Source organism: Streptomyces sp. NPDC014727, assembly GCF_043083485.1.
Lineage (GTDB): Bacteria > Actinomycetota > Actinomycetes > Streptomycetales > Streptomycetaceae > Streptomyces.
In genome coordinates this window covers 1-111,631 of the sequence record NZ_JBIBYR010000019.1, presented here as the reverse complement: position 1 = coordinate 111,631, position 111,631 = coordinate 1, and the positions used below count along the sequence as shown (strand labels likewise).

106 protein-coding genes and 7 tRNA genes (1 of these 113 cut by a window edge) are annotated in these 111,631 nt (G+C 70.5%); 26 read left to right on the top strand and 87 right to left on the bottom strand.

Annotated features, from left to right (window positions below):
- From coaBC to pyrR, 12 genes are all read right to left on the bottom strand, one after another.
- A protein-coding gene (coaBC, locus tag ACF1B9_RS26795; RefSeq protein ID WP_391740139.1) for a bifunctional phosphopantothenoylcysteine decarboxylase/phosphopantothenate--cysteine ligase CoaBC crosses the window boundary here: on the bottom strand, window positions 1-343 show its beginning. Its footprint begins 860 nt before the window's first position; only the first 343 of its 1,203 coding nucleotides appear in the window; its start codon is at window positions 341-343; the stop codon falls past the left edge of the window.
- A gap of 132 nt (window positions 344-475) precedes the next feature.
- Complete coding sequence (rpoZ, locus tag ACF1B9_RS26790) at window positions 476-748, bottom strand: DNA-directed RNA polymerase subunit omega (protein WP_003970369.1); 273 nt, start codon at window positions 746-748, stop codon at window positions 476-478.
- 80 nt (window positions 749-828) lie between these two features.
- On the bottom strand, window positions 829-1,446 hold the full coding sequence (gmk, locus tag ACF1B9_RS26785) for a guanylate kinase (protein ID WP_391740140.1): 618 nt from the start codon (window positions 1,444-1,446) through the stop codon (window positions 829-831).
- Window positions 1,447-1,484: 38 nt separating this feature from the next.
- A complete protein-coding gene (locus ACF1B9_RS26780) occupies window positions 1,485-1,808 on the bottom strand; it encodes an integration host factor (protein ID WP_099197641.1) in 324 nt (107 codons plus the stop codon).
- Between the two features lie 245 nt (window positions 1,809-2,053).
- Entirely contained in the window at window positions 2,054-2,893 is an 840-nt protein-coding gene (gene pyrF, locus ACF1B9_RS26775) for an orotidine-5'-phosphate decarboxylase (protein ID WP_391740141.1), read from the bottom strand.
- Complete coding sequence (locus tag ACF1B9_RS26770; RefSeq protein ID WP_391740142.1) at window positions 2,890-3,999, bottom strand: quinone-dependent dihydroorotate dehydrogenase; 1,110 nt, start codon at window positions 3,997-3,999, stop codon at window positions 2,890-2,892. The genes pyrF and ACF1B9_RS26770 overlap by 4 nt, the downstream gene beginning before the upstream one ends.
- Before the next feature lie 63 nt (window positions 4,000-4,062).
- Window positions 4,063-7,371: a carbamoyl-phosphate synthase large subunit gene (carB, locus tag ACF1B9_RS26765; RefSeq protein WP_391740143.1), complete on the bottom strand. Its 3,309-nt coding sequence runs from the start codon at window positions 7,369-7,371 to the stop codon at window positions 4,063-4,065.
- A complete protein-coding gene (carA, locus tag ACF1B9_RS26760) occupies window positions 7,364-8,506 on the bottom strand; it encodes a glutamine-hydrolyzing carbamoyl-phosphate synthase small subunit (protein ID WP_391740144.1) in 1,143 nt (380 codons plus the stop codon). Before carA ends, carB begins: the two co-directional genes overlap by 8 nt.
- Complete coding sequence (locus ACF1B9_RS26755; protein WP_376283961.1) at window positions 8,503-9,084, bottom strand: hypothetical protein; 582 nt, start codon at window positions 9,082-9,084, stop codon at window positions 8,503-8,505. Before ACF1B9_RS26755 ends, carA begins: the two co-directional genes overlap by 4 nt.
- Complete coding sequence (locus ACF1B9_RS26750; protein WP_391740145.1) at window positions 9,081-10,367, bottom strand: dihydroorotase; 1,287 nt, start codon at window positions 10,365-10,367, stop codon at window positions 9,081-9,083. Before ACF1B9_RS26750 ends, ACF1B9_RS26755 begins: the two co-directional genes overlap by 4 nt.
- 2 nt (window positions 10,368-10,369) lie before the next feature.
- Entirely contained in the window at window positions 10,370-11,365 is a 996-nt protein-coding gene (locus ACF1B9_RS26745) for an aspartate carbamoyltransferase catalytic subunit (protein ID WP_351083580.1), read from the bottom strand.
- Between the two features lie 98 nt (window positions 11,366-11,463).
- Entirely contained in the window at window positions 11,464-12,048 is a 585-nt protein-coding gene (gene pyrR / locus ACF1B9_RS26740) for a bifunctional pyr operon transcriptional regulator/uracil phosphoribosyltransferase PyrR (RefSeq protein WP_391740147.1), read from the bottom strand.
- 219 nt (window positions 12,049-12,267) lie between these two features.
- On the opposite strand from pyrR, the gene bldD reads away from it, so the two are divergent.
- Window positions 12,268-12,768, top strand: a complete 501-nt coding sequence (bldD, locus tag ACF1B9_RS26735) for a transcriptional regulator BldD (RefSeq protein ID WP_014044812.1) — start codon at window positions 12,268-12,270, stop codon at window positions 12,766-12,768.
- Between the two features lie 161 nt (window positions 12,769-12,929).
- Here bldD and nusB read toward each other — a convergent pair whose 3' ends face one another.
- The 14 genes from nusB to ACF1B9_RS26665 all read right to left on the bottom strand — a co-directional run bounded on the left by nusB (window position 12,930) and on the right by ACF1B9_RS26665 (window position 26,199).
- Window positions 12,930-13,361 (bottom strand): transcription antitermination factor NusB, encoded by a 432-nt coding sequence (gene nusB / locus ACF1B9_RS26730; RefSeq protein WP_391740149.1) that lies wholly within the window; start codon window positions 13,359-13,361, stop codon window positions 12,930-12,932.
- Window positions 13,362-13,363: 2 nt separating this feature from the next.
- Complete coding sequence (gene efp, locus ACF1B9_RS26725) at window positions 13,364-13,930, bottom strand: elongation factor P (protein ID WP_361443928.1); 567 nt, start codon at window positions 13,928-13,930, stop codon at window positions 13,364-13,366.
- A gap of 50 nt (window positions 13,931-13,980) precedes the next feature.
- Window positions 13,981-15,087: an aminopeptidase P family protein gene (locus ACF1B9_RS26720; RefSeq protein ID WP_391740150.1), complete on the bottom strand. Its 1,107-nt coding sequence runs from the start codon at window positions 15,085-15,087 to the stop codon at window positions 13,981-13,983.
- Between the two features lie 104 nt (window positions 15,088-15,191).
- Window positions 15,192-16,013: a Pro-rich N-terminal domain-containing protein gene (locus ACF1B9_RS26715; protein WP_391740152.1), complete on the bottom strand. Its 822-nt coding sequence runs from the start codon at window positions 16,011-16,013 to the stop codon at window positions 15,192-15,194.
- A gap of 138 nt (window positions 16,014-16,151) precedes the next feature.
- A complete protein-coding gene (gene aroQ, locus ACF1B9_RS26710) occupies window positions 16,152-16,592 on the bottom strand; it encodes a type II 3-dehydroquinate dehydratase (protein WP_391740153.1) in 441 nt (146 codons plus the stop codon).
- Window positions 16,589-17,683, bottom strand: a complete 1,095-nt coding sequence (aroB, locus tag ACF1B9_RS26705) for a 3-dehydroquinate synthase (protein WP_391740155.1) — start codon at window positions 17,681-17,683, stop codon at window positions 16,589-16,591. The genes aroQ and aroB overlap by 4 nt, the downstream gene beginning before the upstream one ends.
- Complete coding sequence (locus tag ACF1B9_RS26700) at window positions 17,680-18,231, bottom strand: shikimate kinase (protein ID WP_376217412.1); 552 nt, start codon at window positions 18,229-18,231, stop codon at window positions 17,680-17,682. Before ACF1B9_RS26700 ends, aroB begins: the two co-directional genes overlap by 4 nt.
- On the bottom strand, window positions 18,228-19,412 hold the full coding sequence (aroC, locus tag ACF1B9_RS26695) for a chorismate synthase (RefSeq protein ID WP_391740157.1): 1,185 nt from the start codon (window positions 19,410-19,412) through the stop codon (window positions 18,228-18,230). The genes ACF1B9_RS26700 and aroC overlap by 4 nt, the downstream gene beginning before the upstream one ends.
- 146 nt (window positions 19,413-19,558) lie before the next feature.
- Complete coding sequence (locus ACF1B9_RS26690; protein WP_391740159.1) at window positions 19,559-20,395, bottom strand: shikimate dehydrogenase; 837 nt, start codon at window positions 20,393-20,395, stop codon at window positions 19,559-19,561.
- Complete coding sequence (gene mltG, locus ACF1B9_RS26685; RefSeq protein ID WP_391740160.1) at window positions 20,382-22,133, bottom strand: endolytic transglycosylase MltG; 1,752 nt, start codon at window positions 22,131-22,133, stop codon at window positions 20,382-20,384. The genes ACF1B9_RS26690 and mltG overlap by 14 nt, the downstream gene beginning before the upstream one ends.
- Window positions 22,134-22,228: 95 nt before the next feature.
- Window positions 22,229-22,702: a Holliday junction resolvase RuvX gene (gene ruvX / locus ACF1B9_RS26680; protein WP_391740162.1), complete on the bottom strand. Its 474-nt coding sequence runs from the start codon at window positions 22,700-22,702 to the stop codon at window positions 22,229-22,231.
- A gap of 8 nt (window positions 22,703-22,710) precedes the next feature.
- A complete protein-coding gene (gene alaS / locus ACF1B9_RS26675) occupies window positions 22,711-25,380 on the bottom strand; it encodes an alanine--tRNA ligase (RefSeq protein WP_391740164.1) in 2,670 nt (889 codons plus the stop codon).
- Window positions 25,380-25,742, bottom strand: a complete 363-nt coding sequence (locus tag ACF1B9_RS26670) for a DUF6167 family protein (protein WP_376217424.1) — start codon at window positions 25,740-25,742, stop codon at window positions 25,380-25,382. Before ACF1B9_RS26670 ends, alaS begins: the two co-directional genes overlap by 1 nt.
- Window positions 25,743-25,749: 7 nt before the next feature.
- Window positions 25,750-26,199, bottom strand: a complete 450-nt coding sequence (locus ACF1B9_RS26665; protein WP_391740438.1) for a DUF948 domain-containing protein — start codon at window positions 26,197-26,199, stop codon at window positions 25,750-25,752.
- Window positions 26,200-26,416: 217 nt separating this feature from the next.
- Between ACF1B9_RS26665 and ACF1B9_RS26660 the strand changes: the two genes are divergently transcribed.
- On the top strand, window positions 26,417-28,621 hold the full coding sequence (locus ACF1B9_RS26660) for an ATP-binding protein (protein ID WP_391740166.1): 2,205 nt from the start codon (window positions 26,417-26,419) through the stop codon (window positions 28,619-28,621).
- A 17-nt stretch (window positions 28,622-28,638) separates the two neighbouring features.
- On the opposite strand, the gene rpsD is transcribed toward ACF1B9_RS26660, so the two are convergent.
- Window positions 28,639-29,253, bottom strand: coding sequence for a 30S ribosomal protein S4 (gene rpsD / locus ACF1B9_RS26655; protein ID WP_391740168.1), 615 nt, complete (start codon window positions 29,251-29,253; stop codon window positions 28,639-28,641).
- A gap of 188 nt (window positions 29,254-29,441) precedes the next feature.
- On the opposite strand from rpsD, the gene ACF1B9_RS26650 reads away from it, so the two are divergent.
- Window positions 29,442-30,143, top strand: a complete 702-nt coding sequence (locus tag ACF1B9_RS26650) for a DUF2470 domain-containing protein (protein ID WP_391740171.1) — start codon at window positions 29,442-29,444, stop codon at window positions 30,141-30,143.
- 82 nt (window positions 30,144-30,225) lie between these two features.
- On the opposite strand, the gene ACF1B9_RS26645 is transcribed toward ACF1B9_RS26650, so the two are convergent.
- From ACF1B9_RS26645 to ACF1B9_RS26630, 4 genes are all read right to left on the bottom strand, one after another.
- Window positions 30,226-31,608, bottom strand: a complete 1,383-nt coding sequence (locus ACF1B9_RS26645; RefSeq protein ID WP_391740173.1) for a replication-associated recombination protein A — start codon at window positions 31,606-31,608, stop codon at window positions 30,226-30,228.
- Between the two features lie 76 nt (window positions 31,609-31,684).
- Complete coding sequence (locus ACF1B9_RS26640; RefSeq protein WP_391740175.1) at window positions 31,685-32,320, bottom strand: vitamin K epoxide reductase family protein; 636 nt, start codon at window positions 32,318-32,320, stop codon at window positions 31,685-31,687.
- Window positions 32,321-32,897: 577 nt separating this feature from the next.
- Window positions 32,898-34,160, bottom strand: coding sequence for a histidine--tRNA ligase (hisS, locus tag ACF1B9_RS26635; RefSeq protein WP_391740177.1), 1,263 nt, complete (start codon window positions 34,158-34,160; stop codon window positions 32,898-32,900).
- A gap of 14 nt (window positions 34,161-34,174) precedes the next feature.
- On the bottom strand, window positions 34,175-34,861 hold the full coding sequence (locus ACF1B9_RS26630) for an MBL fold metallo-hydrolase (RefSeq protein ID WP_351074311.1): 687 nt from the start codon (window positions 34,859-34,861) through the stop codon (window positions 34,175-34,177).
- Window positions 34,862-35,010: 149 nt separating this feature from the next.
- Here ACF1B9_RS26630 and ACF1B9_RS26625 point away from each other — a divergent pair, with 149 nt between their 5' ends.
- Entirely contained in the window at window positions 35,011-35,793 is a 783-nt protein-coding gene (locus tag ACF1B9_RS26625; RefSeq protein ID WP_391740179.1) for a peptidylprolyl isomerase, read from the top strand.
- Window positions 35,794-35,977: 184 nt separating this feature from the next.
- Entirely contained in the window at window positions 35,978-37,207 is a 1,230-nt protein-coding gene (locus ACF1B9_RS26620) for a DUF349 domain-containing protein (protein WP_391740181.1), read from the top strand.
- A gap of 336 nt (window positions 37,208-37,543) precedes the next feature.
- Here the strand turns inward: ACF1B9_RS26620 and ACF1B9_RS26615 are convergent, their stop codons facing one another.
- The 16 genes from ACF1B9_RS26615 to pgsA all read right to left on the bottom strand — a co-directional run bounded on the left by ACF1B9_RS26615 (window position 37,544) and on the right by pgsA (window position 53,543).
- A complete protein-coding gene (locus ACF1B9_RS26615) occupies window positions 37,544-40,105 on the bottom strand; it encodes a RelA/SpoT family protein (protein ID WP_391740183.1) in 2,562 nt (853 codons plus the stop codon).
- A gap of 286 nt (window positions 40,106-40,391) precedes the next feature.
- Window positions 40,392-40,634 (bottom strand): hypothetical protein, encoded by a 243-nt coding sequence (locus ACF1B9_RS26610; RefSeq protein WP_391740185.1) that lies wholly within the window; start codon window positions 40,632-40,634, stop codon window positions 40,392-40,394.
- A gap of 105 nt (window positions 40,635-40,739) precedes the next feature.
- On the bottom strand, window positions 40,740-41,291 hold the full coding sequence (locus ACF1B9_RS26605; protein ID WP_391740187.1) for an adenine phosphoribosyltransferase: 552 nt from the start codon (window positions 41,289-41,291) through the stop codon (window positions 40,740-40,742).
- Complete coding sequence (secF, locus tag ACF1B9_RS26600) at window positions 41,291-42,391, bottom strand: protein translocase subunit SecF (RefSeq protein ID WP_391740189.1); 1,101 nt, start codon at window positions 42,389-42,391, stop codon at window positions 41,291-41,293. The genes ACF1B9_RS26605 and secF overlap by 1 nt, the downstream gene beginning before the upstream one ends.
- 1 nt (window position 42,392) lies before the next feature.
- Complete coding sequence (gene secD / locus ACF1B9_RS26595; RefSeq protein WP_391740191.1) at window positions 42,393-44,129, bottom strand: protein translocase subunit SecD; 1,737 nt, start codon at window positions 44,127-44,129, stop codon at window positions 42,393-42,395.
- Window positions 44,130-44,276: 147 nt separating this feature from the next.
- A complete protein-coding gene (gene yajC / locus ACF1B9_RS26590; RefSeq protein WP_391740193.1) occupies window positions 44,277-44,801 on the bottom strand; it encodes a preprotein translocase subunit YajC in 525 nt (174 codons plus the stop codon).
- A 164-nt stretch (window positions 44,802-44,965) separates the two neighbouring features.
- A complete protein-coding gene (ruvB, locus tag ACF1B9_RS26585; protein WP_351074300.1) occupies window positions 44,966-46,039 on the bottom strand; it encodes a Holliday junction branch migration DNA helicase RuvB in 1,074 nt (357 codons plus the stop codon).
- Between the two features lie 84 nt (window positions 46,040-46,123).
- On the bottom strand, window positions 46,124-46,750 hold the full coding sequence (gene ruvA / locus ACF1B9_RS26580) for a Holliday junction branch migration protein RuvA (RefSeq protein ID WP_376285779.1): 627 nt from the start codon (window positions 46,748-46,750) through the stop codon (window positions 46,124-46,126).
- Complete coding sequence (ruvC, locus tag ACF1B9_RS26575; protein WP_391740196.1) at window positions 46,747-47,322, bottom strand: crossover junction endodeoxyribonuclease RuvC; 576 nt, start codon at window positions 47,320-47,322, stop codon at window positions 46,747-46,749. The genes ruvA and ruvC overlap by 4 nt, the downstream gene beginning before the upstream one ends.
- Window positions 47,323-47,454: 132 nt before the next feature.
- The gene (locus ACF1B9_RS26570) at window positions 47,455-48,207 is read right to left on the bottom strand and encodes a YebC/PmpR family DNA-binding transcriptional regulator (RefSeq protein WP_391740198.1); all 753 of its coding nucleotides are present in this window, start codon (window positions 48,205-48,207) and stop codon (window positions 47,455-47,457) included.
- A 61-nt stretch (window positions 48,208-48,268) separates the two neighbouring features.
- The gene (gene pdxT / locus ACF1B9_RS26565; RefSeq protein WP_391740200.1) at window positions 48,269-48,862 is read right to left on the bottom strand and encodes a pyridoxal 5'-phosphate synthase glutaminase subunit PdxT; all 594 of its coding nucleotides are present in this window, start codon (window positions 48,860-48,862) and stop codon (window positions 48,269-48,271) included.
- A 6-nt stretch (window positions 48,863-48,868) separates the two neighbouring features.
- Window positions 48,869-49,789, bottom strand: coding sequence for a pyridoxal 5'-phosphate synthase lyase subunit PdxS (gene pdxS / locus ACF1B9_RS26560; RefSeq protein WP_093898403.1), 921 nt, complete (start codon window positions 49,787-49,789; stop codon window positions 48,869-48,871).
- Window positions 49,790-49,961: 172 nt separating this feature from the next.
- Entirely contained in the window at window positions 49,962-50,459 is a 498-nt protein-coding gene (locus ACF1B9_RS26555; protein ID WP_391740439.1) for a hypothetical protein, read from the bottom strand.
- A gap of 263 nt (window positions 50,460-50,722) precedes the next feature.
- Entirely contained in the window at window positions 50,723-51,931 is a 1,209-nt protein-coding gene (locus ACF1B9_RS26550; protein ID WP_391740203.1) for a glycosyltransferase family 4 protein, read from the bottom strand.
- Window positions 51,928-52,863, bottom strand: a complete 936-nt coding sequence (locus ACF1B9_RS26545) for a phosphatidylinositol mannoside acyltransferase (RefSeq protein WP_391740205.1) — start codon at window positions 52,861-52,863, stop codon at window positions 51,928-51,930. Before ACF1B9_RS26545 ends, ACF1B9_RS26550 begins: the two co-directional genes overlap by 4 nt.
- Window positions 52,860-53,543, bottom strand: a complete 684-nt coding sequence (gene pgsA, locus ACF1B9_RS26540) for a phosphatidylinositol phosphate synthase (RefSeq protein ID WP_361444379.1) — start codon at window positions 53,541-53,543, stop codon at window positions 52,860-52,862. The genes ACF1B9_RS26545 and pgsA overlap by 4 nt, the downstream gene beginning before the upstream one ends.
- A 265-nt stretch (window positions 53,544-53,808) precedes the next feature.
- Between pgsA and ACF1B9_RS26535 the strand changes: the two genes are divergently transcribed.
- Together ACF1B9_RS26535 and ACF1B9_RS26530 are read left to right on the top strand one after the other, a co-directional pair.
- Window positions 53,809-56,034: an elongation factor G-like protein EF-G2 gene (locus ACF1B9_RS26535; protein ID WP_391740207.1), complete on the top strand. Its 2,226-nt coding sequence runs from the start codon at window positions 53,809-53,811 to the stop codon at window positions 56,032-56,034.
- A 147-nt stretch (window positions 56,035-56,181) separates the two neighbouring features.
- A complete protein-coding gene (locus ACF1B9_RS26530; protein ID WP_391740209.1) occupies window positions 56,182-57,852 on the top strand; it encodes a hypothetical protein in 1,671 nt (556 codons plus the stop codon).
- 56 nt (window positions 57,853-57,908) lie between these two features.
- Here ACF1B9_RS26530 and ACF1B9_RS26525 read toward each other — a convergent pair whose 3' ends face one another.
- Window positions 57,909-58,469, bottom strand: coding sequence for an HIT family protein (locus ACF1B9_RS26525; protein WP_391740210.1), 561 nt, complete (start codon window positions 58,467-58,469; stop codon window positions 57,909-57,911).
- A 66-nt stretch (window positions 58,470-58,535) separates the two neighbouring features.
- Here ACF1B9_RS26525 and ACF1B9_RS26520 point away from each other — a divergent pair, with 66 nt between their 5' ends.
- On the top strand, window positions 58,536-59,213 hold the full coding sequence (locus ACF1B9_RS26520; RefSeq protein ID WP_391740211.1) for a potassium channel family protein: 678 nt from the start codon (window positions 58,536-58,538) through the stop codon (window positions 59,211-59,213).
- A 73-nt stretch (window positions 59,214-59,286) separates the two neighbouring features.
- On the opposite strand, the gene thrS is transcribed toward ACF1B9_RS26520, so the two are convergent.
- The 3 genes from thrS to ACF1B9_RS26505 all read right to left on the bottom strand — a co-directional run bounded on the left by thrS (window position 59,287) and on the right by ACF1B9_RS26505 (window position 63,251).
- Window positions 59,287-61,272, bottom strand: a complete 1,986-nt coding sequence (gene thrS / locus ACF1B9_RS26515) for a threonine--tRNA ligase (RefSeq protein WP_391740212.1) — start codon at window positions 61,270-61,272, stop codon at window positions 59,287-59,289.
- A gap of 135 nt (window positions 61,273-61,407) precedes the next feature.
- Complete coding sequence (locus ACF1B9_RS26510; protein ID WP_391740213.1) at window positions 61,408-62,685, bottom strand: hypothetical protein; 1,278 nt, start codon at window positions 62,683-62,685, stop codon at window positions 61,408-61,410.
- Window positions 62,685-63,251, bottom strand: a complete 567-nt coding sequence (locus ACF1B9_RS26505) for a DUF4365 domain-containing protein (RefSeq protein ID WP_376280500.1) — start codon at window positions 63,249-63,251, stop codon at window positions 62,685-62,687. Before ACF1B9_RS26505 ends, ACF1B9_RS26510 begins: the two co-directional genes overlap by 1 nt.
- Before the next feature lie 192 nt (window positions 63,252-63,443).
- Here ACF1B9_RS26505 and ACF1B9_RS26500 point away from each other — a divergent pair, with 192 nt between their 5' ends.
- Window positions 63,444-64,169 (top strand): 3'-5' exonuclease, encoded by a 726-nt coding sequence (locus ACF1B9_RS26500; protein WP_391740214.1) that lies wholly within the window; start codon window positions 63,444-63,446, stop codon window positions 64,167-64,169.
- A 96-nt stretch (window positions 64,170-64,265) separates the two neighbouring features.
- Here ACF1B9_RS26500 and ACF1B9_RS26495 read toward each other — a convergent pair.
- Window positions 64,266-64,337 (bottom strand) — tRNA-Val (locus ACF1B9_RS26495).
- Between the two features lie 39 nt (window positions 64,338-64,376).
- Window positions 64,377-64,823: an SRPBCC family protein gene (locus ACF1B9_RS26490; protein ID WP_391740215.1), complete on the bottom strand. Its 447-nt coding sequence runs from the start codon at window positions 64,821-64,823 to the stop codon at window positions 64,377-64,379.
- Window positions 64,824-64,906: 83 nt separating this feature from the next.
- Here ACF1B9_RS26490 and ACF1B9_RS26485 point away from each other — a divergent pair, with 83 nt between their 5' ends.
- On the top strand, window positions 64,907-67,429 hold the full coding sequence (locus tag ACF1B9_RS26485) for an SCO7613 C-terminal domain-containing membrane protein (RefSeq protein WP_391740216.1): 2,523 nt from the start codon (window positions 64,907-64,909) through the stop codon (window positions 67,427-67,429).
- 386 nt (window positions 67,430-67,815) lie between these two features.
- On the opposite strand, the gene ACF1B9_RS26480 is transcribed toward ACF1B9_RS26485, so the two are convergent.
- Both ACF1B9_RS26480 and ACF1B9_RS26475 read right to left on the bottom strand, forming a co-directional pair.
- Window positions 67,816-67,887, bottom strand: a tRNA-Val gene (locus tag ACF1B9_RS26480).
- Window positions 67,888-67,941: 54 nt separating this feature from the next.
- The gene (locus ACF1B9_RS26475) at window positions 67,942-68,421 is read right to left on the bottom strand and encodes a TIGR02611 family protein (RefSeq protein WP_391740217.1); all 480 of its coding nucleotides are present in this window, start codon (window positions 68,419-68,421) and stop codon (window positions 67,942-67,944) included.
- A gap of 190 nt (window positions 68,422-68,611) precedes the next feature.
- Between ACF1B9_RS26475 and ACF1B9_RS26470 the strand changes: the two genes are divergently transcribed.
- The gene (locus ACF1B9_RS26470) at window positions 68,612-69,025 is read left to right on the top strand and encodes an SsgA family sporulation/cell division regulator (protein ID WP_003959770.1); all 414 of its coding nucleotides are present in this window, start codon (window positions 68,612-68,614) and stop codon (window positions 69,023-69,025) included.
- A gap of 353 nt (window positions 69,026-69,378) precedes the next feature.
- Window positions 69,379-69,966: a CGNR zinc finger domain-containing protein gene (locus ACF1B9_RS26465; protein WP_376218154.1), complete on the top strand. Its 588-nt coding sequence runs from the start codon at window positions 69,379-69,381 to the stop codon at window positions 69,964-69,966.
- A gap of 4 nt (window positions 69,967-69,970) precedes the next feature.
- Here the strand turns inward: ACF1B9_RS26465 and ACF1B9_RS26460 are convergent, their stop codons facing one another.
- From ACF1B9_RS26460 to ACF1B9_RS26450, 3 genes are all read right to left on the bottom strand, one after another.
- Complete coding sequence (locus ACF1B9_RS26460; protein WP_351074278.1) at window positions 69,971-70,126, bottom strand: hypothetical protein; 156 nt, start codon at window positions 70,124-70,126, stop codon at window positions 69,971-69,973.
- A 337-nt stretch (window positions 70,127-70,463) separates the two neighbouring features.
- Window positions 70,464-71,483 (bottom strand): LacI family DNA-binding transcriptional regulator, encoded by a 1,020-nt coding sequence (locus tag ACF1B9_RS26455; protein ID WP_391740218.1) that lies wholly within the window; start codon window positions 71,481-71,483, stop codon window positions 70,464-70,466.
- A gap of 241 nt (window positions 71,484-71,724) precedes the next feature.
- Window positions 71,725-72,183, bottom strand: a complete 459-nt coding sequence (locus ACF1B9_RS26450; protein WP_391740219.1) for a hypothetical protein — start codon at window positions 72,181-72,183, stop codon at window positions 71,725-71,727.
- 205 nt (window positions 72,184-72,388) lie between these two features.
- Between ACF1B9_RS26450 and ACF1B9_RS26445 the strand changes: the two genes are divergently transcribed.
- Window positions 72,389-72,904, top strand: a complete 516-nt coding sequence (locus ACF1B9_RS26445; RefSeq protein ID WP_391740220.1) for a DsbA family protein — start codon at window positions 72,389-72,391, stop codon at window positions 72,902-72,904.
- Window positions 72,905-72,945: 41 nt separating this feature from the next.
- Here ACF1B9_RS26445 and ACF1B9_RS26440 read toward each other — a convergent pair whose 3' ends face one another.
- The 3 genes from ACF1B9_RS26440 to ACF1B9_RS26430 all read right to left on the bottom strand — a co-directional run bounded on the left by ACF1B9_RS26440 (window position 72,946) and on the right by ACF1B9_RS26430 (window position 75,702).
- Window positions 72,946-73,782 carry a GNAT family N-acetyltransferase gene (locus tag ACF1B9_RS26440; protein WP_391740221.1) on the bottom strand — a complete coding sequence of 279 codons (837 nt, stop codon included), beginning with the start codon at window positions 73,780-73,782 and terminating at the stop codon, window positions 72,946-72,948.
- Window positions 73,783-73,846: 64 nt separating this feature from the next.
- Window positions 73,847-74,668: an aminotransferase class IV gene (locus ACF1B9_RS26435; RefSeq protein ID WP_391740222.1), complete on the bottom strand. Its 822-nt coding sequence runs from the start codon at window positions 74,666-74,668 to the stop codon at window positions 73,847-73,849.
- Complete coding sequence (locus ACF1B9_RS26430; RefSeq protein ID WP_391740440.1) at window positions 74,668-75,702, bottom strand: chorismate-binding protein; 1,035 nt, start codon at window positions 75,700-75,702, stop codon at window positions 74,668-74,670. The genes ACF1B9_RS26435 and ACF1B9_RS26430 overlap by 1 nt, the downstream gene beginning before the upstream one ends.
- A gap of 163 nt (window positions 75,703-75,865) precedes the next feature.
- Between ACF1B9_RS26430 and ACF1B9_RS26425 the strand changes: the two genes are divergently transcribed.
- The 5 genes from ACF1B9_RS26425 (at window position 75,866) to ACF1B9_RS26405 (ending at window position 76,311) form a co-directional block, all read left to right on the top strand.
- Window positions 75,866-75,938, top strand: a tRNA-Gly gene (locus tag ACF1B9_RS26425).
- 37 nt (window positions 75,939-75,975) lie between these two features.
- Window positions 75,976-76,049 (top strand) — tRNA-Cys (locus tag ACF1B9_RS26420).
- A 1-nt stretch (window position 76,050) separates the two neighbouring features.
- A tRNA-Val gene (locus ACF1B9_RS26415) sits at window positions 76,051-76,122 on the top strand.
- 19 nt (window positions 76,123-76,141) lie between these two features.
- A tRNA-Val gene (locus tag ACF1B9_RS26410) sits at window positions 76,142-76,213 on the top strand.
- A 23-nt stretch (window positions 76,214-76,236) separates the two neighbouring features.
- Window positions 76,237-76,311: transfer RNA gene (locus ACF1B9_RS26405), tRNA-Val, on the top strand.
- Window positions 76,312-76,453: 142 nt separating this feature from the next.
- Here the strand turns inward: ACF1B9_RS26405 and ACF1B9_RS26400 are convergent.
- From ACF1B9_RS26400 to ACF1B9_RS26390, 3 genes are all read right to left on the bottom strand, one after another.
- A complete protein-coding gene (locus tag ACF1B9_RS26400; protein WP_391740223.1) occupies window positions 76,454-76,738 on the bottom strand; it encodes a zf-TFIIB domain-containing protein in 285 nt (94 codons plus the stop codon).
- Window positions 76,739-76,806: 68 nt separating this feature from the next.
- Entirely contained in the window at window positions 76,807-77,823 is a 1,017-nt protein-coding gene (locus tag ACF1B9_RS26395) for a phosphotransferase family protein (RefSeq protein ID WP_391740224.1), read from the bottom strand.
- Between the two features lie 367 nt (window positions 77,824-78,190).
- Window positions 78,191-78,400 carry a hypothetical protein gene (locus ACF1B9_RS26390; RefSeq protein WP_351074270.1) on the bottom strand — a complete coding sequence of 70 codons (210 nt, stop codon included), beginning with the start codon at window positions 78,398-78,400 and terminating at the stop codon, window positions 78,191-78,193.
- A gap of 685 nt (window positions 78,401-79,085) precedes the next feature.
- Between ACF1B9_RS26390 and ACF1B9_RS26385 the strand changes: the two genes are divergently transcribed.
- A complete protein-coding gene (locus tag ACF1B9_RS26385; protein ID WP_391740225.1) occupies window positions 79,086-80,444 on the top strand; it encodes a serine/threonine-protein kinase in 1,359 nt (452 codons plus the stop codon).
- A 16-nt stretch (window positions 80,445-80,460) separates the two neighbouring features.
- Here the strand turns inward: ACF1B9_RS26385 and ACF1B9_RS26380 are convergent, their stop codons facing one another.
- From ACF1B9_RS26380 to ACF1B9_RS26340, 9 genes are all read right to left on the bottom strand, one after another.
- Complete coding sequence (locus ACF1B9_RS26380; protein WP_376218141.1) at window positions 80,461-81,279, bottom strand: TrmH family RNA methyltransferase; 819 nt, start codon at window positions 81,277-81,279, stop codon at window positions 80,461-80,463.
- Between the two features lie 98 nt (window positions 81,280-81,377).
- Entirely contained in the window at window positions 81,378-82,640 is a 1,263-nt protein-coding gene (cobA, locus tag ACF1B9_RS26375) for a uroporphyrinogen-III C-methyltransferase (RefSeq protein ID WP_391740226.1), read from the bottom strand.
- Between the two features lie 238 nt (window positions 82,641-82,878).
- Window positions 82,879-86,313, bottom strand: coding sequence for a nicotinate-nucleotide--dimethylbenzimidazole phosphoribosyltransferase (gene cobT / locus ACF1B9_RS26370; RefSeq protein ID WP_391740227.1), 3,435 nt, complete (start codon window positions 86,311-86,313; stop codon window positions 82,879-82,881).
- Window positions 86,314-86,646: 333 nt separating this feature from the next.
- Window positions 86,647-87,885, bottom strand: a complete 1,239-nt coding sequence (gene cbiE / locus ACF1B9_RS26365) for a precorrin-6y C5,15-methyltransferase (decarboxylating) subunit CbiE (RefSeq protein ID WP_391740228.1) — start codon at window positions 87,883-87,885, stop codon at window positions 86,647-86,649.
- 106 nt (window positions 87,886-87,991) lie between these two features.
- Window positions 87,992-88,669, bottom strand: coding sequence for a GNAT family N-acetyltransferase (locus tag ACF1B9_RS26360; protein ID WP_391740229.1), 678 nt, complete (start codon window positions 88,667-88,669; stop codon window positions 87,992-87,994).
- Window positions 88,670-88,770: 101 nt separating this feature from the next.
- On the bottom strand, window positions 88,771-89,634 hold the full coding sequence (locus tag ACF1B9_RS26355; RefSeq protein WP_391740230.1) for a MetQ/NlpA family ABC transporter substrate-binding protein: 864 nt from the start codon (window positions 89,632-89,634) through the stop codon (window positions 88,771-88,773).
- A gap of 66 nt (window positions 89,635-89,700) precedes the next feature.
- Window positions 89,701-90,372, bottom strand: coding sequence for a methionine ABC transporter permease (locus ACF1B9_RS26350; protein WP_376280451.1), 672 nt, complete (start codon window positions 90,370-90,372; stop codon window positions 89,701-89,703).
- Window positions 90,369-91,430 carry a methionine ABC transporter ATP-binding protein gene (locus tag ACF1B9_RS26345; protein WP_391740231.1) on the bottom strand — a complete coding sequence of 354 codons (1,062 nt, stop codon included), beginning with the start codon at window positions 91,428-91,430 and terminating at the stop codon, window positions 90,369-90,371. The genes ACF1B9_RS26350 and ACF1B9_RS26345 overlap by 4 nt, the downstream gene beginning before the upstream one ends.
- A 394-nt stretch (window positions 91,431-91,824) precedes the next feature.
- Window positions 91,825-92,472, bottom strand: coding sequence for an HAD family hydrolase (locus ACF1B9_RS26340; RefSeq protein WP_391740232.1), 648 nt, complete (start codon window positions 92,470-92,472; stop codon window positions 91,825-91,827).
- 146 nt (window positions 92,473-92,618) lie between these two features.
- Between ACF1B9_RS26340 and ACF1B9_RS26335 the strand changes: the two genes are divergently transcribed.
- Window positions 92,619-92,978, top strand: coding sequence for a hypothetical protein (locus tag ACF1B9_RS26335; protein WP_391740233.1), 360 nt, complete (start codon window positions 92,619-92,621; stop codon window positions 92,976-92,978).
- A 2-nt stretch (window positions 92,979-92,980) separates the two neighbouring features.
- Window positions 92,981-93,418: a hypothetical protein gene (locus ACF1B9_RS26330; protein WP_391740234.1), complete on the top strand. Its 438-nt coding sequence runs from the start codon at window positions 92,981-92,983 to the stop codon at window positions 93,416-93,418.
- Window positions 93,419-93,503: 85 nt separating this feature from the next.
- On the opposite strand, the gene ACF1B9_RS26325 is transcribed toward ACF1B9_RS26330, so the two are convergent.
- The 3 genes from ACF1B9_RS26325 to ACF1B9_RS26315 all read right to left on the bottom strand — a co-directional run bounded on the left by ACF1B9_RS26325 (window position 93,504) and on the right by ACF1B9_RS26315 (window position 95,880).
- A complete protein-coding gene (locus ACF1B9_RS26325; RefSeq protein WP_391740235.1) occupies window positions 93,504-94,007 on the bottom strand; it encodes a GNAT family N-acetyltransferase in 504 nt (167 codons plus the stop codon).
- A 36-nt stretch (window positions 94,008-94,043) separates the two neighbouring features.
- Window positions 94,044-94,607, bottom strand: a complete 564-nt coding sequence (locus ACF1B9_RS26320; protein ID WP_391740236.1) for a sigma-70 family RNA polymerase sigma factor — start codon at window positions 94,605-94,607, stop codon at window positions 94,044-94,046.
- Between the two features lie 94 nt (window positions 94,608-94,701).
- The gene (locus tag ACF1B9_RS26315; protein ID WP_391740237.1) at window positions 94,702-95,880 is read right to left on the bottom strand and encodes a glycerophosphodiester phosphodiesterase; all 1,179 of its coding nucleotides are present in this window, start codon (window positions 95,878-95,880) and stop codon (window positions 94,702-94,704) included.
- Window positions 95,881-96,113: 233 nt separating this feature from the next.
- On the opposite strand from ACF1B9_RS26315, the gene ACF1B9_RS26310 reads away from it, so the two are divergent.
- The gene (locus ACF1B9_RS26310) at window positions 96,114-96,785 is read left to right on the top strand and encodes a 1-acyl-sn-glycerol-3-phosphate acyltransferase (RefSeq protein ID WP_266917157.1); all 672 of its coding nucleotides are present in this window, start codon (window positions 96,114-96,116) and stop codon (window positions 96,783-96,785) included.
- A gap of 93 nt (window positions 96,786-96,878) precedes the next feature.
- On the opposite strand, the gene ACF1B9_RS26305 is transcribed toward ACF1B9_RS26310, so the two are convergent.
- On the bottom strand, window positions 96,879-98,423 hold the full coding sequence (locus ACF1B9_RS26305) for an MFS transporter (protein ID WP_391740238.1): 1,545 nt from the start codon (window positions 98,421-98,423) through the stop codon (window positions 96,879-96,881).
- Window positions 98,420-98,971, bottom strand: coding sequence for a TetR/AcrR family transcriptional regulator (locus tag ACF1B9_RS26300; RefSeq protein WP_391740239.1), 552 nt, complete (start codon window positions 98,969-98,971; stop codon window positions 98,420-98,422). The genes ACF1B9_RS26305 and ACF1B9_RS26300 overlap by 4 nt, the downstream gene beginning before the upstream one ends.
- Window positions 98,972-99,055: 84 nt before the next feature.
- Here ACF1B9_RS26300 and ACF1B9_RS26295 point away from each other — a divergent pair, with 84 nt between their 5' ends.
- Window positions 99,056-99,583 carry a hypothetical protein gene (locus ACF1B9_RS26295; protein WP_391740240.1) on the top strand — a complete coding sequence of 176 codons (528 nt, stop codon included), beginning with the start codon at window positions 99,056-99,058 and terminating at the stop codon, window positions 99,581-99,583.
- A gap of 17 nt (window positions 99,584-99,600) precedes the next feature.
- Here ACF1B9_RS26295 and ACF1B9_RS26290 read toward each other — a convergent pair whose 3' ends face one another.
- The 4 genes from ACF1B9_RS26290 to ACF1B9_RS26275 all read right to left on the bottom strand — a co-directional run bounded on the left by ACF1B9_RS26290 (window position 99,601) and on the right by ACF1B9_RS26275 (window position 104,427).
- Window positions 99,601-100,500, bottom strand: a complete 900-nt coding sequence (locus ACF1B9_RS26290; protein WP_391740241.1) for a sigma-70 family RNA polymerase sigma factor — start codon at window positions 100,498-100,500, stop codon at window positions 99,601-99,603.
- A 126-nt stretch (window positions 100,501-100,626) separates the two neighbouring features.
- Window positions 100,627-101,598, bottom strand: coding sequence for an aldo/keto reductase (locus tag ACF1B9_RS26285; RefSeq protein ID WP_391740242.1), 972 nt, complete (start codon window positions 101,596-101,598; stop codon window positions 100,627-100,629).
- Between the two features lie 113 nt (window positions 101,599-101,711).
- A complete protein-coding gene (gene argH, locus ACF1B9_RS26280) occupies window positions 101,712-103,145 on the bottom strand; it encodes an argininosuccinate lyase (RefSeq protein WP_376285260.1) in 1,434 nt (477 codons plus the stop codon).
- Between the two features lie 88 nt (window positions 103,146-103,233).
- A complete protein-coding gene (locus ACF1B9_RS26275) occupies window positions 103,234-104,427 on the bottom strand; it encodes an argininosuccinate synthase (protein WP_391740243.1) in 1,194 nt (397 codons plus the stop codon).
- Window positions 104,428-104,657: 230 nt separating this feature from the next.
- Between ACF1B9_RS26275 and ACF1B9_RS26270 the strand changes: the two genes are divergently transcribed.
- The gene (locus tag ACF1B9_RS26270) at window positions 104,658-105,257 is read left to right on the top strand and encodes a pyridoxamine 5'-phosphate oxidase family protein (RefSeq protein ID WP_391740244.1); all 600 of its coding nucleotides are present in this window, start codon (window positions 104,658-104,660) and stop codon (window positions 105,255-105,257) included.
- A 56-nt stretch (window positions 105,258-105,313) separates the two neighbouring features.
- Window positions 105,314-106,015, top strand: a complete 702-nt coding sequence (locus tag ACF1B9_RS26265; protein WP_391740245.1) for a L,D-transpeptidase — start codon at window positions 105,314-105,316, stop codon at window positions 106,013-106,015.
- Between the two features lie 23 nt (window positions 106,016-106,038).
- On the opposite strand, the gene ACF1B9_RS26260 is transcribed toward ACF1B9_RS26265, so the two are convergent.
- From ACF1B9_RS26260 to argC, 5 genes are read right to left on the bottom strand one after another with little or no spacing between them, the layout of a single operon-like run.
- Window positions 106,039-106,575 carry an arginine repressor gene (locus ACF1B9_RS26260; protein WP_093541137.1) on the bottom strand — a complete coding sequence of 179 codons (537 nt, stop codon included), beginning with the start codon at window positions 106,573-106,575 and terminating at the stop codon, window positions 106,039-106,041.
- 10 nt (window positions 106,576-106,585) lie between these two features.
- On the bottom strand, window positions 106,586-107,782 hold the full coding sequence (locus tag ACF1B9_RS26255; protein WP_391740246.1) for an acetylornithine transaminase: 1,197 nt from the start codon (window positions 107,780-107,782) through the stop codon (window positions 106,586-106,588).
- The gene (gene argB / locus ACF1B9_RS26250; RefSeq protein ID WP_391740247.1) at window positions 107,779-108,681 is read right to left on the bottom strand and encodes an acetylglutamate kinase; all 903 of its coding nucleotides are present in this window, start codon (window positions 108,679-108,681) and stop codon (window positions 107,779-107,781) included. Before argB ends, ACF1B9_RS26255 begins: the two co-directional genes overlap by 4 nt.
- The gene (gene argJ, locus ACF1B9_RS26245) at window positions 108,678-109,832 is read right to left on the bottom strand and encodes a bifunctional glutamate N-acetyltransferase/amino-acid acetyltransferase ArgJ (protein WP_391740248.1); all 1,155 of its coding nucleotides are present in this window, start codon (window positions 109,830-109,832) and stop codon (window positions 108,678-108,680) included. The genes argB and argJ overlap by 4 nt, the downstream gene beginning before the upstream one ends.
- Window positions 109,829-110,857: an N-acetyl-gamma-glutamyl-phosphate reductase gene (gene argC, locus ACF1B9_RS26240; RefSeq protein WP_391740249.1), complete on the bottom strand. Its 1,029-nt coding sequence runs from the start codon at window positions 110,855-110,857 to the stop codon at window positions 109,829-109,831. The genes argJ and argC overlap by 4 nt, the downstream gene beginning before the upstream one ends.
- 125 nt (window positions 110,858-110,982) lie before the next feature.
- Between argC and ACF1B9_RS26235 the strand changes: the two genes are divergently transcribed.
- Window positions 110,983-111,480 carry a peptidylprolyl isomerase gene (locus ACF1B9_RS26235; RefSeq protein ID WP_391740250.1) on the top strand — a complete coding sequence of 166 codons (498 nt, stop codon included), beginning with the start codon at window positions 110,983-110,985 and terminating at the stop codon, window positions 111,478-111,480.
- The last annotated feature ends 151 nt before the right edge of the window (window positions 111,481-111,631 follow it).

The following is a 111,631-nucleotide window of genomic DNA, read 5'->3' as shown; positions in this document are numbered from 1 at the left end:
CGACCGGACAGCGAGCAGTGAGGAGCGTGTTGGTGAGCAGGTCGTCGGCGAGACCGTGGGCGGCCTTGGCGAGCATGTCGGCGGTGGCCGGGGCGACGACGACCAGGTCGGCGCTCTGACCGGTCCTGACGTGCGGCACCTCGTGGACGTCGTTCCAGACCTCCGTGGCGACCGGGTGGCCGGAGAGCGCCGACCAGGTGGCCGCCCCCACGAAGTGCAGCGCCGACTCGGTCGGGACGACCCTCACGTCGTGGCCGGACTCGGTCAGCCGGCGCAGCAGTTCGCACGCCTTGTACGCGGCGATGCCCCCGCTGACCCCAAGAACGACCTTCGGCTTGTCCACTGCGTCTCCCCGCACTCGGATACGAACACCCCCATGCTGCCTCACCGCCCCCGGTCCGTTGCTGTCGCCCCGGACACACCACGGGCCCGGCGGTCGCGGCCGCCGGGCCCGTGGTGAAGGTGGAACTCCTGCTTACTGCGCGGGGCCCTCGATGGCCTCGGAGGTGAGCAGGCCCGCGTTGATCTCGCGGAGCGCGATCGAGAGCGGCTTCTCGTGCACGTGGGTGTCGACGAGCGGACCGACGTACTCCAGGAGACCTTCGCCGAGCTGCGAGTAGTACGCGTTGATCTGGCGCGCGCGCTTGGCGGCGTAGATCACGAGGCTGTACTTCGAGTCGGTGGCCTCAAGGAGCTCATCAATCGGCGGGTTGATGATGCCCTCGGGCGTGGTGATGGAAGAGGACACTCTCTGCCTTCCGAAGGGGGTAAAGATCAAAGAAACCTTTGACAGTGCGGAACTCCGTGATACCGCCCGTGCCGGCTGCGTCAGTCGCTGCCCGCGCGGTGGCCGGATGAATCCAGCATCAAGGCTAGCAGCTCACGCGCCACGTCCTCGACGGAGGTGTTGACCAGTGTCGTATCGAACTCGGACTCGGCGGCCAGTTCGATCCGGGCGGCGGCGAGCCGGCGCTCGATCACCTCGGCGGACTCGGTGCCCCGGCCGGTGAGCCGGCGCACCAGTTCCTCCCAGCTCGGCGGGGCCAGGAAGACGAGCCGGGCGTCCGACATCGACTGCCGGACCAGACGCGCGCCCTGGAGATCGATCTCCAGCAGCACCGGCTCGCCCGCCTCCAGGCGGTCGAGTACGGCGCGGCGCGGCGTGCCGTACCGATTGCCTGCGAACTCGGCCCACTCCAGCAGCTCGCCGTTGGCGATCAGCTTGTCGAACTCGTCGTTGTCCACGAAGAAGTAGTGGACACCGTTGCGCTCGCCGGGGCGCGGCTTGCGGGTCGTCGCCGACACCGAGAGCCATACCTCGGGGTGGGCCTTGCGCATATGGGCGACGACCGTGCTCTTGCCGACCCCCGAGGGGCCGGAGAGCACGGTCAGCCGCGGACGTACGTCCGGGGGTACGGGGGACGTCCCCCGGGATGTTGCAGCCATGCAGCGATTATCCAGGTTCTCGGGCGTGCCCGAGAACGTCAGGCCGCCTTGCTGCCGAACTCACGCTCCAGGGATGCGATCTGGTTGGAGCCCAGACCCCGGACCCGGCGGCTCTCGGAGATGCCGAGCCGCTCCATGATCTGCTTGGCGCGGACCTTGCCCACGCCCGGCAGGGACTCCAGGAGGGCGGAGACCTTCATCTTCCCGATGACGTCGTTCTCCTGGCCCTGCTTGATGACCTCGTGGAGGGAGGCGCCGGAGTGCTTGAGTCGATTCTTGACCTCGGCCCGCTCCCGGCGAGCCGCGGCGGCCTTTTCGAGCGCGGCTGCGCGCTGTTCAGGGGTAAGGGGCGGAAGAGCCACGCCTACGTCACCTCGGATGTCGATCTGTCGGATACGGACCGGTGAGGAAGCTGGACGCTCCACACCAGGTGAGCGACGGACAACTTGTGTACGTCGGCTCTCGACGGAGACTAGCGGCCAAGGCCGCCCGAGTCAGCGAGAACCAACGAAAAGTCCTGGTCAGCCTTGGCCGACCAGGACATTTCAGGCATAACAACCGAGTTTTTTGGTCAGGATTCAGTCAACACGCTGTGGACGTGGCCCGGTCATCCACCCGCGACGGCCGTCCGGACCTCGTCCGTGAGCCGATCGGCGGCCGCGCGCAACCCCGCCGCGTCCGGCCCCCGGCTCAGTACGCCGCGGCTCACACTGGGCAGTACGTTGCCCACCGCGTCGCCGAAGACCCCCGGCAGATCCGCGGGCGTCGCGCCCTGCGCGCCGATCCCGGGGGCGAGCAGCGGGCCGTTGATGACGAGATTCACACCCGCGTCCCCGAGCGTGGCTCCGACCACCGCGCCGACGGAGCCGAGCGGCGTCGCCCCCTCGTTCTCGGCGGCCATGTGGTCGAGCATCAGCTGGGCCAGCGACCGGCCGTCGGCGGCGGTGGCGCGCTGCACCTCCGCGCCCTCCGGATTGGAGGTGAGGGCGAGCACGAAGACTCCCGCACCGGACAGCACGGCCGCGTCGAGCGCCGGGCGCAGGGAGCCGAAGCCCAGGTACGGCGAGACGGTGACCGCGTCCGAGAACAGCGGCGAGTCCTGGTCCAGATAGGTCGCCGCGTAGGCACCCATGGTGGAGCCGATGTCACCGCGCTTGGCGTCCATCAGGACGAGTGCGCCGGCCGCCCGCGCCTCCTCGACGGCCTTCTCCAGGACCGCGATGCCGCGCGAGCCGAACCGCTCGAAGAACGCGGACTGCGGCTTGAGCACGGCGACCCGGTCCGCCAGTGCCTCGACGACCGTGCGCGTGAAGCGCTCCAGCCCCGTCACGTCGTCGTTCAGGCCCCAGGCGGTGAGCAGCGAGGCGTGCGGGTCGATGCCGACACAGAGCGGCCCGCGGGTGTCCATGGCGCGGCGCAGGCGTGCGCCGAACGGTTCCGGGATCATGCGGTGGCCTTCCTGGTTTCTGCGCCGACGGCTTCGGCGAGGGTCGCGTACGGGGAGGCGGCCAGGCGCGCGGCCAGGCCCTTGTGGATCGCCCTGGCGTAGAAGGGTCCCTCGTAGATGAAGGCGCTGTAGCCCTGGACGAGGGTGGCCCCGGCGAGGATGCGCTGCCAGGCGTCCTCGGCGTTCTCGATGCCTCCGACACCCACCAGTGTGATCCGGTCGCCCACTCGCGTGTACAGACGGCTCAGGACCTCCAGGGACCGTGCCTTGAGCGGCGCACCGGACAACCCGCCGGCCTCCGCGAGCAGGGACGGCGAGGACTGCAGACCGAGTCCGTCCCTGGCGATGGTGGTGTTGGTGGCGATGATGCCGTCCAGACCCAGTTCGACCGCGAGATCGGCGACCGCGTCGACGTCCTCGTCCGCGAGGTCCGGGGCGATCTTGACGAGCAGGGGGACCCGTCGGCCGGTGACGGTCCGGTCGGCTGCCTCGCGCACCGCGCCGAGCAGTGGCCGGAGCGCCTCGGTGGCCTGGAGATTGCGCAGGCCGGGGGTGTTGGGCGAGGAGACGTTCACGACGAGGTAGTCGGCGTGGGCGGCGAGGCGCTCGGTGGACTTCACGTAGTCGTCGGCCGCTTCGGCCTCCGGCACGACCTTCGTCTTGCCGATGTTGACGCCGACCGTGGTCCTGAAGACCGGCCTGCGGGCGCCCAGGCGCTCGGCCACTGCGGCCGAGCCCTCATTGTTGAAGCCCATGCGGTTGATCAGCGCGCGGTCCGCGAGGAGGCGGAAGAGGCGCTTCTTGGGGTTGCCGGGCTGCGGTTCGCCGGTGACCGTGCCGATCTCGACGTGGTCGAAGCCGAGCATCGCCATGCCGTCGATCGCCACGGCGTTCTTGTCGAAGCCGGCGGCGAGACCGAAGGGACCGTGCATCCGCAGGCCGAGGGCCTCGGTGCGCAGTTCCTTGTGCCGGGGGGCGAGCGCCGCGGCGACGAAGGTGCGCAGTACGGGGATGCGGGCGGCGAGACGGATCCAGCGGAAGGCCAGGTGGTGCGCCCGCTCCGGGTCCATCCGCTTGAAGACCAGTCGGAAGAAGAATTTGTACATCGGGGTGTCCTCGGTGTCCTCACGAAGAGGGGGACACCGTTTCCGGTGTCCCCCTGCCTGCTGCTAGTCGCGGGCCGCGGTCAGATGTTCCGCGTGTTCCTGGAGCGATCGGACGTCGACGCCTCCGTGGGTGAGCGCGTCGATGCCCTGCACGGCGGCGGCGAGCGCCTGGACCGTCGTCAGGCACGGCACGGACCGGGCCACGGCGGCGGTACGGATCTCGTAGCCGTCGAGACGGCCACCGGTTCCGTACGGCGTGTTGACGATCAGGTCGACCTCGCCGTCGTGGATCAGCTGGACGATGGTCTTCTCGCCCTGCGGGCCCACGCCCTCCGACTGCTTGCGCACGACCGTGGCGTTGATGCCGTTGCGCTTGAGGACCTCGGCGGTGCCGGAGGTGGCGAGCAGCTCGAAGCCGTGGGCGACGAGTTCACGCGCCGGGAAGATCATCGAGCGCTTGTCGCGGTTGGCGACCGAGATGAAGGCGCGGCCCTTGGTGGGCAGCGGGCCGTAGGCACCGGCCTGCGACTTGGCGTACGCCGTGCCGAAGACCGAGTCGATGCCCATGACCTCGCCGGTGGAACGCATCTCCGGGCCGAGGACGGTGTCGACGCCGCGGCCGTGGATGTCGCGGAAGCGCGACCACGGCATGACGGCCTCCTTGACCGAGATCGGCGCGTCGAGCGGCAGGGTGCCGCCGTCGCCGTTCGCCGGGAGCAGGCCCTCCGCGCGCAGCTCGGCGATGGTCGCGCCCAGCGAGATCCGGGCGGCGGCCTTGGCGAGCGGTACCGCGGTCGCCTTCGAGGTGAAGGGGACGGTCCGGGAGGCGCGCGGGTTGGCCTCCAGGACGTACAGGATGTCGCCGGAGAGCGCGAACTGGATGTTGATCAGTCCGCGTACACCGACACCCTTGGCGATGCCCTCGGTGGAGGCGCGCAGCCGCTTGATGTCGTAGCCGCCGAGCGTGATCGGGGGCAGTGCGCAGGCGGAGTCGCCGGAGTGGATACCGGCCTCCTCGATGTGTTCCATGACGCCGCCGAGGTAGAGCTCGGTGCCGTCGTAGAGCGCGTCGACGTCGATCTCGATCGCGTCGTCGAGGAAGCGGTCGACCAGGACCGGCCGGGTGGGGCTGATCTCGGTGGACTCGGCGATGTACGAGGAGAGCCGCGCCTCGTCGTACACGATCTCCATGCCGCGGCCGCCGAGCACATAGCTGGGGCGTACGAGGACGGGGTAGCCGATCTCGTCGGCGATGGCCTTGGCCTCGTCGAAGGTGGTGGCGGTGCCGTGCTTCGGCGCGGGCAGTCCGGCCTCGGCCAGGACGCGGCCGAAGGCGCCGCGGTCCTCGGCGGCGTGGATCGCCTCCGGGGACGTGCCGACCACCGGCACACCGTTGTCCTTGAGCGCCTGCGACAGACCCAGCGGGGTCTGACCGCCGAGCTGGACGACGACCCCGGCCACCGGGCCCGCGAGGGACTCGGCGTGCACGATCTCCAGCACGTCCTCGAGCGTCAGCGGCTCGAAGTACAGGCGGTCGGAGGTGTCGTAGTCGGTGGAGACGGTCTCCGGGTTGCAGTTGACCATCACGGTCTCGTAGCCCGCGTCGCTCAGCGCGAAGGAGGCGTGGACGCAGGAGTAGTCGAACTCGATGCCCTGGCCGATGCGGTTGGGGCCGGAGCCGAGGATGATCACCGCAGGCTTGGTGCGGGCCGCGACCTCGGTCTCCTCGTCGTAACTGGAGTAGAAGTACGGCGTCTTCGCGGCGAACTCGGCGGCGCAGGTGTCGACGGTCTTGTAGACCGGGCGGATGCCGAGCGCGTGCCGCACCTCGCGTACGACGTCCTCCCGCAGGCTGCGGATGTCGGCGATCTGGGCGTCGGAGAAGCCGTGTCGCTTGGCCTCGGCGAGCAGTTCGGCGCCGAGCTCGTCGGCGGCGGCCAGTTCGTCGGCGATCTCCTTGATCAGGAAGAGCTGGTCGACGAACCAGGGGTCGATCTTCGTGGCGTCGAAGACCTCCTCCTGGGTGGCACCGGCCCGGATCGCACGCATGACGGTGTTGATCCGGCCGTCGGTCGGCCGGACCGCCTCGGCCAGCAGCTCGGCCTTGTCGCCGGGCTCACCGGTGAAGGAGAACTGCGAGCCCTTCTTCTCCAGGGAGCGCAGCGCCTTCTGGAGGGCCTCGGTGAAGTTCCGGCCGATCGCCATGGCCTCGCCCACCGACTTCATGGTGGTGGTGAGGGTGGAGTCGGCGGAGGGGAACTTCTCGAAGGCGAACCGCGGGGCCTTGACCACGACGTAGTCGAGGGTCGGCTCGAAGGAGGCGGGGGTCTTCTCGGTGATGTCGTTCGGGATCTCGTCGAGCGTGTAGCCGACGGCCAGCTTGGCGGCGATCTTGGCGATCGGGAAGCCGGTGGCCTTCGAGGCGAGCGCCGAGGAGCGGGAGACGCGCGGGTTCATCTCGATCACGATGACCCGGCCGTCGGTCGGGTCGATGGCGAACTGGATGTTGCAGCCGCCGGTGTCGACGCCGACCTCGCGGATGATCGCGATGCCGATGTCGCGCAGCCGCTGGTACTCGCGGTCGGTGAGCGTCATCGCCGGGGCGACGGTGATCGAATCACCTGTGTGAACGCCCATCGGGTCGAAGTTCTCGATGGAGCAGACGACCACGACGTTGTCGTGCTTGTCGCGCATCAGCTCCAGCTCGTACTCCTTCCAGCCGAGGATGGACTCCTCAAGGAGCACCTCGGTGGTCGGGGAGAGCGTGAGGCCCTGACCGGCGATGCGGCGCAGCTCCTCCTCGTCGTGGGCGAAGCCGGAGCCGGCGCCGCCCATGGTGAAGGAGGGGCGGACGACCACGGGATAGCCGCCGAGCGTCTCGACGCCCGCCAGGACGTCGTCCATGGAGTGGCAGATGACCGAGCGGGCGGACTCGCCGTGGCCGATCTTGGCGTTGACGGCCTCGACGACACCCTTGAAGAGGTCGCGGTCCTCACCCTTGTTGATGGCCTCGACGTTGGCGCCGATGAGCTCGACGCCGTACTTGTCCAGGACGCCGTTCTCGTGCATCGAGATCGCGGTGTTGAGGGCGGTCTGGCCGCCGAGGGTGGGGAGCAGCGCGTCGGGGCGCTCCTTGGCGATGATCTTCTCGACGAACTCGGGGGTGATCGGCTCGACGTACGTGGCGTCGGCGATCTCCGGGTCGGTCATGATCGTCGCCGGGTTGGAGTTGACCAGGATGACGCGCAGGCCCTCGGCCTTGAGGACGCGGCAGGCCTGGGTGCCGGAGTAGTCGAACTCGGCGGCCTGCCCGATGACGATCGGGCCGGAGCCGATGACCAGGACGGACTGGATATCGGAGCGCTTAGGCACGTTGGCCCTCCATCAGGGATACGAAGCGGTCGAAGAGGTACGCGGCGTCGTGCGGGCCCGCGGCTGCTTCGGGGTGGTACTGGACGCTGAAGGCAGGCTGGTCGAGGAGTTGCAGCCCCTCGACGACCTGGTCGTTCAGGCAGACGTGGGAGACCTCGGCGCGGCCGAACTTCGTGTCCGACACCTTGTCCAGCGGGGCGTCGACGGCGAAGCCGTGGTTGTGCGCGGTGACCTCGACCTTGCCGGTCGTACGGTCCTGCACCGGCTGGTTGATGCCGCGGTGGCCGTACTTCAGCTTGTACGTGCCGAAGCCGAGGGCGCGGCCCAGGATCTGGTTGCCGAAGCAGATGCCGAAGAGCGGCGTCTTCCGCTCCAGGACGCCCTGCATGACGGAGACCGGGTGGTCGGCGGTGGCAGGGTCGCCGGGGCCGTTGGAGAAGAAGACTCCGTCGGGCTGGACCGCGTACACGTCCTCCAGGGTGGCGGTGGCGGGCAGCACGTGCACCTCGATGCCGCGTTCGGCCATCCGGTGCGGGGTCATGCCCTTGATGCCGAGGTCGATCGCGGCGACGGTGAACTTCTTCGTGCCGATCGCGGGGACGACGTACGCCTCCTTGGTGGCGACCTCGGCGGAGAGGTCGGCGCCCACCATCTCGGGGGCCTGCTGGACGCGGGCCAGCAGCGTGGCCTCGTCGGCCAGGGCGTCACCGGAGAAGATGCCGACGCGCATGGCGCCGCGCTCGCGCAGGTGGCGGGTGAGGGCGCGGGTGTCGATGCCGCTGATGCCGACGACTCCCTGGCGCTCCAGCTCCTCGTCGAGCGAGCGCCGCGAGCGCCAGTTGGACGGCACCCGGGCGGGGTCGCGGACGACGTAGCCGGAGACCCAGATCCGTCCGGACTCGGGGTCCTCGTCGTTCACACCGGTGTTGCCGACGTGCGGGGCGGTCATCACGACGACCTGGCGGTGGTACGAGGGGTCGGTCAGCGTCTCCTGGTAGCCGGTCATGCCGGTGGAGAACACCGCTTCACCGAAGGTCTCCCCCACGGCCCCGTAGGCCCGGCCGCGGAAGGCGCGGCCGTCCTCCAGGACGAGTACGGCGGGAGCTTTGGCGGCTCCCCGGGTGGAGATCGTCATCGTGCGGTGCCTTCCGTAGTGCTGGTGAGATGGTTGATGGCCTCGACCCAGGCCGGGTGCTCGGCCGAGCGGTCGGAGCGGAAGCCGGAGTCGATCAGCTTGTCGCCGTGCGCCCAGGTGATGATCAGCAGGCCGCCCTCGGGGAGGACCTTGCCGGCGATGCCCTTGTCGAGCCGGGCCTCGCGCAGGGCGGCGGCCGGTACGAAGAAGTCGGCCGCCCCGGGTCGTACGACGTCGAGGCCCTGGTCGGTCAGGGTGAGCTCGACGCGGCTGCGGGTGCCGAGGCCGTGGGCGACGATGCGGTCGAGCCACTGCCCGGCGGTCGTCGAGGCGTGGTACCGGCCGGTCAGCGTCAGCAGCGGCTCGCCGTCCGCGAACCCCTCGGGGGTGGAGTCGAGTTCCGGCAGATCGGACTGGAGACTCCCCCGCCACTTCCATCCCTGGCGCATCAGCCAGTAGACGAAGGCGATGAGGACGAGCAGTCCGACGACCCAGCTGATGCGAGCGGACCAGTCGGTCACTTCGGCCGACTTCTGCTCGGCGGCGAGCTGGAGGTACAGGGGGGTGAGTGATGTCACGCGAGCTTCCCGTCGACGACCGTGGCACGGCCCCGCAGGAAGGTGTGGGTGACTCGGCCCGGCAGCTCGCGACCCTCGTACGGAGTGTTGCGGCTGCGGGAGGCGAAGCCTGCGGGGTCCACCACACCACGGTATGCCGGATCGACCAGGGTGAGGTTGGCCGGCTCACCCGCCGAGACGGGCCGGCCGTGTCCGTCGAGACGACCGATCGCGGCCGGGCGGAACGACATCCGGTCGGCGACGCCCGCCCAGTCGATGAGGCCGGTGTCGACCATCGTCTGCTGGACGACGGAGAGCGCGGTCTCCAGCCCCACCATGCCCATGGCGGCGGCGGCCCACTCGCAGTCCTTGTCCTCGTGCGGGTGCGGGGCGTGGTCGGTGGCGACGCAGTCGATGGTGCCGTCCGCGAGCGCCTCGCGCAGGGCCATGACGTCGGCCTCGGTGCGCAGCGGCGGGTTCACCTTGTAGACCGGGTTGTAGGACCGTACGAGCTCGTCGGTGAGGAGCAGGTGGTGCGGGGTGACCTCGGCGGTGACGTTCCAGCCCTTGGACTTGGCCCAGCGGACGATCTCGACGGAGCCGGCGGTCGACAGGTGGCAGATGTGCACCCGGGAACCGACGTGGGCGGCCAGCAGGACGTCGCGGGCGATGATCGACTCCTCGGCGACGGCGGGCCAGCCGCCGAGACCGAGTTCCGCGGAGACGACGCCCTCGTTCATCTGGGCGCCCTCGGTGAGGCGGGGCTCCTGGGCGTGCTGGGCGACCACGCCGTCGAACGCTTTCACGTACTCCAGCGCCCGGCGCATGATCACCGCGTCGTCGACGCACTTGCCGTCGTCGGAGAAGACCTTCACTCCGGCGGCCGAATCGTGCATGGCGCCGAGCTCGGCGAGCTTCTTGCCCTCCAGGCCGACGGTGACGGCGCCGATCGGCTGCACGTCGCAGTAGCCGGACTCCTTGCCGAGCCGCCAGACCTGCTCGACGACACCGGCGGTGTCGGCGACCGGGAAGGTGTTGGCCATGGCGTGCACGGCGGTGAAGCCGCCGACGGCCGCGGCCTTGGTCCCGGTGAGGACGGTCTCGGAGTCCTCGCGGCCGGGCTCGCGCAGGTGGGTGTGGAGATCGACGAGGCCGGGCAGCAGGATCTGGCCCGTGGCCTCGACGACGGTCGCGTCGCCGGTGTCCAGCCCGGTGCCGACCGCCGCGATGGTCTCGCCGTCGATCAGGACGTCCTGGGCCTCGCCGCCGAGGACCTTCGCGCCGCGGATAAGGATCTTGCTCATGATTACTTGTTCTCCTCGGTACGGGAGGCGGGCGACGGGTGGGCCGGGGCGGCGGACTCGTAGCCACCCAGCAGCAGGTACAGGACGGCCATGCGGATCGAGACGCCGTTGGCCACCTGCTCGACGGCCGTGCACCGGTCGGAGTCCGCGACCTCGGCGGTGATCTCCATGCCGCGGACCATCGGCCCGGGGTGCATGACGATCGCGTTCCCGGGCATCTTCGCCATGCGGTCGCCGTCCAGGCCGTAGCGGCGGGAGTACTCGCGCTCGGTCGGGAAGTACGCGGCGTTCATCCGTTCGCGCTGCACACGGAGCATCATCACCGCGTCGGACTTCGGCAGCACCTCGTCGAGGCCGTAGCTGACCTCGCACGGCCACTGCTCGACTCCGACCGGGACGAGGGTCGGCGGGGCCACCAGAGTGACGTGGGCGCCGAGCGTGGTCAGCAGGTGGACGTTGGAGCGGGCCACCCGGCTGTGCAGGATGTCGCCGACGATGGTGATCCGGCGGCCTTCGAGGTCCCGGCCGAGACCGGCGTCGGCCCCGACCAGGCGGCGGCGCATGGTGAAGGCGTCCAGGAGGGCCTGGGTGGGGTGCTCGTGGGTGCCGTCACCGGCGTTGACGACGGCGCCGTCGATCCAGCCGGAGGTGGCCAGGCGGTACGGGGCACCGGATGCGCCGTGCCGGATGACGACGGCGTCGGCGCCCATCGCCTCCAGGGTCAGCGCGGTGTCCTTGAGCGACTCGCCCTTGGAGACGGAAGAGCCCTTCGCGGAGAAGTTGATGACATCGGCGGAGAGGCGCTTGGCGGCGGCCTCGAAGGAGATGCGGGTACGCGTCGAGTCCTCGAAGAAGAGGTTGACGACGGTACGGCCGCGCAGGGTCGGGAGCTTCTTGATCGGCCGGTCCGCGACCCGTGCCATCTCCTCGGCGGTGTCGAGGATCAGGACGGCGTCGTCGCGGGTGAGGTCGGCGGCCGAGATGAGGTGACGCTTCATCTGGGTGTTCTCCGGGGGCTGGAGGATTCAGGCATGCGGGCGTGCGGAAGCCGAAGCCGCCCTAAGGGCTCGGCGTCGCCCGTACGGGTGTGCTGCGGCTACTGCTCGTCCGCCGGGACGGTCCGTTGGACACCGAGCAGCACGGCGTCGCGGCCGTCCTCCTCGGCGAGCTGGACCTTGACCGTCTCCCGCAGCGACGTGGGGAGGTTCTTGCCGACGTAGTCGGCACGGATCGGAAGTTCGCGGTGACCGCGGTCGACGAGGACCGCGAGCTGTACCGCGCGGGGGCGGCCGATGTCGCCCAGCGCGTCGAGCGCGGCACGGATCGTGCGGCCCGAGAAGAGGACGTCGTCGACGAGGACGACCAGACGGCCCTCGATGCCCTCGCCGGGGATCTCGGTGCGGGCCAGGGCGCGCGCCGGGCGCAGCCGCAGGTCGTCGCGGTACATGGTGATGTCGAGGGAGCCGACCGGCATCTTCCGGCCGGTGATCTCCCGGAGTTTTTCGGCCAGCCGGCGGGCGATGAAGACACCTCGCGTCGGAATGCCGAGAAGCACCACGTCGTCGGCGCCCTTGGCGCGTTCGACGATCTCGTGGGCGATCCGGGTCAGTACCCGGGCCATGTCGGGAGCCTCCAGAACGGGGCGTGCCGCGTTGCCGGTGGCTTCATGCTGTGCGTCCATAAGAAACGGACCTCCTTCTCCGCCTCACTGGACGGACCTTAAAGGACGTCGAAATTGCGTCATCAACGTTACCAGGGCTTGCACCAGGCCCAGGTCACACCCCGGGAGGTGCCGGTCCGGACCATTCGGCTTGACGCACCAAGTAACGCTGCGTAACCTCACAGTGAGTTACCAGCCACGCGGCGGAGCCGCGCAATGTTCCAGCGTCCGGGGAGCCTTATGTCCAGCGAATACGCAAAGCAGCTCGGGGCCAAACTCCGTGCCATCCGCACCCAGCAGGGCCTCTCCCTCCACGGCGTGGAGGAGAAGTCCCAGGGCCGCTGGAAGGCCGTCGTGGTCGGTTCGTACGAGCGCGGCGACCGTGCCGTGACCGTGCAGCGCCTCGCCGAGCTCGCGGATTTCTACGGGGTCCCGGTGCAGGAGCTCCTGCCCGGTACGACGCCCGGCGGCGCCGCCGAGCCGCCGCCGAAGCTCGTCCTGGACCTGGAGCGCCTCGCCCACGTCCCGCCGGAGAAGGCCGGACCGCTGCAGCGCTATGCCGCGACGATCCAGAGCCAGCGCGGTGACTACAACGGCAAGGTGCTCTCGATCCGCCAGGACGACCTGCGCACGCTGGCCGTGATCTACGACCAGTCGCCGTCCGTGCTCACGGAACAGCTGATCAGCTGGGGCGTGCTGGACGCGGACGCGCGTCGCGCCGTCGCCCACGAAGAGGGCTGACGGCCCTCTGGAGAAACGTACCGCCGTGCCGGTGCGGGTCGCCCGTCCGGGCGCCCGCACCAGCACGGCTTTTCTGTACGCGGCGGTCGGACGCCCCATGCCGAAGGGCCCACGGTCAAGGGGTGACCGTGGGCCCTTCGTCGGCTGAACGCCACCGGCGGCTACTGCTCCCGGCGGAGATTCGGCTTGAGGTCCTTGAACCGGGCCAGCAGCCCGTTCACGAAGGACGGGGAGTCGTCGGTGGAGAACTCCTTGGCGAGCTGGACCGCCTCGTCGATCACCACCGCGTCCGGGGTCCCGTCCACCCAGATCAGCTCGTACGCACCGAGCCGCAGGATGTTCCGGTCGACGACCGGCATGCGGTCGATCTCCCAGTCCACGGCGTAGGTCACGATGAGGTCGTCGATCCGGTCAGCGTACTGCGCGTACCCCTCGACGAGCTCCATCGTGTACTCGGTGACCGGCGGCTGACGGCTGTCGGTCCGCGAGTGCCGCACCCAGTCCGCGAGGACCGTCCGCACGGACTCACCACGCTGGTCGGCCTCGAAGAGGATCTGGAAGGCACGCTTGCGGGCCGTGTTCCGAGCAGCCACGGTTAGCTGTTCACCCGGCCGAGGTAGTCGCCCGTGCGGGTGTCGACCTTGATCTTCTCGCCTGTGGTGATGAAGAGCGGGACGCCGATCTCGTAGCCGGTCTCCAGCGTGGCGGGCTTGGTGCCGCCGGTGGAGCGGTCGCCCTGGACGCCCGGGTCCGTGTGCTGGACCGTCAGCTCGACGGCGGCGGGCAGCTCGACGTAGAGCACCTCGCCCTCGTACTGGGCGACGGAGGCGGTGAAGCCCTCGATCAGGAAGTTGGCGGCGTCGCCGACAGCCTTCCGGTCGACCATGAGCTGGTCGTAGGTGTCCATGTCCATGAAGACGAAGTACTCGCCGTCCATGTATGAGAACTGCATGTCGCGACGGTCGATGGTGGCCGTTTCGACCTTCACGCCGGCGTTGAACGTCTTGTCGACGACCTTGCCGGAGAGCACGTTCTTGAGCTTGGTGCGCACGAAAGCCGGGCCCTTACCGGGCTTGACGTGCTGGAACTCGACGACGGACCAGAGCTGGCCTCCGTCGAGCTTGAGCACCAGGCCGTTCTTGAGGTCGTTCGTGGAAGCCACGGTTGCGGAATCTCCTGGACTGAAGCTGGTGGAACGACCGAGGATGCGCGCTAGAGCGCGAGCAGCTCCTTGGTCGTAATGGTGAGTAGCTCGGGTCCGCCGTCCGCCTCGGGGCGCACGACGAGCGTGTCATCGATCCGGACCCCGCCCCGGCCCGGGAGGTGGACCCCCGGTTCGACGGTGACCGGCACACAAGCGTCCAGTTTACCCATGGCCGCAGGTGCCAGCTGCGGGTCCTCGTCGATTTCGAGCCCCACCCCGTGCCCGGTCCAGGGCGCGAGGCCCCCTCCGTGACCCGCCGAGTCCAGGAGGTGGCGGGCGGCGCGGTCCACATCGCGGTACGCGGCACCGGGCACGAGGGCCTCGCGTCCGGCCCGCTGAGCGGCGAAAACCAGGTCGTAGAGCTCGATCTGCCAGTCGGCGGGCGTCGTCCCGATGACGAACGTGCGGCCGATCTCGCAGCGGTATCCACGATAGTTCGCACCGAGGCAGACGGAGAGGAAATCCCCCTCCTCCACCCGCCGGTCCGAGGGCCGGTGGCGGCCCTGGCCGGAGTTCGGCCCGGTGGCCACCGAGGTGGCGAAGGCGGGGCCGTCGGCACCGTGGTCCACCAGACGCCTCTCCAGCTCCAGGGCGAGATGCCGTTCCGTACGGCCCACCAGGATGGATTCGAGGAGTTCGCCCAGGGCCTGGTCGGTGATCTCCGCGGCGATCCGCAGGCAGGCGATCTCCTCCTCGTCCTTGACGACCCTCAGCTGTTCGACCGTGGCTCCGAGATCGGCCAGCCGGAGCCGGGGGGCGACCGAGCCCATGGCCCGGTGGCGGGCGACCGTCAGATGGTGTTCCTCGACCGCCAGGGTCTGAGCCCCCGAGGCGCCGGCCAGATCGGCGGCCGCGACCGCCGGATCGCCGTCGGTGGCGGGCAGCGACGAAACCCGCAGCTGATCGTCGGTACGTCCTTCGGCGGGGTCGCCGGTCGGCTCGCCGGGGCAGAGCAGGACGTCCTCGCCGGGGCCGAGCAGCAGCACGGCACCGGGGGGCGCTCCGCCTGCGAGGTAGCGGACGTTGGCGGGGCGGGAGACCAGAGCGGCCGCGGATCCGACGGCGGCGCACCGGTCGCGGAGCAGCCCGCGGCGGACGGCGTACACGTCTGACATGTCACGAGCCTACGAGCGCTTGCGCGGGCCTGCTCGGTCAGCGCATCCGACCGGGGGCCCCGGACGGACCCGTCACCGGGGCGGGTCCACCGTCCGTCCGGGGCTCACCAGGCCGGTGGGCTCGCTATGGAACGGGCGAGTATGTCGTCCAGGACGCGGGCGGTGGTCTCCACGTCGTAGGTGGAGTTGTCGATGATCGGCAGTCCGGAGCCGTACCAGCCGGCCATCCGGCCGTGGATCCTGGCGACCTCCTCGTCCGAGAGGCGGCGGTTGCCGCTGCGGGCCGCATTGCGCTCCAGCACGATCTCCAGGCCGGGCAGCAACACGACGGGCAGCAGTCCGGGGCCGACATGGCGCTTCCACCCGCCGAGGCCGACGACCGGCCGGTCCGGGAAGACGGCGTCGTCCAGGATGCAGGAGATGCCGTTGGCCAGGAAGTTGCGGGCGGCGAAGCCGCAGGTACGACGGGCGAGGCGGTACTGGGCCTCGGAGTGCTCGTTCCAACCGGCCTGGGGGTCGGCGAAGCCGGAGCAGACCCACTCACGGACGTCGTCGAGGCTGACGTGGGCCGTGGGGACCCGACGACGGCCGGCCCAGAGCTTGGCCACGGTGGTCTTGCCGGCGCCCGCGGGGCCGATCAGGAGGACGGCGAGGGTCGCGCTGCCGGTGCCGGGCTCGGCGGGCGGCGCGGGCAGCGGAACTGGACCGCCGGGCGGCAGCTGGACGTGCCCGGTGGTCTCCCTGGAGGGCGGGGCCGGGGCGTGCTGCGGGGCGGGACCGCTCCAGCCCCGGGGCGCCGGGGGCGCGGGAGGGGTGGTGGGCGGCGGCCCCGGTTGTCCGGGGTGCCGGGCCTGGTGCGTCCAGCCGACAGGTCCGCTTCCGGGGCCTTGGGGCGGCGGCAGCGGGGCCCCCACTGCGTGCTGCATCCGGTGCCACTCCGTCTCGTACAGGCAACTGGCGCTGGTGGAACGGCAACCGTACCGTCCCCGGCCGCCACACAGGCAACGGTCGGGGACGGCGCACAGTGCCCGGTCGGCCGGCCGGCCTTCCGGTGCGCCGGTCCGTCAGTCGGTCATCTCGTCGGCGAGAGCGCGCAGCGCGAGACGGTAGGAACCGACACCGAATCCGGCCACGGTCCCCGTGGCGACCGGCGCCACCACGGAGTTGTGGCGGAATTCCTCACGAGCGTACGGGTTCGAGATGTGCACCTCGATCAGCGGGGCGGTGCGCTGGGCCGCCGCGTCCCGCATTCCGTACGAATAGTGAGTGAAAGCCCCCGGGTTGAGAACGACCGGAACTGAACCGTCCGCTGCCTCGTGGAGCCAGCGGATCAGCTCTCCCTCGTCGTTGGTCTCCCGGACGTCGACATCGAAGCCGAGCTCCTTGCCGAGGGCCTGACAGGTTTCGACGAGTCCGGCGTACGACGTGGCGCCGTACACATCGGGCTCGCGGGAGCCGAGCCGGCCGAGGTTCGGCCCGTTGAGGACGAGAACCCGACGGGTCACGCCGACACCTCCCCGTAGGCGGCGAGCAGCACGGCCGGGTCGGGGCCCTCCAGCACGGTGGGCTTGCCGAGCCCGTCGAGGACGATGAAGCGCAGCAGGTCGCCGCGGGACTTCTTGTCGACCTTCATGTTCTCCAGCAGCTTGGGCCACTGGTCGCCGCGGTAGGTGAGCGGCAGTCCGACGGACTCCAGCACCGCGCGGTGCCGGTCGGCGGTGGCGTCGTCGAGGCGTCCGGCCAGCCGGCCCAGCTCCGCGGCGAAGACCATGCCCACCGACACGGCCGCGCCGTGCCGCCACTTGTAGCGCTCGTTCTTCTCGATGGCGTGGGCCAGGGTGTGGCCGTAGTTGAGGATCTCGCGCAGTCCGGATTCCTTGAGGTCGCCGGAGACGACCTCGGCCTTGACCCGGATGGCGCGTTCGATCAGCTCGGCGGTGTGCGGCCCGGTGGGGACACGGGCACCCTCCGGGTCGGCCTCGATCAGGTCGAGGATCACCGGGTCGGCGATGAAGCCGGCCTTGATGATCTCGGCCAGGCCGCTGACGTAGTCGTGGACGGGCAGCGAATCCAGGGCGGCGAGGTCGCAGAGAACCCCGGCGGGCGGGTGGAAGGCGCCGACGAGGTTCTTGCCCTCGGCGGTGTTGATGCCGGTCTTCCCGCCGACGGCCGCGTCGACCATGGCGAGGACGGTGGTGGGTACGGCGATCCAGCGCACCCCGCGCAGCCAGGTCGCCGCGACGAATCCGGCCACATCGGTGGTGGCTCCGCCGCCGACGCCGACGATGACGTCGGTGCGGGTGAAGCCGGTCTGCCCGAGCGCCTTCCAGCAGTACGCCGCGACCTCGACGGTCTTGGCCTCCTCGGCGTTCGGCAGCTGGATCGCGATGGCCTCGTAGCCCTGCGCGGCAAGGTCCTGGCGGACCGCCTCACCGGTCTCGGCGAGCGCCTCGGGGTGCAGAACGGCGACCCTCTTGGCGCGGTCGCCGATGAGCGTCGGCAGCTCGCCCAGCAGCTGCCGGCCGATCAGCACCTCGTACGGGTCGGTGCCCGCGCTGCCGGCGATCCGGATGCGGGTGGGGTCCTGCTCGGTCATGTGTTCTCCCGGCCGGGGGTGACGGGGTCGTCCGTGCGTTCCGGCAGTTCCAGTGCGTCGAGGACCGCCTGGGCGACCTCTTCGGGGGTGCGCTCGTCGGTGGCGACGGTCGCGCGGGCCACCTCGGTGTACAGGTGGCGGCGGGCGTCCATCAGCTCGCGCCACTGGCGGCGCGGGTTGACGGCGAGCAGCGGTCGGGCGGTGTTCAGGCCGACCCGCTTGACGGCCTCCTCCACGTCCATCGAGAGATAGACGACGGGGTGATCGGCGAGCAGTGCTCGGGTCGTGTCGTCCAGCACGGCACCGCCGCCGAGGGAGAGGACACCGGTGTGCTCGGCGACTGCGGCGTGCACGGCCTGTCGCTCCAGCTCCCGGAAGTGTTCCTCGCCCTCGTCGTAGAAGATCTCCGGGATCGGCTTGCCGGCCGTGGCGACGACGTCCGCGTCGGTGTCCCGGTAGGTGGTGCCGAGCCGGTCGGCGAGCAGTTCACCGACGGTGGACTTGCCCACGCCCATCGGGCCGACGAGGACGATCAGAGGGCCGCTCATCGGATCTGGAGGTGGTCGAGGTACGACCGCACATTGCGGCGGGTCTCGGGGACGCTGTCCCCGCCGAACTTCTCGGCGACGGCGTCGGCCAGGACCAGCGCGACCATCGCCTCGGCGACGATGCCCGCAGCCGGCACGGCGCAGACATCGGAGCGCTGGTGGTGAGCCTTGGCGGGTTCGCCGGTGACGACATCGACGGTGGCGAGCGCGCGGGGCACGGTCGCGATGGGCTTCATCGCGGCGCGCACCCGCAGCAGCTCGCCGGTGGTCAGACCGCCCTCGGTGCCGCCGGAGCGGCCGGAGGCGCGCTTGATGCCGTCCTCGGTGACCAGGATCTCGTCGTGCGCCTTGGAGCCGGGAATCCGCGCCAGGCCGAAGCCGTCGCCGACCTCGACCCCCTTGATGGCCTGGATGCCCATCAGGGCCGCGGCGAGCCGGGCGTCGAGACGGCGGTCCCAGTGCACGTGCGAGCCGAGGCCGACGGGCACTCCGTACGCCAGCACCTCGACCACACCGCCGAGGGTGTCGCCGTCCTTGTGGGCCTGGTCGATCTCGGCGACCATCGCCTTGCTCGCGTCGGCGTCCAGGCAGCGCACCGGGTCGGCGTCGAGCCGCTCGACGTCGGCGGGCGTCGGCAGGACGCCGTACGGCGCCTTGGCCGCGGCCAGCTCGACGACATGGCTGACGATCTCGATGCCCGCGGTCTCCTTGAGGTACGACCGCGCGACGGCGCCGAGCGCGACCCGGGCCGCCGTCTCACGGGCGCTGGCGCGCTCCAGGATCGGCCGGGCCTCGTCGAAGCCGTACTTCTGCATGCCCGCGAGGTCGGCGTGACCGGGACGCGGGCGCGTCAGCGGGGCGTTGCGGGCCAGCGCGGCCAGTTCCTCGGGGTCGACCGGGTCGGCCGCCATGACCTGTTCCCACTTGGGCCACTCGGTGTTGCCCACCATCACGGCGACCGGGGAGCCCATCGTGAGACCGTGGCGCACCCCGCCGAGGAAGGTGACCTCGTCCCTCTCGAACTTCATCCGCGCACCGCGGCCATATCCGAGCCGCCGCCGGGCGAGTGCGTCCGCCACCATCTCCGTGGTGATCGGGACACCGGCGGGAAGACCCTCCAGCGTCGCCACGAGTGCGGGGCCGTGCGACTCCCCCGCGGTCAGCCAGCGCAACCTGCTCAACGGTGCTCCTCATGCTCGCGCCTGGAACTGCGACGGCGCGACCGGGTGCGCGACCCTGGCCCGCCGCCTTCGATCCTCCCACGCCCAGGCGCGTGAACCGGTCGCCGGTCCAGCAGACGGACGCGTCCCCCGGGCGGGCGCGGGGGTCAGCGGGCGGCGAGCGCCGCCTCCCCGGCCCGTCGCATGGCCGCGAGCGGAGCGGGCGCACGGCCGGTCATCTGCTCGACCTGGAGAACCGCCTGGTGCACCAGAAGGTCGAGACCTCCGACGACTGCGCCGTCGCAAGCCGTCCAGGCGGCGGCCAGTCCGGTCGGCCAGGGCTCGTACAGCACATCGAAAAGGGTGCCCGGCCGATCCGGTACGGCTTCGATCAGCGCGTCAGTGGCCCCGGCCGGGGTGGTGGCGACGACCAGCGGGGCGTGCAGCGCCTGCCCGGCCTCCGCCCAGTCGGAGATCCGGACGTCGACGCCGAGGCGTTCGCCCCAGCCGCGCATCTCCTGGCCCCGCTCCTTGCTGCGGACGTACGCGGTGACCGGCCCCGTACAGATCTCGGCCAGCGCGGCAAGCGCCGAGGAAGCGGTCGCTCCGGCGCCGAGGACGGCGGCGGAGTCGGTCTTCTCCACACCGCGTTCGCGCAGCGCGGCGATCATGCCGGGGATATCGGTGTTGTCGCCGATCCGGCGGCCGTCCTTCGTGAAGACGACCGTGTTGACGGCCTCCACCGACGACGCCGTCTCGCTGATGGAGTCCAGCAGCGGGATGATCGCACGCTTGAGCGGCATGGTCAGCGAGAGCCCCGCCCAGGTGGAGTCGAGCCCCGCCATGAAGGCGGGAAGGCCCGCCTCGTCGACCTCGAACCGGTCGTACGTCCAGCGGGTCAGGCCGAGTTCGGCGTACGCGGCCCGGTGCAGGACGGGGGAGAGCGAGTGGGCGATGGGCGAGCCGAGGACGGCCGCCCGTCGCACCTCGTCACTGGAGGCCATGCTGTTCCTTGAACTTCTGGTTGAGCTTCTCGTGATCGGCGGCCGTCTTGGTGAACTGGGTCTTCTTGCCATCGAGCGAGATGAAGAACATCCAGCCGTCATGGGTCGGATTCAGCGTCGCACGGAGCGCCTCTTCACCGGGGTTGCTGATCGGCCCCGGCGGCAGACCCGCGTGGTAGTAGGTGTTGTACGGGTGGGGGTTGGTCCGGATCTCCTTCGAACTTATCTTGATCTTGCTCTGTTTGTTCAGGTAGTTGAACGCCGAGTCGAACTCAAGCTTGCGGTTGGTGGCCGTGTTGTCCGGCTTGAGGCGGTTGTAGACCACCTCGGCCATCTTCCGGAAGTCGTCGTGCGTGAGGCCTTCCGCCTGCACCAGGCTGGCCACGGTGAGCACCTGCCAGGGGTTGCTCAGCTGGTACTTCTTGGCCGCCCCCTCGAGGTCGAGCTTGTTGTACTCCTCGTTGGCCCGGGACACCATCTTCTTCAGGACGGCCTCGGGCTTCATCCCCTTGACGACCGGGTAGGCCGCCGGGTACAGGAAGCCCTCCAGCGGGTCCATGACCTTCGGATCGTTGTTCGCCCATTCCGGCAGACCGAGTTTGCCCACGTCCGTCTTGGCGACGGCCCCTGTGGCCCCGGCCTTGAGACCCAGCCTCTTGTCGATCTTTTCGTAGACCGCAACGTTGCGGGAGCCCTCGGGAATGACCAGCAGATTCTGGCTCTTCGGGTCGAGCATCAGCTTCAAGGCCTCGGCCGCGGACATCTTCTCGTGGAGCAGATACACGCCGGCCTGGATGGACTTGCCCTTGGGGTTCTCGTTCTGCGCGGCGACGAACGCGTCGACGCTCTTGACGACACCCTTCTGCTTCAGGATGTTGCCGATGTCGTATCCGAGGGCGCCCTTCGTGATCTCGACCTCGACCTCGCCGGCACCCGTCCCGGTGTAGTCGGGCGCCGGGCCGAACTTGTCCTGCCAGTACGTGTACCCCAGGTAGCCCACTCCCCCGAGGCCGCCGGCCAGGACCAGCGAGACGACCAGGCACGCGCAGCCGCTGCGGCTCTTCTTCTTGCCCTTGCCCCGGCGTTCGTTGCCGCCGCGACTGCCGCGGCGTGACTCACGCGGGTCGTCGTCGTACTCGTCGTCCTTGTCGTCCCCGTCGTCCGCGCCCGTGAAGAAGGGGTGGGTCTCCTCCGGCTTGTTCTCCGGGTCCCAGTCGGGGTTCTGCGTGGGGGCCTGCTGGGGAGCGGCCTCCCGGCGGCCCGGGGGCTGCGGCGGCGGATAGGCCTCCGGCGTGCCGTAGTGGTCGGGCGTCTCGCCGTAGCCGGCCTGGCTGCCGCCGTAGGGGTCGGCCGACGCCTGGGGGTCGTAGGGCATCCCGGCGGACTGCTGCCCGGTGTCCCAGCCGCCGTTGTCGTACTGAGGCTGCTGGGGTTGCTGGGGTTGCTGGGGTTGCTGCTGCGCATAGGGATCCTGCGGGACCCCGTACGCCGGCTGCTGCGGCTGGTAAGGCTGCTGCTGGGCGTACGGGTCCGGGAAATGCTGTTGCTGCTGCGCGTACGGATCCTGCTGCTGCGGGTGCGACTGCTGTGCGTACGGGTCCTGAGGGTGGGGCTGCTGCCCGCCGCCGTACTGGTTCTGGCCGTGGGCGGACTGCTGTCCTCCCCATCCCTGGTCCCCGTACAGGGGATCCTCGGGATGCCACGGTTCGGAGCCGGGGCCCCGGCCATACTCAGTCATCGATCCCCTAGAGCCGCGAGACGACGTTCCGTCTCTTTGCTGTGCAGTGCGTGTTCGAACACCGCCACATCGCGCGGAACGTTACCGTATCGCGATCAGCCAACCGTTTCGACGCCTTCGCCCGGGGCTTCACCTGACGCCCGTTCGGACTCCAGAGCGTTCTGGAGGATCACCACAGCGGCAGCCTGATCGATGACGGAACGGCCTTTTCTGGACTTCACGCCCGAGGCGCGCAGTCCTTGACTCGCCGTTACTGTGGTCATCCTCTCGTCCACCAAGCGCACCGGAATGGGTGCGACCGAGCGGGCCACCTCCTGGGCGAAGACCCGGACCTTGGCTGCGGCGGGCCCCTCACCGCCGCCGAGGGACCGCGGCAGGCCGATGATGATCTCGATCGGCTCGTACTCCTCGACGATCTGCCCGAGCCGCCGGTGGGCCGCCGGGACATCGCGCCCCGGAACGGTCTCCACCGGCGTGGCGAGGATCCCGTCGGGGTCACACGAGGCGACCCCGATCCGGGCGTCCCCGACATCGATCGCGAGACGACGACCGCGGCGCATCCGAGTCATCCCCGCCGTCACGCCGTCTCGGTGACGAGACGTTCGACCGCGGCCACGGCCGCGCCGATGGCCTCGGGGTCCTGGCCGCCGCCCTGGGCGACGTCCGGCTTGCCGCCGCCACCGCCGCCGAGGGTCTTGGCAGCCGTACGGACCAGGTCACCGGCCTTGAGCCCGCGTTCACGGGCGGCCGCGTTGGTGGCGATCACGGTCAGGGGACGGCCGTTGGCGGTCGTGAACAGGGCCACGACGGCCGGGCGGCCGCCCTGGATACGTCCTCGGACGTCCAGGACGAGCTTGCGCAGGTCATCGGCCGAGGTGCCGTCCGGTACCTGGCCCGTGACCAGGGCGACACCGCGTACGTCCCTGGCGGAATCGACCAGTCCGGCGGCGGCCTGGAGGACCTTCTCCGCTCGGAACTTCTCGATCTCCTTCTCGGCGTCCTTCAGCTTGCCGAGCATTCCGGCGATCTTCTCCGGCAGCTCCTCGGGACGGCCCTTGACCAGCTCCTGGAGCTGGGCGACGACCGTGTGCTCCCTGGCGAGGAAGTTGTACGCGTCAACGCCGACGAGGGCCTCGATGCGGCGCACGCCGGAACCGATGGACGATTCGCCGAGCAGCTTCACCAGGCCCAGCTGGGCGGTGTTGTGCACGTGAGTGCCGCCGCAGAGCTCCTTGGAGAAGTCGCCGATGGTGACGACCCGGACCCGCTCGCCGTACTTCTCGCCGAACTCGGCGATGGCGCCCTGCTTCTTGGCCTCGTCGATCGGCATGACCTCGGCCTGGACGTCGAGTTCGCGGGCGAGGACCTCGTTGATCTTCTGCTCGACATCCGTGAGCACCGTGCCGGGTACGGCTGCGGGCGAACCGAAGTCGAAGCGGAAGCGGCCCGGCGAGTTCTCCGAACCGGCCTGGGCGGCCGTCGGGCCCAGGGCGTCGCGCAGCGCCTGGTGCGTGAGGTGCGTGGCGCTGTGGGCGCGGGCGATGGCCCGGCGGCGGGTGTTGTCGATGGCGGCATAGGCACTGGCGCCGACGGTCACCTCGCCGACCTGCACCGAACCCTTGTGGACCGAGACGCCGGGGACGGGCTGCTGGACATCGCGGACCTGGATGACGGCGCCGCTGTCGAGCCGGATACGCCCCTGGTCGGCGAGCTGGCCACCGCCCTCGGCGTAGAACGGGGTGCGGTCCAGGACGACTTCGACCTCGTCGCCCTCGGAGGCGGCGGGCGAGGGCACGCCGTCGACGAGCAGACCGACGATCGTCGACTCGCCCTCGGTGGCGGTGTAGCCGGTGAACTCGGTGATGCCGGAGTTGTCGGCGACCTCGCGGTAGGCGGAGAGGTCGGCATGGCCGGTCTTCTTGGCCTTGGCGTCGGCCTTGGCCCGCTCCCGCTGCTCCCTCATCAGACGGCGGAAGCCGTCCTCGTCCACCGAGAGGCCCTGTTCGGCGGCCATCTCCAGGGTGAGGTCGATCGGGAAGCCCCAGGTGTCGTGGAGCAGGAACGCCTTGTCGCCGGCGAGGACCTTGCCACCGGCGGCCTTGGTCTCCGTGACGGCGGTGTCGAGGATGTTGGTGCCGCCCTTGAGTGCCTTGAGGAACGCGGCTTCCTCGGCGAGGGCGACGGTCTCGATGCGCTTGCGGTCGGTGATCAGCTCCGGGTACTGCTGCCCCATCGTGTCGATCACGACGTCGACCAGATCCTTGACCACCGGTCCGGTGGCACCCAGCAGCCGCATGTTGCGGATGGCGCGGCGCATGATGCGGCGCAGCACGTAGCCGCGGCCCTCGTTGCCGGGAGTGACGCCGTCACCGATGAGCATCACGGAGGTGCGGATGTGGTCGGCGACCACGCGCAGCGAGACGTCCGAACCGTGGTCGGCGCCGTACCGCACACCGGTCAGCGCGGTGCCCTTGTCCATGACGACGCGCAGGGTGTCGGTCTCGTACATGTTCTGTACGCCCTGCAGGATCATGGCGAGGCGTTCCAGACCCAGGCCCGTGTCGATGTTCTTCGACGGCAGGTCGCCGAGGATCGGGAAGTCCTCCTTGCCGTCACCGGCACCCCGCTCGTACTGCATGAAGACCAGGTTCCAGATCTCCACGTACCGCTCGTCGTTGACGGCCGGGCCGCCCTCGACGCCGAACTCGGGGCCGCGGTCGTAGTTGATCTCGGAGCAGGGGCCGCAGGGACCGGGGACACCCATGGACCAGAAGTTGTCCTTCTTGCCCAGGCGCTGGATGCGCTCGGCCGGTACGCCGATCTTGTCCCGCCAGATCTGCTCGGCCTCGTCGTCGTCCAGATAGACCGTGATCCACAGCCTCTCGGGGTCGAGACCGAAGCCGCCGTCCGCCACGGAGGTCGTCAGGGCCTCCCAGGCGTAGCTGATGGCGCCTTCCTTGAAGTAGTCCCCGAAGGAGAAGTTGCCGCACATCTGGAAGAACGTGCCGTGCCGGGTGGTCTTGCCGACCTCCTCGATGTCCGGCGTACGGACACACTTCTGCACGCTGGTGACCCGCGGCGCGGGCGGCTTGACCTCGCCGAGGAAGTACGGCTTGAACGGGACCATGCCCGCGGGGACCAGCAGCAGAGTCGGGTCGTCCGCGATGAGCGACGCCGAAGGGACGACGGTGTGACCGCGCTCCTCGAAGAAGCTCAGCCAGCGGCGACGAATTTCAGCCGACTCCATCAGTGGTCCTCATTCCGGTTGTACGAGTTGTAGGGGAGCTTGCGGTGGTTGCCGACTTCGAGGGGCCTGTCCGGTCCGACGGGTTCGGCCGCCTCGACGGCGAAATGACGCCGTACGGGGAGGTCCGGGTCGACCGGCGCCTCCAGGCCCAGCGCCTCGCCCAGTTCGGCCTCTCGCCGGGCCATCGACTCACGGACGTCCAGAGCGAAGTCCTTGAGCTTGTGGCCGGTCTCGATCGCCTTGTCCGCGGCCTGCGCCGCGAGACTCTCCGGGGTCAGCTGCCTGAGCTTCCGGTTGACCTTGGTGGTGGCCCAGACACCGGCGGCGGCGCCGGCGGTGAACCAGAACGTACGGCGGAGCATCGCTGCGTCAGTCCTTAGATCCGCGGGAGTTTCTGCCGCTGCGCTTCCTGCCGCGCGCGGACGGCACGGTGCGGCCGACGATCACCGTGCGACGGGACGGCCGACGGGCAGGTTCGGGTTCCGGACCGGCCTTGCGGCCGATGGCCTGCCGTACCCCGTAACCGAACGCGGCGACTTTGACGAGCGGTCCGCCGAAGGTCGAGGCGACGGTGGTGGAGAGCGCCGAAGCGTTCGAGGTGACTTCCTGGACGTCCGTCGCGATCGCGTCGACCTTGTCGAGCTGGGTCTGTGCGGAGCGCACCGTGGCTGAGGCGTCGGCAAGCAGCGGGACCGCCTGCTCGGTCACGTCCGCCACGAGCTTGGTGGTCGCCCTGAGCGTCTGGGCCAGCCTCACCAGTACGACGGCGAGGAACGAAACCAGGATCGCCCAGAAGACGGCCACCAGGATCCCGGCCACCTCTCCACCGGACACAGTGCACCGCTCTCTAGCTTGTCGCTGTCTCTGTACTGTCTGTCTCTGCTCGGTCCGGCGACCGCTGTCACAACAGCCAGTCGTCGTCTCCCGAGCCTATCGCGCCGGTGGTCGCGCCCCGTACCGCATTACCGGCGGGAGGGACCGAGCAGCCATAAGGAGATTGTACGGAGAGCTTCCGAACCAGTACTCTGCGTGTTTCATGCGACGCCCCCAGCGCTCCCGCCCGTCCCCCCATGATCCGAGCGCCTCCGTCGGCGCCCTCGGTAATCTCCCGGCGGAACTGAACAGGTTCGTGGGGCGGAAGGACGAACTGGCCGCCCTCGGTCGGCTACTGGACGAGTCGAGGCTCGTCACCGTGGTCGGGGTCGGCGGAGTGGGCAAGACCCGCTGCGCCGCCAAGATCGCCAAACTTTTGGAGAAACGGTACTGCGACGGAGTCTGGATGGCGGAACTGTCCGCCCTCCACGATCCGGAGCTGCTGGACCACGCACTGGTCGACACCCTCGGGCTCACGGATCACACCGGCAGACCACCGCGCACGACGCTCCTCGAACATCTCGCCGGTCGCCAACTGCTCCTGGTGATCGATGGCTTCGAGCACTTCGTGGACGCCTGCGCCGAGCTGGTGCGTGAACTGCTGCGCCGGGCCCCGGGACTGCGGGTGATGGCCGCCGGCCGGCTGCCTCTGGAGCTGGACGGCGAGGTCACCTTCCCGCTCGCGCCGATGACCGACGAGGACGCGATGCTCCTCTTCGAGGAGCGGGCCGCCGCGGTACAGCCGGAGTACCGGCTGACCGACCACAACCGAGCGGCCGCGCGCGAGCTGTGCCACCGGCTGGACGGAATCCCGCTCGCGCTGGAACTGGCGGCCGGACGGCTGCGCGCGCTCTCCACCGAACAGGTGCTGCAGCGCCTGGACGACCGCTTCCGGCTGCTGACCGGCTCCAGCCGCAGCGCGCTGGCGCGCCACCAGACACTCCGCACGGCCATCGGCTGGAGTCATGAACTCTGCGCTCCGGAGCAGCGGCTGCTGTGGGCGCGGCTCTCGGTGTTCGCCGGGCAGTTCGATCTGGAGGCCGTCGAGTACATCTGCAGCGGAGCCGATCTGCCGGCCGAATCGGTGCTCGACGTGCTCTCCGGGCTGCTCACGCAGTCCGTCGTCCTGCGTGAGGACTCGGCGGCCGGCACCCGCTACCGGATGTTGGACACGGTGCGCGAGTACGGCGCCGAGTGGCTGGCGGCCACGGGTGGGACGGACCGGTTGAGGCGCCGCCACCGGGACTGGTTCCTGGGGCTGGCGACCATGTGCGAGCTCGACTGGTTCAGCCCGCGGCAGGACGAGGTGGCTGCCCGGGTGGAGAGCGAACTGCCCAATCTGCGGCGGGCGATGGAGTATTCGCTGGAGAACGCGGGCGAGGCGCATCTCGCGCAGTACCTGGCGGGCACCCTCTGGTTCCTCTGGGTGGGGTGCGGGCGTCTCTCGGAGGGCCGGCACTGGCTGGACCATGTGCTGGAGGAGGAGTCACCGTACGACTCCGCGCGACTCAAGGCGTTGTGGGTGCTCGGACATGTGGCCGTGCTGCAGGGCGACCCGGTCGGTGCGGTCTCCGCGCTGCAGGAGTGCCGGGACGAAGCGGACCGGGCGGGCGACTCCACGGCGCTCGCGTACGCGGTGCACCGGATGGGGTGCCTGGCGCTCCTCACGGACGACATGGTCAGGGCACAGGAGCTGCTGGGCGACGCGCTCGGCCGCTACCGGGAACTCGGTGAGCTGAACAGCAATGTACTGATGGCCCAGATCGAACTGGCGATGGCGGTCGGATTCCACGGGGACCTGGACGGGGCGGCCGCGATCTGCGAGGAGGTCAGGGAGATCTGCGAGGACCACGGGGAACGGTGGGCCCTCTCGTACGCGCTGTACGTGCTGGCCTTCGCCGCACTGCAACGGGGCGGGCCGGACCGGGCCCGGGACCTGCTCGGCGAGTGTCTGTCGATCGGTCACACCTTCCACGATCTGCTGGGCTCGGTACTCGCGCTGGAGCTGCTGGCACTGGTCACGGCGGTCGAGGGGAACGCGGCGGAGGCAGCGGTGCTGCAGGGCGCCGCCGACCGGATCTGGCCGTCGGTGGGGCTGCCGCTGTTCGGTTCGGCCTACTACAGGCAGCCCCGGGTCCGATGCGAGGAGCTGGCCCGCCGGGAGCTGGGCGACGGCCCCTACGAGTCAGGGCTGCGCGCGGGCGGGCAGCTGGATCTGGACGCGGCGGTGGCCAGGGCGCTCGGGAGCGGGCCCGCGAACCGGGCGCAGCCGCCGGGCCGGCTGCCCGGCCCCCTGCCCGGCCCCGGGAAATCGCTCAGGCCCGCCGCCTCCCGTACATCGGGGAGGGGCGGGCCTGAGCGCTGCTGAATGCGGCTGTGCCTGGATCAGCGGGCGTAGTACTCGACGACGAGCTGCTCGTCGCAGATCACGGGGATTTCCTTGCGGTTCGGGTCCCGGTCGAGGCGGAAGGCCAGGGCCTGCAGGTTCACCTGCAGGTAGCGCGGGGTCTCGCCGTCGGGGGCGTAGCCACCGGCGCGGGCAACCTGGAAGGGGTGCTTCTCGCGGCTGCGCTCGCGGACCATCACGATGTTGTCGGGACGGACACGGAAGGACGGCTTGTCGACCTTGCGGCCGTCGACCTCGATGTGACCGTGGACAACCATCTGGCGGGCCTGGTAGATGGTCCTGGCGATGCCCGAACGCAGCACCAGGGCGTCGAGACGACGCTCCAGCTCGACGACGAGCGCCTCGCCCGTCTTGCCCTCGGCCTTCTTGGCGCGGTCGTAGGCACGCGCCATCTGACGCTCGCTGATGTCGTACTGGGCACGCAGGCGCTGCTTCTCCAGCAGACGGACCTTGTAGTCCGAGTTCTGCTTGCGACCACGGCCGTGCTCGCCCGGCGGGTAGGGGCGGGCCTCGAAGTACTTGACGGCCTTCGGCGTCAGCGCGATGCCGAGCGCGCGGCTCTTCTTGACCTTGGGACGCGACTGGTTAGGCACGTTCTCCAGACCTCCGTTGTAGGTTAGGTTAGGCTCACCTTACTTGAGGAGATCGCATGTCTCGCCCGGGGAACACCACACACATCACGGACAGCACTGACAGCGTCGACACCCCTCAGGATGCCGATACGACGGAGGACCGATCAGATCGTGGTCAGCCGCGTCCCGGCGGGCTTGAAAACACTCGGATGCCGTCAGCAGCCGAGCGCACACGAACTCTCGTACAGAGTACCTGTTCGGCGGTACTGCTCGTCCCCGGGCTGAACGCCGCAGGCCCGGATCAGCTGATGCCGCTGACCAGGGGCGTGGGCCCCGACGGGGATCTGTTCCTCGAACTCCCTACGGATTCCCCGGTCGTACGGGCGGCGACGCACGCCGAGGACGACGAGCTGACGGCTGTGCTGGAGATCACGGACGTCGCCCCGGTCTCCGTGCCCCATCGCATCCGCGGTCGCGCGTGGGTCTCCGGGTGGCTCACCACTGTCCCGGGCATGTCCGGGCCGGGCCGGACGACGCTGCGGCTGGAGACGGGCGAGGCGTACATCGACGATCTGTGGGGCGCCGAGGAGGTCGAACCCGACGCGTTCCGGGACGCGGCCCCCGACCCGCTCTTCGGATACGAGGCGGAACTGCTCCAGCATCTGCACGCGGCGCACGGCGAACAGCTGGACGCGCTGTACGGGCTGCTCGGCGAGCGTCCGGCCCCATCCCGCGCGGCCCGCCGGCCCGCCGTCGTGCCGCTCGCGCTGGACCGGTACGGGCTGCGGGTACGCCTGTGCGAGGACCGCGACCGCTGCTTCGACGCGCGCTTCGAATTCCCCGGGCCGGTGCGCGACGTCGGGGAGCTGCGCCACGCCATGCACACGCTCTTCGAGGCCGCGGTGAGCTGAGCCGGCAGACCCCGTCCGCGCTGTTTGCGTTCTCAAGGCTCTGCGCTTCTCCAGCGGCCCCGCGCGTCCTTCTCCGCCGTGCTCAGCCGGCGGACGGGCTCGCGCCGCCGTCGGAGCCCGTGCGGCCGAGCCGCTCGCGGACCCGCTCCACCACATCCGCGTAGCGCGCCTCCGCGCCGTAGCGCGTGGGCTGGTAGTACCGCTGGTCGCGGACGGCGTCCGGGGCGTACTGCTGGGCGGCGATACCTCCGGGGACATCGTGCGGATACACGTAACCCACGGCATGGCCCAGCTTGGCGGCGCCCTTGTAGTGGCCGTCGCGCAGATGCGCCGGGACGGGACCCGCGAGTCCCTTCCGCACATCCTCCTGGGCGGCGAAGATCGCCAGTGTCGCCGCATTGGACTTGGGGGCGAGCGCCAGGGCGATCGTCGCGTGGCTCAGGACGAGCGCCGCCTCCGGGAATCCGATCATGGCAACCGCCTGGGCGGCCGCGACGGCGGTGGGCAGCGCCGTGGGGTCGGCGAGACCGATGTCCTCGCTCGCCGAGATCATCAGCCGCCGGGCGATGAACCTGGGGTCCTCCCCCGCCTCGATCATCCGGGCCAGGTAGTGCAGCGCGGCATCCACGTCGGAGCCGCGGATCGATTTGATGAGCGCACTCGTCACGTCGTAGTGCTGGTCGCCGTCCCGGTCGTACGTGACGGCGGCGCGGTCGACGGTCTCCTCCAGGGTCAGGAGGGTGATCTCCTTCTCCTGCTTGGACAGCGCCGCACCGGCCGCGGCCTCCAGCGCCGTGAGCGCCCGACGGGCGTCGCCACCCGCGATGCGCAGCAGATGCGACTCGGCGTCCTTCGGCAGCGCCACCGTGCCGCCGAGTCCGCGTTCGTCGGCCAGGGCGCGCCGCAGCAGACCGCGCAGATCGTCGTCGGTGAGGGATTCCAGGGTGAGCAGCAGAGAGCGCGACAGCAGCGGCGAGATGATCGAGAAGTACGGATTCTCGGTGGTCGCGGCGATCAGCGTCACCCAGCGGTTCTCCACGGCCGGGAGCAGGGAGTCCTGCTGCGCCTTGGAGAAGCGGTGGATCTCGTCGAGAAAGAGGACCGTCTCCTTGCCGTAGCCCCCGGTGGCACGGCGGGCACCCTCGATGACGGCCCGCACCTCCTTGACGCCGGCGGTGATCGCGGACAGCTCGACGAAGCGCTTGTTGGTGGCCTTGCTGACCACGTACGCGAGAGTCGTCTTCCCGATGCCGGGCGGGCCCCAGAGGATCACGGACGACGGGCCCGCCGGCCCGCCGTTCCCCTCGCCGACGAGACGGCGCAGCGGCGAGCCCGGCTTGAGCAGATGCTGCTGGCCGACGACCTCGTCGAGGGTGCGCGGGCGCATCCGGACAGCCAGGGGGCTGCTGGACGGGTCCTTGTCCTGGCGGTCTTCGGCGGCTGCGGTAAAGAGGTCGGGCTCCACGTTTTGAACCCTATGTCACGGCACTGACATCCCTGCCGGGCCGGCTGCCCGGCAGGAGCCGGGCGGCGGGGGCCGGTCAGCTCGTCCAGAAGTCCCACCAGCGGGTCAGGATCAGCATGCCGATGATGCCGATCCACAGGACCGGTGGCACCCAGTGGAACTCCGTCAGTCCGTTGCGCAGCCAGTTCGGCGCCGGGAGGATCCGCTGCTTGATGTTGTGCGTGGTGACGTAGCAGAACATGAAGATCGTGGCGCCCCAGGCCAGGCAGCACCACAGGCAGAGCGAGTTGATGTTGTAGAGCGACTGGTACTGGAGCCAGGTGCAGAAGCCGACGCCGAACAGCGTGCCGGCGTTCATTCCGAGCCAGTACCAGCTGCGGAAGCGGGCGCCCGCGAGCAGCGCAAGGCCGATGCCGATGATCACGGAGTAGGTGACCAGACCGAGCATCGGGTTCGGGAAACCGAAGGCGGCGGCCTGCTCGCTCTTCATGATGTTGCCGCAGGCGACGACCGGGTTGAGACTGCAGCCCGGCGTGAAGTTGGGGTCCTCCAGCAACTTGAACTTGTCGATCGTGATGGCCCAGGCGGCGAGGAGTCCGGCGGCGCCCGTGATCACCAGCAGCAGTGCGAACGCCCGACTGCCGCCGATGGTCCTCTTCACGCCGTCCTCGTCCTGGTCGGAGGAGGGATGGTCAACCGCTGCAGTCGTCATATCGCCGTTCCATCAGTGAGTGGCCTGCTGGGCACGGTCATTGTGCCGCACCGCGCCGCTGGGCTTCTGTTCGATGGACATAAAGGTGGACGTGAAGCCCGATGTGCGACCGGACCTGAACACTCGGTCCGCTTATGGCCCCGAACCCGGACCTCGCCCGGGGTGGCGGGGCGTTCCGCGCGGGAGCGGCGGCGAACCGCCCGTGGTCGGCGGCTCGGACCTGGGAATCCGCCGAGGCGAGGGGCAGGGAGCGCTCGGGCCGGGCAGGGCCGGGAGGAGCGCCGCGAGGTCGTCGTGTCCCGGTGCGGAGAGGGGCCGGATATCCGGCGGGGACCCGGAATTTAGTGACCGCTGTCGGGGTACCGGTCAGGAACCGTCCGGCAGGGTGAATCCGCTGCCTCCGAGTTGACGCCGTGCCGGGCGATGACGCGCATCACCCGCCGTCTCCCGCAGCGGCCACCGAACGGGGCGACACCGGCCGGCCCTGCGCGGGGCTCGCCGGACGAGCCTTTGTTCCGGTCCGTCCGGCGAGCCCCGCGCCACTCAGGTGAGCCCGGCCCGATCCGAACGAGAGATCCTAGGCCAGTCGCTCGCGGATCGCCCCGGACACGTCCGCCAGCAGCACCGCCGTCTGCTCGCCGGACTCCATGTCCTTGAGCTGGACGAGTCCCTCGGCCAGGTCCCGCTCGCCCGCCACGATCGTCAGCCGCGCTCCCGACCGGTTCGCGCTCTTCATCGCACCCTTGAGGCCACGGTTTCCGTACGCGAAGTCCGCTGCCACGCCCTCGCGGCGCAGTTGCGTGACGATCCCGAAGAGCACCCGCCGGGCCTCCTCGCCCAGTGGCACGGCGAAGACGCTGGTGGTCGCGGGCAGTTCGAGCTCGATGCCCTCCGCCTCCAGCGCGAGCACCGTACGGTCCACGCCGAGCGCCCAGCCGACCGACGGGAGCGCCGGGCCGCCGATCATCTCGGACAGGCCGTCGTAGCGTCCGCCGCCGCCCACCGCGGACTGCGAGCCGAGCCCGTCGTGGACGAACTCGAAGGTGGTGCGGGTGTAGTAGTCGAGACCGCGGACGAGCTTCTCGTCGTCCTCGTACACCACACCGGCCGCGGAGAGCAGGTCGCGGACCTCCTCGTGGTACGCCTTGCAGGCGTCGCACAGGTAGTCGCGCAGCACCGGGGCGCCGACCAGCTGCTTCTGCACCTCGGGCCGCTTGTCGTCGAGGACCCGGAGCGGGTTGATCTCGATGCGGCGGCGCGTCTCCTCGTCCAGGTCGAGCTCGCGCAGGAAGCCCTGGAGCGCGTCCCGGTAGACAGGGCGGCACTCCTTGTCGCCCAGCGAGTTGAGCAGGATGCGGAAGTTCCGCAGGCCCAGCGTGCGGTAGGCCTGGTCGGCGAGAATGATCAGCTCGGCGTCCAGCACCGGGTCCTCTGCGCCGATCGCCTCGGCACCGACCTGCGAGAAGTGCCGGTAGCGGCCCTTCTGCGGGCGCTCGTAGCGGTAGTACGAGCCGGAATACCAGAGCTTCACGGGCAGGTTGCCGAGCTTGTGGAGGTTGGCCTCCAGAGCCGCGCGCAGCACGGACGCGGTGCCCTCGGGGCGCAGCGCCAGCTGGGAGCCGCCCTTGGTGGTGAGGGTGTACATCTCCTTGGTCACGATGTCGGTGGACTCGCCGACACCGCGCGAGAAGAGGGCGACGTCCTCGAACCCGGGCGTCTCGATGTAGCCGTAGCCGGAGTTCTTCAGGGGTGCGGCGATCGCCTCGCGCACCGCGAGGTACTTCGCGGAATCGGGCGGGGTCAGGTCGTACGTGCCCTTGGGGGCCTTGAAGGTGCTCACGGGTTTTTCTCTCGTCACATTCCTCGTCGGGGCGCGTCCATACCGTGCAGATACGGATTCGAGGCGCGCTCGCGGCCGATGGTCGTCTGGGGGCCGTGGCCGGACAGCACCACGGTCGAGTCGTCGAGCGGCAGGCACACACGGGCCAGCGACTCGAGCAGCTCGGCGTGGTCGCCGCCGGGCAGGTCGGTGCGTCCGACGGAGCCGGCGAAGAGCAGGTCGCCCGAGAAGAGGATCTGCGGAACATCCGCGGCCTCGGGCATCCTGAACGTCACCGACCCCTTGGTATGGCCGGGTGCGTGCGCGACACCGAACTCCAGACCGGCCAGCTTCAGCAGGGCCCCGTCGCTCAGTTCCCGGACATCGTCCGGCTCCCCCACTGTCAGCTCACCCATGAGCGGCATCCCGATCGAGCGGCCGAGGGCCTTCTCCGGGTCGCTCATCATGAACCGGTCCTCCGGATGGATCCAGGCGGGGACGTCGTGCGCGCCGCACACCGGGACGACCGAGGCGACGTGGTCGATGTGGCCGTGGGTCAGTACGACGGCGACGGGCTTCAGCCGATGCTTCTTCAGTGCTTCCTCGACTCCTGACGCGGCCTGATGGCCGGGGTCGATGATCACGCACTCCTCGCCTGCGGCCGGGGCGACCAGGTAACAGTTGGTCCCCCAGGCCCCGGCGGGGAACCCGGCAATGAGCACGATCGTCCTTAATGGTCGTCCGACGGCGAATCGCGACTGAGGAGGTCGCAGCACTTCAGAGACTACCGGCGCTCCTCATTCCACAGCTAACCCATATACGGTACGGGCAGCCCAGGCCCCAATCACACGACCCACAAGGAGATCACCCGGTGGTCAGCAGCGATCAGCGGCGGCGGCAGCTCGCCAGGGAGAAGTTCGAGCGGCAGCAGCAGCGCCGGGAGGAGGCCCGCCGCAGGACGCGGCGGCTGACCGTCGTCATCGCTTCCGCGGTGGCCGTGGTGGCGGTCGTCGGGGTCGGTGCGTATCTCGCCATCGACGGCGACGGCAAGAAGGACAAGAGCGACGCGGCCGCAAGCCCCTCGGACTCCCCGTCGGCGAGCGAGAGCAGCGCGCCCGAGCCCGCGATGAAGATCGACAAAAAAGCGAAGTACACGATGTCGCTCAAGACGAGCCAGGGCGACATCGCGTTCACGATGGACGGGGCGAAGACCCCGCACACCACGAACTCCTTCAAGTCGCTGGCCGACAAGGGCTTCTTCGACGGTACGAAGTGCCACCGGCTGACCACGCAGGGCATTTTCGTCCTGCAGTGCGGTGACCCCAAGGGGGACGGCACGGGCGGCCCCGGTTACACGATTCCCGACGAGAATCTGACGGCGCTGGGCAAGGCGGGCAAGGACGGCACGGTCACGTATCCGGCGGGCACGGTGGCGATGGCGAACACCGGCCAGCCGCACACCGGCGGCAGCCAGTTCTTCCTCGTGTACAAGGACAGCAAACTGCCGCCCACCTACACGCCGTTCGGCACGATGGACGACGCCTCGCTGAAGGCCGTCAAGGACGTCGGTGCGGCGGGAGTGGCCGGCGGAGCGCCGGACGGTGCGCCGAAGAAGGCCGTGGACATCTCGAAGGTCGCTGTCGACAAGTCGTGACCGGACCGGGCCGGCCGGTGACGGCGAGGCGGGCCGGATTATTTTCGGCCGCGCTGAGTGCGGACAGCCGGGCGGCCGGTCGCCTAGATTGGCGTTGTGCAGGGCGGGCGCTGCCCGCCCCAGGAAACTGTGGACGATGCCAGGGGGGCGAACCCTCTCGCGGGCATCAGGTGGAGGAGGCGCTGTGAGCAGCGACCCGTGGGGCCGCGTCGATGAGACGGGCACCGTGTACGTGCGTACAGCCGATGGCGAAAAGGTCGTCGGATCGTGGCAGGCGGGTTCCCCCGAGGAGGCTCTGGCCTACTTCGAGCGCAAGTACGAGGGCATTGTGGTCGAGATCGGCCTCCTCGAACGGCGGGTGAAGACCACCGATCTGTCGGCGAAGGACGCCACGACCGCCATCGAGCATCTGCGGCTCCAGGTGGACGAGCATCACGCCGTCGGAGACCTCGAAGCGCTGCGCAAGCGACTCGACGCGCTGGTCGCGACGGTCGACTCGCGGCGCGAGGAGCGCAAGGCCCAGAAGGCGAAGCAGACCGACGAGGCGAAGCACGCCAAGGAGGCGCTGGTCGCCGAGGCCGAGGAGCTGGCGCAGAGCGAGCAGTGGCGCTCCGCGGGCGAGCGGCTCCGTGCGCTCGTCGACACGTGGAAGGGCCTGCCGCGGCTCGACCGCAAGTCCGACGACGAGCTGTGGCACCGCTTCTCGCACGCCCGCTCGGCGTTCTCCAAGCGCCGCAAGGCCCACTTCGCCTCGCTGGATGCCCAGCGCGAGGAAGCCCGTAAGGCCAAGGAGAAGCTGGTCGCCGAGGCCGAGTCGCTCTCCGGCTCCACGGACTGGGGAGCGACGGCCGCCCGCTATCGCGACCTGATGACGGAGTGGAAGGCGGCGGGCCGCGCCCAGCGCGAGGCCGAGGACGACCTGTGGAACCGTTTCCGCGGTGCTCAGGACGTCTTCTTCGCCGCCCGCAGCGAGGTCTTCGCCGAGCGGGACGCGGAGCAGGGCGAGAACCTCAAGCTCAAGGAGGAGCTCGCGGTCGAGGCCGAGAAGCTGGTGCCGGTGAAGGACCTGAAGGCGGCCAGGGCCGCGTTCCGGGCCATCAACGAGCGCTGGGAGGCCATCGGCCATGTGCCGCGTGACGCCCGCCCGAAGGTCGAGGGGCGGATGCACGCGGTGGAGCGGGCGCTCCAGGAGGCCGAGGAATCGGAGTGGCGCCGGACGAACCCGGAGGCGCGTGCGCGTGCCGCCGGTCTGACCGGTCAGCTGCAGGCGGCCGTTGACAAGCTGCGTACGCAGATCGACACGGCCCGCGCCTCGGGCAACAACGCCCGTGCCGACAAGCTGGCCAAGGAGCTCGAAGGCCGACAGGCACTGCTGGACCAGGCGCTCAAGGGCCTGGAGGAGTTCGGCGGCTGAGCAGGCGGCACGCGCCGCCGACCGGCCTCATCCGTTGATCGGTGTGCGGCAGGGCCTCTTGTGCACGTCTCGGGACGCGTACAAGGGGCCCTTTCGTCTTCGTGTGCGGGGCCGGCACGGTCCCCGGTGCACAAGGCGGCAGCGGCCCGGACCGGTGCTCCTCTCCTCGCGGTCGAGGGGCATGGCGGAACGCCTCGCGCAGCTGACCGCAGGTCCGCTCGCAACCAGCTCCGTGCCGACCTCGTAGCCTGTGCGGCCCTCCCCCGGCAGCTTTCCCGCGCGAGCCTCCGACCGGGAGGAGCCCCGAGGAAGCCGGGCAGAGCGGCAGAGCGCCCTCTACGGCCTGCGCGCCGAGGTCACACGGTAGACGTCGTAGACGCCCTCCACGCCCCGTACTGCCTTCAGTACGTGCCCGAGGTGTTTCGGGTCCCCCATCTCGAAGGTGAAGCGCGAGGTGGCGACGCGGTCCCTGGAGGTCTGCACGGCCGCCGACAGGATGTTGACGTGCTGGTCGGACAGGACGCGGGTGACATCGGAGAGCAGCCGCGACCGGTCGAGGGCCTCGACCTGGATGGCGACCAGGAAGACCGAGGACTGGGTCGGCGCCCACTCGACGTCCAGGATCCGCTCCGGCTGCTGCGACAGGGAGTCGACGTTGACGCAGTCGGCACGGTGCACGGAGACACCGCTGCCGCGGGTGACGAAGCCGATGATCGGGTCGCCGGGTACGGGCGTGCAGCAGCGGGCGAGCTTGACCCAGACGTCCTCGACGCCCTTGACGACGACACCAGGATCGGCGTTGGAGCGGCGCTTGCCGCGGCTGCGCGAGGGCGGTGAGCTCTCTGCGATGTCCTCGTTGGCGGCGTCCTCGCCGCCGAGCGCCTGCACCAGCTTCTGCACGACACCGGCGGCGGCCACATGACCCTCGCCGATCGCCGCATACAGGGAGGAGATGTCGGGGTAGCGCATCTCATGGGCGAGGGTGACCAGGGAGTCGCCGGTCAGGATGCGCTGGATCGGCAGGTTCTGCTTGCGCATGGCACGCGCGATGGCGTCCTTGCCCTGCTCGATCGCCTCGTCACGGCGCTCCTTGGAGAACCAGGCGCGGATCTTGTTGCGGGCGCGGGGAGACTTGACGAAGCCCAGCCAGTCACGGGAGGGCCCGGCGCCGGCTGCCTTGGAGGTGAAGACCTCCACCAGGTCGCCGTTGTCGAGGGTCGATTCGAGCGGTACGAGCCGCCCGTTGACCCGCGCGCCTATGGTCCGGTGGCCGACCTCCGTGTGCACGGCGTACGCGAAGTCGACCGGTGTCGCACCCGCGGGGAGCGCTATGACGTCGCCCTTGGGTGTGAAGACGAAGACCTCGTTGCGGGAGAGATCGAAGCGCAGGGACTCCAGGAACTCGCTGGGGTCCTCGGTCTCCTTCTGCCAGTCCAGGAGCTGACGCAGCCACGCCATGTCGTTGACGGTGTCCTGGCCCCGTCCGGTGTTCTTGGGGACGTCGGTGCGCACCTTGGAGGCGCCCGCGACGGCTTCCTGCTTGTACTTCCAGTGCGCTGCGATGCCGTACTCGGCGCGGCGGTGCATGTCGAACGTGCGGATCTGCAGCTCGACGGGCTTGCCGCTGGGACCGATCACCGTGGTGTGCAGCGACTGGTACATGTTGAACTTGGGCATCGCGATGTAGTCCTTGAACCGGCCGGGGACCGGATTCCATCGCGCGTGGACGGTGCCGAGCGCCGCGTAGCAGTCGCGGACGGTGTCGACGAGGACCCGGATGCCCACCAGGTCGTAGATCTCGGCGAAGTCCCGGCCCCGCACGATCATCTTCTGGTAGACGCTGTAGTAGTGCTTCGGGCGGCCGGTGACGGTGGCCTTGATCCGGGCGGCGCGCAGGTCGGCCTGGACCTCGTCGGTCACTATGGCGAGGTACTCGTCGCGCTTGGGGGCCCGCTCGGCGACGAGGCGGACGATCTCGTCGTACATCTTGGGGTAGAGGATCGCGAAGGCGAGGTCCTCCAGCTCCCACTTGATGGTGTTCATACCCAGGCGGTGTGCCAGCGGGGCATAGATCTCAAGCGTCTCGCGGGCCTTCTTCTCCTGCTTCTCCCGCTTGAGGTAGCGCATGGTGCGCATGTTGTGCAGCCGGTCGGCGAGCTTGATGACGAGGACCCTGGGGTCCTTGGCCATGGCGACGACCATCTTGCGCACGGTCTCGGCCTGTGCCGCCTCGCCGAACTTGACCTTGTCCAGTTTGGTGACGCCGTCGACGAGCAGGGCGACCTGGTCGCCGAAGTCGCGGCGCAGGGTGTCCAGGCCGTACTCAGTGTCCTCGACGGTGTCGTGCAGCAGCCCGGCCATGAGCGTCGCCGGGTCCATGCCGAGTTCGGCGAGGATCGTGGTGACGGCGAGCGGGTGCGTGATGTACGGGTCGCCGCTCTTGCGCTTCTGGCCGCGGTGCCAGCGCTCGGCGACCTGGTAGGCGCGCTCGATCTGGCGCAGCGTGGCCGTTTCGATCTTGGTGTCGTTGCTGCGGACGATGCGCAGCAACGGCTCCAGGACCGGGTTGTACGGGCTGGAGCGCTGCACGCCCAGGCGGGCGAGCCTGGCCCTGACCCGGTTGGAGGATCCGCCCGAGCGGGTCGCGGGAGCGGCCGGGGTCACCGGCTTCGCCGGAGGCTTCGGGGCGGACGCGGCCGAGGAGGCGGGGACGACCGGCTGGGCGGGAGCAGCGGGCGCCGGGCGCAGCGTCCCGGCACCGGCCCGCTCCGGGCCCGTGCCGGGCTCGGGGGCCGGAGGCTTCGGCTTCTGTGCGGAATGCTTCTTCCCAGGCGTGACTGGGGCCGCCGCGGGCTTGTCGGGCTGCGGGGCGGCGACTGGCTGGGCCTCGTCTGGCAAGAGCGCTCCTCATGCGGATCCGGATACCCGGAAAGGCCATCGTATCGATCCTGTGGCCGGACCTCCCCCGGGGACCGTGGGACCCCTCACAACGCGGGGCGGGCACCCGGTTGTTCCCGGGTACCCGTCCTTGGTGCCTGCAGTGCAGCGAGCCCGTCACGGGCCGATGGTCCGAGCGCCGGCCCGACCCGAGGAGAAACAGCGAAACAGCGGACCCGCCATACGGCCACAGGCGCCGTTCGGAGCGTGAGGGCGGCGAGGCACACCGCCCCCTGCTCCTCTCCCGTCAGGGCCGTAGGTCACTGCGCGCAGACCTGACCGAGGTCAGGTGAAACCTCAGTTCCAGCGCAGAAGCGCTGCCCCCCTTGACCTTCATCTCCTTGTTGGCGGCGACGTTGCCCCACGGCACCGTGATCTGACCGCTCTTTCCGCAGCCGGCGTTGTACCAGGTCTTCTTGCCCTTGGCATTGAAGCCCTTGACCTGCACACATATGCTGCCGCTCTTGAAGACCTTCCAGCCGTAGACCATCAGAGACCGCCCCCGTGGCGAGCCTCCTTCTCGCTGGTTCTGATACGCACATGCGAATCGGGTGTCCAGAAGAAACCCTGAACACCCGATTCATGTACGCCGCACTCACACGTGGATGAGAGCCTCCAGCGGAGCACCCGCCAGGGCCTGCTTCATACGGGCACGTCCCTCCAGGAAGCGGAGCTCCATGAGGACCGCGACGCCTGCGACCTCGGCGCCGGCCCGCCGGATCAGCTCCAGCGACGCCTCGGCGGTGCCACCGGTGGCGAGGATGTCGTCGATGACCATGATCCTGTCGCCGGCGGACAGATCCTCCGCGTGGATCTCGATCTCGGCCGTGCCGTACTCGAGCTCGTAGGCCTGGCTGAGCGTGGCTCCGGGCAGCTTCCCCGCCTTGCGGACGGGTACGAACCCGAGACCGGCGCGCACCGCGACCGGGGCGGCCAGGATGAAGCCGCGTGCCTCAAGGCCGACGACCTTCGTGGCGCCGTGCCGTACACACATCTCCGCGAGAGTGTCGGTCAGGGCCGCGAAAGCCGCCGGGTCCGCGAGCAGCGGGGTGATGTCCTTGAACATCACGCCCGGCTTCGGGTAGTCCGGCACGTCACGGATCCGGCTGAGCAGGAGCTCACGGATGCTCTCGGTGGTGCTGGTCATCAGCGCTTCCCCGGGGTCCGGCCGCGGCCCCTGGGGGGCTGCTGGCGCTGGCCGACGACCGCGGCAGCGGGTGCCGCGCCCGCCGGAAGGCCATCCTCCGGCCGCTCGTCCTCGGCGGACTCGCCCTTGGCGGCGGCTGCCGCACGCTTGGCGAGCACCCGCTTCTTCAGCGCCTTCATCTGCGGGTCGCGTCCCTTGAGGTCGGCGACGAGCGGTGTGGCGATGAAGATCGAGGAGTACGCACCGGCCGCGAGGCCGACGAACAGCGACAGCGAGATGTCGTTCAGCATGCCGGCGCCGAGAACGCCGCCGCCGATGAAGAGCAGACCGGCGACGGGGAGCAGGGCCACGACCGTGGTGTTGATGGAGCGGACCAGGGTGCCGTTGATCGAACGGTTGGCGATCTCGCCGTACGTCCACCGGGTCTGCTTGGTGATGCCGTCCGTGCTCTCCCTGAGGCTGTCGAACACGACGACCGTGTCGTAGAGGGAGTAGCCGAGGATGGTCAGCAGACCGATCACGGTGCCCGGGGTGACCTCGAAGCCGACCAGGGCGTAGATACCGACCGTGATGGTGATGTCGTGGATCAGTGCGACCAGGGCCGCGATGGCCATCCGCCATTCGAAGGCGATGGCCAGGTAGATCACGACGAGAACCATGAAGACGCCGAGGCCGGTCCAGGCCTTGTTGGCGATCTGCTCACCCCAGCTGGGGCCGACCAGGTCCGCGGCGATCTTCTCGGTCGGGACGTCGAGGTCCTTGGAGAGCTGGGTCTTGATCTGGTCGGACTTCGCGGTGTCGACTTCGGTGATCTGAATGCGCAGACCGCCGTTGCCGAGCTTCTGGACGATCGCCTGATGGCCGGACGCCTCGGTCGCGATGTTCTCCGCTTCGTCGACGCTCACGCTCGTCTTCGGGGTGGTGAAGACGGCACCGCCCTTGAATTCGATGCCCATGTTCAGGCCACTGACCGCCAGGCCGACGATGGCCGTGATGGTGATCAGGATCGAGACGCCGTACCAGATCTTGCGCTTGCCGATGAAGTCGTAGCCGACTTCGCCGCGGTAGAGACGGGCGCCGAGAGTGCCGAGTCGCGACATCTCACGCCTCCTTCGGGTGGTCGGTGGGGGCGTTGACACGGCGCGAGCGGCGCAGTGGTGGCTTGGCGCCGAGCCGCTTCGGGTCCAGACCGGACCACGGGTGGCCGCTGGCGAAGAACTTCGTGCGGGCCAGCATCGTCATGACCGGCTTGGTGAAGAGGAACACCACGACCACGTCGAGCAAGGTGGTGAGCCCCAGCGTGAAGGCGAAGCCCTGGACCTTGCCGACGGTGACGACGAAGAGGACCGCCGCGGCAAGGAACGACACGAAGTCGGAGACCAGGATGGTGCGCCGGGCACGCGGCCACGCCCGCTCGACGGCGGGACGCAGGGTGCGGCCCTCGCGGATCTCGTCGCGGATCCTCTCGAAGTACACGATGAAGGAGTCCGCGGTGATACCGATGGCCACGATGGCACCGCAGACCGCCGGGAGGTTCAGCGCGAAGCCGATGGCCGGGCCGAGCAGCGCCATGAGGGTGTAGCTCAGGATGCCTGAGGCCAGGAGGCTCAGAAGGGCGATGAATGCCAGGCCGCGGTAGTAGCTCACCAGGTAGATGATGACCAGGGCCAGTCCGATGGCGCCGGCGATCAGACCCGCTCGCAGCTGCTCACCCCCGAGAGCGGCCGTGACGGTGGTGACGGTCTGCTCCTTGAAGCTGAGCGGCAGAGCACCGTAGGAGAGCACGTTGGCGAGGTCCTCGGCGGACTGCTGGTCGAAGCTGCCGGAGATCTCGGCGTTCGCGCTCAGCGCCGTGCGCACGTAAGGAGCCGAGACGACCTCGCCGTCGAGCACGATGGCGAACTGGTTCTGCGGCGACTGCTGCTGCGCGAGCCGGCCCGTGATCTTCTGGAACTTCTTGGCGCCGCCCTTGGTGAACTCCATCTGAACGATCCACTGACCGTTCTGCTGGTTGATCGCGCCCTTGGCGCTGTCCACGTCCGTGCCGGAGACCTCGGCCGGGCCGAGGACGTACTTGGCGTCACCCTCGGAGCTGCACGCGACGGTGGGCTCGGTGGGCTTCACATTCGCGCCTGCCGACGCCCGGCCGGCCTTCTTGGAGCAGTCCAGAGCGCTGAACTTCTTCTCCAGCGCGGCGGTGGCCGGGTCGGGGGCCGGAGGAGTCGTGGTCGCCTTCGGCGTGCCGGACGCGCTGGGGCTGGGCGTCGTGTCCTTCAGCAGGGCGCCGGTGACCGCGCGGCCCTGGGTGGTGGCAGTGGCCGAGGGTGTGGCCGTGGAGCCGGACGTCTTCCCGCCGGTGTCGGCGGACTCGCCCGGCTTCGGCGAACCGGAGGGCGAGGGGCTTGCGGTGCCGTCGGGCGTCGGCGTACCCGCGGCGACGGTCAGCACCGGCCGGAAGTAGAGCTGGGCGGTCGTACCGACCTGATCCCGGGCCTGCTGCGAGTTCGTCCCCTTGGGAATGTTGACGACGATGTTGTCCCGGCCCTGGGTCTGGACCTCGGCCTCGGAGACACCCAGACCATTGACACGGCGTTCGATGATGCTGACCGCGGTGTCCATGTTGGTCTGGTTGATCGCGTTCGGCTTACCGGGCTGGCTCTGCGCCTTGAGCGTGATGGATGTGCCGCCCGCCAAGTCGATACCAAGCCGGGGCGTGGTGTGACCGGACAAGAACATCCCGCCGGTGAGCGCGACCATGGCGATCAGGATCAGAGCCAGGGAACGCCCCGGCCTGCCCTGACCGCCGGCCGGCCCTCGGCTCTTCTTCGGTGCTGCCACCTTCTCGTTTCTCCCTGTCCAACCGCCCCGCGCCGGGTACGCGCCCAAGCGGCCACGAAGTGTAGTGGGGACCCGCCCCCGCAGAAGATCGCACGGTCCGGGGAGTGCCGGGCGCCGATGGGCTCACGACACTCCCCGGGTCGTGGGTTACTTCGCGTCGGCCTCGCCGTCGGTCTTGCCCTCGGACTTCTTGTCGGACTTGTCGGACCCGGCGTCCGTCGCCTCGGCGTCCGTCGCCTCGGCGTCGTCGGCCTCGGCGTCGTCGGCCTCGGCCTTCTTGCCCAGGTCGATCTTGGCGTCGTCCGAGGTGTCCTCGTCGTCGCCCGCCTCGGTCAGCGAGGACGCGTCGTCCGGCACGACGGTGCCGTCGAGGTCGAGGGCGTCCTCGCCGTCGCCGTGGACGATGCGGTTGTACTCGGCATCGTCGAGAACGGCGCCGATCGCGTTCTTGGCGTAAATGGCGTGGACGCCGGGCGCGATCTCAAGGAGGACCGTGTCGTCGTGAAGCTCCTTGACGGTGGCGTACATGCCCCCGATCGTCCGGACGCCGGTGCCGGGCTGCATCTCATTGCGCATCTGGGCAGCGGCCGCCTGCTTCTTCTTGGCGGACCGCGTCATCAGGAACATGGCCCCGATGAGCACGATGAAGGGGAGGAGAGTCACGGGATTCACGGGACGAGTTTCCTTCGCACGACCGCGCTGGAAGGCGGCCTGATCTACGGGGGTGGGTACACCGACCTGTAAGGGCGGCATCGGCGGAGTCTAAGCGAGTCCGCATCGATGGAACAACGCCCGACGGCGCCCGGTGGTTCCTGTCCGGGTGAACCTGTGACGCATCACGCCCCGAACAGGCCCTGTTGTCCCTTTCCGCCGTGCTGCGGAGGCACGAGACCGAGGTGGGCCCAGGCCGCGGGTGTCGCGACACGCCCGCGCGGCGTCCTGGCCAGCAGTCCTTCGCGTACCAGGAAGGGCTCCGCGACCTCCTCGACGGTTTCGCGCTCCTCGCCCACGGCGACCGCGAGGGTGGACAATCCTACGGGACCGCCGCCGAAGAGCTTGAGCAGGGCGCCGAGCACCGCACGGTCCAGCCGGTCGAGGCCGCGGGCGTCCACCTCGTACACCCCGAGCGCCGCGGCGGCGACGGCGCGGTCGATCCGCCCGTCGGCCTTGACCTGGGCGTAGTCCCGGACGCGGCGCAGCAGCCGGTTGGCGATGCGGGGAGTGCCGCGGGAGCGCCCGGCGATCTCGGCTGCTCCGTCCGTGTCTATCGCCACGTCGAGCAGGCGCGCGGAGCGGTGGATGACGCGTTCCAGCTCGGTGGGGGCGTAGAACTCCATGTGCCCGGTGAAGCCGAACCGGTCGCGCAGCGGGGGCGGCAGCAGTCCGGCCCTGGTGGTGGCGCCGACCAGGGTGAAGGGGGGCAGTTCCAGCGGGATGGCGGTGGCTCCGGGGCCCTTGCCCACGATGACGTCGACCCTGAAGTCCTCCATGGCCATGTAGAGCATCTCCTCGGCCGGCCGCGACATGCGGTGGATCTCGTCGAGGAAGAGGACTTCACCCTCCTGGAGCGAGGAGAGAATCGCGGCAAGATCGCCCGCGTGCTGGATCGCGGGCCCCGAGGTGATCCGGATCGGCGCACCCATCTCGGCCGCGATGATCATGGACAGGGTGGTCTTGCCGAGGCCGGGCGCGCCGGAGAGCAGGACGTGGTCGGCGGTGGCGCCGCGGGCCCTGGCCGCCTTGAGAACCAGGTCGAGCTGTTCGCGCACCTTCTCCTGGCCGACGAATTCGTCGAGGTCCTTCGGCCGAAGTGCCGCTTCGACCGCGGTGTCCTCGCCGTCCGCGCCGGCGGCGACGAGGCGCTCGTCGAATCGCTCGTCGGTGTCGGGTCCGGTCTCGTCCCAGTTCATTCAGTCTGTCCCGCCTCGGGTGTTTCGGTGCCGCGCGGTGCCCGGCCCTGCGTCGGGGTGTACCCCGGATGTCGCGCGCTCGGGTCAGCGCGCGCGGTTGAGGGTCTGCAGCGCGGCGCGCAGCAGTTGCGGCACGGGCGCCTGCCCGCTCTCGGCCAGCGCCGCCTCGGCCTGCGGGGCGACGGCGGCGACCGCTTCGTCGGCCTCACGGGTGGCGTAGCCGAGACCGATCAGGGCGGCCTGCAGCTGATCGCGCCAGGAGGAGGTGACCGGGGTGCCGATGCCCTGCTGACCGATGTGGGCACCGACGGGCTCGCCGAGTCTGTCCTTCAGTTCGAGGAGGAGTTTCTGCGCCCCCTTCTTGCCGATGCCGGAGACGGCGGTCAGCGCCTTCTCGTCGCCGGTGGCGACCGCGATCCGCAGGGCGTCCGGGCTGTGGGTGGCGAGCATGGCCTGGGCGAGCCGGGGGCCGACCCCGCTGGCGGTCTGGAGCAGCTCGAAGACCTGCCGCTCGTCGTCGTCGGCGAAGCCGTACAGGGTCAGTGAGTCCTCCCGCACGACGAGGGAGGTGGCCAGCCTGGCCTCCTTGCCGATCCTGAGGCCGGCGAGGGTGTCCGGCGTGCACTGGACGGCCATGCCGATGCCGCCGACCTCGATCACGGCCGTGGTCGGGGCGAGTGCGGCGACTGGGCCGCTGACGAAGGCGATCATCGGGGGACCTTCCGGTCGGGAACTGCGGGGGTACGGGGAACGCGCGGGGTGCGGGCCGCGGCGGCCGCTGACGCGTGCGCCTGCTGGAGGCGGTTGACGGCGGGGGCTCGCCAGATGTGGCAGATGGCGAGCGCCAGGGCGTCGGCCGCGTCGGCGGGTTTCGGCGGGGCGTCGAGTCTCAGCAAGCGGGTGACCATCGCGCCGACCTGCGCCTTGTCCGCACGGCCGGTGCCGGTGACGGCCGCCTTGACCTCGCTGGGGGTGTGCAGGGCGACCGGTATGCCTCGCCGGGACGCGCAGAGCATGGCGACCGCGCTGGCCTGGGCGGTGCCCATCACCGTACGGACGTTGTGCTGGCTGAACACCCGCTCCACGGCGACGAACTCGGGCCGGTGCTTGTCGAGCCATTCCTCGATGCCGCGTTCGATGGCGACCAGCCGGTGGCCGAGTTCCGCATCGGCCGGGGTCCGGACGACACCTACGCCGAGCATCGTCAGGGGCCGGCCGGCGACGCCCTCGACGACACCGACACCGCACCGGGTCAGCCCCGGGTCGACACCGAGTACCCGCATGGACGCCCCCCTCCGTACCGATCGGTCAACTGTTCCCGCAGGCTATCGGCTCGCACTGACAATGCGACGGGCCGACGGGGTGTGTCCCCGTCGGCCCGTCGGCCCGTCGGTGAAAGCTGTGCTGAGCGTGGCTCAGGCGTCGACCTTCTCCATGACCTCGTCCGAGACATCGAAGTTGGCGAAGACGTTCTGGACGTCGTCGCTGTCCTCCAGCGCGTCGATCAGCTTGAAGATCTTGCGCGCGCCTTCCTCGTCCAGCTCGACCTGCATGGTGGGCAGGAAGTTGGCCTCGGCGGAGTCGTAGTCGATGCCGGCCTTCTGGAGCGCGGTACGAACCGCGACCATGTCGGTGGCCTCGCTGACGACCTCGTAGCTCTCACCGAGGTCGTTGACCTCCTCGGCACCCGCGTCGAGCACGGCACCCAGGACGTCGTCCTCGGTCAGCTCGCCCTTGGGGACGATCACGACGCCCTTGCGGTTGAAGAGGTACGAGACCGAACCCGGGTCGGCCATCGAACCGCCGTTGCGGGTCATGGCGACACGCACGTCGGACGCGGCACGGTTGCGGTTGTCGGTGAGGCACTCGATGAGCACCGCGACACCGTTCGGGCCGTAGCCCTCGTACATGATCGTCTGGTAGTCGACGCCGCCCGCTTCGAGACCACCGCCGCGCTTGACCGCGGAGTCGATGTTCTTGTTCGGTACGGAGCTCTTCTTGGCCTTCTGGATCGCGTCCACAAGGGTCGGATTTCCATCGGGGTCCACACCGCCGGTGCGCGCCGCGACCTCGATGTTCTTGATCAGCTTCGCGAAGAGTTTGCCGCGCTTGGCATCGATCACGGCCTTCTTGTGCTTCGTCGTAGCCCATTTAGAGTGGCCGGACATCTGCCTTCTCCTTCGCGTCACCAAAATCGATTCGAACCCGAGAGATCCTACCGGGATCGAGTCAGCCGACTGCGCGCACCATGTCCACGAACAAGGCGTGAACCCGGTGGTCCCCTGTCAGTTCGGGATGGAAGGACGTCGCCAGGGCGTTCCCCTGGCGTACCGCGACGATGTGACCGCCGTGCTCCGCCACCACCTCGGCCCGGGCGCCGACCGATTCCACCCATGGGGCGCGGATGAACACGCCTTCGACCGCGTCGCCCTCGATGCCGGCGACCTCCACGGCCGCCTCGAAGGATTCGTTCTGTCGTCCGAAGGCGTTGCGGCGCACGATCATGTCGATCCCGCCGACCGTCTCCTGGCCCGAGCGCGGGTCGAGGATCTTGTCGGCGAGCAGAATCATTCCGGCACAGGTGCCGTAGACCGGCATTCCGTCCCGTACCCGCTCGCGCAGCGGTTCCAGCATGCCGAACAGGGACGCCAGCTTGGACATCGTGGTGGACTCGCCACCGGGAATGACCAGGCCGTCGACCTCGGCGAGTTCCTCGGGACGCCGGACCGGCCTGGCCAGGGCATCCGCCGAGGCCAGGGCGATCAGGTGTTCCCGTACGTCGCCCTGGAGAGCCAGGACTCCGATCACAGGGGTGTCGCTCATCAGGGCTTACCAGCCACGGTTGGCGTAGCGCTCGGCCTCGGGCAGCGTGTCGCAGTTGATGCCGACCATGGCCTCGCCCAGGTTCCGGGAGGCGTCCGCGATGATCTTCGGGTCGTCGTAGAAGGTGGTGGCCTTGACGATGGCGGCGGCGCGCTTGGCCGGGTCGCCGGACTTGAAGATGCCGGATCCGACGAAGACGCCCTCGGCGCCGAGCTGGCGCATCAGCGCCGCGTCGGCGGGAGTGGCGACGCCACCCGCGGAGAACAGCACGACCGGCAGCTTGCCGAGCTCGGCGACCTCCTTGACCAGCTCGTACGGGGCGCGGAGCTCCTTGGCGGCGGCGTACAGCTCGTTGTTGTCGTAGCCGCGCAGCCGGGCGATCTCGTTCTTGATCTGGCGCAGGTGGCGGACGGCCTCGACGACGTTCCCGGTACCGGCCTCACCCTTCGAGCGGATCATGGCCGCACCCTCGGCGATACGGCGCAGGGCCTCGCCCAGATTGGTGGCGCCGCAGACGAACGGGGTGGTGAAGGCGAACTTGTCACTGTGGTTGACCTCGTCGGCCGGGGTGAGCACCTCGGACTCGTCGATGTAGTCGACGCCGAGGGACTGCAGGACCTGGGCCTCGACGAAGTGCCCGATGCGGGACTTGGCCATCACGGGGATGGAGACGGCCTCGATGATCTCCTCGATCATGTTCGGGTCGGACATCCGGGCCACGCCGCCGTCCTTGCGGATGTCGGCCGGCACCCGCTCCAGGGCCATGACGGCCACTGCGCCCGCGTCCTCGGCGATCTTCGCCTGCTCGGCATTGACGACGTCCATGATCACGCCGCCCTTGAGCTGCTCGGCCATGCCGCGCTTGACGCGGGCGGTGCCGGTGGCCGGGGAGTCGGCGGACTGCGGGGTGGTGGGAAGCGTGGACACGGATCGACCTCACTCGGAGAAAAAGTCGCTGAAAGCGCTGATTGATGCAGTGCTGAGCAAACTCTCCGGAACCAGTCCACAGCAAGGGCCAATGGAAGGCCGGTGGATCGTTTTGAACGTGTACGGGACGGCTTGTGAGCCCGGTCACGTACGGGGTCGGTCAGGCCCCGGGTCAGCTGACGGGGCGATCCGCCAGGGCGACCGGCGGTTCGTCGTCCATCTCGAAGGCGAGCGGGAAGGGCGCGTGCCCGGCCAGCCGGAACCACCGCACCGTGCGGTGCCGCCGCAGCGCGCGTGCTGCCCGCACCGCGTCGTTGTGGAACCGCCGGGCCATCGGGACCCGGCGCACGGCGGCGGCGAGTTCAAAGGCCGCCTCCTCGCCACCGGGGATCTCCTTCACGCTCTCCACCTGGGCCGACTCGCCGAAGACCGCCCGCAGCGCGGTGCTCAACTCGCTCTCCGCGACCTCGCGGTGCTCCTCCTCCGCCTGCCGGGCGGCGTGCGCCGCCTCGTACAGCACGATCGACGCGGCCGGGTCGAGGACACCCGAGGTGGCCAGTTCCTGGGTGACCGAGGCGCGGCGCAGGAGTTGGGCGTCGAGTGCGGCACGGGCGGCGTCGATGCGGGTGTGCAGCCGGTCCAGTCGTCCGGCTGTCCAGCTGAGGTACATGCCGATCGCGACCACCGCGACGACGATCCAGATGAGGGTTTCGATCACGGGCGGCAAGGCTACCGTCGGCCCGGGGGTGGTGTGACCGTCCCACCGGCTGCGGACGCGCGGCACGGGCGGCCGGGCGTCGCCCCGCCGGGCACCCCGGCCCCGCGGCACCGGCCCACGCCGGCCCGGCGTGACCCGGACGAGAGCCCTGGGGCGTTTCGTCCGGATCGGACGGGATCAGTCCCGCGAGCCCGGCGTGATCCGGACGAGAGGCCCTAGTCCCGCGCCAGTCCGAAGCGTGCCCGCAGACCCGTGCGCTCGTCGGCCGCCACCGATGCCGCTCCGTCCGTCACCGTCTCGTACACGGCGAGGATGTCCGCGCCGACCGTCGACCAGTCGAAGCGCCGCACGTGCGCCGCGCCCCGCTCACGCAGTTCGGCACGCCGCTCCGGGTCGCCGAGCAGCCGGATCGCCGCCGCCGCCAACGCCTCGGCGTCCTCGTTGGCGAAGAGTTCGCCCGCCGAGCCCAGGTCCAGGACCTGCGCGAACGCGTCCAGATCGCTCGCGAGGACCGGTGCGCCGGCCGACATCGCCTCGACCAGGATGATGCCGAAGCTCTCTCCGCCCGTGTTGGGCGCGACGTACACATCGACGCTGCGCAGCAGCCGTGCCTTGTCCTCGTCGCTCACCATGCCGAGGAATTCGACGCGTCCTCGCATCTCCTCGGGCAGCGAGGCGACGGCCTCCTCCTCGTCGCCGCGGCCCGCCACCAGCAGCCGGGTGTCCGGGCGTGCGGTGAGGATCGCGGGCAGCGCCCGCATCAGGACGGGCAGGCCCTTGCGCGGCTCGTCGATGCGCCCGATGAAACCGATCGTGCCGCTCTCCCTGCTCCCGCCACCTCCCTCGACCGGGCCTCGCGCCCTCGCCGACTGCCACTCGGCCTTGGGTTCGGCCGTGGCGAAGAAGTCGACGTCGACCCCGTTGGGGATGACGACCGCGTCGCCGCCCAGGTGCTCGACCAGGGTCCGGCGCGCGTACTCGCTCACCGCGATCCGCGCGCTGATCTTCTCCAGCGCGGGCTGCAGGATCGGGTACGCGGCGATCATGGCCCGGGAGCGCGGGTTGGAGGTGTGGAAGGTGGCGACGATCGGCCCCTGCGCGGCCCAGCAGGCGAGCAGGCCCAGCGAAGGAGAGGTCGGCTCGTGGATGTGGATCACGTCGAAGGTGCCGTCATGCAGCCAGCGACGCACCCGGGCGGCCGAGAGGAAGCCGAAGTTCAGCCGGGCCACGGAGCCGTTGTACGGGACGGGCACGGCCCGGCCGGCCGAGACCACGTAGGGCGGCAGCGGCGTCTCGTCGTCGGCGGGTGCCAGCACCGACACCTGATGTCCCAGACGGATCAGATGTTCGGCCAGGTCCCGGATGTGGAACTGCACGCCGCCCGGGACGTCCCAGGAGTACGGGCACACGATGCCGATCTTCAAGGCCGGTCCTCCCGGTTCTCCAGGTCGGCCGACCAGAGCCGCTGCAGCATGTGCCAGTCCTCCGGATGTTCGGCGATCCCGACGGCGAAGGCATCGGCCAGCGCCTGTGTCATCGAGGACGTCGCCTCCGTACGACTGCCTGACTCCGGCACCTCGACCGGCGGATGGATGCGTGCCTTCATCACGGGGGTGTCGTCATAACTGAGTGTGACCGGCAGGAGCAGGGCCCCGGTCTGCTGGGCCAGCAGCGCCGGTCCCGCAGGCATCCGCGCGGTGTCGCCGAAGAACGTCACCTCGACGCCGGACGCCGACAGATCACGGTCGGCGACCAGACAGACCAGGCCGCCCGCGCGCAGCCGCCGTGCCAGGGTGCCGAATGCCGCGCCGCCGCTGTGCGGCAGGACCTCCATGCCGAGCCCCTCGCGGTAGGCCACGAACCGGTCGTACAGCGTCTCGGGCTTGAGCCGCTCCGCGACCGTGGTGAAGGGCACCTTGAGGTCGGTGGTGACCCAGGCTCCCGCGAGGTCCCAGTTCCCCAGGTGCGGGAGGGCGAGGATGACACCGCGGCCCGCGTCCATCCCGTCGGTCAGCCGGTAGGCGTCCGTCACGTGTATGGACGCCTTGATCCGTTCCGGACTCCAGGTGGGCAGCCGGAACGACTCCATCCAGTAGCGCATGTACGAGCGCATCCCGGCCTTGGAGAGCGCGGCGAGCCGGGCCGGGGACGCCCCGGGCACGACCCGCGCCAGATTCGACTCCAGCCGCAGCACGCCCTTGCCCCGGCGCTTCCACGCCTGGTCGGCGATGGTGCGGAAGAGAGCGCGGGCGGCCGGTTCGGGGAGCTTCTTCACGGCGGCCCAGCCGAGCCCGTACAGCCCGTCGGTCAGCCGGTCCCGCAGGCCGGTCCGTGCCTCGCCCGGTGCGCTGCTCACTGCGCGGCCCCGCTCCCCCGGTCCGCGGCTGCGGCCTTGGCCGCATCGGCCGCATCGGCCTCCGCGGACTCGCGACGTACGGTCACGACCCGCTGCACCAGCGTCACCAGACTTCCCGCGGCGACGATCCACAGCGCGATCGGCAGCAGGATCTGGATCCCCGGGACGCCGAACTTGTGCAGACCGGCGAATCCGGCGGCGACCAGCGAGATCACCAGCCGCTCGGCGCGCTCCACGAGCCCGTTGACCGCGACCGGCAGCCCGATCGACTCGCCGCGCGCCTTCGTGTACGAGACCACCTGGCCGCTCGCCAGGCAGAAGATCGCGACCGCGCACAGGACGTTGTCGTCGCCCTTGCCCGCGTACCAGAGCGCGAACCCGCCGAAGATCGCGCCGTCGGCGACCCGGTCCAGGGTCGAGTCCAGGAACGCGCCCCAACGGCTGGAGATGCCGGCCTGCCGGGCCATGTTGCCGTCGACGAGGTCGGAGAACACGAAGATCGTGATGACGATCGTGCCCCAGAAGAACTCTCCCATCGGGAAGAAGACCAGCGCACCTGCCATCACCCCGGCCGTACCGATCAGAGTGACCGCGTCAGGGCTCACGCCGAGACGGAGCAACAGTGCGGCGAACGGTGTGAGGACACGCGTGAAAAATGCACGCGCGTACTTGTTCAGCATGGCCTTCCCGAGGGTCGGTGGGCCGAGCGGCCCCTTCGGCCACCGGCTGGCCCATCGTAGTCACGCCCGCCGGACTCCACCGTCCGGGCACCCGGCCTCGCGCGGCGGGGCGCGACGTATGGACGCAATCCGGCCTGAGTGGAAAGCTCGAATTACCGCGGGCGTCGCCGCAGCCGCCGCGGCGGCTCGCCGTGCCCGAGCACCTTCTCCCCCACCGCGCCGGTTCTTCTTCCCGCTCCGCGCCACTCACTGGGAGGCACGCATCATGGGCGACAGGACACACGCACACACCGGGGCCGCCGGCAGGGCAGCGACGGCCGACCGGCCCTCATCCGTACGGAATGTGGTGCTGGTCGGCCACAGCGGCTCCGGCAAGACCACCCTCGTCGAGGCCCTCGCGCTGACCGCGGGGGCGGTCAACCGGGCCGGCCGCGTCGAGGACGGCGCCACGGTCTCCGACTTCGACGAGATCGAACATCGCCAGCAGCGTTCCGTACAGCTCTCCCTGGTGCCCGTCGAATGGGCCGGGTACAAGATCAATCTGCTGGACACCCCCGGGTACGCCGATTTCGTCGGGGAACTCAGGGCCGGTCTGCGGGCGGCGGACGCGGCCCTGTTCGTCGTGTCCGCCGCACAGGAGGCCGACGCCGTGGCGGGCGCCACCCGCGCCGTGTGGGAGGAGTGCGCCGCCGTGGGCATGCCCCGGGCGATCGTCGTCACCCACCTCGACACGGCACGCACCTCGTTCGACGAGATGACCCGGGTCTGCGGAGAGATCTTCGGCGGCGACGACCCCGACGCCGTCCTCCCGCTCTATCTGCCCGTCCTCGGCCCCGAAGGCCCTGACGGGCACGCGCCGCTCACCGGGCTCACCGGACTGCTCACCCAACGGATCTTCGACTACTCCTCGGGCGAGCGACGGGAGAACCCGCCCGCCGACGCCCAGCAGCCCCGGCTCCAGGAGGCCCGCAACCGGCTCATCGAGGGAATCATCGCGGAGAGCGAGGACGAGACCCTGATGGACCGCTACCTCGACGGGGCACAGATCGACATCGAGACACTCGTCGACGATCTGGAACGCGCCGTCGCCCGCGGCGCCTTCCACCCCGTGCTCACCGCGGCCCCCGCCGCCGAGGGCGCCCGCCAGGGCATCGGCACGGTCGAACTGCTGGACCTGATCACCGGCGGCTTCCCCACCCCGCTGGAGCGACCGCTGCCCGAGGTGACCCCCCTGCACGGGGCCCCTCGGCCCGTCCTGACCTGCGACCCGCGGGGCCCGCTGCTCGCCGAGGTCGTCAAGACCGCCTCCGACCCGTACGTCGGCCGGGTCTCCCTCGTCCGCGTCTTCTCCGGCACCCTGCGTCCCGACGAAACCGTCCACGTCTTCGGGCACGGCCTCACCGCTCCCGGTCACGAGCCCCGGCCCTTCCACGAGGCGGAGGTGCGTGTCGGCGCGCTCTCCTCGCCCTTCGGCAAACAGCAGCGTCCCCTCACGGCATGCATCGCCGGCGATCTGGCCTGCGTCGCCAAACTGGGCGACGCCGAGACCGGGGACACCCTCTCCGCCAAGGACCGGCCGCTGCTGATGGACCCGTGGACGACGCCCGACCCGCTGCTGCCGCTCGCCATCGAGGCACACAGCAAGGCCGACGAGGACAAGCTCTCCCAGGGACTCTCGCGGCTCGTCGCCGAGGACCCGACCATGCGCCTCGAACAGAACCAGGACACCCATCAGGTGGTTCTGTGGTGCCTCGGCGAGGCCCATCAGGACGTGGCCCTGGACCGGCTGCGCAGCCGCTACGGCGTCCAGGTCGACGCCGTACCCCACAAGGTGTCGCTCCGCGAAACCTTCGCAGCCCCCTCGACCGGGCGCGGCCGGCATGTGAAACAGTCCGGCGGCCACGGTCAGTACGCCATCTGCGAGATCGACGTGGAACCGCTGCCGCCGGGCTCGGGCATCGAATTCGTCGACAAGGTGGTCGGCGGGGCGGTGCCGCGCCAGTTCATCCCCTCCGTCGAGAAGGGCGTGCGCGCCCAGGCCGCCCGCGGAGTGGCGGCGGGACACCCGCTCGTCGACGTACGCGTCACCCTGCGGGACGGGAAGTCCCACTCGGTGGATTCCTCCGACGCCGCGTTCCAGACGGCGGGCGCGCTGGCCCTGCGCGAAGCGGCCGCGGACACCCGCATCCAGCTCCTCGAACCCGTCGCCGAGGTCCAGGTCCTGGTCCCGGACGACTACGTGGGGCCGGTGATGAGCGATCTGTCGGGGCGGCGCGGCAGGGTGATCGGGACCGAGCAGTCCGGCGCCGGACGCACCCTCGTGCGGGCCGAGGTGCCCGAACTGGAGATCGGCCGCTACGCGATCGACCTGCGCTCCCTGTCCCATGGCGCCGGCCGGTTCGACCGGGCGTACGCCCGGCATGAGGCCATGCCTCCACAGCTCGCGGAACGCATCCGCGAACAGCAGCAGAACAACCCGAACGACGCATAATCGACTGTGCTGTCCGCCCTTGTCCACAAGGGCGGACAGCGCATTGATCCGGACGATACGCTGTGGTCCCAGCTCAGAAGGTGTGCCGGGCACGGCAGTTGGGAAACAGCCGCAGGAGCAGATGCTCGGCGGCGAGTGGGGGCGACAGTGGCCAACGACGGATTCGATTTCTCTCCGGGAGCGCAGATCCCGATCCAGGGTTCGGGCGGACAGGCGGTGGCGACGAACGCACTCGCCTCGGCGGCGTACCGCGACAGCCCGGTGGAGCAGATCCTTGACGCCAACAGCGAGTGGCACAAGTCCGAAGTGAAGGCGGGCCGTTCCAAATTCCTGAAGTCCGACTACTTCAAGCCCAATCTCGGTGAGGCGTTCTCCCGCGCCGTCCAGGAGCGGATGCTGGGCGGCGCCCGGAAGGCTCTCGTCCAGTCCTTCGGGACCGACCCGCAGACGGTGGTCGAGCACTGTCTGTCCGCGACCCGCCTCCGCAGGGCACGCGATGCCAAACTGACCGCCATCACCGCCCTGTTCGGCTTTCTCTTCCTGCCCGGAATGCTCCTGTGGGTCATCACCTTCCGGCTGCGCGACGGGCTCAGCGGCACCAAGGACAAGGCCCTCGCCGCCCTGGGCAACGCCCTGCTCCCGGTCGTCGGCATCGTGGCCCTGTTCTTCCTGATCAAGCTGCCGCTCACCGGATTCCTGGCGATCTACGCGCGGGCGATGATCCTTGCCCCCGTCGTCGGCTGGCTCCTCGCCAAGCGGATCGCCGAGTCCTCCGCCAAGGACATGCGCGCCCGCTGGGAAGGGCTGCTCTCCGGCGGCGGCGTCATCGCCAAGATCCCCGAGGCCGTTCCCAAGAACCCGAACGAGACCGCCCGCGAGGCACTGCGCCAGGGCCTGGAGAAGCTCTCCGCCGAGCAGCAGTCCAACTCGGTCTTCTACGCGGGTCCCAAAGGAATCCTCGGCATGGGCACCCGCTGGGGCAGCTGGCAGCTCGCCGAGGAGCTCGTCTCCAAGGAGCCCGGCAAGGAATTCCACCAGTTCCGCAGCTGGGACCTGATACGGGCCATCCACGACCAGCTCAAGGTGCTGGAGCGCGGCCCGCTGAACACCGGAGGATTTCCCACTCCGTCGGTCACGCACTGGATCGTGTCACCCGTCGGCGAGAACGCCGACTCGATCTCCCGCCCCGACGGTGAGGACGTCGCCACCTTCCAGGTCAAGCCGCACGAGATACAGCGGATCTGCAACCACCAGCAGTTCGGCGGCGGGGACCGGCACTACTTGGGCGTTCAGTTCACGCTCTGGGACGGTCAGTTGGTCATCACCATGATGATCACGGTCACCGTGCTCTACGAAACCCTGCGCATCGAGGTCACCGGGCACGCGCTCGGACCGGTCCACTCGCTCTTCACCAGCAAGCCGTCGGCGAAGACGAAGACGGTCAACAAGACCGTCCGGTTCTGGGAGACCCGCGACATCACCCTCGCGCTGGTCGAACCCCGCGAGGTCGTCCGCCTGGCCCTGCGCGCCCCGTTCACCTGGTACCCGCCGCTCCTCGACTACCTAGGCGGCAAGATCGCCCTGCCCGAGCCGTTCGGTCTGCGTCACGCCTGGGCCGAGAAGCCGTGGCGCCACCGCTTCATGGCCGATGACGCGATGCGTGCCGCCACTCCCGTCCTGCGCGCCGTGCACACCGCTGCCCTGCGCGTCCTGGAGGAGAACGGCGTCGACACCGAACGCTTCGACAACCGCTCGATGATTCTGAGCGGAGCCGTGCAGGACCCGACCCCGCGCAAGGCCGACCTGTACGACGCGTAGACGCGCGTGGGCGCCCCGGCACCGGCGGGGCGCCCACGCGGGAACGACAGCTCGGATCAGGCCGCGGGCCAGACGTCGGCCAGCATCGTGCGCGTATCGGCGAGCAGCTGCGGCAGCACCTTCGTATGCCCGATCACCGGCATGAAGTTGGTGTCGCCGCCCCAGCGCGGCACCAGGTGCTGGTGCAGGTGCGCGGCGATACCCGCTCCCGCGGAAGCCCCCTGGTTCAGCCCGATGTTGAACCCGTGCGCGCCCGATGCCGCCCGCAGGGCCACCATCGCCCGCTTGGTGAAATCGGCGAGTTCCATGGTCTCCGGACCGTCCAGCTCGGTGTAGTCGGCGACGTGCCGGTACGGGACGACCATCAGATGCCCACCGTTGTACGGATACAGGTTGAGCACGGCGTACACCTTCTCGCCGCGCGCGACGACAAGCCCGTCCTCATCCGATTTCGACGGGATCGCGCAGAATGGGCAGCCGTCGCCGGCCTCCGGACCGGTCGGCTTGTTCTCGCCCTGGATGTACGCCATCCGGTGGGGCGTCCACAGGCGCTGGAACGCGTCGGGCGTCCCCACTCCGATCTGCTGCTCCGGCTCACTCGTCATGCCGATCAGCATATTGCTTCAGCCCCCGGCAGCGTGTCGCCGGGGCCGCACCCGTCGGAGCCCGGCAATGCTGAGACGATGAGCGACCAGCCCGCCGAATCCGCCCCTCTTCGTTTCAGGCGCTGGGAGCAGCGCACGGAATTGCCGCTCTTCGGCGCCTCGCTGCTCTTCCTGCTCGGATACGCGGTCCGCGTGCTGGCTCCCCACGGCGCGGAGCCCTGGCGCGGCCTCGCCCTTGCCCTGGTCTGCGCCACCTGGCTGCTCTTCGCCGCGGACTACGTCGTGCGGCTCCGCCTCAGCGGGCTCGGCCACCGCTTCCTGCGGGTGCACTGGCTGGACACGCTGGTCCTGCTGCTCCCCCTGCTGCGGCCGCTGCGCCTGATCCGGGTCTACACCGCGGTCCAGCGCCGCAGGGAACAGCCGAGGCTGAGCCTGTACGCCCGCGTGATCGCCTACGCGAGTGCGTCCGCTCTGCTGCTCGGCTTCTCCGCCGCACTCGCCGTGTACCACGAGGAACACCTGGCGGAGGGGGCCTCGATCCGTACCTTCGGTGACGCGGTGTGGTGGGCGTGCGAGACGCTCACGACGGTGGGGTACGGGGACACGGTGCCGGTCACACCGAGCGGCCGCACCGTCGCGGCGTGGCTGATGGCCTGCGGGCTGGGGCTGCTGGGCGCGGTGACCGGTTCGTTCTCGTCGTGGCTGTTGCATGTGTTCAGACGGGAGGACGAGAAGAGGCCCTCGGAGGGCCAGTAGCTCTCCGAGGGCCTCCGACTCCGTTCCCGTCGGGCCCGGACTCCGCGCCGGTCGGATCCGGGCTCGGCGGCCGTCAGACCTGGACGCGGTCCTCGACGGCCTGCTGGATCTTGGCGAGGGCGTCCTCGACGGGGATGCCGTTCTCCTGCGATCCGTCGCGGTAGCGGAAGGAGACGGCGCCGTTGGCCATGTCCTCGTCGCCCGCGATGATCATGAAGGGCACCTTGGCCTTCTGCTGGTTGCGGATCTTCTTCTGCATCCGGTCGGAGGAGGCGTCCACCTCCACCCGGAGCCCCTTCTTCCGGGCCTTGGCCGCGAAGTCCTGAAGGTACGGGATGTGCGCGTCGCCGATCGGGATGCCGACCGCCTGGACCGGGGCCAGCCAGACCGGGAACGCACCCGCGTAGTGCTCCAGGAGCACCGCGAAGAAGCGCTCGATGGAACCGAACAGGGCGCGGTGGATCATGACCGGGCGCTGCTTGGTGCCGTCCGGGCCGGTGTACTCCAGGTCGAAGCGCTCCGGCAGGTTGAAGTCGAGCTGCACGGTCGACATCTGCCAGGTGCGGCCGATGGCGTCCTTGCACTGCACCGAGATCTTCGGGCCGTAGAACGCGGCGCCGCCCGGGTCCGGGACCAGCGGCAGACCCTGCTTCTCGGCGACCTGGCGCAGTGTCTCGGTCGCCTCCTCCCACACCTCGTCCGAGCCGACGAACTTCTCCGGGTCCTTGGTGGAGAGCTCCAGGTAAAAGTCGGTCAGACCGTAGTCGCGGAGCAGGTTCAGGACGAAGGTGAGCGTCCGGTCGAGCTCCTCCGCCATCTGCTCCCTGGTGCAGTAGATGTGCGCGTCGTCCTGCGTGAAGCCGCGCGAGCGGGTGAGACCGTGCACCACGCCGGACTTCTCGTAGCGGTACACCGTGCCGAACTCGAAGAGGCGCAGCGGCAGTTCACGGTACGAGCGTCCGCGCGCGTCGAAGATCAGGTTGTGCATCGGGCAGTTCATCGGCTTGAGGTAGTAGTCCACCCCGTCGTCGAGCTGCATGGGCGGGTACATGCCGTCGGCGTACCAGTCCAGGTGACCGGACTTCTCGAAGAGCTTGCCCTTGGTGGCGTGCGGGGAGTAGACGAACTCGTAGCCCTCCTCCTCGTGACGCCGGCGCGAGTAGTCCTCCATGGCGCGGCGGATGATGCCGCCCTTGGGGTGGAAGACCGCGAGACCGGGGCCGATCTCGTCCGGGAAGGAGAAGAGGTCCAGCTCGTTGCCGAGCTTGCGGTGGTCGCGCTTGGCGGCCTCCTCCAGGAACTCCAGGTGCGCCTTGAGCTCGTCCTTGGTGGGCCACGCGGTGCCGTAGATGCGCTGCAGCATGGGGTTCTTCTCGCTGCCCCGCCAGTACGCCGCGGCGTTCCGCATCAGCTTGAACGCCGGGATGTTCCGGGTGGTCGGCAGGTGCGGACCTCGGCAGAGGTCCTTCCAGCACAGCTCGCCGCTCTTCGGGTCGAGGTTGTCGTAGATGGTCAGCTCGCCGCCGCCCACCTCGACGTCCGCGCCGTCGCCGGCGTTCTCGACGGAGTCGGAGCCCTTGATACCGATGAGTTCCAGCTTGTACGGCTCGTCGGCCAGCTCCTCGCGGGCGGCCTCGTCCGTCACGACCCGGCGGGAGAACCTCTGTCCCCGCTTCTGGATCTCCTGCATCTTCTTCTCGATGGCCTTGAGGTCCTCGGGAGTGAACGGCTTCTCGACGTCGAAGTCGTAGTAGAAGCCGTCCTTGACCGGCGGACCGATGCCCAGCTTGGCCTCGGGGAAGAGCTCCTGCACGGCCTGCGCCATGACGTGCGCGGTGGAGTGCCGGAGGATGTTCAGGCCGTCCTCGGAGGAGATCTCCACGGGCTCGACGACCTCTCCGTCGGCGACGGCGTACGCGAGGTCCTTCAGCTCGCCGGCGACCCGGGCGGCGACGACGGTGCGCTCGCCGGGGAAGAGCTCGGCAGCCGTAGTGCCCGTCGTCACCACGCGCTCTTCCCGCTCGGAATCGCGTTGGATGATCACACGGACGTCTGACACCGGTCTCTCCTGACTCAGGGGGTACGCACGCCATGCGTGGTGCGCGTGCGATACGAATCGTACCGAGCCGCGGGCCCCCTCTGCGAAACGGTCGAGCCGCGAAGGCCCCTCGCTCCCCCGCGGCACGCACCCACGTCACTGTTCGCCGGTGCAGGCCTCCTCGAAATGGTCGACGTTCTCCTGGAGCGACTTCATCAGCCGGTCCCGTTCCGCCTCGTCCACCTGCACGGGCACCACCTGCGAGGCCCTGGTCAGCCGCCGGAAGCCGCCGCGGCTCTCCAGCCTGCCCTCCACCCGGACCGGCAGCCCGACCAGGTGGGCGTGGCCGGCGATCCGGTACGCCTCCTCGTCCAGCTCCAGCCGTACGTGCGGTACCTCGGCGCCGGCCAGCACTCGCAGCCGCACGACTCCGGCGCCACGCGGTCCCGAGCGGCGCAGCCTGACGACGGCGCCGGTGATCCGTACCGTCACCGCGGGTTCCTCCCTCAGGTAGCGGGCGCCCGCCAGGCGCAGGGCGGGCAGGTCCCCCGGGGTGAATTCCACCGGCCCGGGGCGGACCGGGCAGCCCTCGGGAGTTCCGGCGACGGGTGCCCATTCCAGCGCGACGCCGGCCCCTTCCGAGCCCCGGACGAGTGTGATGAGTGCCTCGGTGAGTTCCCGGCTGACGCCCGCCCCGACGGCGGCGTCGAAGGCTTCGAGCCCCCCGGTGGCCCGCTGGTAGTCCACGGCGTCACGCGTGGCGTGCAAGGCGTGGTGGAGCCGTACGGCGACGGCGCGGCCCGGTTCCACGGGGACGAACGCGGTGAGGTCGCGCCCGTCGGACACGGGTCCGACGAGGACGCCTTCGAGGGCCGCGCGCGCCCGGCGGCGGTGGCGCGCCCCGTGGTAGCCCGTGCGTCCCCGCACGGCCAGAGCTCCGGCGAGCAGGACCTGCCGGGCGGCGGTGCGCAGTTGTTCCGCGCCCGTCCAGCTGGCCGCTGCGGCCACTCCCCCGACCGGTTCGGGGGCCTCGCGCCACCAGCGGATCTCGTCGCTGGGTACGGCGAGGGAGATCAGGACCTCGCGGGCGGAGGGGGCGGCGCTGCGGGCGAGCGCGGTCAGTGCCTCGCCGAGAAGGTCCTCGCTGTCGGGAAAGGCGGTGGTGTCGGGGAGGAGGAGGCTCGTACCCCCGCCGGGCGGGGCAGGTGGTCCCGGTGGCGTCCAGCGGCTGTAGCGCCCGGTCGCCCCGCCGCGGCGGTGCCAGCCGTGCCGGTCGAGCAGGGCGCCGAGGACCGCGGGGTCGACACGGGCGGGGTCGGGGACGTACCCGAGCGGCTGGAAGGAGCTGGGCCACGGTGCCGCGGATTCGCCGGGGTGCGGGCGGGTGGCCGACGGGATCGTTTCGTCGGCGGATTCGTCCATCGACCGGTGCATCAGGGTCTCCCTCCCGCCCCTACGCGGGTCATGATCTCGCAGAGTGCCCGGTCGTCGAATATGCGCGAGGTCGGGATCCGCACGGTGGTCCGGTGCCGGCCCGTCACCGCGTGGCCGGCCAGGTTGGTCCAGTAGCAGCAGTGCCGCAGGTCGAGCCGGTCGTGTCCGGCGCGCAGCCAGTCGTCCCGGCTGCGCGGCACGATCATCACGACCAGGATCTTGTGCACCGAGACGGGGGTGCGGGCGAGCTTCACGAGGTGTGCGTTGTCGAGCGTGAAGGCGAACGTGGGTCCCGGCGGCTGCGGCGGGATCTGGTAGGTGCTCTTCAGCTGCACCTTGATGGTCACTTCGTCGTCCACGGCATGACCGGGGGCGCCGTGGCTGACGTGCCAGTCGATGCCGTTGTCGGGGAAGGGCTGCGACAGGGAACATCCGGCCGCGGCCGCGACCGCGTGCAGGTAGCCCACCTGAAGAGTCTCCATGCAGGCGGTGGTGGCGAGTGTGCCGCGCAGCGGTGCGATCCGCTGGGGCAACAGCCCGCTCGGTTCGGGCTTCGCGAGCGCCATGGCTGCGTGTGCCTTCCGGGCTGCGCCGATCGGTTCCTCGGTGCGGGGACGACGGGCAACTTCCTTGCCCGTCACTTGTGTTGTCACCGCACGGGACGGCTCGCAAACGGCGTATCAGGCAAACAGGGCGGGTATCACCGGACCGGGCAGGGGAATCACGCCATCTGCCGTTCGGGCACGAGGAGTTCGGGGATGACTCACTGGTACGAAGGGCCACTGGCCGCTTTTGACACCGAGACAACGGGAGTGGACGTCGAGGAGGACCGGATCGTTTCGGCCGCGCTGGTCGTGCAGGACACGGCAGGCGGACGGGTGCGGGTCACCCGTTGGCTGGTGAATCCGGGGGTTCCGGTACCCGTCGGGGCGACCGAGATACACGGCCTGACCGACGATCACCTTCAGCGCAACGGCCGTTGGCCTGCGCCGGTGATGGAGGAGATGGCCCGTGCGCTGACCGAGCAGTGCGCGGCCGGCCGCCCGCTCGTCGTGATGAACGCTCCGTTCGATCTGACGCTGCTGGACCGCGAACTGAGGCGTCATCGTGCGTCGTCGCTCGCCGGCTATCTGCAGAACGCTCCGCTGTGCGTGCTGGATCCACGCGTGCTCGACAAGCATCTGGACCGCTACCGCAAGGGGCGGCGGACCCTCACCGATCTCTGCGAGCTGTACGGCGTGGTGCTGGACGGCGCACATGATGCGGCGGCCGACGCGACGGCGTCGCTGGAGCTGGTACGGGCGGTGGCCCGGCGCTTCTCGTCCCGTCTGGAGCGGCTCACGCCGCCGGAGCTGCACACCTTGCAGGCCGTCTGGCACGCGGCGCAGGCGCGGGGCCTCCAGGCGTGGTTCGCGAAGAACGGCACGGCGGAGACGGTGGATCCCGCGTGGCCGCTGCGACCGGAGCTCCCGGCCGCGGCATGACCGGACGGGCGTGCCGGTGGACACCGGCGCGGCCTGCGCGTCCGGACACGCAGAAGCCGGTCCGTCGATTCTGCTGACGGACCGGCCTCTCCCGGGTGGGCGATACTGGGTTCGAACCAGTGACCTCTTCGGTGTGAACGAAGCGCTCTCCCACTGAGCTAATCGCCCGGGAACGGGTTGAACCATACAGGGGCCGGCGGGTCCGGTTCAAACCGCTTCCAGCCTGGCCGTGAGGCCCCGGCGTCCGGCACGCATCATCAGGGCGTGGTTGGCCCGGAACACGGCGCGTCCGGGCACCGCGAGGAACCGCATCAGCCGTCTGCGGACCTCGACCTCCTGCTCGTAGGTGGCCCGGCTGCCGCCATCGCGCGTGGTGACCGTCCACCTGGCCCAGCCGTCGAGGTCCCCACCGAGGGCCGCTTCGAGTACCCGGGCCGCGGGGTCGCGGCGGCGTTCGCGGACGGTCATGACGAGGTCGTACGGGAGGAAGGAGCGGATGCGGGTGGTACCGGTGGTGTCGTCGACCGAGGTGACCTCACGGACCTGCGGCCACCAGCACGGGTAGTCGTCGGGGCGTCCGAGGATCTCGTACACGGTGTCGGGCGGTCCGGGCAGGTCCCAGACACTCACGAATCGGTAGTGACTCCAGTCCATGACCCCAGTCTGCTCGTACTCAGCCGGGGAACTGAGTATCCGAGCGCATGTCCGGTCCTGTGGCTGGCGCCACACTCCGGTCCATGGAACATGTGCCGCCACCCGCCGAGGAATTGGCGCTCCTCGATCGTGAGCTGGCCCGGCTGGACGCCCGCCGGTCCCAGTTGCTGATGCGTCGTGCCTGGCTGCTGAGTGTGCTCGGGAGCCCGGTCGCACCATCCGCCGCGCCGCCCGCGCCGCCGTTCGCGGCTCCGCCCGGACACCCTGCCGCACCGGCCGGACCGCCGCGCAGTGCGCAGAATGTGCTGCTCACTCTGGGCGGTCTGCTGCTGACCGTCGCGGCTGTCGCGTTCACTCTGGTGAGCTGGGGCGACATGGGGATCGCGGGCCGCTCGGCCGTACTCGCGGTGGTGACGGTGGCGGCGCTGGCCACTCCTGCCGTGCTGCTGCGGCGCGGTCTCTCCTCGACTGCCGAGTCGCTCGCCGCGCTGGCGGCGGTGCTGACGGTGCTGGACGCGTACGCGCTGCACCGGGTGGCCGTGCCCGAGGCCGACGGACGAGGATTCGCCGCTGTCGCCGCGGCGGTGCTCGCCGCACTGTGGACGGCCTACGGACTGCTTCTCGACCGGCTCCGGCTGCCGCTGCCGCTCGCGGTGGTGAGCGCGCAGTTGCCGCTGCTGCTGTGGGCGTGGTCGGCGGGTGCGGGCGCCACGATGTTCGGCTGGTCGCTGCTGCTGACGGCCGCGTCGGACTGTGCGATCGCGTTGTGGGGCAGGGGCGTTGCGGTACGGGTGACGGCTTGCGTCGGTGGCTGGGCGACGGGTCTGGTGGGGCTGCTGGTGGCCCTGGCGCAGTCGGTCTCCGCCGATGGGGTGCAAGCCGCTTCGGCACCGGGCGCGTTGTTGCTCGCGGGTGCGGCGGTCGCGGTGTTCGGGGCGTGGCGTGCGCCGTCGGCGCAGGCGGTGGCCGGTGGTCTGGTGGCCGGGCTGTGCGGGGTGGCGGCGGTGGGCGGTGTGCTGCGTGCCGAGGTGACCTGGGTCTGGTCGGTGCCCGTGTACCTCCTGTGCGGTGTGGTGCTGTCGGCCGCGGTGCGCACTGCGCTGCCGCGCCCGGTCGCGCAGGGCCTGACGTGGGCTTCGGCCGTGGTGACCGCGGGGGCGGTGCTGGCCGCGCTGCCACCGGTCGGCATGTCGCTGATCGGTACCGTGACGCAACTGGTCCGGGTGTGGTCGGGGGTGCCCGACGGCGGTGTCCGAGGTGCGCTGGCCGCCGAGGGGCCGGCCTGGTCCCATCTGGTCTCCGCGCCGGTGGTGCTGCTGGCGCTGGCCGGTCTGCTGGGGGCGGTGCACCGGTTCTGGGAGCGGGTACTGCGGGCTGCTGGACCGGTGCTGTCGCCGGGCCCCGGGTGGCGGGCCGCCACGGGGGCCGGGGCGGTGGCGCTCGGCTGGGCGGGGCTCACCGCCCTCCCCGCGGTACTGGGGTTGTCGTACGCCGCTGCTGTGTCGGTGCAGTTGGCGCTGGCCGCCGGGGTCTTCGCGGTCGCGGTACGCGGTCTGCGCGGCGGTCCGAGCGCGGTGGGGGCGACCGCCCTGGTGTGCGGTCTGCTCTGTGCGGCGGGCGCGGGGATGCTGTCGCTCGCCACGGAGGCGGCGACGTACGCGGCGTTCACGGTGCTGCTGGTGGTGTTCGGGGCGGCCGCGGTGGTGCTCGGCGGCGCCGCGACTTCGGCGGCGCGGGCGTTGCCGCCGCTCCCGGCCGTCCGGGCGGCGCAGGCGGTGCGGATGTCGCAGCTCGTGCAGGCGGTACCCGCGTGCGGCGCGGTGGTGTGCGCGATGGTGCTGGCCCGCGCGGTCGGGGAATCGCTGGGGCTCGCCGGGTATCGGGCAGCGCCGGTCATGCTGGTCGTCCCCGCGGTGACGGTGCTGCTCGGGGCGCGGCTGCGGGGCCGCCCGCCCGCTCTGCCGGTCGAGCTGACCGGCGGCGTCGCAGGTGTGCTGGCGGTGGGCATGGCGGTGCCGGACCTGCCGTTCCTCGCGCTGGTGCTGGCGCTGTGCGGAGTACTGGCGGCGGGCACGGCCGTGCGGCCCGAGCGGCGACCGGTGGCCGGCCCTCTGGCGATGGTGCTGTTCGTCCTGGCTGCCTGGCTTCGGCTGTCGGCTTCGGGGGTGTCGGTCCCGGAGGCGTACACCCTCCCCGTGACGGTGCCCGCCCTGGCGGTCGGCGTGCTGCGCCGGCGCCGTGATCCGCAGGCGTCGTCGTGGACGGCGTACGGGGCGGGGCTCGCCGCGACGTTGGTACCGAGTCTCTTCACGGCGTGGGCCGATCCGCACTGGTCGCGGCCGCTGCTGCTCGGCGTGGCGGCGCTGGTGATCACCCTGGCAGGCGCACGGCTGCGGCTGCAGGCGCTGCTGCTGCTCGGCGGTGCGGTGCTGGCCCTGGACGCTCTGCACGAACTCGCGCCGTACGTCGTCCAGGTCGTCGGCGTGCTGCCGCGCTGGCTGCCGCCCGCGCTGGCCGGGGTGCTGCTGCTGGTGGTCGGCGCGACGTACGAGCAGCGGCTGCGCGATGCCCGACGGCTGAAGGAGGCCCTGGGCCGGATGCGTTGACGGTGTGGCGCAGGGCCGGTCCGGGGCCTTGACGGCCTCGGGCCGGCGGGTGGGCGTCAAGGCCTCCGGCGAGGTGCGTCGGACACGGCGGAGACACGGCCGACCTGCCCCTGGCATTCACACAGCAGCGCTTTCAGCCCGCCCGAATGCGTGGAGTTCCGGAAGACGTCGGGAAACATGGCCCGGCGAGGTCCGGAGCCCGAACTCCTTCCGGTAATTCCCGTGATCCGGCGAGGCGGCCGCGGAAGTCCACTCCGATCCCGATATCCGGATGTTTCTTCTCGAAGAGTGGAATCCTGCGATGCACTCGGCCATGGCCATTGAATCGATGAAGAAATGCAGAGAGTCCGTGAGACTCTGTGGTCTCACGGACTTTCTGTCCCGGGTGGGCGATACTGGGTTCGAACCAGTGACCTCTTCGGTGTGAACGAAGCGCTCTCCCACTGAGCTAATCGCCCGGGCGCAGGCCAAACATTACCCCATGTCAGCGGTGCCCCATGACCACGCCCGCGTCACTCGTGGATCTTCCACGGCATGGTGACGCCGAACTTCCAGACGTAGATCCCCACCAGCACCACGATGATCACCAGACCGGTCACGGTGAGGAGGATGTTGCGTCGCCGGACCTTGGGATCGAGCGCCCTCTGAGCGGCCTCGGTGACCTTTCTCCGCGTCCAGCGCAGCACCAGCTGCGCCCACACGAACTCGGTCGCCCAGATCGCCATGCCGCCGAAGATCACCAGCCAGCCGGGACCGGGCAGCGGAAGCATGATGATCCCCGCCACGACCACCGCGAGGCCGACCACGAAGACGCCGACCTGCCAGCTCAGATGCAGCGTCCTGGACGCCTTGATGAAACCGGGCGCCCGGGAGCCGAGCTCCCGGCCCTCCCTGGTCACGCCCTCCGTGACGCCTTCCGTCACATCCCCCGTGGCGGCCAACGGTTTCGCCGGTACGACGCCCCCGCCCCGCTCGTCGCTCTCCGCGTTCATGGGAGCCAACTTACCGGAACGGCCTTCGTCACCGGAATGGCCGCATAACCCAAAGTTACACACCGCCGTACGAGCTACCTGAAGGGACACAAAAAGGTCAGAGGGGTTTACAACGCCACCGTAGGTGGCATGTCGATTTCGCCGACGTGCGAATCCCCGAGCGCACACTGAGCGAAAGGCCCTGGCGCTTATGAACACCACGGTCAGCTGCGAGCTGCACCTGCGCCTCGTTGTGTCGAGCGAGTCCTCACTGCCTGTACCCGCGGGCCTGCGGTATGACACGGCCGATCCTTATGCCGTGCACGCCACCTTCCACACCGGAGCGGAGGAAACGGTCGAATGGGTTTTCGCCCGTGACCTCCTTGCCGAGGGGCTGCACCGGCCCACCGGCACCGGAGACGTCCGCGTCTGGCCATCCCGTAGTCACGGCCAGGGCGTCGTCTGCATCGCACTGAGCTCCCCAGAGGGCGAAGCCCTGCTCGAAGCCCCGGCGAGGGCGCTGGAGTCGTTCCTGAAGCGGACCGACGCCGCAGTTCCGCCGGGCACCGAGCATCGACATTTCGACCTCGACACGGAGCTCTCACACATCCTGGCCGAGAGCTGAGCCAGGCCGAGAGCTGCACGGCGCCGTCCGACTCGGGGAGACGGCGCCGCGCGGACAACCTCATAGGGCTGACACCGACGCCGTCATCACGGAATCCACCGTGGTGACGGCGTCGGCGCACGTCGCCCAGTGGTCGTACGCACACACCCCACGCACCGGCGCACACCCCGAAGCTCCGGGGAGCCCCTCCGGGCCTGGACGGACGCCCTGAGGCCCCACGGCGCCACCAGGTGGCCGGTAAGCGCTCCCAGCGCCCATGACGGGCCCTCTCGGCCCCTGTGCGCCGCCGCCGAGCCAGTAGAGTCAGCCGGCATCGGCGGACACCCGCCCGCCGGAGGCCAGGGAGCGAAAGCGTGCTGATCCCCCACGACACCCGGATCGCCCTCGACACGGTGGTCGATCTGCTGAACACCGCACCGGAGAGCGAGCCGCCGGCGAGCGGGCAGCCGGAGGCCGGGCCGGCCGACGGGCTCGCCGGTATCGAAGCGCTGTACGACTTCGCGCGACGCCATCGCATCAGCGGCGTGGGCGAGCTCCACGAGAAGGACCTGCGCGCGGTACGGGACGTGCGCACGCGTTTCGCCGCGATCTTCGCGACGGACGACGCCCGGACCGCGGCCTCGCTCGTCAACGCCCTCGTGGCCGCCGCCGGCACCACACCGCAGCTCAGCAACCACGACGGCTACGACTGGCATGTGCACTATTTCGCACCGGACGCTTCGATCGCCGATCACCTCGCGGCCGACTGCGGCATGGCACTGGCCTTCATCGTGGTGGCGGGCGAGCAGGAACGGCTGCGGCGCTGCGAGGCGCCGGACTGCCGGCACGCCTTCGTCGACCTCTCGCGCAACCGCTCCCGCCGCTACTGCTCAAGCCGGACCTGCGGTAATCGTCTGCATGTGGCCGCGTACCGGGCACGCCGCAAGGAAGCGGCCGGCTGACCGTTCACAGCATGAAGAGATCATGCACCGCGGCCATCAGCAGCAAGCTGCCGATCACCGCGAGGAAGATCATCAGAGGGGGCTGGGAAAGCGCGAAGAGGCAGCCGCGCGGCTCTTCGGCAGGGGGTGCGGGGGCATCGCCCGGGGAGGTGTCGACCATCTCGAGACGATCATGACTCAGTTCGGCCCCCGTTGGCGATCAACACGCCTTTTCGTACGGGGAGTTCACCCACCCCGCACCGGGCCGAATTCGCTCCGGCGTCCGATCGGCCGTCAGGTTTTCGGTACGGCGGACGGTGAACGGCCCCGCGCGGACATGGACGTTGCCCAACAGCGCGCCGCACACGCCGAATTCGGGAACCGCGGGAAGACGGCCCGACCGGTCCCCGACGCACCACCGGAAGGGCCTGGGTCGACCGGATCGCCGAACTCCGCTCCATGGGCGCGGAGTTGGACCGGAACGGCGCGAGCGGGGGCGAAGCCGACGAGCCCCGGTCTCAGCGTGGCGCCGCGCTGGAGGCGCGCACCACGAGCTCCGGCTGGAGCACCACGCTGCGATGCTCGTGGGTTCCGTCCTCGTCGTCCGCTTCCTCCAGCAGGAGTTCCGCGGCCATCCGGCCCATCACGACCGCCGGCTGGCGGACCGAGGTGAGCGGTACGGCGGCGGCTGCGGCGAATTCGATGTCGTCGTAGCCGACGATGGCGATGTCGTGCGGCACGCGCACGCCCGCCGCGTACAGGGCCTGCAGCACGCCGAGGGCGAGCAGGTCGTTGGCACAGAACACCGCGGTCGGCCGGGGGACGAGACCGAGCAGCCGGGCCCCGGCATCGCGGCCGGCGGCCACGTCCAGGCGGTCGGAGGGGATCTCGACGAGTGCTTCGGGCGGCATTCCGGCGTCGGTCAGCGCCGACAGGGCACCCTCGCGCCGGTCCTTGATCTGATGGAGGTCACCGGGTCCGCTGACGTAGGCCACCGAGCGGTGCCCGGCCGAGACCAGATGACCGACGGCGAGAGCGCCCCCGCGTACATCGTCGACGGAGACCGCGCAGGTCCCCGTGCCCGATGCCACCCGGTCCACCAGCACGTAGGGGATGCGGTGGCGGCTGAACGTCTCCAGGTTGCGGCCGGTCGCGTCGGCCGGGGTGACCAGCACGCCGCACACCCGCTGTTCAGCGAAGAGTCCGAGGTATTCGGCCTCCTCCGCCGGACTCTGGTCGCTGTTGCAGACCATGACACCGAGGCCGGCCGCACGGGCGGCACGCTCGGCGCCACGGGCCACGTCGACGAAGAACGGGTTGCCCATGTCGAGGACGAGCAGGGCCATGATCCGACTGCGGCCCGCCCTGAGCTGCCGGGCCGACTCGCTGCGGACGTACCCGAGTTCCTCGATGGCCGCCAGCACCCTGGCGCGGGTCTCCGGCAGCACCGCCTCGGGCCGGTTGATCACGTTGGACACGGTGCCCACGGAGACTCCGGCCTGCCGGGCCACATCCTTGATCCCTGCCACACGCGCCACTTGCCCTGCCCCACCGATGCCCTCTGCCGCACGGGTCCGCGGCGTCGCACCATCCTACGGACGCCGTTGCGCGGAGCCCGGTCGTCCCGGTCCGCCGCCCGGGTGTCAGCACTGCACAATGAATTGTTTCAATCCGACCTCGGGACGCTAGCTGCACCCCCGGACGTCGTCAAGGTGATCCATGAATCGATTCACCACCAAAGGTACGCGTACCCCCGCCCCGAGAGGGCGGGGGCAGGGATCAGATGCCGTGCTTCTTCAGGATGGCCTCGATGTCGCTGAAGTCGTCGCCCGACGCGGCGGCCCGCTCCGGCTTCACCGTCGCGCCCGGCTGCGTCCGGGTCGCCGGGAGTCCGGACCCCAGGGAGGGCGCCGAAGCCGCGGGAGCGACGGCTCCGCCCTGCGCCGCGCGCGCGGCGGCCTTGCGCTCCTTGCGGGTTCCGAGGCCGCGGCGCTCGATCGCACGCGTGGTCATGAACAGCAGCCAGGCCACGGCCAGCAGCCCGAAGCCGAGCCAGACGCTGGGCTTGAAGGCGATGCCGACGACCCAGTCCACGACCCCGGTGAGCACCAGGCCGATCGGGACCAGGGAGTAGGCGGCGATCCGGGCCGCGGCGAGGAAGCGCTTCCGGTACGCGGCGACGGCGGCGATGCCCAGGCCCGCCGCGGACACCGCGGAGCAGATGGTCTCGGCAAGCATCAGGGCCTCCAGGGCGCAAGGGGAAACGTCCCTTCCATCCTGCACCGCCCACCGGTCGAGCGGCCACGGTCCCGGCCCACATCAGGGACATTTCAGGGCCGGGATCATCCCCAGGTGCCGATACGGCCGCACTGCGGTCACCCCGGGCCGGAACAGGACCGGGTGCCGATTGGGACGCGGGGAGGAGCCCTGGGAGACTGACCGCATGAGCGATTCCACCCCCGCGACCCCTGTCGTCCTCGACCTCTGGTGCGAGCTCCAGTGCCCCGACTGCCACCAGGCCCTCACCGATGTGCACGCCCTGCGGGCCACATACGGGGACCGCATCGAGGTGCGGCTGCGGCACTTCCCGCTGGAGAAGCACAAGCATGCCTACGCCGCCGCGCAGGCGGCCGAGGAGGCGGCGGAACAGGGCAAGGGCTGGCCGTACATCGAGGCGGTTCTCGCCCGCACCGCCGACCTCGGCCGCGCCGGTGAACCGCTCCTGATCGAGGTGGCACGGGAACTCGGCCTGGACGCGGAGGAGATGGACACCGCTCTGATCGACGGCCGCCACATGCTGATCGTCGATGCCGACCAGGCCGAGGGCAAGGCGATCGGGGTCACCGGCACGCCGACCTATGTGATCGGTGACGAGCGGCTGGACGGCGGCAGGAGCCAGGACGGGCTGCGCGAGCGCATCGAGGAGATCGCCGACCGGCTGCTCGCCGAGCGGGACTGAGCCGTCGGGGCCCGGGACGAACGGGGCCGCGCCCGAACGCCCTACAGCATTTTGGTCAGGTTGTACCGAGTCGTCCGGTATCCGAGCGACTCGTACAGCCGCAGGGCCGGTGTGTTGGACGCGAAGACGTGGAGCCCGAGGAGATGGGCACCCGCGTCCAGCGTGATGCGCTCGGCCTGCCGCATCAGGGCACGTCCATGGCCGCGCCCCCGGTACTCCTCGCCCACCTCGACGTCGAAGACGAAGCCAGTCATTTCGCCCGGGCTGCCTTCGTGCACCGCCACCCACACGTGGCCGACGACCGCACCCTCGACGACCAGCACATGGAAACGCATGCCCGCGGTGTCGATGCCGTTCGGCAAGTTACGGGCGTGGTCGGACCGGGACTTCTGCAGGGCCTGTTCGATGGGGACGCCCTGGTCGATCCAGGACTGCGCGTACGTGTCGACACTGGTGCGCTGCCATTGCGCGAACTCCTCGGCGCTCATCGGGCGGGCGTCGACACCGTCCGGGAGCTCCGGAGCCGTCCGGTCGAGGTGCTTGAGCAGGTTCCGGCTGCGTTCGGTGTAGCCGAGCGCGGCGACCAGCCGCCGGGCTCCCTCGTTGCCCGCCGGTGCCGAGAGGGACACCTGGTCGCATCCCCATTCACGCAGCACCTCTTCGGCGGCGAGCGCGGCGATGGTGCCACGGCCTCGCCGCCGGCTCCGCTCGTCGATGCTCAGGGAGCGGAGCTCACCGGCCTTCGCGCCGAACCTCGGATCCGTGCCGATCTCGACGGCGCCGACGGGGCGCCCGTTGTCGCACACGTCGTACGCGCGGCTCTTCGCGCCGTCGGCGCCTTGCTGGATCGGCCCGGTGGGCCGGAGGGTCGTGGTCATCGCAAACGTTCTATCCGTGGATCCCGGGCCCGTCACCCGGTTTTACCGATCCGAGGTGCACGTCCTACGGGTCGAGGTCGTTCCCGGCCTGCTCCTCGAAGATCCGCATGGCCTTGGCCGTCACCGGTCCCGGTCCGCCGGGCAGCACCCGGTCGTCCACCCGGTGGACGGCCTGCACGTCGCGCAGCGTGGAGGTCAGGAAGATCTCCTCGGCCCGTTCGAGGACATCGAACGGCAGGTCGGTCTCCTGAGCCCCTGTCCACTCCGCGGCCAGCGCGCGGGTGATCCCGGCGAGGCAGCCGGAGGCGACCGGTGGGGTGTGCAGTTGTCCGTCGAGCACGACGAAGACATTGGACCCGGTGCCTTCGCAGAGCCGCCCGACCGTGTTGGCGAAGAGGGCCTCCGACGCGCCCTGCTCATGGGCGCGGGCAAGAGCGACGACGTTCTCGGCGTACGAGGTGGTCTTCAGCCCCGCGAGCGCACTGCGTTCGTTGCGCGTCCAGGGGACGGTGATCACGGCGGTGGCGTCGGGGCGGCGCCCCGCCTCCCCCAGGGCGACGACGAGGCCGGGACCCGCGTCCCCGCGGTCGGAGCCGAGCGGGGAGAGTCCTCCCGTATAGGTGATGCGCAGCCGGCCGAGCGCCATCGGGTTGGCCTCCACGACGACGGAGCAGGCGCGGCGCACCTCGTCGAGGTCGGGCTCGGGGAGACCCAGGCCCCGGGCCGAGCGGGTCAGCCGGTCGAGATGGCGGGTGAGGGCGAAGGGCCTGCCGTCGACGGTCTTGACCGTCTCGAAGATGCCGTCCCCCACGGTGAGCCCGTGGTCGAGCACGGACACCCGGGCGTCGTCGGCGTCCCGCAGTTCGCCGTTGACCCAAATCCTCATCACGCCGTCCTTCCCATTGCTTCGTGAGTGCCCGACGCCACAGCGAGCAGCCGGGACGCCTTGAGTTCGGTCTCGTCCCATTCGCGCTCCGGATCGGAGCCCCAGGTGATGCCTGCCCCGGTGCCGAAGCGCAGTACCGGGGTGGCCCCGGTCCGGTCGATCCAGAACGTCCGTATGCCGACGGCCACGGAGGCGGTGCGGCGGTCGGCGTCGACCCAGCCGATACCGCCGCAGTAGGGCCCCCGCGGCGCGGTCTCCAGCTCTTCGATGATCCGGAGCGCGCTGGACTTCGGTGCCCCGGTGACGGAGCCCGGCGGAAACGCGGCAGCGAGGAGTTCGGGCCAGCCGACTCCCTCGGCAAGCTCTCCGCGCACGGTGGAGACGAGGTGGACGAGGCCGGGGTGCTTCTCCACCACGCAGAGGTCGGGGACCGTGACCGATCCGGTGGCGCAGACCCGACCGAGGTCGTTGCGGACCAGGTCGACGATCATCACGTTCTCGGCGTGGTCCTTCTCCAGCAGATCGCGCTCGGTCCGTCCGGTGCCCTTGATCGGTCCGGACTCGACGGTCCGGCCGTCGCGCCTCAGGAACAGTTCGGGAGACGCGGTGGCGATCTCCACGCCGTGCGCGGGCAGCCGGATCGTTCCCGCGTACGGAGCGGGGTTGCCGCGCGCGAGCAGCGAGGTCAGCGCGTCCACGTCCGCGGCGGCCGGATCGGGCAGCTCCGCGGTCATCACCCGGCAGAGGTTGGCCTGATAGACCTCGCCCGCCGCGATGTACGCGCGGATCCGCCGTACGCCCTCCGTGTACGCGGCACGGTCCAGGGACGAGTTCCAGTCACCGGCCGCGGGCCCGCGCCAGGCGCCGCGCACCGGGGCGGGCACCGCCTCGGTGCGTACGGTGCCGAAACGCGCGCAGACGAGGCGGCCCTCGAAATCGGCGGATACGACCCAGAAGCCGGACGAGTCGAGGGCTGCGGGATCACTGGTCACGTCCTGGAGATCGGAGGCGACGAGGCCGCCGAAGCGGGCCATTGGAGCGAGGTCGTGCACGCCGTTGAGTCTAGGACGGCGCCGGATGACCTGCGCCGGGGCGAACGCACCTCAGCACGCTGCACAAACGCGTTTTTGTACTGGCCCGGGAATCCGCTAGAGTTCAACACGTCGCCGGGACGCGCAAGCAGACCGGGAAAGACAAGCGGACGTAGCTCAGTTGGTAGAGCGCAACCTTGCCAAGGTTGAGGTCGCCAGTTCGAACCTGGTCGTCCGCTCGCAGAAAGTGGGGGATCTTCCCGAACCCTCACTCCTGGTGGAGTGGCCGAGAGGCGAGGCAACGGCCTGCAAAGCCGTCTACACGGGTTCAAATCCCGTCTCCACCTCCAAGGACGATTAGCTCAGCGGGAGAGCGCTTCCCTGACACGGAAGAGGTCACTGGTTCAATCCCAGTATCGTCCACTGATCCACAAGGATCCCCGCGCGATTAGCTCAGCGGGAGAGCGCTTCCCTGACACGGAAGAGGTCACTGGTTCAATCCCAGTATCGCGCACGCAGTACACGCAGGCTCACCCTGCGCGATTAGCTCAGCGGGAGAGCGCTTCCCTGACACGGAAGAGGTCACTGGTTCAATCCCAGTATCGCGCACCAGCAAAAGCCCCGGTCGTCTCGACGACCGGGGCTTCTTCGTTGCGCGGCCCGTACCGGTGAGCAACTGCGCCACGGAACGCATCTCGGGCCCGGACGAAGGACAGCCGGGCCCGAGATCGGGCGCTCACCGGTGTCGGGCCGGTCAGGACGAGAAGAGCATGTGACCGAAGCTCTTGTGCCGGTAGTGACCGCCGTGGTGGCCGCCATGGTGCTGCGGGGCACCCCAGGCCGGAGCCGGGGCGGCCGGGTACGCCTGCGGGGCGGGCGGCACAGGCGGGGCCTGCTGGGTCCACTGCGCCTCGAGACGGGTCAGGGTCTCCAGCTCGCCGTAGTCGAGGAAGATCCCCCGGCAGCCGCTGCACTGTTCGATCTGTATGCCGTTGCGGTTGTACGTGTGCATCTGCGCGTGGCACTTGGGACACTGCATGGTTCGGCTCACTCCTCGCCTTCGGTTCGCCGTCGCCGGAATGCGTGCCCGCCGACGGTCGGTTCAGCCTACGACGAGTGCTCGGCGGCCAACTCGGGCGGGAGGGCGGCGATTCGGGCACAGGCATCGATCACCGTGCGCTCCACCTCATCCGGAGCTCGCCCCTGGGCCGCGGACTTGGCGAGTGCCAGCGCCGCGGTCTGAATGGTCAGGGTCCGGGCGGGCGCGTCCAGTTCGGGCCAGACGTCGCCGTCGGCGCGCACGGCGGGCCCACCCGCCGCCCGGTAGGAGTCCAGGAAGCGGAGCCAGACGTCGGGGGGCAGCAGCCCGGCCGCGTACCAGGCGGCGGGGCGGGCGAGGTCCCAGGCGGGATCGCCGAGGCCGGCGTCGTCGACGTCGATGAGCAGCCAGGGGCCGCGTGGCGCGGGGTGACGGACGAGCTGCCCGAGGTGGAAATCACCGTGGCAGAGGAAGCGCGAGCGGTGCGGGGGCGTGTCGGCTTCGCCGCGGGCCCAGGGGGGCAGTCGGTGCCAGGCTTCGAGCACGGGAGCGGTGGCCGGGTCGCCGGGCCGGGCGGCGCGCATGCGGGCGACGGCGAGCGCGGCCTTGGCGGGGCCCCGCATGGGCGGAAGGGCGAGGGAGGGCGGGGGCGGGGTCCGGTGCAGTGCGGCCAGCAACACGGCGGCCTCCTGCCAGGGAGCGGCGTCGGGGTCGCCGGGATCGACCGGCTCGCCATGGGGCCACAGCGTGACTGCGCGGCCGTGCAGGACGGTGGAAGGCGCGGGTGGTGCGGCGGGTGCGGCGGACGGCTCCACCGCATCGGCCGGTGGGGTGGACGACGGCAGCGGGGCGAGCAGGATACCGGCGAGGAGCGGTTCGTTCGCGAGGGCGAGGCGGGCAGGCAGGTCGGCGCTGTCCGCGTCGGGGGCATGGGCCTTGGCGACGACGGCTCCGCTGCGGACCACGGTGCCGTCCGCGCGGTCGGCGAGCACCGCCGGGGGCGGGCAGTCGCAGGGGTGCTCGGGGCGTCCGTGGGCGGCCCGATGGGCGAGGGCGCCGAGCACGCGTACGACTGCGGTGGTCACGGTCTCCCTCGGTGGCGAACAGGTGCGGGCTGCGGCCCGGCTTCCGTGTCGGGCCTCCACGAGAGTACGGGCGGGCTCGATCCGCGACGGGTCCGCCCACGAGCGAACGAGGCGGAGCGCAAGCCGTGGACACCACGCAGCCCCTGGACGGCGTGGACAGTGCGGGCGCCACGCAAAGCGTGGGCGGCGTGGGATCCATGGGCTGCGGGGACGTCGGGTTTGCCGTGAAAAGAGCCCCGGACAGCGCGATGTCCGGTCAGCTCCCCAGCTGACCGGACAAACGCTGCCGTCCGCCGCACCCCCGTCCCCACGGGGTTGTTGGCCGGATGTCCCGGTCCGGACCGCTCTTCCGGACCCGGGGCGCCGCTCAGCGCCCCAGCATCACGCCCACGGACGACGCCTGCGTGACCACTGCGTCCCAGCCGCCGAAGACGACTACGAGCAGGGCCGCCAGAGGAAGAACCATCGCCGTCGCCACCAGCGGGTGCCGCGTTCCGGACGACGGGCGGTTGCCGAACGACGCCTGGAACCTGCGTCCCCGCGTGCGGATCATGGTCCGCGTTGCCGTGTCCGCCATGGTTCCTCTCCTGACTCGATGTGGGGCGGCGGGCGTGTGACCTCGGGGGACGAGTGCTGCGCCCGCCGCTTGACCTCAACATTAGGGAAGCGGGAGACGTACGACGTCATGCCCGCGTACCGATTGCCGGGCCTCCCGGAGGATGAGCCGTGGGTAGTCGACGTACTCCCCTGGGTGGAGACCGGCCGCCTCGTACCGGGGTCTTCCCGGAAGGGGCGCCCTCAGCCTCCCACCCGTCGCGGCCCGGCACCGGCTGATCCGGGCCCTGGCGGAACTGCTCGAACGGATGGGCGTCGATGTGCTGGTTTTCCGTCGTCCCCCCGTCCAGACATCCGTCCGGGCGGGGTGACGACCGCGTTCCCGCGGAGCCGCGGGCCGCCGTGACTTCACTCACTCGCCCGCGCCCCGCCTTCCCGCCCCCGGCCCCGGCTGCGCAGCCGCGATCGGCGAGGTCGCACGCCCGCCGGGCCCGCCGCCCGCGAGCGGCCAACCTCCTGCCCCCGCAACCGCTTTGGGACCGGCCGCCACGGGGTCTTGGAGAGGGGCCCGCCCCGACTCCCCGTCATGGACCGGGCCGCGCAGCGACAATCGGTCGGCGGGCGAGGGCGCGGCCTCTGAGCGCCCCGGGCGCCGGGTACGTAAGCTGTGCCTCGTCAGGCGTACCAGGCAGCGGGGATGGGCAGACATGGCGATGATGCGGCTCCGGCGCGAGGACCCGCGTGTCGTCGGCTCGTTCAGGCTGCACCGGCGGCTCGGGGCGGGCGGCATGGGTGTCGTCTATCTCGGTTCCGACCGGCGGGGCCAGCGGGTGGCCCTGAAGGTGATCCGGCCGGATCTGGCGGAGGACCAGGAGTTCCGCTCGCGGTTCGCGCGCGAGGTGTCCGCCGCGCGGCGGATCCGCGGCGGCTGCACGGCGCGTCTGGTGGCCGCGGACCTGGAGGCGGACCGCCCGTGGTTCGCCACGCAGTACGTCCCGGGGCCGTCGTTGCACGACAAGGTGGCCGAGGAGGGTCCGCTGTCGGCGGCCGAGGTGGCCTTGATCGGGGCGGCGCTCTCCGAGGGCCTGGTGGCGGTGCACGAGGCCGGTGTCGTCCACCGCGACCTCAAGCCGTCGAACATCCTCCTCTCCCCCAAGGGCCCCAGGATCATCGACTTCGGGATCGCCTGGGCGACCGGCGCCTCGACGCTCACCCATGTCGGTACGGCAGTGGGTTCGCCCGGATTCCTCGCTCCCGAGCAGGTGCGCGGCGCGGCGGTGACGCCCGCGACGGACGTGTTCTCGCTCGGTGCCACGCTGGCCTACGCGGCGATGGCCGACTCACCTTTCGGGCACGGCAGTTCCGAGGTGATGCTGTACCGAGTGGTGCACGAGGAACCGCAGTTGTACGACGTGCACGACGCGCTCGCACCGCTGGTGAGCGCCTGCCTGGCGAAGGACCCCGAGGAGCGGCCGAGCACGCTTCAACTCTCCATGCGGCTCAAGGAGATCGCCGCGAGGGAGGCGCAGGGACTGCACGAGAGGCGCCCGCCCGTCCAGCGTTCGGCACAGGAGCTGGACCGGCCGACCGACCGTCTCGACGGCCCGTACACCGAGCAGCACACCCGGCGCACGGCTCCCCCGGCACCCCGTCAGCAGAAGCAGAAGCAACCTCAGAGCGGCCGGCAGGCCACGTCGTCGCGGGCGGGGTCGCCCGGTACCGGTGGTTCACGCCCCGCGCCGCATCACACGCACCAGCCCCCGCGCAGCACCACGCGGTCCGGCACGCGCCCGCAGGGCACGAACAGGACGAACGGCCGACCGGGAACGCGGCCCGGGGCCCGCAAGACCTCGACGGGGCGTCGTCCGGCAAATCCGCGGCTGCTGCGGCAGCGGCTCGTCGTCTTCGTCGTGGTGACGCTGCTGGTGGCGCTGGGCATCGCGGCGGCACAGGGATGCCAGGGACCGGCCCGCGGTCTGGGCACGGGCCGGACGCAGCCCGTGAAGCAGCCCCAGTCACAGACGCAGGACCAGAGCGAGACGACGCGGAGCCCGCGGGTGCAGTAGCCGGCCGGCTCCGCGGTCAGCCCTGCGGGCGGCCCGATGCCACGGCGTAGAACGCGACCGCGGCGGCCGCTCCCACGTTCAGCGAGTCGACGCCGTGCGCCATCGGGATGCGGACCCATTCGTCGGCGGCGACCAGGGCCTGCGTGGAGAGCCCGTCGCCCTCGGCACCGAGCATCAGCGCCACCTTGTCCATCCGGTGCGGTGCCGCCTCGTCGATACTGCTGGCCTTTTCGTCCGGGGTCAGCGCGAGAAGCTCGAAGCCCGCTTCCCGTACCGTCTCCAGAGCCTTGGGCCAGGTGTCGAGACGGGCGTAGGGGACGGAGAAGACCGCGCCCATCGAGACCTTCACGGAACGCCGGTAGAGCGGGTCCGCGCAGTCCGGGGAGAGCAGCACGGCGTCCATGCCGAGGGCGGCGGCGCTGCGGAAGATCGCCCCGATGTTGGTGTGGTCGTTGACGGCCTCCATGACGACCACCCGGCGGGTCGTCGCCAGCAGTTCGTCGGCGGTCGGCAGCGGCTTGCGCTGCATCGAGGCGAGGGCACCGCGGTGGACGTGGTAGCCGGTGACGCGTTCGGCGAGTTCGGGGCTGACCGCGTACACCGGGGCCGGGACCTCGTCGATGACGTCGCGCATCAGATCGATCCACTTCGCCGAGAGCAGCATCGACCGCATCTCGTAACCGGCGTGCCTGGCGCGTCTGATCACCTTCTCGCCCTCGGCGATGAAGAGGCCCTCGGCGGGCTCTCTCCTGCGTCGGAGTTCGACGTCGGTCAGTCCGGTGTAGTCGCTCAGGCGGGGGTCGTCGGGATCGTCGACGGTGATGAGATCAGCCACGGTTTGATACTGCCTTGTCCGGTGTGTGGTGCCAACGGCTGGGAGGAAGATCTGTTACCGCTGGTTACTCGTCGGGGTGGGGAAAGCGCTCGTGCCGGCTATTCGGCGGGCACCGCAGCGGCGCTCGTGCCGACCGCGACGACATCGCCGATGACGATGACGGCCGGGGGACGCACGTCTTCGGCCGCGGCCCGTTCGGCGACGGTCGCGAGCGTGGCGTCGACCCTGCGCTGGGCCGCCGTGGTGCCCTCCTGGACCAGGGCGACCGGGGTCCCGGGGGCCTTGCCGTGGGCGATGAGGGTACGGGCGATGGCACCGATCTTGTCGACGGCCATCAGGAGCACGAGGGTGCCGCGCAGCTTGGCGAGGGAGGGCCAGTCGACCAGCGAGCGGTCGTCGTCGGGGGCCACATGGCCGCTCACCACGGTGAACTCATGAGCCACACCACGGTGGGTGACGGGGATTCCGGCCGCGCCCGGCACGGAGATGGAGCTGGAGATGCCGGGAACGACGGTGCAGGCGATGCCCTCCGCGGCGAGCGCCTGGGCCTCCTCCATGCCTCGGCCGAAGACGAACGGGTCGCCGCCCTTGAGCCGCACGACGGTCCTGCCCGCCTTGGCGTGCTCGATGAGCGCCCGGTTGATCGCCTCCTGGGCCATGTAGCGGCCGTACGGGATCTTCGCCGCGTCGATCACCTCGACGTGCGGCGGGAGTTCGTCGAGCAGGTCGCGCGGGCCGAGGCGGTCGGCGATGACGACGTCGGCCTCGGCGAGGAGGCGGCGCCCGCGCACCGTGATCAGGTCGGGGTCGCCGGGCCCACCGCCGACCAGGGCGACACCGGGGGTCCGGGTGCGGTGGTGGGGTGCGGCGAGGGTCCCGTCGCGCAGGCCCTCGACGATGGCGTCACGGACGGCGGCGCTGTGGCGCGGGTCGCGGCCGTGGGTGTCGGTGGTGAGGACGGCGACGGTCATGCCCTCACTGCGGCCGGTGGCCGGGGTGAGGGCGGTGGCGGCGTCGGCGTTGTCGCTGCGGACGCACCAGGTGCGGGTGCGCTCGGCCTCGGCGGAGGCGGCGTCGTTCGCCGCGGTGTCGTCGGAAGCGATGAGTGCGTACCACGTGTCGGCCAGGTCGCCTTCGGCGTACGGACGGCGTTCCCAGCGGATCTCGCCGGCGTCGGCCATCGCCTCGACGGAGGGGGTCGCGCCCGGCGATACGAGGACGATGTCGGCGCCCGCCGCGATGAGCGCGGGGAGGCGGCGCTGGGCGACCTGGCCCCCGCCGACCACGACGACACGGCGGCCGCTGAGACGCAGTCCGACGGGGTACGCAGGGTGATCGACGTGATCTGCGTGCTCGGCCATGGCGGTGCGGCTCCTCGTGAGGTGCGGGGTGCGGGCCGCTGCGGCGGTGGAGCGGCTGTGACGTGCGAGTTCGTGGGGCTGGGTCCACGATACGGGGTGGCGTGCGGAGGTAGTGGGGGCGTGTGGCGGAGCGGGGAGGGGCGGTGGCGTGCCTGTTGCCCTGCCCGCCACCGCCCCCGACCGGGACCTCGGCCGTACCCCGCGTCCCGAACGCCGTCGGAGCTTGTTCGCGACCCCGCTACTTCTCCGTGACACCCGCCGAGTCGAACGTCGCCACCTCGTGCATCGCCCGCGCCGCGCTCTGCACGATCGGCAGTGCCAGCAACGCTCCCGTGCCTTCACCGAGCCGGAGGTCGAGGTCGACCAGCGGGCGCAGGCCCAGCTTGTTGAGCGCGGCGACATGGCCGGGCTCGGCGCTGCGGTGGCCCGCGATGCAGGCGGCGAGCGCCTCGGGGGCGATGGCTCGCGCGACCAGGGCCGCGGCGCCCGCGCTCACGCCGTCGAGGATGACGGGGGTGCGGAGCGAGGCACCGCCCAGCAGGAAGCCGGCCATCGCCGCGTGTTCGAGGCCGCCGACCGCTGCCAGAACCCCGATCGGATCGGCCGGGTCGGGCTGGTGGAGTTCGAGGGCCCGGCGGACCACATCGACCTTGCGGGCGTGCATCTCGTCGTTGATGCCGGTACCGCGACCGGTCACCTCGGCCGGGTCCAGGCCCGTGTACACGCAGATCAGCGCAGCCGACGCGGTGGTGTTGGCGATGCCCATCTCACCGGTGAGCAGGCCCTTGTTGCCTGCCGCGACCAGATCGCGGGCGGTCTCGATCCCGACCTCGACGGCCGCGAGGACCTCTTCGCGGGTGAGGGCCGGACCGGTCGTGAAGTCGGCCGTCCCGGCGCGCACCTTGCGGGGGAGGAGACCGGGCGTCGCGGGCAGTTCCATGGCCACCCCGACGTCCACCACGCACACCTCGGCGCCCACCTGGGCCGCGAACGCGTTGCAGACCGCGCCGCCACCGAGGAAGTTGGCGACCATCTGGCCGGTGACCTCCTGCGGCCAGGCGGTGACGCCCTGGGCGTGCACGCCGTGGTCACCCGCGAAGATCGCGACGGCCGCGGGCTCCGGGATAGGCGGCGGGCACAGCCGGGACAGACCCGACAGCTGCGCGGAGATGATCTCCAGCATGCCGAGTGCGCCGGCGGGCTTGGTCATCCGCTTCTGGCGCTCCCACGCCTCGCCGAGTGCCTTGGCGTCCAGCGGGCGGATGTTGGAGATGGTCTCCTGCAGCAGGTCGTGCGGCTCCTCCCCGGGCAGGGCCCGGCGGCCGTACGTCTCCTCGTGGACGACCCAGGACAGCGGACGGCGCTTGGACCATCCCGCCTGCATCAGCTCGGGCTCCTCGGGGAATTCGTCGACGTAGCCGACACACAGGTACGCGACGACTTCGAGGTGTTCGGGCAGGCCGAGGGCGCGGACCATCTCGCGCTCGTCGAAGAAGCTGACCCAGCCGACGCCGAGTCCTTCCGCGCGGGCGGCGAGCCAGAGGTTCTCGACGGCGAGCGCCGAGGAGTACGGGGCCATCTGCGGCTGGGTGTGCCGGCCGAGGGTGTGGCGGCCGCCGCGAGTGGGGTCGGCGGTGACGACGATGTTGACCGGGGTGTCGAGGATGGCCTCGATCTTCAGTTCCTTGAACTGCTTGGCCCGGCCCTTGGGCAGCGACTTGGCGTAGGCGTCGCGTTGACGCTGCGCCAGTTCGTGCATGGAACGGCGGGTCTCTGCCGAGCGGATGACGACGAAGTCCCAGGGCTGCGAGTGGCCGACGCTGGGTGCCGTGTGGGCGGCTTCGAGGACGCGGAGCAGGACCTCGTGCGGGATCGGGTCGCTGCGGAAGCCGTTGCGGATGTCGCGGCGCTCGCGCATGACCCGCAGCACCGCCTCGCGTTCGGCGTCGTCGTAGCCGGGAGCGGGCGGCGGGGCGGGGGCCGTGGTCTCCTCGGACCCGGCCGCCTCGGGAGCCTCCGCTTCCTCGGCACCGGGCCGGGGCTCGGGCTGGGGCTCGGGGTGTGCCTCGGGCTGCACGGATTCCACCTGGGCGGCCTGCGCGGACTCCGCGTCGCCGACGGGGGCCGTGACGTCCGGGGTCTCGATTACCTCGGGCCCGGGTTCGGCTGCCGGCTCGGCGACCGCCGGAAGATCGGCCTGCGGGACGGGTACGGGGACGGGCGCGGGAATCGGCTCGGAGGCTTCGGCGGATGCGACGGCCTCGACGGGAGCGACGGCCTCGGGTGCGGCGGGCTGGACGGGCTCCATGACGATCGGCACGCGCTCGGGCTCTGCTTCCACGGCCTGCTCCACGGCGGGCGTCGGAGCCTGGTGCGGGGCCGTCGGCACCGAACCCTCCACGGGTTCGAACCCGCCGGTGGGAGCGGCCTGCGCGACCTCGTGCGCCGCGTCGTCCGTCAGCGCGGCGGCAGCGGCTTCGACAGGCGTCCCGGTCACGGCCTCGGCCTCGGCCTCGGTCGGCGCCTCGGCCACCACCGCTGCCACGGCTTCCACAGGCGCCTCGGCGACTGCCGGTGCCGCAAGCTCGACGGAAGCCTCGGCCTCCGTTCCGGAGGAGTCCCCCACCGGAACGTCGACAGGGCTCTCGGCCGGGGGCTCCACGACGGACGCTGCCTCATCGGCCGCCGACGGAGCGCTCACGGCCTCCGGCGCCACGGCCGGAGCGGCCTGAACGGGCTGCGCCACGGGGGCCGGCTCGACAGCCGGCTCGGCGGCGACCTGTTCCGGGGTGGCCGGTTCCGGGGCGACCTGTTCCGGGGCGGCCGGTTCCGCCTCGACCGGGGTGACGACCGGCTCCGGCGCCGGGGCCCCCCAGGGGCTCCCGCCCTGCGGCAGGATCTCACCGAGCTGCGGGCCGGGCAGTACGGTCGCCTCGTCGCCCGGCGTCCCGAAGTACTCGGGTCCGGCCGTGGGCGGGCCGGCATGCCGCACGGGGGCCTGGGGCTGGGCCTGCGCCTGAGGCGCGCCCGCGGGTCCCCGGTCGGCGAGCGAACGGACGACACCGCCGGTCGGCGCCCCTCCGTAGGACGGCCCGCCGTCGGCAGCGACCGGGCCGCGGTGCAGCGGTCGACGCGCCGGGGCCTGGGTCTGCGCCGCCGGGGCGGGAGCCGGGGTGGGAGCCGGGGTGGGCGACGGGATGCGTACGCCCCTCAGGTCGACCGAACCGGAGTCGCGGCCGCCGGACTCGTGCGTTCCCTGACCTGTCCCGGGCAGGGACTCCGCCACCGCCTGCTGCGCGGCGTACGCGTCCGCGACCTGCACCTGAACCGGTTCCTGCACCTGAACCTGCACGGGTCCCTGTGGCTGCGCGGGAGCCTCGCCGACCGGCTGGAAGTGGGCAGCCTGTGCCGGGTGCCGGACCTGATGGGCGCCCTGTTCGGGGAGCGGTGCCTGGGCGGGAGCGCCCTCGGGGTACTGGCCGGGGGCCGGTACCGCCTGCGGGTCGCTCCAGGCACCCTGGGGGCTCGGCATCAGCAGGAGATCGTCGTCCTCGGACACCTGCTCGGAGGGAGCGAGGTAGGCGTAGGCATCCGGGGCGGCGATGCCCGGCTGCTCCACCATGCCTGCGTTCTCCGGCAGTCCCTCAACCGGGATCTGGCCGGTGTCACTCATGCGTACCCCTCGCCCATCGTCAGTGCTCCTTCGGCCCTTCGCCCGGGACGCCCGACCACGGCACGCCGGCGCTCGTCAACAAGAACGAGCGGGCGCGCCGCGCGGCACGAAACGGTCGCGGACGTACTGCATTCTCGCGGCCGTTCGCCGCCGCGGCAGCTCATTTCGCCACGGCCCGTTGTGGACTGCGCCACGTCGCGCGTCCCCCGGTTCTGCCGTACCACAACGAGGGCCAAAACGGTCCCCTTTTCCGGACATTGACGAACGAAGCGACGAACGTCCAGCCGCGGTGCAACGATCGGCCAGCCTACCTCGCGCTGTATTCCGACCGGGTCACGGGGCGAGGTCGAAACGGAGCGCGGAGAGCAGGAAGACGACCGAGCGTTCACGCTCCGACCATGCGGCCGTGTCGAGTTCGACGGACTGGAGGAGCGAGCACCGGACGGTGTATCCGTTCCCTGAAAGTGCCGCGCCGAGGGCCTCGGCCTCGTCGCGCGTCGACGCATGGGTCACGATGCGCTCCGGCCGGCGTTCGGTGACGGCGGTGACGACGGGGACTCCCCCGCCCCCGATCCGCACGACGTCGGGCTCCGGCAGCCGCTCCAGCACATGCGGTGCCCGGCCCTCGACGACCTGGAGCTGGACCCCGAAGGAGCGGGCCGCCGCCGCGGTGCGGGCGCACGCGGCCGGATCGCTGTCGACCGCCAGGACCGCCGCCCCGAAGCGGGCGGCCTCCACTGCCAGGGCCCCGCTGCCGGAGCCGATGTCCCACACGAGGTCGCCGACACGGGGGCCGAGGCTCGCCAGTTGGGCGGCGCGCAGCCCCGGGGACTCGCCTTCGCCGCTCTCGTCCCCGGCGCCCGTGGCGCCGCCCAGGTAGGCCTGGGAGGGCAGTGCCCAGCCACGTGCGCCACGGGGGTAGGCGGGATGGCGGCCGGCGATCCAGGCACCGGTGGCCTGTGGTTCGGGGCCACCGCCGATGACGACGACCACGTTCGGGTCGCGCCAGACGTGGTCGGCGGCCTTGTCGGAGGTGACGACGCTGACCTGCTCGCGTGCGGTGCCGAGTTCCTCGCAGATGACGAAGGTGCGGTGGACGCCTTCGAGGAGGAGGGCCAGTTCGGCCGGGCCCGCGCCGGGCGAGGTGAGGACAGCGACCTTGTGGTGGGCGCGGCAGACGTTGACGGCGCGACGCAGCGTGCGGGGGTGGGCGACGACGACCTGGGCGTCCTCCCACGGCATTCCGGCGCGGGCGAAGGCGGTGGCGACGGAGGACACGGCGGGCACCACCTCGACTTCGAGGCCGTGCTCGGGTGCGCGGAGGTTGCGTACGACGCCGAAGAAGCCGGGGTCTCCGTCGGCGAGGACCACGGCGCTGCCGCGGTGTCCGGCGATCCGTCGGGCGGCGAGGTCGATGGAGCCCAGGCGGATCCGTTCGGCGTGCGCCGGGATTTCGGGGAGCGCGAGGTGGTGGGCGGCTCCGGCGACGAGCGTGGCGGCCGAGAGGGCGGCCGTGGCCGCTCCGGTCAGTGGCGAGCCGTCCCAGCCGATCACGGTGACCCGATCGGCCATCTGTCGTCAGTCTCCTGGAGTTGTCGCAGGTGGGGCTGCCCGTGAGGGGCGGGCAGGGTGAGAGTACCCGGTCCGCACCCGTACGGCGCCGGGACCCCTCGGGGGGTCAGTTCCAGTCGTTGTAGGCGCCGTAGCCGCCCGCGTCGGCGAGCTGCTCGGCGACCCCTTCCAGGTCCTCGGGGAGCAGGCCCCAGACGATCAGGTCGGTCCTGATGTCGGTCCAGCCCCCGTCCTCCGTCCGGGTGCGCGCTATGCGGGCGTTGCGCAGGACTCCCTCGCTGATGCAGCCGAGCTTCTGGGCGACCTGCTGGGAGGCGGTGTTGTCGGCGGCGGTGCGCAGTTCGATGCGTTCGAAGCCCTGGTCGCGGAAGAGCCACTGGGCCAGCGCGAGGACCGACTCGGTGGCGTATCCCTCTCCGCGTGCCCAGGGGGCGGTGATGTACGCGGCCTCGGTGGCCAGGGTGCGCCAGTCGGTGTTGCGCAGCCGGACCGAGCCGACGAGCCGCTGGGTGAGGAACTCGGTGACGGCGAACACGATGCCGTCACCGGTGGTGCGCTGGGCGGGAGCGATCCTGCGGACCCAGCGTTCGGCGTCGACCTGGGTGTAGGGGTGGGGGGCCTCGGTCCAGGCGGTGACGAGTTCGTCGTTCATCATCTCGATGTACGCGGGAACGTCCGCCATGTCGAAGGGGCGCAGCACCAACCGATCCGTGCTGATGGAGATGTCCGGAAAGGTGGAAGTCATGCGCAGCTCCATGCCGAAGACCGTGTAAAGGCACAGCATGCAACATGGGACCCGTGTCGTGCATGGGCGGGTCCGTACGGCGGAGCCCCGCGCCCCCTGGTGGGGTGCGCGGGGCTCTTCGGACAAGTGCCGCGCGGGTGTCAGGACTTGGCGGTACCGAAGGCCGGGATGACGGAGCCCTGGTAGGTGTCCTCGATGAACTTCTTGACCTCGTCGGAGTGGAGGAGCTTCACGAGCTTCTCGACACGGGCGTCCTTCTCGTTGCCCTGCTTCACGGCGATGATGTTGGCATACGGGTTGCCGTCGGCCTTCTCCAGCGCCAGGGCGTCCTTGGAGGGCTTGAGCTTGGCCTCGATGGCGTAGTTTCCGTTGATGACGGCGGCATCCACGTCGTTCAGGGCGCGCGGCACGGTCGCGGCCTCCAGCTCCTTGAACTGCAGGCCCTTCTTGTCGGTGATGTCGCTGAGCTTGGCGTCGGTGCCGACACCGGCCTTGAGGGTGATCAGCCCCTTCTCGGCGAGCAGCTGGAGGGCGCGGCCCTCGTTGGTGGTGTCGTTGGGCACCGCGATGGTCTGGCCGGACTTGATGTCGCCGACGGCCTTGAGCTTCTTGGAGTAGAGGCCGAGGGGCTCCAGGTGGACCGTGCCGACGGAGACGAGGTGGGTGTTGTTCTTCTTGTTGAAGTCGTCGAGGTAGGGCTGGTGCTGGAAGAAGTTGGCGTCGACCTGGCCGGTCTCGGTGGCCGTGTTCGGCAGGACGTAGTCCGTGAACTCCTTGATCTCCAGCTTGAGGCCCGCCTTCGCCGCCAGGTTCTTCTTGACGAAGATCAGGATGTCGGCGTGCGGCGTCGGGGACGCCGCGACGACGAGCGCCTTGGAGGTGTCGGCCTTGGCGCCGGCGTCGCTCTTGGAGGCCGGGTCGGACGACGTGCCGCAGGCGGTGAGGCCGAAGGCCAGTGCGGCGGTGGCGGCGGCAGCTGCGGTGATCTTGATGTTCTTACGCACGAAAAGTGCCTCTTTCGGTGGTGGTGCGCCCGGACAAGGAGTGCGGGCTCGGGCGGAGCGAAGGTCTCAGGTGGTGGTGCGGCCCCGACGGGCCAGCAGCCGTACGGCTGCGTCGCCGATCAGCTGGATCACGGTCACGATGACGATCAGCAGCACGACGGTGACGAGCATGAACCGGTTGTCGAAGCGCTGGTATCCGTAGGTGACGGCCTTGGAGCCGAGCCCTTCACCACCGACCGCGCCGGCCATCGCGGAGTAGCCGATGAGCACGATGACGGTCGTGGTGACGCCGGAGACGAGCGAGGGCAGCGCCTGCGGCAGCAGCACCTTGCGGACGATCGTCGGGATGGATCCGCCCATCGACTGGACGGCCTCGACGAGTCCGTGGTCCACCTCGCGGACGGCGGTCTCGACGAGCCGTGCGAAGAACGGGATGGCGCCGACGGCAAGCGGCACGATCATCGCCGTGGGTCCGATGAATGTGCCGACGACCCAGGTGGTGAAGGGGATCAGGGCGATCAGCAGGATGATGAACGGCAGCGAGCGGCCGATGTTCACGATCACGCCGATGACCTTGTTCACCGGGGCGTTCCGGAGCAGTCCGCCCTTGTCGGTGAGGACCAGCAGAACACCGAGCGGCAGCCCCACGAGGACAGTGACGACGGCGGACCAGAGCACCATGTAGAGGGTGTCGATGGTCCCCTGGGTGAGCAGCGGCTGCATGTCGGACCAGGTCACTTCGCCACCTCCTTGGTGAGCGGGACGGGGGTCTGTACGGGGATACCGGCGGCGTCGTGCTCCACGACCTCGGCCTGCAGGCCCTGCTCGCGCAGGAAGCCGATGGGGACGACGTTCTCCTCGAAACGGCCGGGCAGCTCGATGCGCATCCGGCCGATCTGCTTGCCGCCGACGGTGTCCATCGCGGCGCCCAGGATCGAGATGTCGATGTTGTAGGTACGGGAGAGCTGCGAGATCACCGGCTGGGTGGCGGCCTCGCCGTGGAAGGTGACGTCGACGACGGTGCGGTCGGGGCCGGAGGGCGTACCGCCGACGGGGAACAGCTCGTGGGCCAGTTCTGAGCCCGGGGTGGCGAGCAGTTCGCCGACGGTGCCCGACTCGATGACGCGCCCCTTCCGCATCAGCGCGGCGGAGTCGCAGATCGTCTTGACGACGTCCATCTCGTGCGTGATGAGCAGGACGGTCAGGCCGAGCTGCTGGTTGAGGTCGCGCAGCAGCTGGAGGATGGAGCGGGTGGTCTCGGGGTCGAGGGCGGAGGTCGCCTCGTCGGAGAGCAGCACCTTGGGATCTCCGGCCAGGGCGCGGGCGATGCCGACGCGCTGCTTCTGACCGCCGGAGAGCTGACCCGGGTAGGACTTGGCCTTGTCGGCGAGTCCGACCAGGTCGAGGAGTTCGAGGGCCTTGCGGGCCCGGTCCCTGCCGGAGACGCCGAGGATCTCCAGCGGGAGTTCGATGTTGTGCTGGACGCTGCGGGAGTCCAGCAGGTTGAAGTGCTGGAAGACCATGCCGATGCGGCTGCGCGCCTCGCGCAGCTCCTTGCCGGCCCGGTGGCCCCGCCCGGCGAGGGCGGTGAGGTCCTGGCCGGCCACGGTCACGGTGCCCGAGGTGGGGCGTTCCAGGAGGTTGACGCAGCGGATGAGGGAAGATTTTCCGGCGCCGCTCTGTCCTATGACGCCGTACACCTCGCCCTCGCGGACATGCAGGTCGACGCCGTCGAGGGCGGTGACCTCACGGCCGTGCGACTGGTAGACCTTCGTGAGGCCCGTAGTGGTGATCACAGGGTTTCCGTCACTGTCGAGTGCGCGGCGCGGTGGCCGCCGGGCACGGGGCATTCGGCCGATGAGACCGCTCTGGGCGTTTCGATCGGACGTTCCGAGCGGGATCCCGGCACGGCTGAAGGCGGCATGTGGCCGGGGCAGCGGCGCTCGGGCAGGCTCGTTCCGCTGGGTGCGGACGGCTCGTGCTCGGTCTCGCTTCGGGGCGCGAGGAGCGGGCGGGGGCCCTCAGAAGGTGCGCATTCGACACATACAACGAGCACCGGGCGTCGTGATCGCCTCGGTCGCAAGGGTGCGGCTGCTCGTCGTGGTCATGCCCCAAGTAAAACAGACGTAACGTTCCGCCCGATCCTCCTGTCCGAATAGCGGACAGCCGTGGATGGTGCTGCGAGCCGGCTCAGCCGATCGCCCCGATTTCCACTCCCTGGGCTGTGACCTGCACCGATATGGCTGAGAGGTCATCAACGACTACATCCGCGACCAGTTCTGAGCGGTCGTGCGTTGTGGCCAAGGCCACGGTCTTCATGCCCGCCGCCCTTCCGGCCCGCAGTCCGGCCGGGGCGTCCTCGAAGACCACGCAACGGGCCGGATCGACGCCGAGGCGCTCGGCGGCCAGCAGGTAGGGCTCGGGATCCGGCTTGCCCCGGGTGACGTCCTCGGCGGCGATCATCAGGGGGAAGTCGATGCCCACTTCGCGCAGCCGTGCCCGGCCGAGCGACCGGGTGGCGGAGGTGACGACGGCCCAGCGGTGTGCCGGCAGCGCACCGAGCAGTTCCTTGGTGCCGGGCAGGATCGCGACTCCACCGGGGGCGTCCTCGACCTCCAGCTGTTCGATACGCGCCAGGGCCTCCTCGACCCGGTCCGCCGGGAGCAGTTCGGCGACGATCTCGCCGGCGGTCCGGCCGTGCAGTTCGAGACCCTCGAAGTCCTCCGCCGTGATCCCGTACTCCTGGGCCCAACGGGTCCAGCAGCGGTACACCGACTCGATCGAGGAGAGCAGCGTTCCGTCGTTGTCGAACAGCAGGGCCTGGGCGTGGATCTTCATGTGCATCGACACTACTGGTGCGGCCGGAAGGGTCTGGCGGGCGGTGACCCCTTTCCGGTCAAGCGCCGGAGCCTCGCCCGCACTCCGTGTCCCCCGGGAACGGGGGCGCACGCAGAGGACGCTCTGGTCCGTAATACCCTCGCCTCATGCTTGACGCACTGACGGTCGCGGTCGCCGTGACCGCGCTCGCCCTCGCCGCGTGGTGCGGATTCGCCGCGTACCGGGACCAGTCGACCAAGGACTGGCACTTCATCGCCATGGCCGTGGTGTCGCTGCTGGCGCTGGCCCAGCTGGTGGTGGGCATCGTGCGGCTGTCCGGGGGCGCGCGGCCCGACCAGGGCATGACGATCTTCATCGCGTATCTGATCGGGGCCTTCCTCGCCGTACCCGCGGCCGGTTTCCTGTCGCTCACCGAGCGGACCCGGTGGGGTTCGGTGACGGTGGCGGCGGGCGCGGTCGTACTGGCCGTCCTCGAAGTACGGCTCTACGACATCTGGGGAAACTGACCGTGACCGACACCGATCGCGCCCTCGCGGCGGCCACCGGCGAGAAGCGGCCCTTCGACCTCGGGACCGGCCCCGGCCGGGTACTGGTCTGGTTCTACGGGGTGTTCACCGTCGCCGCGGCCTCGCGCTCGATCGTCCAGATGATCCTGGACTTCGGCAGGGCGCCGCTCGCCTATGCGCTGTCGGCCGTCGCCGCTCTCGTGTACGGATTCATCACGTACTCGCTGGTGCGCGGCGGTGAGAAGGCGCGCAGGTCGGCGCTGGTGTGCTGCGCCGCCGAACTCCTGGGCGTGCTGGTCGTGGGGACCTGGACGATGGTGGAGCCGTCGGCGTTCACGGACGCCACCGTCTGGTCCGACTTCGGCATGGGCTACCTGTTCATCCCGGTGATCCTGCCGATCACCGGGATGATGTGGCTGCGCAGCGCGAAGAAGGCGTGACTCCCGCCCGACGGGCCTTCGGTGAGATCGACCGTCGGCCGGGACCGGCCCGCGGCCGCGCCCCTGTTCACCGGGCGGGCCCGTTTCACGCGCTGGCCACGTAGTCGGGTGCCGTCGCGTCCTTCTCCAGCAGGATCATCCGGACGCCGTCCCGACCGGTCTCGTTGCCCACCTGGGCATAGCCCGCCCGCCGGTAGAGCCGCAGATTGCTCTCGCTGCGATGCCCGGTCTGCAGCCGGAAGCGGGTGGCCGACCGCTCGTCGGCGAGCCCCGATTCGGCGGCCCTCAGCAACCGGGCACCGAGACCGTGCCCCTGGAGCCGCGGGTGGACGCAGAGCCTGCCGATCTGCCCGGTGCCGTCCTGATCGGTGGAGCCACGGACCGAACCGACCACTTCGTCGCCCAGTCGCGCCACGAACACCAGGTGCGTGGCGATCTCGGCGCGCAGCGAATCGAGGCTCTGGACCAGCGGGTCGATGCGGTAGTTCCCGTACAGCTCGGCCTCGCTCTGGAAGCAGAGGTACTGAAGTTTCAAGACCTCTTCGGCGTCCTGTGCCGTCGCCGCCGAGATGATCACGCTCATGCCCATCTGCGCATGCCTCCACCCACCTGATCCACCGGTTGTCTAACGCTCCTTTCCCCGTGGTTCAGGAGCGACAACCTCCGCCGCGAGCATTCTGCGCAGACATCCAAGGCATCGGGAACGGATCGGGCCCAAGCTGCCCTGTGACATACCCAACTTCCCTGCGATTTCTCGGTACGTGGGATCACCGGGGGCGAGCATCGCCGACAGCAGCCGGGCGCACCGTCCGGGCAGCCGGTCCACCGCGGCACGCAGCGCCCGGCGTTCGTCGGCTCCGACGGCGATCCGCTCGGGGCAGCCGGCCGGATCGGCGGACGTCTCGTCACGGTAGGGGCGTTCGTGCCGGGCGGTACGGCGGGCCCGGCGGGCCTCCGCCCGTACGGCGTTCCGTACCCAGCGTGCCGTGTCCACCGGCGGCCCGCCCCGGGCGAGCCGCTCCAGCAGGCGCAGCCAGACGGCCTGTTCGAGATCGGCGGGTTCGATCGCCGGGCCCGTCGCCGAGGCGGCCGCCTCGGCCGTGGCCTCGGCGCTCACCAGCGGATACAGGGTACGGACGATGGTCGCGGAGGCGGCGGTGTCCGCGGGGGCGAGATCGAGAAGCGTCATGCCCGGGCCGACGCGCCCGCGCCGACGGCCGGTTGCCGTCCGGGGCGGCCACCACCCGACCGGGGCACGCCCCGGCCGGGTGCTGACGCCGGTCTCACTGGGCGGCGAAGTCCGCCGCGGCAAGAAGGGCGGTGTCCGGGTTGTCGGAGAAGATCCCGTCAATCCCGGTCGCGAAGTACGTCCGGAACGCACCGAAGGCGTCACCGTACGCGGTGGGGTCCGTGCCGCGCCGGAAGTCGGCGGGCAGGAAGGTGTTCTCGTTGCGCATGGTGTACGGGTGAAGCACCAGGCCCTGCGCGTGCGCGTCCCTCACCAGGGTGGTCGGCGAGGTGAGCCGCCCCGAGGCGTCCTTGGGAATGATCAGGTCCAGGGTGGGCCCGATCCCCTGCGCGAAGGACGCCATCCACTTCAGGCCCTCGGGCTTCACCAGGTCGGCGACGGTGCGCGGATCGCCGGACGTCACGAAGTCCCAGGGGCGCTCCCCCGCGCCGGACAGCAGTACGACGCGCGGCGTGGCGACGAGTCCGGCCAGCCGCTGGATGCTGCTGGGCTCGAAGGACTGAAGGATGAGCGGCGACTGCTTGCGGTGGCGGTTGTAACGGCGCAGCAGCTTGGCGAGGGGCTCTTCGAGCCCGAGGCCGAGTCCCCGGAAGTAGGTGGGGTGCTTGGTCTCGACGTACAGCCAGACCGGCTTCCCGCGCCTGCGGCCCTCGCGGTCGGCCCAGCGCAGCACCTCCTCGAAGGTGGGGACCTCCCAGCGGCCGTCGTAGAGCGTGTTCTTCTGACGGGTGCCGGGGATGCGCTCCGTGGCCCGCAGCGTCTTCAGTTCGGCGAGGGTGAAGTCCTCGGTGAACCAGCCGGTGAGGGAGACGCCGTCGACCTTCTTCGTGGTCCTGCGGCCGGCGAACTCGGGGTGGGCGGAGACATCGGTGGTGGCTGTGATGTCGTTCTCGTGACGGCAGACGAGATGGCCGTCCTTGGTGGGCACCAGGTCCTGCTCGACGATGTGCGCGCCCATGTCGAGGGCCAGCTGGTAGGAGCCGAGGGTGTGCTCGGGCCGGTAACCGCTGGTGCCGCGGTGTCCGATGACGGTGGGCACCGGCAGGTCGAGGCGGAAGCCGTGTCCGCCCGGCCGTTCGGAGGGGCTCCGGACGGTGCCGTCCGCGGCGTCGGCCGGGCCGCCGGCCAGTCCGAGGGCGGCGGAGCCCAGTACGGCGGCCCCCGCCCCCAGCAGGGTTCTGCGGCCGGGGCCTGCCTGCGCGCGCTCAGTCATGAATGCTCCTCACGTGTGATGTCTCGCACCTGTCGGGCGAGGCCCGAGCGTAGGGAGTCGTACCGTCGTAGGAGCAGCTCCTGGACGAACTTGGCGGAAACACACGTCAACACTGCGTATCCGATCGATGAACCCGATGTGCGAACAGCGAGAACCCGCGAGTATCGTCCTCACCTGCATGGACCGTCATGATCCCGCGCCCGGCCGGCCCGGCCACTACACCGGAGGAACCGTTGTCCCGACACGCACTCATCAAGGCAGTGCTCGGACCGATCTTGCGCCTGATGTTCCGTCCCCAGGTGGAGGGCGTGGAGAACATCCCCGGAGACGGTCCGGTGATCCTCGCGGGCAACCATCTGACGTTCATCGACTCGATGATCATGCCCATCTGCTGCGACCGGCCGGTCTACTACATCGGCAAGGACGAGTACGTGACGGGCAAGGGGCTCAAGGGCCGGGCGATGGCCTGGTTCTTCACGGGCTGCGGCATGATCCCCGTGGACCGGGACGGCGGTCGCGGCGGTGTCGCGGCGCTGATGACGGGCCGTCGGGTGCTGGAAGAGGGCAAGGCGTTCGCCATCTACCCGGAGGGCACCCGCTCCCCCGACGGCCGGCTCTACCGGGGCCGCACGGGGATCGCCCGGCTGACGCTGATGACGGGTGCACCGGTGGTGCCGTTCGCGATGATCGGCACGGACAAGCTGCAGCCCGGTGGTGCCGGTCTGCCCCGTCCCGGCAAGGTGACGGTGCGTTTCGGTGAGCCGATGGAGTTCTCCCGCTACGAGGGCATGGACCGCGACCGCTATGTGCTGCGGGCGGTGACCGACTCCGTGATGGCCGAGGTGATGCGGCTGTCGGGTCAGGAGTACGTCGACATGTATGCGACGAAGGCCAAGGCCGCGTGAGCTGACGCGCGAGCAGGGCATGCGGACGGGCCCGTACCACCGATCGGTGGTACGGGCCCGTTCGCATGCCCCCGGTGCTCGTACGGTCCAGGGCTACTGGTGGACGATGCCGTCCTCCAGCTTCTGACCGCGCAACAGGAACCAGGCCGCGACGGCCGTTGCCAGCAGGACCGCCGCACCGACCCCGGCGGCGAGTCGCAACCCCTCGACGAACGACTCCTGCGCCGCGGAGATCAGCGCGCCCGCCTGCTGCGCCGGAAGGCCGTGGGCCGCCTCGACGGCGCCGCCCAGCGATTCATGGGCCGCCGAGGCCTTGGCGGAGGGGACGCCCTGCGGAGTGGCGAAGTCCTGGTAGACGCCGGTGACGATGGAGCCGAGCAGGGCGATGCCGAGGGCCGCGCCGAGTTCGTACGCCGTCTCGGAGACCGCGCCCGCGGAACCCGCCTGCTCCTTCGGAACGCTGGAGAGGATCACGTCGGAGGTGACGGTGAAGGCGAAGCCCGCGCCGACTCCGACGATCAGCAGCACCACGCCGATCAGCGGATAGGCGGTCTCCCGCTGGAACAGGGTGACCGCGGCGAGCGCCAGGCCGATCGCCCCGAGCCCGCCGGAGACCACCGACCGCACCGAGTAGCGGCGGGCCGCCACGCCTGCGATCAGACCCGCGGTGACCGCGCCGACGGCCGCGGGCAGTTCGGCGAGCCCGGCCTCCAGCGGTCCTCGTCCCTGTACCAGCTGCAGGAACTGGGAGAGGAAGAAGACCAGCCCGGACAGGCCGAGGATGGTCAGCAGATCGGCGAGAACCGCACCCGAGAAGCCCCGGTGGTGGAAGAGCCGCATGTCCAGCAGGGGTGCGGGAAGCGTGAGTTGTCTGCGTACGAACCAGCAGAGCGCGGCCAGGCCGCCGAGGCCCGCGCCGGCGACCCCCCAGCTCGTACCGTGTGCGGCCAGCTCCTTGACCGCGTACACGACACCGATCATGCCGATGAAGGAGAGCGCCACACTGACCAGGTCCCAGGGGCCCGGTGCCGGATTCTTCGACTCGGGGATCATCTTGACGCCGACGACCACCAGCACGGCCATGACCGGCAGGTTGATCAGGAAGACCGAGCCCCACCAGAAGTGCTCCAGGAGGAAGCCGCCGACGACGGGGCCGACGGCCGCGCCCGCGGAGGCCATGGCTCCCCAGATGCCGATGGCGAGGCTGCGCTCGCGCGGATCCTGGAAGAGGTTGCGGATCAGGGCGAGCGTGGACGGCATCAGGGTGGCACCCGCGACACCGAGCAGCGCCCGCGCCAGGATCATCATCTCGGGGCTGCTCGCGTACGCGTTGAGCACGGAGACCGCACCGAAGGCCATGGCACCGGTCAGCAGCAGTTTCTTGCGGCCGATGCGGTCGCCGAGGCTGCCCATGGAGACCAGGAGCCCGGCGATCACGAAGGAGTAGACGTCGCCGATCCAGAGCAGCTGCGTGCCGGACGGCTTGAGGTCCTCGGTGAGGAAGGGGGTGGCGAGACCGAGGACCGTGGCATCCACGGCCACGAGCAGCACCGCGAGGACGAGCACGGCCAGCGCGATCCACCGCCCGGGACGACGCAGCTCATGGATGGTTTCCGCGTGCTGCTCGAGACGGCTCATTGCTCTGCGCTCCGGCGTGCGCCGCCGAGCAGCAACTCGACGATCATGTACTGGAAGTCCTGCCCGGCCACCCGGCCCGCCTGGACGGCCCAGGCTCCGGTGGAGACGAGCCCGTAGAGGGCCTCGGTCAGCCACGCGGGGGTGAGGTCGATGCGGAGCTCGCCGCGTTCCTGGCCCCGCCGGAAGAAGGCGGCGACCCGGGCATCGAGGCGGTCCCAGCCCTCGTTCACCTCGTCGCCCTCGAAGAGCTGGTTCTCGGTGACGAGGAAGGAGAAGAGCCCGGCGCTCGGCTCGATGGCCGCGACCAGTCGGCGCAGGGCCTCCTCGCAGCTGCCCTCATCGAGCGCGGCGGCGTCCAGAGCCGCTTCGAACTCCTGGATGCCCAGGTCCTCCAACGCCTTGACCAGGGCATCCCGACCGGCGAAGTGCCGGTGCAGGGTGGCGCGCCCGATGCCTGCGGCTCTGGCGACCTCGTCCATGGTGGCGGTCGATTTGCGGGTCAGCAGGGCGGCGGCGCTGCGCAGCACCTGCTCACGGTCGAGACTCATGAGACAACCATAAACCATATGAGACATGAATGTCTCACCGAAAAGCCATCGCCTCCCGCGGAAGGGAGGGAGGACCATGTCGTCATGAAGCCGCTGCTGCTGATCGACATCGACGGCCCGCTCAACCCGTACGCGGCATTCGTGCGCCGCCGGATCCCGGACGGTTATGCGCGGCATCTGATGCGGCCGACGGGATGGGATTACGGACCGCCGCTGCCCGTCCTGCTCAACCCGGACCACGGGCGGGCTCTGTTGGCCCTCGCCGACCGTTTCGAACTGGTCTGGGCGACGACCTGGAAGGACGAGGCCAATGAGTGGATCGGGCCGCATCTCGGCCTGCCCCCGCTGCCGTACATCGACTGGCCGTCGATGCACGGCAGCGCGCCGGACGGCACGTGCTGGAAGACGCAGTACGTCGTGGAGTACGCGGCCGGCCGGCCGTTCGCCTGGGTCGACGACGAGATCGCCGAGCAGGACCGGCAGTGGGTCTCGGGGCAGGGCGCGGCCGAGTCGCTGCTGCTGTGGATCGATCCGCGGATCGGACTGCTGCCGGCCGATTTCGAGGCGCTCGCCGCGTGGGCGGACGGTCGCCTGGGCGGCGACGGGCGCTGAGCCCGCCCCGCCCCGGGTCAGTCGTCGAGGACGACGAGATCGAGGCCGGGAAGGTGGGCCGGGTCGTTGATCGCGGACATCTCGACGACCTTCCCCCGCGCGATCGTGAAGACCATGACCGAGAACCGCCGGTCCTCCCGCGTCGAGATGACGGCCGGTGCTCCGTCGACCAGGGCCGGCTGCGACGACCGCGCGAACGGCGCGAACATGATCGCCTGACGGGCCACTGCCTCGGCACCCCGCACCAGGGCCGACGCACCGACGCCACCGGCGCCGATGTCGGAACGCAGCACCACGTCCGGGTCGAGCACGGCGACGAGCGCCTCGAAGTCGCCGCCGCGGGCGGCGGCCAGGAAGGCGTCGACGACCTCGCGCTTGCGGGCGAGATCGGGATCCTGATCCGGGTCCGCTCCCTGCACCCTGCGGCGGGCCCGGCTGGCGAGCTGCCGCGCCGCGGCCGGGGTGCGGTCCACGATGCGGGCGATCTCGTCGAAGGGCACGGCGAACATGTCGTGCAGGACGAAGGCGAGCCGCTCGGCGGGGTCCAGCGTTTCGAGCACCACCAGCAGCGCGAGACCGACCGAATCGGCCATCAGCGCCTGCTGCTCGGGGTCGGCCTCCGGCCCGGCGCCGAGGGCCGGGTCCGGGACGTGGGTCTCGGAGACCCCCGTGTCGAGGGGCTCCTCACGCCGGGAGCGGCGCGAGCGGAGCATGTCCAGACACACCCGCCCGACGACCGTCGTCAGCCAGCCGCCCAGGTTCTCGATCGCCCGGTCGTCGGAACGGCTGAGCCGGAGCCAGGCCTCCTGGACGGCGTCCTCCGCCTCACTCGCCGAGCCCAGCATCCGATTGGCCACGGCCTTCAGCTTCGTCCGGTTCTCCTCGAAGCGTCGGGCCAGGATCTCGTGTCCGTCCACAGTCACATTCCTCCGTAGTGTGCCGTCCCTGCGATGACGAACAGGACGGCATCGATGTGACAGAGGTTCGGCGCCTCTTCGCCGCCGTCGGCGCGGCGCACCGGCCGCGGGTCCCGGCGGGCCCGCTCAGCTCCAGGGCAGCGCGGCGCGGTGCCGCCAGTACGCCTCCGGCTCCTCCACCAGCGCGTCGAGCCGGGCGCGCCGCTCCTCGTCGAGGTCGACGACGGCCGCGTGCAGGTTGCCGGCGAGCTGCTCGACGGTCGCCGCGCCGGAGAGCACCACACCGGCCCACGGCTGGTGCAGCACGAACGCCAGCGCGACCGCGTCGCTGCCGACGCCGGCCTCGGTCGCGGTCTCCCGGACCACGGCCGGGGCATCCGTTCCGGCGAGCCGGCCGTTGGCCATGGCTTCCTTCACGATCACGGTGAGCCCGGCGTCATGGGCCTCGGCGAGCGCGGCGCCGGCCGAGGTCTCCAGGGCGTTGTAGGTGGCCTGCACCGTACGGAAGAGCGGCTCCCCGTCGACCGTGACGGCGAGGGCTGCCCGGATGGCTTCGGCCTGGGCGGGTCCGCTGGTGGACAGGCCCACGCTGACCCCCTCCGCGGCGAGTCCGGCGAGCCGCGCGTGCAGTTCCTTGTCGGTGAGGGCCGGGCTGTCGGTGGTGACCGAGTGGATCTGGTAGAGGTCGAGGCGGTCGCCGAGCAGCGCGTCGGTCTCGTCGCGCTGACGCAGAAACGTGGCGAGGCCGTGGTCCTTGACCTCGTGCGCCTCGGCCTCGACGCTCCAGTCGGCGGTGTAGGTGTAGCCCCATTTGCTGCCGATGACGACGTCGTCCACCTCCGGACGCGCCGTCAGCCAGTCGGCCAGGAATTCCTCCGAACGGCCGTAGGAACGGGCCACGTCGAAGTAACGGACACCCTGCGCGTAGGCGGCGTCCAACAGCTCGTGGGTGCGCTCGCGCAGCGCTTCGACACTGCGGTCCGCGGGCAGATCGCGGTCACGGTGGAGGTTGATGTAGCCGGGCCTGCCGACCGCCGCCAGGCCGAGCCCGATATGGGCGGTCGGAGTCGTCGCTGTGGCCAGCCTGGCGAAAGGCATCGTGGGCTCCTCGTGGGTCGGATGCGCTGCCCCGCCAACGTAACCCGGCTCGGGGAAACCGGAAGGCGGGGAGCGTACCGCCGCTCCCCGCCCGGATCCCGTCCTCGCCGCTGTCAGTTCTTCGCGGTCGCCCACGCCTGCTGGACGGCGAGGTCGGCCTTCACCTCGGCGAGCTGGACGGCGACGGCCGACGGGGCCGTCCCGCCGCGGCCGCTGCGGGACGCGAGAGCACCGGCCACATTGAGCACCGAGCGGACCTCGGGGGTGAGGTGCTCGGAGATCTTCGCGAACTGCTCGTCGGTCAGCTCGTCGAGCTCGATGCCCTGCTGCTCGCACTCCTTGACGCACGCGCCCGCGACCTCGTGCGCGACACGGAACGGCACGCCCTGCTTGACCAGCCACTCGGCGACGTCGGTGGCGAGCGAGAAGCCGGCCGGGGCCAGCTCCTCCATGCGCTCGCGATTGACGGTGAGCGTGGCCATCATTCCGGTGAAGGCGGGCAGCAGGACTTCGAGCTGGTCGCAGGAGTCGAAGACCGGTTCCTTGTCCTCCTGGAGGTCGCGGTTGTACGCGAGCGGGAGGGCCTTCAGCGTGGCCATCAGGCCGGTCAGATTGCCGATCAGCCGGCCGGACTTGCCGCGGGCCAGTTCGGCGATGTCCGGGTTCTTCTTCTGCGGCATGATCGAGGAACCGGTCGAGAAGGCGTCGTGCAGGGTGACGAAGGAGAACTCCTTCGTGTTCCAGATGATGACCTCCTCCGCGATCCGGGAGAGGTTCACCCCGATCATCGCGGTGATGAAGGCGAACTCGGCGACGAAGTCACGGGAGGCGGTGCCGTCGATCGAGTTGCCGACGGAGCCGCGCTCGAAGCCGAGATCGGCAGCGACCGCCTGCGGGTCCAGCCCGAGGGACGATCCGGCCAGCGCACCGGAGCCGTACGGGGAGACGGCGGTCCGCTCGTCCCACTGGCGCAGCCGCTCGGCGTCGCGGGAGAGGGACTGGGCATGGGCCAGGACGTGGTGGGCGAAGAGCACCGGCTGGGCGTGCTGCAGATGTGTGCGGCCGGGCATCGCGACGTCCGGATGCGTCTCGGCGAGGCCGACCAGGGCGCCCTGGAGCTCGGCGATCAGGCCGCCGATGACGCGGGCGTGGTCGCGCAGGTACATCCGGAAGAGGGTGGCGATCTGGTCGTTGCGGGACCGGCCGGCCCGCAGCTTGCCGCCGAGGTCCGGGCCCAGACGCTCCAGCAGGCCGCGCTCCAGCGCGGTGTGCACGTCCTCGTCGGCGACGGTGCCGGTGAACGAGCCGTCGGCGACATCGGCTTCGAGCTGGTCGAGACCGGCGGTCATCCGGTTCAGCTCGTCCTCGGTGAGCAGGCCCGCTTTGTGCAGGACGCGCGCGTGGGCGCGGGAGCCGGCGATGTCGTACGGCGCGAGCCGCCAGTCGAAGTGGACGGAGGCGGAAAGCCTGGCCAGCGCCTCGGCCGGACCGTCGGCGAAGCGGGCGCCCCAGAGGCGTACGTCGCTGTTGCCGTTGCCGTTGCTCACTGCGTGCTCCTCGGGAGAACAAAGGGGTGGATGTGCGACCGCCTCCCCGCCCGGAGGGCCGGAGAGGCGGTGACGTAACGGATGGAGGTCAGGACAGGTCACGCTTCGCGGCGATCCTCGACGAGAGGCCGAAAATCTCGATGAAGCCCTGTGCCTTGGACTGGTCGAACGTGTCGCCCGAGTCGTAGGTGGCGAGGTTGAAGTCGTAGAGCGACTGCTCGGACCTCCGGCCGGTGACGACGGCGCGGCCCGCGTGCAGGGTCATGCGGATGTCACCGGTGACGTGCCGATCGGCCTCGTCGATGAAACCGTCCAGGGCACGCTTGAGCGGCGAGAACCACAGGCCGTCGTAGACCAGCTCGCCCCAGCGCTGTTCGACCTGTCGCTTGTAGCGGGCCAGCTCGCGCTCGACGGTGACGTTCTCCAGCTCCTGGTGGGCGGTGATCAGCGCGATCGCGCCCGGGGCCTCGTACACCTCGCGGGACTTGATGCCGACGAGCCGGTCCTCGACCATGTCGATCCGGCCGATGCCCTGGGCGCCGGCCCGCCGGTTGAGCTGCTGGATCGCCTGGAGAACGGTGACGGGCTCGCCGTCGAGGGCCACGGGCACGCCCTCCTTGAAGGAGATGACGACCTCGTCGGCCTCGCGCGGGGTGGCGGGGTTCTCGGTGTACTCGTAGATGTCCTCGATCGGCGCGTTCCAGATGTCCTCCAGGAAGCCCGTCTCGACGGCGCGCCCGAAAACGTTCTGGTCGATGGAGTACGGGGACTTCTTGGTGGTCGCGATCGGGAGGTTCTTCTCCTCGCAGAAGGCGATCGCCTTGTCCCGGGTCATCGCGTAGTCGCGGACCGGGGCGATGCACTTCAGGCCGGGGCCGAGCGCGGAGATGCCGGCCTCGAAGCGGACCTGGTCGTTGCCCTTGCCGGTGCAGCCGTGGGCGACGGTGCCGGCGTGGTGCTTGCCGGCGGCGGCGACGAGGTGCTTGACGATGGCCGGCCGGGAGAGGGCGGAGACCAGCGGGTAGCGGTCCATGTAGAGGGCATTGGCCTTGATCGCGGGGAGGCAGTACTCCTCGGCGAACTCGTCCTTGGCGTCCGCGACCTCGGCCTCGACGGCACCGCAGGCGAGCGCGCGCTCGCGGATGACTTCCAGGTCCTCGCCGCCCTGGCCGACGTCCACGGCGACGGCGATGACTTCGGCACCCGTCTCCTCGGCGATCCAGCCGATGGCGACGGAGGTGTCCAGGCCGCCCGAGTAGGCGAGTACGACACGCTCAGTCACGGGTTCCTCCTCACGGTGGCAATCGCTGTTAGGCATAACTATGCAGTGCTCCGTATTTTTTGTCAAAGCACGGGTGGTCAGCACCGGCGCGCACCGGCCGAAGCGGTGAGGGGCTGCCGCGAGCGGTACACGCGGCTTCTCGGCGGCCACCACGGCGACAAGCCCCCGCCGGCGTTCCATCAGCCGAAACGGACCAGCCGCCAACGGAGTTGGCGGCGATAATGACCGCCATGGGAAAAACGTACGAGCGCATCGACGGGCGGATCAGGACCTTCATCGAAGAACAGCACATCTTCTTCGCGGCGACCGCACCCCTGGACGCAGAGGGCACGGTCAACCTCTCCCCCAAGGGAGTCAGCGGCTCCTTCGCCGTGATCGACGAGCTGACCGTGGCCTATCTGGACTTCGCGGGCAGCAATGCCGAGACCGTCGCCCACCTCCGCGAGAACGGCCGCATCACGCTGATGTGGTGCGCCTTCCAGGGGCCGCCCAACATCGTGCGGGTGCACGGCCGCGGCGAGCCCGTCTTCCGTGACGATCCCCGCTTCGGCCCGCTGCTCACCCACTTCCCCGGGGTGGACCCCGGCCCGCACGGACTGCGCGCCGTCATCGTGGTCCGGGCCGAGCTGATCCGGGACACCTGCGGGTTCGCCGTGCCCTTCATGTCCTACGACGAGGACCGGCCACTGCACGCCCAGCGCTTCGCCCGCGAGGACGACGCGTCGCTCAGTGCCTACTTCGAGAAGAAGGATCACGTCGCGACGAGTATCGACGGGCTGCCCGGTCTGCCGCTCCCGCTGCCGGTCATGCCGCGCGGTACAGGGGATTGAGCCGTACGGCGCAGGTCCGGGGGTGACGTCCCGCCGGAAGGTCTAGCGTCCGGTGCATGCGCAGACTTCTGGTGGCGGGTTCGGTACTTCTCGCGCTCGCGGGCTCGGTCGCGGCCCGGCCCGCCGCGGCGCCGACACTTCCGTCACGGCTCGCCGACACCGGCGGCGGCACCCAGTTGATCACGGCACAGGCCGCGGCCGCCGGCTCCACCACGGGCAGCGTCACCTGGTGGAATCTGCGCCGGGGAACCTGGGTCGAAGGCGGGTCGGCACCGGCACGGTTCGGCGCGAAGGGCCTCGCCGAGGGGGCATCGCGCAAGCAGGACACCGACACCACGCCCACCGGCCTGTACGACCTGCCGTACGCCTTCGGGGTCGAGGCCGCACGGCCCGGCACCGTCCACCCGTACCGCCGGGTCGACAACCGGTCCTGGTGGTGCGAGGACAACGCGTCGCGGTCCTACAACCGCTGGGTGGAGCCCCGTCCCGCCGATTGCCGGGCGGCCGAGGCGGAGCATCTGATCGCCTATCCGACGCAGTACGCCCGCGCGCTCGTCATCGGCTTCAACTACGAGCGCCCGGTGCGCGGGCGCGGCGCCGGGATCTTCCTCCACGTCAACGGGCGTGGTGCGACCGCCGGTTGCGTCTCCGTACCGGCGGCCGCGATGGACCGGATCCTCGACTGGGTGGACCCTGCCCGCCGTCCGCACATCGCGATCGGGACCCGGTCGGGCCCGACCGCGATCACCCGCTACTGACGGCGCCGAACAGCCCGGCCGGCTCAGCGCTCGTTCTGGGCCAGTCGCAGCAGATGGTCGGCGAGCGCCTGTCCGCCCGCCGGGTCACGGCTGATCAGCATCAGTGTGTCGTCGCCCGCGATGGTGCCGAGGATGTCGTGCAGTTCGGCCTGGTCGATGGCCGAGGCGAGGAACTGGGCCGCGCCCGGAGGCGTACGCAGCACCACGAGGTTGGCCGAGGCCTCCGCCGAGATGAGCAGTTCGGCGGAGAGGCGCCGCATGCGCTCCTCCTTCGCGGATCCGCCCAGCGGTGCCTGCGGGGTACGGAAACCGCCCTCGCTCGGCACCGCGTAGATCAGCTCGCCGCCGGTGTTGCGGATCTTCACCGCGCCCAGCTCGTCCAGGTCGCGGGAGAGCGTCGCCTGTGTGACGCTCAGCCCGTCGTCGGCCAGTAGCTTGGCCAGCTGACTCTGCGAGCGCACCGGCTGCCGGTTCAGGATGTCCACGATCCGGCGGTGGCGTGCGGTGCGGGTCTGCGGCACGGACGGCCCGCCGTGCTCGGTTTCCTGCGCCTCGGTCATCGTCGTCGCCTCATTCTCCGGATCGTCCGTCCCCTTTTGCCGCGTCGAGGGCGCCGGGCAGGGCCTGGAGGAACGCGTCCACCTCGGTGTCACCGATGATCAGCGGCGGCATGAGCCGCAGGACATCGGGGGCGGGCGTGTTCACCAGGATTCCGGCTCCCTGAGCCGCCTGTTGCACCTGAGGCGCGAGGGGCTCGGTGAGCACGATACCCAGCAGCAGCCCGGAGCCTCTGACGTGGGAGACCAGAGGGTGCCCCAGCCCCTCCACTGCGTCCCGGATCTTCTCACCTAGCCGCTTCACCCGGTCCAGGGCGCCATCGGCCGCCAGGGTGTCCAGGACGGCGAGTCCGGCGGCGCAGGCGATCGGGTTGCCGCCGAACGTCGTGCCGTGCTGGCCCGGCTTCAGCAGCTCGGCCGCCGGGCCGAACGCGACGGTCGCGCCGAGCGGCAACCCGCCGCCGAGCCCCTTGGCGAGGGTGACGATGTCGGGCTCCACGCCCTGGTGGGCCTGGTGCTCGAACCAGTGGCCGCAGCGGCCGATCCCGGTCTGCACCTCGTCGAGGACGAGCAGGGTGCCGGTGGCCCGGGTGATCTCCCGGGCGGTCTCCAGGTATCCCGCGGGGGGCACGACCACGCCGTTCTCGCCCTGGATGGGCTCGATGATCACCAGCGCGGTGTCGGTGGTCACGGCCGCCCGCAGCGCTTCGGCGTCGCCGTACGGGACATGCGTGACGTCGCCGGGCAGCGGCAGGAACGGCTCGCGCTTCTTGGGCTGGCCGGTCAGGGCGAGCGCGCCCACGGTCCGGCCGTGGAAGCCGCCGTCGGTGGCGACCATGTGGGTCCGTCCGGTCAGCCGGCCGATCTTGAAGGCGGCCTCGTTGGCCTCGGCGCCCGAGTTGGCGAAGAAGACCCGGCCCTCGCGGCCGAAGAGCTGGAGCAGCCGTTCGGCGAGGGCGACGGGCGGCGGCGCGATGTAGAGGTTGGAGACATGGCCGAGGGAGGCGATCTGGGTGGAGACGGCCTCGACGACGGCGGGGTGGGCATGGCCCAGCGCGTTCACCGCGATACCGCCGACGAAGTCGAGGTACTCGGTGCCGTCGGCGTCCCACACATGCGCCCCCTCGCCGCGGACGAGGGACAACTGGGGGGTGCCGTAGTTGTCCATCAGCGCGTGGCTCCAGCGCTGCGAGAGCTCCTGGTTGCTCATGACTCCCCCTGTGTGTCGGGCACGACCATCGTGCCGATTCCTTCGTCGGTGAAGATCTCCAGCAGGATCGAGTGCTGGACCCGGCCGTCGATGACCCGCGCGGTCTCGACGCCGTTGCGCACGGCGTGCAGGCAGCCCTGCATCTTCGGGACCATGCCGCTGGACAGCTCGGGAAGCAGCTTCTCCAGCTCGCCGGCGGTGAGGCGGCTGATCACGTCGTCGCTGTTGGGCCAGTCCTCGTAGAGACCCTCCACGTCGGTGAGGACCATCAGCGTCTCGGCGCCGAGCGCGGCGGCGAGCGCCGCGGCCGCGGTGTCGGCGTTGACGTTGTAGACGTGGTTGTCGTCGGCGGAGCGTGCGATGGAGGAGACGACCGGGATCCGGCCGTCGTCCAGCAGTGCCTGGACGGCTCCGGTGTCGATGGCGGTGATCTCGCCCACCCGACCGATGTCCACGAGTTCGCCGTCGATGGTCGGCCGGTGCCGGGTGGCGGTGATCGTGTGGGCGTCCTCGCCGGTCAGGCCGACGGCGAGCGGGCCGTGCTGGTTGAGCAGGCCGACGAGCTCGCGCTGGACCTGTCCGGCCAGCACCATCCGTACGACGTCCATCGCCTCGGGCGTGGTGACGCGCAGACCGGCCTTGAACTCGCTGACCAGGCCCTGCTTGTCGAGCTGGGCACTGATCTGCGGGCCGCCGCCGTGCACGACGACCGGCTTGAGTCCGGCCTGTCGCAGGAAGACGACGTCCTGGGCGAACGCTGCCTTCAGCTCCTCGTCGATCATGGCGTTGCCACCGAACTTGATGACCACGGTCTTGCCGTTGTGCCGGGTCAGCCAGGGCAGCGCCTCGATCAGGATCTGCGCCTTCGGGAGTGCGGTGTGCTTCCGCGCCGCGGTCATGAGCTGTACGCGCTGTTCTCGTGGACGTAGTCCGCGGTGAGGTCGTTGGCCCAGATGACGGCCGACTCGGCGCCCGCGGCGAGGTCGGCGGTGATCGTGACTTCCCGGTAGCGCATGTCGACCAGGTCGCGGTCCTCGCCGACGCCGCCGTTCTTGCAGACCCACACGCCGTTGATGGCGACGTTCAGCTGGTCCGGTTCGAAGGCGGCCTTCGTCGTACCGATCGCGGACAGGACCCGGCCCCAGTTGGGGTCCTCGCCGTGGATGGCGCACTTGAGCAGGTTGTTACGGGCGATGGACCGGCCCACCTCGACGGCGTCGTCCTCGGTGGCGGCGTTGATCACCTCGATCCGGATGTCCTTGGAGGCGCCCTCGGCGTCACCGATCAGCTGCCGCGCGAGGTCGGCGCAGACGGTCCGTACGGCCTCGGCGAACGCGTCCTGCTCCGGGGTGATCCCGCTCGCTCCGGAGGCCAGCAGCAGCACGGTGTCGTTGGTCGACATGCAGCCGTCGGAGTCGACCCGGTCGAAGGTGGTGCGGGTGGCGGCGCGCAGCGCGGCATCCAGCGCCGGGGCCTCCACGTCGGCGTCGGTGGTGAGGACGACGAGCATGGTGGCGAGGCCCGGGGCGAGCATGCCCGCGCCCTTGGCCATGCCGCCGACGGTCCAGCCCTCGCCACCCGCGACGGCGGTCTTGTGGACGGTGTCGGTGGTCTTGATCGCGATGGCGGCCTTCTCGCCGCCGTACTCGCTCAGCGCGGCGGCGGCGGTCTCGATGCCGGGCAGCAGCTTGTCCATCGGGAGCAGGGTTCCGATCAGCCCGGTCGAGGCGACCGCGATCTCGCCCGCGCTGTGACCGGGGAGGACCTCGGCGGCCTTCTCGGCGGTGGCGTGGGTGTCCTGGAAGCCCTGGGGGCCCGTACAGGCGTTGGCGCCGCCGGAGTTGAGGACGACGGCACCGACCTCGCCGCCCTTGAGGACCTGCTCCGACCAGAGGACGGGGGCGGCCTTGACGCGGTTGGAGGTGAAGACGCCCGCAGCCGCGCGACGCGGACCGTTGTTGACCACGAGGGCGAGGTCCGGGTTACCGCTCTCCTTGATTCCCGCGGCGATGCCCGCCGCCGAGAACCCCTGTGCTGCCGTGACACTCACGGTGCGACTCCGATCGTGGAAAGACCTGTGTCCTCGGGAAGTCCGAGGGCGATGTTCATGCTCTGCAGGGCGCCGCCGGCGGTGCCCTTGGCGAGGTTGTCGATGGCGCTGACGACGACGATCCGGCCTGCCGCCGCGTCGTGCGCGACCTGGATCTGCACGGCGTTGGAACCGACGACGGCGGCGGTGGCGGGCCACTGCCCCTCCGGGAGCAGGTCGACGAACGGCTCGTCGGCGAACGCCTTCTCGTACGCGTCACGGACGGACTCGGCGCTCACGCCCGGCTTCGCCTTCGCGCTGCACGTGGCGAGGATGCCGCGGGGCATCGGCGCCAGGGTCGGAGTGAAGGAGACCGTGACCGGTTCACCGGCGGCGGCGCTGAGGTTCTGGATCATCTCGGGGGTGTGCCGGTGGGCCCCGCCGACGCCGTACGGGGTCATGTTGCCCATCACCTCGGAACCGAGCAGATGCGGCTTGGCCGCCTTGCCCGCACCCGAGGTGCCCGAAGCGGCGACGATCACGGCCTCGGGCTCGGCCAGCTGGGCCGCGTAGGCCGGGAAGAGCGCGAGCGAGACGGCGGTCGGATAGCAGCCGGGCACCGCGATGCGCCTGGACCCGGCCAGCGCCGAGCGCCCGCCCGGCAGCTCGGGCAGGCCGTAGGGCCAGGTCCCGGCGTGCGGCGAACCGTAGAACTTCTCCCAGTCCGCGGCGTCCTTGAGCCGGAAGTCGGCCCCCATGTCGACGACGAGCACCTGGTCGCCGAGCTGCTCGGCGACGGCGGCGGACTGCCCGTGCGGAAGAGCGAGGAAGACGACGTCGTGCCCGGCGAGGACCTCGGGCGTGGTCGGCTGAAGCACCCGGTCGGCGAGCGGCCGCAGGTGCGGCTGCAGCGCACCGAGCTTCTGTCCCGCGTTGGAGTTGGCGGTGAGGGACCCGATCTCGACCTCCGGGTGGACCAGCAGGAGACGGAGCAGCTCCCCACCGGCGTATCCGCTCGCCCCTGCCACCGCTGCACGTACCACCATCGAAATCCTCCTCGTCGATGGCATGACTATACGCATCACCGAACTTTTATGCAAAGACGCCGGGTCACCGTGCCGATACCGTGCCCGCCCGTCGGCTCCGAGCGCGTCGATGTCAGGATGGTTGCATGACGAGCAAGGTTTACTTCGATATCACCATCAATGACGAGCCCGCCGGGCGGATCACGTTCAAGCTGTTCGACGACGTCGTTCCCAAGACCGCGGAGAACTTCCGCGCGCTGGCGACCGGCGAGAAGGGCTTCGGCTACAAGGGGTCGTCCTTCCACCGCATCATCCCCGACTTCATGCTGCAGGGCGGCGACTTCACCCGGGGCGACGGCACCGGCGGCCAGAGCATCTACGGGGCGAAGTTCGCGGACGAGAACTTCAAGCTCGCGCACACCAAGCCGGGCCTGCTGTCCATGGCCAACAGCGGCCCCAACTCCAACGGCTCCCAGTTCTTCATCACGACCATCGTGACGTCGTGGCTGGACGGCAAGCACGTGGTGTTCGGTGAGGTCGACAACCAGGAGAGCATGGACCTGGTCAAGAAGATCGAGGCCCTCGGCTCGCAGAGCGGCCGGCCCTCGGCGAAGATCACCATCGCCGACAGCGGCACCCTCTGACCCGTACGCGGAATCACTGACACGAGCGCGGGGCCCCCCCGCCCCCCCCGGGGGGGGGGGGGCCGGGGGCCCCCCCCCCAAAAAGGCCCCCCCCCCCCCCCCCCACCCCCGAAACCGGGGGGGGGGGGGGGCCGGGTGGAAGGGGGGGGGC

Bases quoted from the DNA above. Each gene is read 5' to 3' on its own strand.
- gmk (WP_391740140.1), bottom strand. From the start codon at position 1,446: ATGGCTGCAACATCCCGGGGGACGTCCCCCGTACCCCCGGACGTACGT.
- pyrF (WP_391740141.1), bottom strand. From the start codon at position 2,893: ATGATCCCGGAACCGTTCGGCGCACGCCTGCGCCGCGCCATGGACACC.
- ACF1B9_RS26770 (WP_391740142.1), bottom strand. From the start codon at position 3,999: ATGTACAAATTCTTCTTCCGACTGGTCTTCAAGCGGATGGACCCGGAG.
- carA (WP_391740144.1), bottom strand. From the start codon at position 8,506: ATGACGATCTCCACCCGGGGAGCCGCCAAAGCTCCCGCCGTACTCGTC.
- ACF1B9_RS26750 (WP_391740145.1), bottom strand. From the start codon at position 10,367: ATGAGCAAGATCCTTATCCGCGGCGCGAAGGTCCTCGGCGGCGAGGCC.
- ACF1B9_RS26745 (WP_351083580.1), bottom strand. From the start codon at position 11,365: ATGAAGCGTCACCTCATCTCGGCCGCCGACCTCACCCGCGACGACGCC.
- pyrR (WP_391740147.1), bottom strand. From the start codon at position 12,048: ATGGACGCACAGCATGAAGCCACCGGCAACGCGGCACGCCCCGTTCTG.
- bldD (WP_014044812.1), top strand. From the start codon at position 12,268: ATGTCCAGCGAATACGCAAAGCAGCTCGGGGCCAAACTCCGTGCCATC.
- ACF1B9_RS26720 (WP_391740150.1), bottom strand. From the start codon at position 15,087: ATGTCAGACGTGTACGCCGTCCGCCGCGGGCTGCTCCGCGACCGGTGC.
- ACF1B9_RS26715 (WP_391740152.1), bottom strand. From the start codon at position 16,013: ATGCAGCACGCAGTGGGGGCCCCGCTGCCGCCGCCCCAAGGCCCCGGA.
- aroB (WP_391740155.1), bottom strand. From the start codon at position 17,683: ATGACCGAGCAGGACCCCACCCGCATCCGGATCGCCGGCAGCGCGGGC.
- ACF1B9_RS26700 (WP_376217412.1), bottom strand. From the start codon at position 18,231: ATGAGCGGCCCTCTGATCGTCCTCGTCGGCCCGATGGGCGTGGGCAAG.
- ACF1B9_RS26690 (WP_391740159.1), bottom strand. From the start codon at position 20,395: ATGGCCTCCAGTGACGAGGTGCGACGGGCGGCCGTCCTCGGCTCGCCC.
- mltG (WP_391740160.1), bottom strand. From the start codon at position 22,133: ATGACTGAGTATGGCCGGGGCCCCGGCTCCGAACCGTGGCATCCCGAG.
- ruvX (WP_391740162.1), bottom strand. From the start codon at position 22,702: ATGACTCGGATGCGCCGCGGTCGTCGTCTCGCGATCGATGTCGGGGAC.
- alaS (WP_391740164.1), bottom strand. From the start codon at position 25,380: ATGGAGTCGGCTGAAATTCGTCGCCGCTGGCTGAGCTTCTTCGAGGAG.
- ACF1B9_RS26670 (WP_376217424.1), bottom strand. From the start codon at position 25,742: ATGCTCCGCCGTACGTTCTGGTTCACCGCCGGCGCCGCCGCCGGTGTC.
- ACF1B9_RS26660 (WP_391740166.1), top strand. From the start codon at position 26,417: ATGCGACGCCCCCAGCGCTCCCGCCCGTCCCCCCATGATCCGAGCGCC.
- ACF1B9_RS26650 (WP_391740171.1), top strand. From the start codon at position 29,442: ATGCCGTCAGCAGCCGAGCGCACACGAACTCTCGTACAGAGTACCTGT.
- ACF1B9_RS26640 (WP_391740175.1), bottom strand. From the start codon at position 32,320: ATGACGACTGCAGCGGTTGACCATCCCTCCTCCGACCAGGACGAGGAC.
- ACF1B9_RS26610 (WP_391740185.1), bottom strand. From the start codon at position 40,634: ATGGTCTACGGCTGGAAGGTCTTCAAGAGCGGCAGCATATGTGTGCAG.
- ACF1B9_RS26605 (WP_391740187.1), bottom strand. From the start codon at position 41,291: ATGACCAGCACCACCGAGAGCATCCGTGAGCTCCTGCTCAGCCGGATC.
- secF (WP_391740189.1), bottom strand. From the start codon at position 42,391: ATGTCGCGACTCGGCACTCTCGGCGCCCGTCTCTACCGCGGCGAAGTC.
- ruvB (WP_351074300.1), bottom strand. From the start codon at position 46,039: ATGAACTGGGACGAGACCGGACCCGACACCGACGAGCGATTCGACGAG.
- ruvA (WP_376285779.1), bottom strand. From the start codon at position 46,750: ATGATCGCCTTCGTCAGCGGCCCAGTCGCCGCACTCGCCCCGACCACG.
- ruvC (WP_391740196.1), bottom strand. From the start codon at position 47,322: ATGCGGGTACTCGGTGTCGACCCGGGGCTGACCCGGTGCGGTGTCGGT.
- ACF1B9_RS26570 (WP_391740198.1), bottom strand. From the start codon at position 48,207: ATGTCCGGCCACTCTAAATGGGCTACGACGAAGCACAAGAAGGCCGTG.
- pdxT (WP_391740200.1), bottom strand. From the start codon at position 48,862: ATGAGCGACACCCCTGTGATCGGAGTCCTGGCTCTCCAGGGCGACGTA.
- ACF1B9_RS26555 (WP_391740439.1), bottom strand. From the start codon at position 50,459: ATGTACCTCAGCTGGACAGCCGGACGACTGGACCGGCTGCACACCCGC.
- pgsA (WP_361444379.1), bottom strand. From the start codon at position 53,543: ATGCTGAACAAGTACGCGCGTGCATTTTTCACGCGTGTCCTCACACCG.
- ACF1B9_RS26535 (WP_391740207.1), top strand. From the start codon at position 53,809: ATGGGCGACAGGACACACGCACACACCGGGGCCGCCGGCAGGGCAGCG.
- ACF1B9_RS26525 (WP_391740210.1), bottom strand. From the start codon at position 58,469: ATGCTGATCGGCATGACGAGTGAGCCGGAGCAGCAGATCGGAGTGGGG.
- ACF1B9_RS26520 (WP_391740211.1), top strand. From the start codon at position 58,536: ATGAGCGACCAGCCCGCCGAATCCGCCCCTCTTCGTTTCAGGCGCTGG.
- ACF1B9_RS26510 (WP_391740213.1), bottom strand. From the start codon at position 62,685: ATGCACCGGTCGATGGACGAATCCGCCGACGAAACGATCCCGTCGGCC.
- ACF1B9_RS26505 (WP_376280500.1), bottom strand. From the start codon at position 63,251: ATGGCGCTCGCGAAGCCCGAACCGAGCGGGCTGTTGCCCCAGCGGATC.
- ACF1B9_RS26500 (WP_391740214.1), top strand. From the start codon at position 63,444: ATGACTCACTGGTACGAAGGGCCACTGGCCGCTTTTGACACCGAGACA.
- ACF1B9_RS26490 (WP_391740215.1), bottom strand. From the start codon at position 64,823: ATGGACTGGAGTCACTACCGATTCGTGAGTGTCTGGGACCTGCCCGGA.
- ACF1B9_RS26485 (WP_391740216.1), top strand. From the start codon at position 64,907: ATGGAACATGTGCCGCCACCCGCCGAGGAATTGGCGCTCCTCGATCGT.
- ACF1B9_RS26475 (WP_391740217.1), bottom strand. From the start codon at position 68,421: ATGAACGCGGAGAGCGACGAGCGGGGCGGGGGCGTCGTACCGGCGAAA.
- ACF1B9_RS26470 (WP_003959770.1), top strand. From the start codon at position 68,612: ATGAACACCACGGTCAGCTGCGAGCTGCACCTGCGCCTCGTTGTGTCG.
- ACF1B9_RS26460 (WP_351074278.1), bottom strand. From the start codon at position 70,126: ATGGTCGACACCTCCCCGGGCGATGCCCCCGCACCCCCTGCCGAAGAG.
- ACF1B9_RS26450 (WP_391740219.1), bottom strand. From the start codon at position 72,183: ATGCTTGCCGAGACCATCTGCTCCGCGGTGTCCGCGGCGGGCCTGGGC.
- ACF1B9_RS26445 (WP_391740220.1), top strand. From the start codon at position 72,389: ATGAGCGATTCCACCCCCGCGACCCCTGTCGTCCTCGACCTCTGGTGC.
- ACF1B9_RS26440 (WP_391740221.1), bottom strand. From the start codon at position 73,782: ATGACCACGACCCTCCGGCCCACCGGGCCGATCCAGCAAGGCGCCGAC.
- ACF1B9_RS26435 (WP_391740222.1), bottom strand. From the start codon at position 74,668: ATGAGGATTTGGGTCAACGGCGAACTGCGGGACGCCGACGACGCCCGG.
- ACF1B9_RS26430 (WP_391740440.1), bottom strand. From the start codon at position 75,702: ATGGCCCGCTTCGGCGGCCTCGTCGCCTCCGATCTCCAGGACGTGACC.
- ACF1B9_RS26400 (WP_391740223.1), bottom strand. From the start codon at position 76,738: ATGCAGTGTCCCAAGTGCCACGCGCAGATGCACACGTACAACCGCAAC.
- ACF1B9_RS26390 (WP_351074270.1), bottom strand. From the start codon at position 78,400: ATGGCGGACACGGCAACGCGGACCATGATCCGCACGCGGGGACGCAGG.
- ACF1B9_RS26385 (WP_391740225.1), top strand. From the start codon at position 79,086: ATGGCGATGATGCGGCTCCGGCGCGAGGACCCGCGTGTCGTCGGCTCG.
- cobA (WP_391740226.1), bottom strand. From the start codon at position 82,640: ATGGCCGAGCACGCAGATCACGTCGATCACCCTGCGTACCCCGTCGGA.
- cobT (WP_391740227.1), bottom strand. From the start codon at position 86,313: ATGAGTGACACCGGCCAGATCCCGGTTGAGGGACTGCCGGAGAACGCA.
- cbiE (WP_391740228.1), bottom strand. From the start codon at position 87,885: ATGGCCGATCGGGTCACCGTGATCGGCTGGGACGGCTCGCCACTGACC.
- ACF1B9_RS26360 (WP_391740229.1), bottom strand. From the start codon at position 88,669: ATGCTGTGCCTTTACACGGTCTTCGGCATGGAGCTGCGCATGACTTCC.
- ACF1B9_RS26340 (WP_391740232.1), bottom strand. From the start codon at position 92,472: ATGAAGATCCACGCCCAGGCCCTGCTGTTCGACAACGACGGAACGCTG.
- ACF1B9_RS26335 (WP_391740233.1), top strand. From the start codon at position 92,619: ATGCTTGACGCACTGACGGTCGCGGTCGCCGTGACCGCGCTCGCCCTC.
- ACF1B9_RS26325 (WP_391740235.1), bottom strand. From the start codon at position 94,007: ATGGGCATGAGCGTGATCATCTCGGCGGCGACGGCACAGGACGCCGAA.
- ACF1B9_RS26320 (WP_391740236.1), bottom strand. From the start codon at position 94,607: ATGACGCTTCTCGATCTCGCCCCCGCGGACACCGCCGCCTCCGCGACC.
- ACF1B9_RS26315 (WP_391740237.1), bottom strand. From the start codon at position 95,880: ATGACTGAGCGCGCGCAGGCAGGCCCCGGCCGCAGAACCCTGCTGGGG.
- ACF1B9_RS26305 (WP_391740238.1), bottom strand. From the start codon at position 98,423: ATGAGCCGTCTCGAGCAGCACGCGGAAACCATCCATGAGCTGCGTCGT.
- ACF1B9_RS26300 (WP_391740239.1), bottom strand. From the start codon at position 98,971: ATGAGTCTCGACCGTGAGCAGGTGCTGCGCAGCGCCGCCGCCCTGCTG.
- ACF1B9_RS26295 (WP_391740240.1), top strand. From the start codon at position 99,056: ATGAAGCCGCTGCTGCTGATCGACATCGACGGCCCGCTCAACCCGTAC.
- ACF1B9_RS26285 (WP_391740242.1), bottom strand. From the start codon at position 101,598: ATGCCTTTCGCCAGGCTGGCCACAGCGACGACTCCGACCGCCCATATC.
- ACF1B9_RS26270 (WP_391740244.1), top strand. From the start codon at position 104,658: ATGGGAAAAACGTACGAGCGCATCGACGGGCGGATCAGGACCTTCATC.
- ACF1B9_RS26265 (WP_391740245.1), top strand. From the start codon at position 105,314: ATGCGCAGACTTCTGGTGGCGGGTTCGGTACTTCTCGCGCTCGCGGGC.
- ACF1B9_RS26260 (WP_093541137.1), bottom strand. From the start codon at position 106,575: ATGACCGAGGCGCAGGAAACCGAGCACGGCGGGCCGTCCGTGCCGCAG.
- ACF1B9_RS26255 (WP_391740246.1), bottom strand. From the start codon at position 107,782: ATGAGCAACCAGGAGCTCTCGCAGCGCTGGAGCCACGCGCTGATGGAC.
- argB (WP_391740247.1), bottom strand. From the start codon at position 108,681: ATGACCGCGGCGCGGAAGCACACCGCACTCCCGAAGGCGCAGATCCTG.
- argC (WP_391740249.1), bottom strand. From the start codon at position 110,857: ATGGTGGTACGTGCAGCGGTGGCAGGGGCGAGCGGATACGCCGGTGGG.
- ACF1B9_RS26235 (WP_391740250.1), top strand. From the start codon at position 110,983: ATGACGAGCAAGGTTTACTTCGATATCACCATCAATGACGAGCCCGCC.